General features: G+C 62.7%; 104 protein-coding genes, 1 tRNA gene, 1 other RNA gene and 2 pseudogenes (2 of these 108 running past the window's edge). 66 read left to right on the top strand and 42 right to left on the bottom strand.

Going from position 1 to position 113,785, the window contains the following annotated elements:
* On the bottom strand, positions 1-1,334 hold the 5' portion of the coding sequence (locus KCX59_RS03975; protein ID WP_256871555.1) for a sigma-70 family RNA polymerase sigma factor. It extends 277 nt beyond the left edge of the window; only the first 1,334 of its 1,611 coding nucleotides appear in the window; it begins with the start codon at positions 1,332-1,334; its stop codon lies beyond the left edge, outside the window.
* A gap of 266 nt (positions 1,335-1,600) precedes the next feature.
* Here KCX59_RS03975 and KCX59_RS03970 point away from each other — a divergent pair, with 266 nt between their 5' ends.
* From KCX59_RS03970 to KCX59_RS03960, 3 genes are all read left to right on the top strand, one after another.
* A complete protein-coding gene (locus tag KCX59_RS03970) occupies positions 1,601-2,266 on the top strand; it encodes a hypothetical protein (protein WP_178993338.1) in 666 nt (221 codons plus the stop codon).
* Positions 2,263-3,561, top strand: a complete 1,299-nt coding sequence (locus KCX59_RS03965; RefSeq protein ID WP_179018767.1) for an Ig-like domain-containing protein — start codon at positions 2,263-2,265, stop codon at positions 3,559-3,561. The genes KCX59_RS03970 and KCX59_RS03965 overlap by 4 nt, the downstream gene beginning before the upstream one ends.
* A gap of 232 nt (positions 3,562-3,793) precedes the next feature.
* Positions 3,794-4,621: a DUF1684 domain-containing protein gene (locus KCX59_RS03960; RefSeq protein ID WP_179018769.1), complete on the top strand. Its 828-nt coding sequence runs from the start codon at positions 3,794-3,796 to the stop codon at positions 4,619-4,621.
* 15 nt (positions 4,622-4,636) lie between these two features.
* On the opposite strand, the gene KCX59_RS03955 is transcribed toward KCX59_RS03960, so the two are convergent.
* A complete protein-coding gene (locus tag KCX59_RS03955) occupies positions 4,637-5,935 on the bottom strand; it encodes an acyl-CoA dehydrogenase family protein (RefSeq protein WP_256871557.1) in 1,299 nt (432 codons plus the stop codon).
* Complete coding sequence (locus KCX59_RS03950; protein ID WP_179018770.1) at positions 5,935-6,741, bottom strand: SDR family NAD(P)-dependent oxidoreductase; 807 nt, start codon at positions 6,739-6,741, stop codon at positions 5,935-5,937. Before KCX59_RS03950 ends, KCX59_RS03955 begins: the two co-directional genes overlap by 1 nt.
* Positions 6,742-6,854: 113 nt before the next feature.
* Here KCX59_RS03950 and KCX59_RS03945 point away from each other — a divergent pair, with 113 nt between their 5' ends.
* Positions 6,855-8,018, top strand: a complete 1,164-nt coding sequence (locus KCX59_RS03945) for a glycoside hydrolase family 76 protein (protein WP_179018772.1) — start codon at positions 6,855-6,857, stop codon at positions 8,016-8,018.
* On the opposite strand, the gene KCX59_RS03940 is transcribed toward KCX59_RS03945, so the two are convergent.
* Complete coding sequence (locus KCX59_RS03940) at positions 8,015-8,620, bottom strand: YdeI/OmpD-associated family protein (protein WP_178993332.1); 606 nt, start codon at positions 8,618-8,620, stop codon at positions 8,015-8,017. The genes KCX59_RS03945 and KCX59_RS03940 overlap by 4 nt on opposite strands.
* A gap of 98 nt (positions 8,621-8,718) precedes the next feature.
* Here KCX59_RS03940 and KCX59_RS03935 point away from each other — a divergent pair, with 98 nt between their 5' ends.
* From KCX59_RS03935 to tgt, 6 genes and pseudogenes are all read left to right on the top strand, one after another.
* A complete protein-coding gene (locus tag KCX59_RS03935) occupies positions 8,719-9,432 on the top strand; it encodes a hypothetical protein (RefSeq protein ID WP_179018774.1) in 714 nt (237 codons plus the stop codon).
* A gap of 77 nt (positions 9,433-9,509) precedes the next feature.
* On the top strand, positions 9,510-10,049 hold the full coding sequence (locus KCX59_RS03930; RefSeq protein ID WP_091465301.1) for an NUDIX hydrolase family protein: 540 nt from the start codon (positions 9,510-9,512) through the stop codon (positions 10,047-10,049).
* 290 nt (positions 10,050-10,339) lie between these two features.
* Complete coding sequence (locus KCX59_RS03925) at positions 10,340-11,446, top strand: IS110 family transposase (protein ID WP_179018776.1); 1,107 nt, start codon at positions 10,340-10,342, stop codon at positions 11,444-11,446.
* 371 nt (positions 11,447-11,817) lie between these two features.
* Positions 11,818-12,831: pseudogene (locus KCX59_RS03920) on the top strand (DUF6707 family protein).
* Between the two features lie 72 nt (positions 12,832-12,903).
* The gene (locus KCX59_RS03915) at positions 12,904-13,614 is read left to right on the top strand and encodes an SRPBCC family protein (protein ID WP_091467504.1); all 711 of its coding nucleotides are present in this window, start codon (positions 12,904-12,906) and stop codon (positions 13,612-13,614) included.
* A gap of 128 nt (positions 13,615-13,742) precedes the next feature.
* On the top strand, positions 13,743-15,014 hold the full coding sequence (gene tgt, locus KCX59_RS03910) for a tRNA guanosine(34) transglycosylase Tgt (protein WP_179018908.1): 1,272 nt from the start codon (positions 13,743-13,745) through the stop codon (positions 15,012-15,014).
* Between the two features lie 81 nt (positions 15,015-15,095).
* Here the strand turns inward: tgt and KCX59_RS03905 are convergent, their stop codons facing one another.
* Positions 15,096-15,806: a queuosine precursor transporter gene (locus KCX59_RS03905; RefSeq protein WP_091465298.1), complete on the bottom strand. Its 711-nt coding sequence runs from the start codon at positions 15,804-15,806 to the stop codon at positions 15,096-15,098.
* 345 nt (positions 15,807-16,151) lie between these two features.
* Here KCX59_RS03905 and KCX59_RS03900 point away from each other — a divergent pair, with 345 nt between their 5' ends.
* The 3 genes from KCX59_RS03900 to KCX59_RS03890 are packed head-to-tail and all read left to right on the top strand — an operon-like array spanning position 16,152 to position 18,223.
* Positions 16,152-16,814: a TetR/AcrR family transcriptional regulator gene (locus tag KCX59_RS03900; RefSeq protein WP_178993329.1), complete on the top strand. Its 663-nt coding sequence runs from the start codon at positions 16,152-16,154 to the stop codon at positions 16,812-16,814.
* Positions 16,814-17,725 (top strand): TIGR01777 family oxidoreductase, encoded by a 912-nt coding sequence (locus KCX59_RS03895; RefSeq protein WP_179018910.1) that lies wholly within the window; start codon positions 16,814-16,816, stop codon positions 17,723-17,725. Before KCX59_RS03900 ends, KCX59_RS03895 begins: the two co-directional genes overlap by 1 nt.
* A gap of 45 nt (positions 17,726-17,770) precedes the next feature.
* Positions 17,771-18,223 (top strand): hypothetical protein, encoded by a 453-nt coding sequence (locus tag KCX59_RS03890; RefSeq protein WP_256871575.1) that lies wholly within the window; start codon positions 17,771-17,773, stop codon positions 18,221-18,223.
* A gap of 92 nt (positions 18,224-18,315) precedes the next feature.
* Here KCX59_RS03890 and KCX59_RS03885 read toward each other — a convergent pair.
* Positions 18,316-18,699 (bottom strand): annotated as a pseudogene (locus KCX59_RS03885) (methyltransferase family protein); the annotation flags it as partial.
* A gap of 311 nt (positions 18,700-19,010) precedes the next feature.
* Here KCX59_RS03885 and KCX59_RS03880 point away from each other — a divergent pair.
* The 5 genes from KCX59_RS03880 (at position 19,011) to KCX59_RS03860 (ending at position 24,551) form a co-directional block, all read left to right on the top strand.
* On the top strand, positions 19,011-20,408 hold the full coding sequence (locus KCX59_RS03880; RefSeq protein ID WP_179018778.1) for an MFS transporter: 1,398 nt from the start codon (positions 19,011-19,013) through the stop codon (positions 20,406-20,408).
* 186 nt (positions 20,409-20,594) lie between these two features.
* A complete protein-coding gene (locus KCX59_RS03875) occupies positions 20,595-21,257 on the top strand; it encodes a response regulator transcription factor (RefSeq protein ID WP_178993326.1) in 663 nt (220 codons plus the stop codon).
* Entirely contained in the window at positions 21,254-22,669 is a 1,416-nt protein-coding gene (locus tag KCX59_RS03870; RefSeq protein WP_179018780.1) for a sensor histidine kinase, read from the top strand. Before KCX59_RS03875 ends, KCX59_RS03870 begins: the two co-directional genes overlap by 4 nt.
* The gene (locus KCX59_RS03865; protein WP_179018782.1) at positions 22,662-23,651 is read left to right on the top strand and encodes a TAXI family TRAP transporter solute-binding subunit; all 990 of its coding nucleotides are present in this window, start codon (positions 22,662-22,664) and stop codon (positions 23,649-23,651) included. The genes KCX59_RS03870 and KCX59_RS03865 overlap by 8 nt, the downstream gene beginning before the upstream one ends.
* Before the next feature lie 66 nt (positions 23,652-23,717).
* A complete protein-coding gene (locus tag KCX59_RS03860; protein ID WP_370629225.1) occupies positions 23,718-24,551 on the top strand; it encodes a hydroxymethylpyrimidine/phosphomethylpyrimidine kinase in 834 nt (277 codons plus the stop codon).
* Here KCX59_RS03860 and KCX59_RS03855 read toward each other — a convergent pair.
* Complete coding sequence (locus KCX59_RS03855) at positions 24,548-25,480, bottom strand: cytochrome b/b6 domain-containing protein (protein ID WP_091465285.1); 933 nt, start codon at positions 25,478-25,480, stop codon at positions 24,548-24,550. The genes KCX59_RS03860 and KCX59_RS03855 overlap by 4 nt on opposite strands.
* A 301-nt stretch (positions 25,481-25,781) precedes the next feature.
* Here KCX59_RS03855 and KCX59_RS03850 point away from each other — a divergent pair, with 301 nt between their 5' ends.
* Positions 25,782-26,396: a TetR/AcrR family transcriptional regulator gene (locus KCX59_RS03850; protein WP_179018786.1), complete on the top strand. Its 615-nt coding sequence runs from the start codon at positions 25,782-25,784 to the stop codon at positions 26,394-26,396.
* On the opposite strand, the gene KCX59_RS03845 is transcribed toward KCX59_RS03850, so the two are convergent.
* Both KCX59_RS03845 and KCX59_RS03840 read right to left on the bottom strand, forming a co-directional pair.
* Positions 26,393-27,715, bottom strand: coding sequence for a serpin family protein (locus tag KCX59_RS03845; protein ID WP_179018788.1), 1,323 nt, complete (start codon positions 27,713-27,715; stop codon positions 26,393-26,395). The genes KCX59_RS03850 and KCX59_RS03845 overlap by 4 nt on opposite strands.
* A gap of 172 nt (positions 27,716-27,887) precedes the next feature.
* Positions 27,888-29,402 carry an XRE family transcriptional regulator gene (locus tag KCX59_RS03840; RefSeq protein ID WP_091465280.1) on the bottom strand — a complete coding sequence of 505 codons (1,515 nt, stop codon included), beginning with the start codon at positions 29,400-29,402 and terminating at the stop codon, positions 27,888-27,890.
* Positions 29,403-29,547: 145 nt separating this feature from the next.
* Here KCX59_RS03840 and aceA point away from each other — a divergent pair, with 145 nt between their 5' ends.
* Together aceA and aceB are read left to right on the top strand one after the other, a co-directional pair.
* Positions 29,548-30,864, top strand: coding sequence for an isocitrate lyase (aceA, locus tag KCX59_RS03835; protein WP_178993320.1), 1,317 nt, complete (start codon positions 29,548-29,550; stop codon positions 30,862-30,864).
* 91 nt (positions 30,865-30,955) lie between these two features.
* Positions 30,956-32,608: a malate synthase A gene (gene aceB, locus KCX59_RS03830; protein ID WP_179018790.1), complete on the top strand. Its 1,653-nt coding sequence runs from the start codon at positions 30,956-30,958 to the stop codon at positions 32,606-32,608.
* A 262-nt stretch (positions 32,609-32,870) separates the two neighbouring features.
* Here the strand turns inward: aceB and KCX59_RS03825 are convergent, their stop codons facing one another.
* Together KCX59_RS03825 and KCX59_RS03820 are read right to left on the bottom strand one after the other, a co-directional pair.
* On the bottom strand, positions 32,871-34,064 hold the full coding sequence (locus tag KCX59_RS03825; RefSeq protein WP_179018792.1) for an MFS transporter: 1,194 nt from the start codon (positions 34,062-34,064) through the stop codon (positions 32,871-32,873).
* 82 nt (positions 34,065-34,146) lie between these two features.
* The gene (locus KCX59_RS03820; protein ID WP_179018794.1) at positions 34,147-35,364 is read right to left on the bottom strand and encodes an ROK family transcriptional regulator; all 1,218 of its coding nucleotides are present in this window, start codon (positions 35,362-35,364) and stop codon (positions 34,147-34,149) included.
* 139 nt (positions 35,365-35,503) lie between these two features.
* On the opposite strand from KCX59_RS03820, the gene KCX59_RS03815 reads away from it, so the two are divergent.
* The 7 genes from KCX59_RS03815 (at position 35,504) to KCX59_RS03785 (ending at position 42,555) form a co-directional block, all read left to right on the top strand.
* A complete protein-coding gene (locus KCX59_RS03815) occupies positions 35,504-36,271 on the top strand; it encodes a sugar phosphate isomerase/epimerase family protein (protein ID WP_179018796.1) in 768 nt (255 codons plus the stop codon).
* The gene (locus tag KCX59_RS03810) at positions 36,268-37,389 is read left to right on the top strand and encodes a Gfo/Idh/MocA family protein (protein ID WP_179018798.1); all 1,122 of its coding nucleotides are present in this window, start codon (positions 36,268-36,270) and stop codon (positions 37,387-37,389) included. The genes KCX59_RS03815 and KCX59_RS03810 overlap by 4 nt, the downstream gene beginning before the upstream one ends.
* 18 nt (positions 37,390-37,407) lie before the next feature.
* A complete protein-coding gene (locus KCX59_RS03805; protein WP_179018800.1) occupies positions 37,408-38,571 on the top strand; it encodes a Gfo/Idh/MocA family protein in 1,164 nt (387 codons plus the stop codon).
* Position 38,572: 1 nt separating this feature from the next.
* On the top strand, positions 38,573-39,574 hold the full coding sequence (locus KCX59_RS03800) for a sugar phosphate isomerase/epimerase family protein (RefSeq protein ID WP_179018802.1): 1,002 nt from the start codon (positions 38,573-38,575) through the stop codon (positions 39,572-39,574).
* Positions 39,575-39,805: 231 nt separating this feature from the next.
* Complete coding sequence (locus KCX59_RS03795; protein WP_179018804.1) at positions 39,806-40,834, top strand: Gfo/Idh/MocA family protein; 1,029 nt, start codon at positions 39,806-39,808, stop codon at positions 40,832-40,834.
* Complete coding sequence (locus KCX59_RS03790; RefSeq protein ID WP_179018806.1) at positions 40,831-41,301, top strand: heme-degrading domain-containing protein; 471 nt, start codon at positions 40,831-40,833, stop codon at positions 41,299-41,301. The genes KCX59_RS03795 and KCX59_RS03790 overlap by 4 nt, the downstream gene beginning before the upstream one ends.
* 222 nt (positions 41,302-41,523) lie before the next feature.
* The gene (locus KCX59_RS03785; protein WP_179018808.1) at positions 41,524-42,555 is read left to right on the top strand and encodes an LLM class flavin-dependent oxidoreductase; all 1,032 of its coding nucleotides are present in this window, start codon (positions 41,524-41,526) and stop codon (positions 42,553-42,555) included.
* Between the two features lie 212 nt (positions 42,556-42,767).
* Here KCX59_RS03785 and KCX59_RS03780 read toward each other — a convergent pair whose 3' ends face one another.
* The 4 genes from KCX59_RS03780 to KCX59_RS03765 form a co-directional block, all read right to left on the bottom strand.
* Positions 42,768-43,298 carry a HipA N-terminal domain-containing protein gene (locus tag KCX59_RS03780; protein ID WP_179018810.1) on the bottom strand — a complete coding sequence of 177 codons (531 nt, stop codon included), beginning with the start codon at positions 43,296-43,298 and terminating at the stop codon, positions 42,768-42,770.
* On the bottom strand, positions 43,298-43,582 hold the full coding sequence (locus KCX59_RS03775; RefSeq protein WP_178993308.1) for a helix-turn-helix transcriptional regulator: 285 nt from the start codon (positions 43,580-43,582) through the stop codon (positions 43,298-43,300). Before KCX59_RS03775 ends, KCX59_RS03780 begins: the two co-directional genes overlap by 1 nt.
* A 104-nt stretch (positions 43,583-43,686) precedes the next feature.
* A complete protein-coding gene (locus tag KCX59_RS03770) occupies positions 43,687-44,355 on the bottom strand; it encodes a response regulator (protein ID WP_091465257.1) in 669 nt (222 codons plus the stop codon).
* Positions 44,352-45,986 (bottom strand): sensor histidine kinase, encoded by a 1,635-nt coding sequence (locus KCX59_RS03765; protein WP_179018812.1) that lies wholly within the window; start codon positions 45,984-45,986, stop codon positions 44,352-44,354. The genes KCX59_RS03770 and KCX59_RS03765 overlap by 4 nt, the downstream gene beginning before the upstream one ends.
* A gap of 301 nt (positions 45,987-46,287) precedes the next feature.
* Between KCX59_RS03765 and KCX59_RS03760 the strand changes: the two genes are divergently transcribed.
* The 12 genes from KCX59_RS03760 (at position 46,288) to KCX59_RS03705 (ending at position 59,126) form a co-directional block, all read left to right on the top strand.
* Positions 46,288-47,292, top strand: coding sequence for a Bug family tripartite tricarboxylate transporter substrate binding protein (locus KCX59_RS03760; protein ID WP_178993305.1), 1,005 nt, complete (start codon positions 46,288-46,290; stop codon positions 47,290-47,292).
* Positions 47,289-47,792 (top strand): tripartite tricarboxylate transporter TctB family protein, encoded by a 504-nt coding sequence (locus KCX59_RS03755; protein WP_178993304.1) that lies wholly within the window; start codon positions 47,289-47,291, stop codon positions 47,790-47,792. Before KCX59_RS03760 ends, KCX59_RS03755 begins: the two co-directional genes overlap by 4 nt.
* Positions 47,792-49,399 (top strand): tripartite tricarboxylate transporter permease, encoded by a 1,608-nt coding sequence (locus KCX59_RS03750; protein WP_179018814.1) that lies wholly within the window; start codon positions 47,792-47,794, stop codon positions 49,397-49,399. The genes KCX59_RS03755 and KCX59_RS03750 overlap by 1 nt, the downstream gene beginning before the upstream one ends.
* A 57-nt stretch (positions 49,400-49,456) precedes the next feature.
* Positions 49,457-49,849 (top strand): universal stress protein, encoded by a 393-nt coding sequence (locus tag KCX59_RS03745; protein ID WP_091465250.1) that lies wholly within the window; start codon positions 49,457-49,459, stop codon positions 49,847-49,849.
* A 423-nt stretch (positions 49,850-50,272) separates the two neighbouring features.
* Positions 50,273-51,550: an ABC transporter substrate-binding protein gene (locus KCX59_RS03740; protein ID WP_179018816.1), complete on the top strand. Its 1,278-nt coding sequence runs from the start codon at positions 50,273-50,275 to the stop codon at positions 51,548-51,550.
* Between the two features lie 72 nt (positions 51,551-51,622).
* On the top strand, positions 51,623-52,510 hold the full coding sequence (locus KCX59_RS03735; RefSeq protein WP_091465247.1) for a carbohydrate ABC transporter permease: 888 nt from the start codon (positions 51,623-51,625) through the stop codon (positions 52,508-52,510).
* Positions 52,510-53,475: a carbohydrate ABC transporter permease gene (locus KCX59_RS03730; RefSeq protein ID WP_179018818.1), complete on the top strand. Its 966-nt coding sequence runs from the start codon at positions 52,510-52,512 to the stop codon at positions 53,473-53,475. The genes KCX59_RS03735 and KCX59_RS03730 overlap by 1 nt, the downstream gene beginning before the upstream one ends.
* A gap of 28 nt (positions 53,476-53,503) precedes the next feature.
* Complete coding sequence (locus KCX59_RS03725; protein ID WP_179018820.1) at positions 53,504-54,898, top strand: NosD domain-containing protein; 1,395 nt, start codon at positions 53,504-53,506, stop codon at positions 54,896-54,898.
* 70 nt (positions 54,899-54,968) lie between these two features.
* Positions 54,969-56,036 (top strand): LacI family DNA-binding transcriptional regulator, encoded by a 1,068-nt coding sequence (locus tag KCX59_RS03720; RefSeq protein ID WP_178993298.1) that lies wholly within the window; start codon positions 54,969-54,971, stop codon positions 56,034-56,036.
* Positions 56,037-56,105: 69 nt separating this feature from the next.
* On the top strand, positions 56,106-57,053 hold the full coding sequence (locus KCX59_RS03715) for a carbohydrate kinase family protein (protein WP_179018822.1): 948 nt from the start codon (positions 56,106-56,108) through the stop codon (positions 57,051-57,053).
* Positions 57,046-58,590 (top strand): glycoside hydrolase family 32 protein, encoded by a 1,545-nt coding sequence (locus KCX59_RS03710; RefSeq protein ID WP_179018824.1) that lies wholly within the window; start codon positions 57,046-57,048, stop codon positions 58,588-58,590. Before KCX59_RS03715 ends, KCX59_RS03710 begins: the two co-directional genes overlap by 8 nt.
* Before the next feature lie 5 nt (positions 58,591-58,595).
* Entirely contained in the window at positions 58,596-59,126 is a 531-nt protein-coding gene (locus KCX59_RS03705; protein ID WP_179018826.1) for a GNAT family N-acetyltransferase, read from the top strand.
* A 5-nt stretch (positions 59,127-59,131) separates the two neighbouring features.
* Here KCX59_RS03705 and KCX59_RS03700 read toward each other — a convergent pair whose 3' ends face one another.
* Together KCX59_RS03700 and KCX59_RS03695 are read right to left on the bottom strand one after the other, a co-directional pair.
* Positions 59,132-61,267 carry an amylo-alpha-1,6-glucosidase gene (locus KCX59_RS03700; RefSeq protein WP_179018828.1) on the bottom strand — a complete coding sequence of 712 codons (2,136 nt, stop codon included), beginning with the start codon at positions 61,265-61,267 and terminating at the stop codon, positions 59,132-59,134.
* Positions 61,268-61,320: 53 nt separating this feature from the next.
* A complete protein-coding gene (locus tag KCX59_RS03695; RefSeq protein ID WP_179018830.1) occupies positions 61,321-62,394 on the bottom strand; it encodes a glycosyltransferase family 4 protein in 1,074 nt (357 codons plus the stop codon).
* 158 nt (positions 62,395-62,552) lie between these two features.
* Between KCX59_RS03695 and KCX59_RS03690 the strand changes: the two genes are divergently transcribed.
* Positions 62,553-63,251 (top strand): DsbA family oxidoreductase, encoded by a 699-nt coding sequence (locus tag KCX59_RS03690; RefSeq protein ID WP_179018832.1) that lies wholly within the window; start codon positions 62,553-62,555, stop codon positions 63,249-63,251.
* A 97-nt stretch (positions 63,252-63,348) separates the two neighbouring features.
* On the opposite strand, the gene KCX59_RS03685 is transcribed toward KCX59_RS03690, so the two are convergent.
* The 7 genes from KCX59_RS03685 to KCX59_RS03655 form a co-directional block, all read right to left on the bottom strand.
* Entirely contained in the window at positions 63,349-64,887 is a 1,539-nt protein-coding gene (locus KCX59_RS03685; protein WP_179018834.1) for an alpha-N-arabinofuranosidase, read from the bottom strand.
* Positions 64,888-64,937: 50 nt separating this feature from the next.
* Positions 64,938-65,840, bottom strand: a complete 903-nt coding sequence (locus tag KCX59_RS03680; protein WP_179018836.1) for a carbohydrate ABC transporter permease — start codon at positions 65,838-65,840, stop codon at positions 64,938-64,940.
* A 2-nt stretch (positions 65,841-65,842) separates the two neighbouring features.
* On the bottom strand, positions 65,843-66,763 hold the full coding sequence (locus KCX59_RS03675) for a carbohydrate ABC transporter permease (RefSeq protein ID WP_091465228.1): 921 nt from the start codon (positions 66,761-66,763) through the stop codon (positions 65,843-65,845).
* Between the two features lie 35 nt (positions 66,764-66,798).
* On the bottom strand, positions 66,799-68,133 hold the full coding sequence (locus KCX59_RS03670) for an extracellular solute-binding protein (protein ID WP_179018838.1): 1,335 nt from the start codon (positions 68,131-68,133) through the stop codon (positions 66,799-66,801).
* A gap of 196 nt (positions 68,134-68,329) precedes the next feature.
* Positions 68,330-69,331: a LacI family DNA-binding transcriptional regulator gene (locus tag KCX59_RS03665; RefSeq protein ID WP_179018840.1), complete on the bottom strand. Its 1,002-nt coding sequence runs from the start codon at positions 69,329-69,331 to the stop codon at positions 68,330-68,332.
* Positions 69,332-69,452: 121 nt separating this feature from the next.
* A complete protein-coding gene (locus KCX59_RS03660) occupies positions 69,453-70,244 on the bottom strand; it encodes a TIM barrel protein (RefSeq protein WP_179018842.1) in 792 nt (263 codons plus the stop codon).
* On the bottom strand, positions 70,241-71,362 hold the full coding sequence (locus KCX59_RS03655) for a Gfo/Idh/MocA family oxidoreductase (protein WP_179018843.1): 1,122 nt from the start codon (positions 71,360-71,362) through the stop codon (positions 70,241-70,243). The genes KCX59_RS03660 and KCX59_RS03655 overlap by 4 nt, the downstream gene beginning before the upstream one ends.
* 107 nt (positions 71,363-71,469) lie before the next feature.
* On the opposite strand from KCX59_RS03655, the gene KCX59_RS03650 reads away from it, so the two are divergent.
* Together KCX59_RS03650 and KCX59_RS03645 are read left to right on the top strand one after the other, a co-directional pair.
* Positions 71,470-72,468 (top strand): LacI family DNA-binding transcriptional regulator, encoded by a 999-nt coding sequence (locus KCX59_RS03650; protein ID WP_179018845.1) that lies wholly within the window; start codon positions 71,470-71,472, stop codon positions 72,466-72,468.
* Between the two features lie 48 nt (positions 72,469-72,516).
* Positions 72,517-73,239 (top strand): TetR/AcrR family transcriptional regulator, encoded by a 723-nt coding sequence (locus KCX59_RS03645; protein WP_178993285.1) that lies wholly within the window; start codon positions 72,517-72,519, stop codon positions 73,237-73,239.
* Positions 73,240-73,290: 51 nt separating this feature from the next.
* Here KCX59_RS03645 and KCX59_RS03640 read toward each other — a convergent pair whose 3' ends face one another.
* Both KCX59_RS03640 and KCX59_RS03635 read right to left on the bottom strand, forming a co-directional pair.
* The gene (locus KCX59_RS03640; RefSeq protein ID WP_091465216.1) at positions 73,291-73,938 is read right to left on the bottom strand and encodes a LytR C-terminal domain-containing protein; all 648 of its coding nucleotides are present in this window, start codon (positions 73,936-73,938) and stop codon (positions 73,291-73,293) included.
* Between the two features lie 22 nt (positions 73,939-73,960).
* Complete coding sequence (locus KCX59_RS03635; protein ID WP_011773432.1) at positions 73,961-74,260, bottom strand: type II toxin-antitoxin system VapB family antitoxin; 300 nt, start codon at positions 74,258-74,260, stop codon at positions 73,961-73,963.
* 136 nt (positions 74,261-74,396) lie between these two features.
* On the opposite strand from KCX59_RS03635, the gene KCX59_RS03630 reads away from it, so the two are divergent.
* Together KCX59_RS03630 and KCX59_RS03625 are read left to right on the top strand one after the other, a co-directional pair.
* Positions 74,397-75,317 (top strand): hypothetical protein, encoded by a 921-nt coding sequence (locus KCX59_RS03630; RefSeq protein ID WP_178993283.1) that lies wholly within the window; start codon positions 74,397-74,399, stop codon positions 75,315-75,317.
* A 67-nt stretch (positions 75,318-75,384) separates the two neighbouring features.
* Positions 75,385-76,974 (top strand): stealth family protein, encoded by a 1,590-nt coding sequence (locus KCX59_RS03625; protein WP_370628859.1) that lies wholly within the window; start codon positions 75,385-75,387, stop codon positions 76,972-76,974.
* Here KCX59_RS03625 and KCX59_RS03620 read toward each other — a convergent pair.
* From KCX59_RS03620 to KCX59_RS03605, 4 genes are all read right to left on the bottom strand, one after another.
* Positions 76,952-77,935, bottom strand: coding sequence for a phosphodiesterase (locus KCX59_RS03620; RefSeq protein ID WP_179018847.1), 984 nt, complete (start codon positions 77,933-77,935; stop codon positions 76,952-76,954). The two genes, KCX59_RS03625 and KCX59_RS03620, sit on opposite strands and share 23 nt — an antisense overlap.
* 142 nt (positions 77,936-78,077) lie before the next feature.
* Positions 78,078-78,560: a glutathione peroxidase gene (locus tag KCX59_RS03615; RefSeq protein WP_179018849.1), complete on the bottom strand. Its 483-nt coding sequence runs from the start codon at positions 78,558-78,560 to the stop codon at positions 78,078-78,080.
* Positions 78,561-78,682: 122 nt separating this feature from the next.
* Positions 78,683-80,323, bottom strand: coding sequence for a M23 family metallopeptidase (locus tag KCX59_RS03610; RefSeq protein ID WP_179018851.1), 1,641 nt, complete (start codon positions 80,321-80,323; stop codon positions 78,683-78,685).
* 154 nt (positions 80,324-80,477) lie between these two features.
* Positions 80,478-80,858 carry a MarR family winged helix-turn-helix transcriptional regulator gene (locus tag KCX59_RS03605; RefSeq protein WP_091465207.1) on the bottom strand — a complete coding sequence of 127 codons (381 nt, stop codon included), beginning with the start codon at positions 80,856-80,858 and terminating at the stop codon, positions 80,478-80,480.
* Between the two features lie 97 nt (positions 80,859-80,955).
* Here KCX59_RS03605 and KCX59_RS03600 point away from each other — a divergent pair, with 97 nt between their 5' ends.
* Positions 80,956-82,398, top strand: coding sequence for an MFS transporter (locus KCX59_RS03600; protein WP_179018853.1), 1,443 nt, complete (start codon positions 80,956-80,958; stop codon positions 82,396-82,398).
* 44 nt (positions 82,399-82,442) lie between these two features.
* Complete coding sequence (locus tag KCX59_RS03595) at positions 82,443-83,363, top strand: oxygenase MpaB family protein (protein WP_179018855.1); 921 nt, start codon at positions 82,443-82,445, stop codon at positions 83,361-83,363.
* Positions 83,364-83,442: 79 nt separating this feature from the next.
* Here KCX59_RS03595 and KCX59_RS03590 read toward each other — a convergent pair whose 3' ends face one another.
* Positions 83,443-86,904 (bottom strand): bifunctional proline dehydrogenase/L-glutamate gamma-semialdehyde dehydrogenase, encoded by a 3,462-nt coding sequence (locus tag KCX59_RS03590; protein WP_179018857.1) that lies wholly within the window; start codon positions 86,902-86,904, stop codon positions 83,443-83,445.
* 123 nt (positions 86,905-87,027) lie between these two features.
* On the opposite strand from KCX59_RS03590, the gene KCX59_RS03585 reads away from it, so the two are divergent.
* Positions 87,028-87,957 carry a LysR family transcriptional regulator gene (locus KCX59_RS03585; protein ID WP_091467496.1) on the top strand — a complete coding sequence of 310 codons (930 nt, stop codon included), beginning with the start codon at positions 87,028-87,030 and terminating at the stop codon, positions 87,955-87,957.
* 46 nt (positions 87,958-88,003) lie between these two features.
* Here the strand turns inward: KCX59_RS03585 and KCX59_RS03580 are convergent.
* Positions 88,004-88,088: transfer RNA gene (locus KCX59_RS03580), tRNA-Ser, on the bottom strand.
* Positions 88,089-88,393: 305 nt separating this feature from the next.
* Here KCX59_RS03580 and KCX59_RS03575 point away from each other — a divergent pair.
* The 5 genes from KCX59_RS03575 (at position 88,394) to KCX59_RS03555 (ending at position 93,297) form a co-directional block, all read left to right on the top strand.
* A complete protein-coding gene (locus tag KCX59_RS03575) occupies positions 88,394-88,717 on the top strand; it encodes a hypothetical protein (protein ID WP_179018859.1) in 324 nt (107 codons plus the stop codon).
* An 87-nt stretch (positions 88,718-88,804) separates the two neighbouring features.
* Positions 88,805-88,901, top strand: an RNA gene (gene ffs / locus KCX59_RS03570) — signal recognition particle sRNA small type.
* Between the two features lie 34 nt (positions 88,902-88,935).
* Positions 88,936-92,022: a DNA polymerase III subunit gamma and tau gene (locus KCX59_RS03565; protein ID WP_179018861.1), complete on the top strand. Its 3,087-nt coding sequence runs from the start codon at positions 88,936-88,938 to the stop codon at positions 92,020-92,022.
* A 33-nt stretch (positions 92,023-92,055) separates the two neighbouring features.
* Positions 92,056-92,655, top strand: a complete 600-nt coding sequence (recR, locus tag KCX59_RS03560; protein ID WP_017198356.1) for a recombination mediator RecR — start codon at positions 92,056-92,058, stop codon at positions 92,653-92,655.
* 36 nt (positions 92,656-92,691) lie between these two features.
* Positions 92,692-93,297, top strand: a complete 606-nt coding sequence (locus KCX59_RS03555) for a dihydrofolate reductase family protein (RefSeq protein ID WP_178993272.1) — start codon at positions 92,692-92,694, stop codon at positions 93,295-93,297.
* Here KCX59_RS03555 and KCX59_RS03550 read toward each other — a convergent pair.
* Positions 93,278-94,363: a hypothetical protein gene (locus KCX59_RS03550; RefSeq protein ID WP_179018863.1), complete on the bottom strand. Its 1,086-nt coding sequence runs from the start codon at positions 94,361-94,363 to the stop codon at positions 93,278-93,280. The genes KCX59_RS03555 and KCX59_RS03550 overlap by 20 nt on opposite strands.
* A gap of 67 nt (positions 94,364-94,430) precedes the next feature.
* Entirely contained in the window at positions 94,431-94,937 is a 507-nt protein-coding gene (locus KCX59_RS03545) for a hypothetical protein (RefSeq protein ID WP_179018865.1), read from the bottom strand.
* An 82-nt stretch (positions 94,938-95,019) separates the two neighbouring features.
* On the opposite strand from KCX59_RS03545, the gene KCX59_RS03540 reads away from it, so the two are divergent.
* Positions 95,020-95,538, top strand: a complete 519-nt coding sequence (locus KCX59_RS03540; protein WP_178993426.1) for a DUF427 domain-containing protein — start codon at positions 95,020-95,022, stop codon at positions 95,536-95,538.
* A 145-nt stretch (positions 95,539-95,683) separates the two neighbouring features.
* On the top strand, positions 95,684-97,030 hold the full coding sequence (locus KCX59_RS03535; RefSeq protein WP_091465188.1) for an aspartate kinase: 1,347 nt from the start codon (positions 95,684-95,686) through the stop codon (positions 97,028-97,030).
* Between the two features lie 72 nt (positions 97,031-97,102).
* Here KCX59_RS03535 and KCX59_RS03530 read toward each other — a convergent pair whose 3' ends face one another.
* Positions 97,103-97,699 (bottom strand): TetR/AcrR family transcriptional regulator, encoded by a 597-nt coding sequence (locus tag KCX59_RS03530; protein WP_179018867.1) that lies wholly within the window; start codon positions 97,697-97,699, stop codon positions 97,103-97,105.
* A 136-nt stretch (positions 97,700-97,835) separates the two neighbouring features.
* Here KCX59_RS03530 and KCX59_RS03525 point away from each other — a divergent pair, with 136 nt between their 5' ends.
* The 3 genes from KCX59_RS03525 (at position 97,836) to KCX59_RS03515 (ending at position 102,085) form a co-directional block, all read left to right on the top strand.
* Positions 97,836-99,116, top strand: a complete 1,281-nt coding sequence (locus tag KCX59_RS03525) for an MFS transporter (protein WP_370629226.1) — start codon at positions 97,836-97,838, stop codon at positions 99,114-99,116.
* On the top strand, positions 99,116-101,611 hold the full coding sequence (locus KCX59_RS03520) for a beta-glucosidase family protein (protein ID WP_179018871.1): 2,496 nt from the start codon (positions 99,116-99,118) through the stop codon (positions 101,609-101,611). Before KCX59_RS03525 ends, KCX59_RS03520 begins: the two co-directional genes overlap by 1 nt.
* A 174-nt stretch (positions 101,612-101,785) precedes the next feature.
* A complete protein-coding gene (locus KCX59_RS03515; protein WP_011773410.1) occupies positions 101,786-102,085 on the top strand; it encodes a DUF4193 domain-containing protein in 300 nt (99 codons plus the stop codon).
* 109 nt (positions 102,086-102,194) lie between these two features.
* On the opposite strand, the gene KCX59_RS03510 is transcribed toward KCX59_RS03515, so the two are convergent.
* The 3 genes from KCX59_RS03510 to KCX59_RS03500 form a co-directional block, all read right to left on the bottom strand.
* A complete protein-coding gene (locus KCX59_RS03510; protein ID WP_179018873.1) occupies positions 102,195-102,590 on the bottom strand; it encodes a LapA family protein in 396 nt (131 codons plus the stop codon).
* A 187-nt stretch (positions 102,591-102,777) separates the two neighbouring features.
* Positions 102,778-103,008 (bottom strand): hypothetical protein, encoded by a 231-nt coding sequence (locus tag KCX59_RS03505; protein WP_044568518.1) that lies wholly within the window; start codon positions 103,006-103,008, stop codon positions 102,778-102,780.
* Positions 103,009-103,174: 166 nt separating this feature from the next.
* Entirely contained in the window at positions 103,175-103,399 is a 225-nt protein-coding gene (locus tag KCX59_RS03500; RefSeq protein ID WP_054808891.1) for a hypothetical protein, read from the bottom strand.
* A 116-nt stretch (positions 103,400-103,515) separates the two neighbouring features.
* On the opposite strand from KCX59_RS03500, the gene KCX59_RS03495 reads away from it, so the two are divergent.
* The 4 genes from KCX59_RS03495 (at position 103,516) to KCX59_RS03480 (ending at position 105,988) form a co-directional block, all read left to right on the top strand.
* Entirely contained in the window at positions 103,516-103,992 is a 477-nt protein-coding gene (locus KCX59_RS03495) for a MarR family winged helix-turn-helix transcriptional regulator (RefSeq protein WP_179018875.1), read from the top strand.
* 79 nt (positions 103,993-104,071) lie between these two features.
* Positions 104,072-104,599: an SSI family serine proteinase inhibitor gene (locus tag KCX59_RS03490; RefSeq protein WP_179018877.1), complete on the top strand. Its 528-nt coding sequence runs from the start codon at positions 104,072-104,074 to the stop codon at positions 104,597-104,599.
* Positions 104,586-105,524 (top strand): 3-methyladenine DNA glycosylase, encoded by a 939-nt coding sequence (locus tag KCX59_RS03485; protein ID WP_179018879.1) that lies wholly within the window; start codon positions 104,586-104,588, stop codon positions 105,522-105,524. Before KCX59_RS03490 ends, KCX59_RS03485 begins: the two co-directional genes overlap by 14 nt.
* A gap of 29 nt (positions 105,525-105,553) precedes the next feature.
* Positions 105,554-105,988, top strand: coding sequence for a serine protease inhibitor (locus tag KCX59_RS03480; protein WP_256871559.1), 435 nt, complete (start codon positions 105,554-105,556; stop codon positions 105,986-105,988).
* A gap of 14 nt (positions 105,989-106,002) precedes the next feature.
* On the opposite strand, the gene KCX59_RS03475 is transcribed toward KCX59_RS03480, so the two are convergent.
* Positions 106,003-106,440, bottom strand: a complete 438-nt coding sequence (locus KCX59_RS03475) for a hypothetical protein (RefSeq protein WP_218649586.1) — start codon at positions 106,438-106,440, stop codon at positions 106,003-106,005.
* A gap of 128 nt (positions 106,441-106,568) precedes the next feature.
* Positions 106,569-109,745: a S8 family serine peptidase gene (locus tag KCX59_RS03470; protein WP_434122628.1), complete on the bottom strand. Its 3,177-nt coding sequence runs from the start codon at positions 109,743-109,745 to the stop codon at positions 106,569-106,571.
* Positions 109,746-110,006: 261 nt separating this feature from the next.
* Between KCX59_RS03470 and KCX59_RS03465 the strand changes: the two genes are divergently transcribed.
* Positions 110,007-110,945 carry a phosphoglycerate dehydrogenase gene (locus tag KCX59_RS03465; RefSeq protein WP_179018880.1) on the top strand — a complete coding sequence of 313 codons (939 nt, stop codon included), beginning with the start codon at positions 110,007-110,009 and terminating at the stop codon, positions 110,943-110,945.
* A gap of 128 nt (positions 110,946-111,073) precedes the next feature.
* A complete protein-coding gene (locus KCX59_RS03460; RefSeq protein WP_091465173.1) occupies positions 111,074-112,045 on the top strand; it encodes a manganese catalase family protein in 972 nt (323 codons plus the stop codon).
* Between the two features lie 60 nt (positions 112,046-112,105).
* On the opposite strand, the gene KCX59_RS03455 is transcribed toward KCX59_RS03460, so the two are convergent.
* Complete coding sequence (locus tag KCX59_RS03455) at positions 112,106-112,396, bottom strand: DUF1540 domain-containing protein (protein WP_054808888.1); 291 nt, start codon at positions 112,394-112,396, stop codon at positions 112,106-112,108.
* Between the two features lie 177 nt (positions 112,397-112,573).
* Complete coding sequence (locus KCX59_RS03450; protein WP_017198376.1) at positions 112,574-112,759, bottom strand: hypothetical protein; 186 nt, start codon at positions 112,757-112,759, stop codon at positions 112,574-112,576.
* Between the two features lie 278 nt (positions 112,760-113,037).
* On the opposite strand from KCX59_RS03450, the gene purS reads away from it, so the two are divergent.
* Complete coding sequence (gene purS, locus KCX59_RS03445; RefSeq protein WP_011773385.1) at positions 113,038-113,289, top strand: phosphoribosylformylglycinamidine synthase subunit PurS; 252 nt, start codon at positions 113,038-113,040, stop codon at positions 113,287-113,289.
* 1 nt (position 113,290) lies between these two features.
* Positions 113,291-113,785: the 5' portion of a phosphoribosylformylglycinamidine synthase subunit PurQ gene (gene purQ, locus KCX59_RS03440; RefSeq protein WP_178993260.1), read on the top strand. Its footprint extends 276 nt past the window's final position; only the first 495 of its 771 coding nucleotides appear in the window; it begins with the start codon at positions 113,291-113,293; the stop codon falls past the right edge of the window.

Raw genomic sequence — 113,785 nt, 5'->3', positions numbered from 1 at the left:
AAGTCGATTTCCATGGTGATGTTCACGGCATCCCGGCCTGAGTATTGCCGCACAGAACCCTGCACATCCGCCGGAACGGCGGTCCTCGGGCCTGCAGCGAGTGCGGGAGCCGGTGTGGGGGCTGGTGGTGCAACCAGGGAAGGTGTGGCGGAGGGCTCTGCGGTTTGATTCTGCGCGGGCATCACCTGGGGCAGCGTGGGTACTTGCGTCCCTGAAGGTACCTCCACCGGGGTTGGTAGCAATTCCTCCGGGGCAGGAGGCAACTCTGTCGGAGAGGAAGATGCAGGGAATGGTGTGCTGCTTGTCGTAGGTGTAGCGGTGGGCGTCGCCGGTTCACTTTCCCAGGGTGGACTGCCAGTCTGCAGGGCACGCTGCTGCGAATAAGTCTCCGGAGTCAGGTGATCAACGATTCCTATGGACCCCAACACAAGCCCCACCCCGGCGGCCGCGACGACGGCCAGGACTATCGGTTGAGCGAGCGCTGGTGCGATCAGTGCAGCCTTTGCGGGAAAAACCGCGCCTAAAACGCCCAGCCCCGCGCCTTTTCCCGCCCAGATCGTGATGGGAACACCCGTAACCATGGGAAGGAGCACTGCTCGCATGCTCCCTTGAACGTCCTTCAGCTCCGCGAGGGCGGCCGTACATGTAGAACAGCCGTTCAGGTGATCCCGAACCTTGCGCTCAGTGGCGGCTGACAGTCCACCTCGGATGAAGTTGCCGAGTTTCGAAGCGAACTCGGAACACCTGCCATCGGGCTGCTCTGCGATATGGCACTGCAGGTATTGCCTCCTGAGGCCTTCGCGCGCACGAAGGGCGAGCGCTGAAACAGCATTGGGAGAAAGCCCCAGAATGGGTGCAACGGCTGCAGGTTTCATGCGTTCCACGTCCAAGTACCACAGCACCGCCTGCCACCGTTCCGGCAAGGTGCGGAAGGCTTTGGCCACCGTGCGCGACTCGAAAGCATTGATGGCGGCATCTGAATCGGCCAAGGCGTGATCCAGAACAGAATCATCACTGCTGGGCAGGACCTTGCCGGCTTTGCGGTTCCGTTGATGGGACAACCTGGTAACTGTCGATAACAGGTAGGCCCGAAAGAATGTATCTGGTCCTCTCCCAGCCACGAGACCTTGCAGCACAGCTTGAAAAGCCTCTGCCACTACATCCTCGGCATCGCTTGGATTGTCCACGTTGCGTCGGGCAACGGTGGATGCAATGGACACGTGGCGCTCATAGAGACCATCGAATGCGGACATATCTCCGCCCCGGACCAACTCAATAAGACGCCCATCGTCGTCGATTTTTGATTTGCTGCCTGCATGTGAACTCTGTGCCATCTATGGCATCCCCAAACCGTAAAGAACCCTGCCCATACATATGGAGTGGGGAGTAGAGGCAAGTCGTGACGCGTTTTTCTACATGGTCTTTATCAAAGCTTGGGGAAAGCACTTCGTCACGAACCGTCTGTTCAGCGCACTATTCGGATATGACCTTGTTCCGGACCAAATCATTCGCCGAATGTGCGTTTACACGGTATTTATTGCAGCGAAGATGGCAAACGGCCAGTTACAAAATGGGGTGGCGCTTTGGGGCGGATTGGTTCGTGCCTGAGGTCCGGACAATCGTAACGTCGCTCGCCACCGGCACAGCGATTCCGGCCGGCAGGGCCAAATTACTCGGAGCGGCCCGCGCCACGAATGGCGTGGGCATCAATGAGACCATGAGCGATTTCCGTGCGTTGTTTGTGGCTGCGGAACAGCCCGTCGACATCGACGCCCTTCAATCACTGGCGGAAGGCTGGGCGGAGGTCGCAGAAACAGCCGCCCCGCTCTCATGCACCGATGTCTACACAGGCTTGGTCACTTACGCGCACTTTCAGCGACGGGTCCACGAGGTATCCACGTTAGGGCCGGAGTCCACGGGTTCGCATGCCCTGGCGATCATCCGGCTGCCCGGCCTCCGCCATAACCGCGGACACTGCTGGACACTCCTTGCCCGGCTCGGGGAAGCCGTCAAAGGGCAGTTGCACGGAACCGGATCCATGGCCATGTACCAAAATTCTGCTGTCCATATCCTTTTCCCCCTTGGAGAACGCAGCCTGTCCCGGCTACTGGGATGCAAGGCCGTGCTGGAGGCTTTGGGGGAAGGGACGCTGAGCCCTGCGCGCATGGTGCTTTACCCGCTGCAACGTCACGAACCCTCCGCTGCCAACACTCACCCTGTGACGGAACACAACACCCAAGGATTCGAAGGACCATCCAGAAAATGAACAATCAGATCCATCTAAAAACCGTGTCGCTGGTGACTGCGTTGTTGGCCGCTGTCATGGCTGTCTTGGGCTTGGGGCTGACCGCCCTTCCGGCCACTGCGGCAAATATTCCGGAAGCGGAGATCACCATCAGCACGGAATCAGTAGTTACCAAGCAATGGGACCAAGTGGATGTGAAATGTGAATGGTCTGTCCCCGACAAATCGCAACCCGGGGACACCTTCAGTCTTCGACTCCCCGCTGAACTGCGCTGGTTTGGCGACACTACGTTTGACCTTAAGAACCCGGCTGGCCGCATAGTCGCCACCGCAGCCGCGAATGGCGCCGGCTTGGTGGTCTTCACCCTGACCGATTTCGTGGCTTCGCATCCCCTGAATGTTGGCGGAAAGTGTTCCTTCACTACTCAGTACGCGCGTGAGCTCACCGGCGGAGGAACGGAGGAGCTGAACTTCGTTGTTGGTGACAGCGTGGTTCGGGTACCCGTGACCACTGAACCCTGCACAGAGGATTGCACCCCGGGCGTGCCAACGTCAGCCGGAAAATCGATGTGGTGGGCAGACCCCGCCCAGACGAAACTGGAGTCGATCTTCTACATGCCGCCCATGGCCTTCGGAACCAACGATGTTGTGGTGACGGACATCCCTGCGGCCGGCATGGAAATCGATTGCAGCCAAGTTACACCCCGCGTGGGAAAGGTAGTGAGCGCCGCCGGCAACATTGTTGAGCCATTCGATGACGAGCAATATCCGGCAACCATCGAGTGCACCCCGCAGTCGCTGACAGTAAGTTGGCAAGAGCTTCCTGAAGGCGAACACGTGGAGCTCTTCGTGGTCACAACAGTGACCGACTCTTCCTTGGATGTCTACGAGAACAACGGAACAGTCAACATCTCGGGCGAACAGCACCCCGTTGGTGCCGAGACGCGTCGAAGCGTCGCGAGCGGAACGGGCGACGGAGCGGTCGATACGGCCCCAAGCCCGAGCCCGAGCACCAGCACACCTTCGGCAACTCCGGAACCGAGCGCGAGCACAGCACCCGCGACGCCGAGCCCGAGCACAACTCCAAGCATCAGCACACCCCCCGCAACTCCGGAACCGAGCCCAAGTATCACCCATCCCATTGTCGTAGTGATTCCCGAGGAACCTGCGGACCCCACCGAGGCGAACAGCCCTGAGCAGCTGGCCAATACCGGCGCCCAGGGGCAGGGGTTCATCTTCATTGCTGCGGCGCTTCTGGCCGCGGGATCCCTGTTTGCCTTTGCAGGTGCCCGGAAGTACGGGCAGCGGTCGCACTGAGAATCCGACTGCAATAGCCAAGACGGCAAGGATGGGTTGGGCACGTCGTGAGCGACCCATCGTTGCCGTCCATCAATCCCGGCTCGCGCTGGCATGAATCAGGGCCAGCGCGAGCCGATCCAAGGTAATAGGTTCGGTTCAGGTCTTATGGATTCGGGGAATGCCCAAGCCCGGCGCATAGTTGAGGCAAGTGCAACCGCCACGAACTGACGCAAACCCGCCGAGGAGAACCATGAGCACGCCCACCACCGCAACCGACGCCCAACTCGCCCGTTGGGAGCGGTTCCGTGCAGGTCGAAATACAGCTCTTGCCACCGAACACGGCTGGCTGACGCTCACATCTTTCCAATGGCTTGAGGCCGAACCTTCCGAGGTCGAACTCGTCCCTGGCCTGTGGTCTACCGACGGCACCACAGCTTTCCTGACGGCGAGCGCTGCGGATGGGCTCACGCTCGTGGAGACGGGACAGGGCGTCGACGGGACCATCTCGGCCACACTTCAGGACGAAGAGTCGCTCATGTGGGTGCAGTTTGGAGGCAAGGACGGCAAGCAAGTTGTGGTGGAACTGGCCATGCGCGCCGACAAGTACGCTGTTCGCACCCGCGACAACAACTCCCCCGTATTGACTGGGTTCAAAGGTGTCCCCACCTACGAATACAACCCCGCCTGGGTTATCGAGGGCCGGTTTGAATCTTACGATGAGCCGAAGGACGTGCCCATCGGCACGGCGAACCCCTTGGTGGACGGTGTCCACAGGTCAGTGGGCGAAGTGGCGTTCCGGGTACCGGGTGTTCCCCACGAAATCCGGCTGCACGCTGAGGAGGAGAAGCTGGGCGCGCTCAACGTAACCTTCCACGATGAAACCAACGGAGAGACCACGGACGAATGGCGCAAGGTGTTCATCCCCCGGCCCCGGCCAGACGGGTCCGTGGTGATCGACTTCAACCGCGCCATCAACTACCCGAGTGCATTCACTCCGTACGGCACATGCCCAATGCCTGTCCGGGGCAATTCAATCGATGTTCGGGTGGAAGCCGGAGAGAAGCTTCCGCAGGACTAGCGGACAGCCGGCGGTCTAGGCGATGGCGGAAACCCCTGTAACTGCACGGCCAACGATCAGCGAGTTGATTTCGTAGGAGCCTTCGTACGTGTAAATGGCTTCGGCGTCGGCGAAGATCTTCGCGATGCGGTAATCGGTAACGATTCCGTTCCCGCCCAGGATTGACCTGCCCAACGCCACGGTTTCCCGCATCCTTGCGCTGCAGTAGGCCTTGGCGAGCGCCACCTGCGCCATCTCTGCGCCTCCGTGCCGCACTCCTTGCGCATCTGTGAAAATGTCCTCCTGCAGTTGCGCTATTCGGACCATCATCCCCATACTGGCCACCGCGTTTCCCAGCATGTCCACAAGGTGTTGCTGAATGAGCTGGAATTTGGCCAGCGGCTTACCGAACTGCATGCGCTCGACGGCGTACTGCCGGGCGACGTCGAAGGCTGCCAGTTGTTGGCCAACGGCCTGCCAGGCCACCATGATGCGGGAGCCACGGAGCAGGTGGTTGGTGTCCGCGAAGCTGCTGATGCCGGCGAAGCGATCTGCCTCAGTTACCTCCACGTCCACAAACACAATGTCGGCGTTCTGCACGGTCCGCAAGGCAATCTTGTTCTCAATGCGGCTCCGCGTGATGCCCGGCAAGGATGCGTCAACGATGAAGGCACGCACGGCGCCGTCTGTTTCGTCCTTGGCCCACACCAACATGTAGTCGCAGAACGTCCCGTTCCCAATCCAGCGTTTGGCGCCGTTAATCACCCAGTAATCGCCGCCGTCGGAATCTGCCCGCTCAACACGGCGGGCAGTGGTCTCCATGCCGCCGGCGACGTCGGAGCCGTGATCCGGTTCCGTAAGCGCGAAGGCGCCGGTAGTGCGGAGGTTGGAGGCGTCGTCGAGGTAGCGGTCCTGCTGGGCGTCGCTGCCAAAGTCGTACAGCGACTCCACGAAGAGGTCGTGGTGAACCATGAAGAACGTCGCGATCGAGGTGTCGACGCGTGTCATCTCGGCTATGACCAGGCCGGCGAAAAGGTGGGTATATCCGCGCTGGGCGGGCGCGCTGAGCCGGAGGGCCGCGAGCTTAGGGAGGATGTGTTCGGGGAACTCTGCTTTCTCCCACCACTGCCCGGCGTATGGTGCGATCTCGGAGGCAAGGAAAGCCCGGAGTTCGTTGAGTTTCCGTTGCTCCTGGACGCTGAGCAGGGATTCGAAGTCGAAGAAGTCAGCCGTGGGAAGGTCCGCTCCGGACGACGGGCCTGGCCCGCCCGAACCGGAACTACCGGGCACAACCGTTCCAGGTAAGGACCCCGGAATGCCGTTGTAATCGCCCATTATTTGAGTCCCATACGGATGGCGCCATCGAGTCGGATGGTCTCCCCGTTGAGCATGGCGTTTTCCACGATGTGGGCCGCCAGGTTTGCGTACTCCGAGGCACGGCCCAGGCGTGCGGGATGCGGGACCTGCTGTCCAAGTGAGTCCTGGGCCGCTTGGGGAAGTCCGGCCATCATGGGCGTTTCAAAGATGCCAGGGGCGATGGTGGCTACGCGAATCAGTGAACGCGCGAACTCCCGCGCCAAGGGGAGCGTCATGGCTGCGACAGCACCTTTCGATGCGGCGTAGGCTGGCTGGCCGATCTGGCCTTCAAAGGCGGCCACGGAGGCAGTGTTGATGATGACGCCGCGTTCGGGCCCACCCAGTTCCGTGGAGACGGGTTCGGTTTCCACCATGGCAGCAGCGGCCAAGCGGGTCACGTTGAAGGTGCCCACAAGGTTGATCTGAATGACCTTGTTGAAGTTCTCCAAGGGCAGTACGCCTTCGCGGCCAAGGACTTTCCCCGGCGTTGCGATGCCTGCGCAATTGACGACGATCCGTAGCGGTCCCAAAGCTACGGCGGCATCGACGGCGGCCTGGACTTGGGATTCGTTGGTGACGTCTGCGGGAGCAAAGACAGCACGTGGACCCGGCTCCCCCTCACCCGAACGTTTCGCATTCAGATCGGCCGCATATGCGTCACCAGCCGATTGCGGCAGATCCACCAGGACCACCGAGGCTCCGGCGTCGAACAAGCGCTTCGCGGTAGCGGCCCCCAGCCCTGATGCCCCGCCGGTTACCAGCGCGACCGTGCCCTTGATGTCCATTCATCCTCCTTGATGCAGACCCAAATCCGTTAATGCATGTTAACTGGAATTGTGGGGAAGCGCACACTGCCCGCCCTGAAAGGCGAACTCCCCGGCCCGGCTAGGCTAATTGCATGTCCAGTCAGATCGATCCAGCCGGGAAGCCTGCCCCCTCCACAGACGCCACCGAGTGGGCGGCGCGTGCCAACCAGGCTGCCCGATCAGTGACCCGAAGCTTCGGCAGGCGTCTGCTGTTCCTGCCAGGTACACACCTGGGTGCAGTGAGCCTTCCCAGCCGCACCATCAAGAGTCTCTCCGGCCCCTGGCACTACTGGTGGCAGGCGCATTACGTCGACTGCCTGGTGGACGCCGGCCGCCGTGAACTCGCGAGTAAAACAAAGTTCGACGGCGACTCCCGCCCGAGCGCGGGTCGGCTCGCTTCGCGGCTGGTCACCACAATCCGGTTGCGGAATCTGCTGCGCTTCGTCAACGACTACTACGACGACATGGCGTGGCTGGCACTCGCCACGCTGCGTCTGGAGAAGCTGGCGGAGGAGACCAGGAATTCTGGCCGGCGGCGCAACGCGTATGTCCGCAAGAGCCTGACGTTGCAGTTCGATTCGGCGTCAACAGACGATTTTGGTGGCGGCACCTTCTGGAGTACCAAACGGGACTTCAAGAACACGCCTGCCACCGCCCCGGTGGCCCTGTACTACGCCCGGACCGACCATGCAGAGCGCGCACAGAAGTTGGTGGACTGGCTCAACAGCAAGCTCCTCCACCCGGACCGTGGCGTGTATCGGGACGGGCTTCGGATGAGTCAGGGCAGGGTGGTGGTGGATGAGGCCATTTACACCTACAACCAAGGCCCGGTCCTCGGTGCCTTGCTGGAATTGGGCGGTGATGACAACCTGCGCAGGGCCGCCCTGCTTGTGGACGCCGTGAAACGCGAGCTGACGCTGCCCGGCACGCAGGTAATCCGCGGCGACGGGACGGGCGATGGTGGCCTTTTCACCGGCATCCTGCTCCGCTATCTCGCTCTGGCGGCCCGTGACGCCCGGCTTCCAACCACAACCCGGGATGCGGCCAGGTCCTTGGTTCGCAGCACAGCCGAAGCGTTCTGGGCCGGGCGCCGCGAGGACCCGAACCAGGCCAAGGGCCGCAGGGGAACTCCAGCCATCGTGTTCTCTTTCGACCCCCAGCGACCGGCGAGCGAAACATATCCGGTGGGGGCCGCCGTCGAGCTTTCAACTCAGCTTCAAGCTTGGATGGCGCTGGAAGCTGCCGCCACTCTCTAGCTGTCGCTGGAAAGGGGACGCTTCCTTTGCGGGTACGGGGCCTCATGGCGGGCAAGCATCTCCACGAAACCGGCGATCTTGCGAGCGCGGGTGTCTGCCCGTTTGACCCCGTTGGTGCGGTGAATGAGCGCGAAGCGGTTCTGGGAGGTCAGGCAATCGAACATCGCCTGGGCCTCGGGGACTGCGGCGATGGCTGCCGCGAGGTCATCCGGAACCACGGAATCGGCTGGCCCGGCGTAGGCGGCTTCCCAGCGTCCATCCGCTTTTGCGGCCTCGACGGCAGCTCGTCCGGCATCGGTCATTTTGCCCTCGGATTCCAGTCGCGCAATGTGCCCCACATTCCGTGCTGACCAGATGCTCCTGCGGCCGCGGGGCGTCATTCGCTGGAAGTAACTTTCGGCGTCGCGGCTCTTCGCTTGGCCGTCAATCCAGCCGAAGCACAGGGCCTCGTCCAGGGCGGCGTCGTAGTCCAACTCAGTGATGCTGCCGCCCTTCTTGTGCAGGATCAGCCACACGCCGGGACTCTCAGCGGCATGCTCCGAAAGCCAAGCGCGCCAGGCGGCGCCGTCTGCGACAAGAAGTTCCTCAAGTTCAATGGGCATGGGTTCATTCTCCTGTGAAACGCACGCGCCCGGCAGGGCCACGCGGCATAGGCTGGGAGCGGACACCCGAACCGCGAGGACCCAGCCCAGGAGGACCAATGTTGCGAGCCCGCCCCATCCATTACACATCGCACTTTGAGCAGTGGGCCACGCTGCTGCAGGCGCTGGGTTTGGTGAAGACGGTGGACGACGGCGACTGGCAGGAGTTCGACGCCGGTTCGGGTCGCGTCGCATTGGGTCGCCTGGAGCACGGCCACCCCCTTGATGGCTACACCATCTTCAGCGTGGAGGTGGGAAACCTGGAGGAATTCGCACGCCGCACCGAGGAAGACGGCACCCAGGCAGAACTTCACGAAGCGTCCTACGGGCCCACGGCGCGTATCTCGGCCGACGACGGTTTCGAGTTTTTTGCTTTCCCCGCGTCACGGGCAGCGGATGGCAGCTGGGCCACGTCAAGCGATGCAGACCCAGCACTCACGGTGGTAGCAACGTGGGTCAGCCCCTTGGTGGCATTCTCCGCAAATGTTCTCCGCAACATCGGCGCCCGGCAGCGCACAGAAGACGACGAATCGGCCACGTTCACCACCAAGAACGGGGGAATCCTCCAGATTATTCACGGCGCGGACGCCACCAACGGGGACCTCGCGTTTGAGTACGACGACGAGTTGGAACCACTGCTTGAGCGCCTCAAGGCTGCGGACATCGAGGCCAGGATCACCGAAGACGTCCTGTACGTCGCCAACCCGGATGCTGTGAGCGGCGCGGCACCGGCGTCGATTGTGGTGGAGAAGTCACCAGTCACGGCCGCGTAATACAGCCGAGAGCGTAACGCCGCAGCCACGGCGCTGCTGCCAAGGAAGTTCGGCTGGGGATGCGGTAGAACTTAACCATGAGCGTACGTACACCCGACCCGTATCCAGGCTGGCTTTCAGATGAAGACCTCTTCGAAGCCCGCGGCCGCCTCCCCATGGTCTACGTGGAGGCCGTTCCGGTCAGGTTGGATCCGCTCGGTTATGTGAACGAAGTGGGCACCCTCCTTCAGGGCGACGCCGACGGAAACATGGTCCGCTACCTTGTCTCCGGCCGTGTTCTCTACCGGGAAACCATTCGTGCAGCGCTCTTGCGGCACATGGAAAAGGACCTCGGCCCCCTGGCTTTCCCGCAGTTGCCCATCAGCCCTGTTCCCTTCACGGTGGCCGAATATTTCCCGGCTCCGTCTCAGACAGGCTTCACTGATGACCGCCAGCACGCCGTTTCGCTGGCCTACATCATTCCCGTGACCGGCGAATGCGAACCCCGCCAGGACGCTTTGGAACTCACGTGGATGACGCCGCAAGAGGTGCTGAGCGAGAACGTCCAGCAGGAATTCGACGGCGGCCGCGGGAACCTCGTCCGGCAGGCCCTGGCTTTCTCGGGCATCGTTCTCTAGACGATATGAGGTGAGGGGGCAGGTTCCGCCCGTCCGGACCGGTCATTATCGCCGGGCGGGTCCCGCAGCGCCGGCTTGGCTGATCGGGTCCTGGTGCGGGGAAGCGGCGCTGCGGGCCCTGGAACCCCGGCGGTGATGTCCTTTATCCCGGACGGACAGGGAACGGCCGGGAGGGGCCGGGGCCTTCTGTTTCACAAGGCCGTGGGTTGCCATTGGCGGCTCCCTTGGCCCGCCCGGCTCATCGGGAGTGAAATGGTAGTGCCACATGTGAGGTTTGGGAGGTCCCGGCTATGTTTGAGCATACTTTCATTGGTCTGGATGTTCACGCGGTCAACGTGGTGGGCCATGCGCTGAACCCGGGCACCGGTGAGGTCAGCAACCACACGATGGCCGCTGACCCGGCCATGGTGCTGGAGTGGGTCCGCCGCTTCGAGCCACCCGTCAAGGCCGTCTACGAGTCCGGCCCTACCGGGTTCGTCCTAGCCCGGTACCTGCAGGCCGCGGGTATCAACTGCGTGGTAGCGGCGTCCTCGAAACTGCTGCGAGCTCCCGGGGACCGCATTAAAACCGACCGGCGCGATGCCCGGGTTTTGGCCGAGACGCTCGCGGTGGGCTCGGTCACCGAGGTGCGGATCCCGGACCTGGACGAAGAGGCTCTGCGGGATTTGTCCCGGCTGCGCTCCGGCATGGCCAAGGACCTCGCACACGCCCGCCAGCACGTGAACGCCATCCTGCTGCGCCACGGCATCCGCTACCCCAAGGACACCCGGTGGACGAAGGAACATCGCGAGTGGCTGCACCGCCAGCGGTTTGAGGAACCGGCACTGCAGTTCACCTACGAGGCCGACGTAGAACAGGCCGAACTGCTCGCTGCGCATCTGGCACGAATCGACAAACACGTCGCGGCCACGGCCGCGGCATGCCGCTACTCCCCGGTGATCGAGGCGCTGATGTGCCTGCGGGGCATCCAGATGACCACGGCGTTCGGGCTGGCCGTGGAGATCGGGGACTGGACCCGATTCAGCGGTTCGTCCATCGGTTCCTACCTCGGGCTGGTACCCAGCGAGGAGTCCTCCGGTCAATCCCGGCACCAGGGCCCGATCACCAAGGCCGGGAACACCTATGCCCGCAAACTCCTCATCGAAGCGGCCTGGCAACACCGGCGCCCCTACGCCCGGCCCGGGCAACGGCTGATGCGCCAGCTCGATCTCGTCCCCCCGGCCACCCGTATCCGCGCTCTGGAAGGAAACCACAGACTCCATCGCAAGTGGGAACACTTCGATGAACGGCACAAAATGTCAGTCAAGGCCAACACTGCGATCGCCCGCGAGCTCGCCGGGTGGTGCTGGTCGTTGGCCGCCCCGCTCCAGCAAGGAGAACACATGAACGCGGCCTGACCCCGAACGTGCCCCCGGGACGTGGTGGAAGTGCGATGGCAGCACGCGGAGCTAACTCGAGAACCCGCTATGAGCAGACGGGCCTTAACCGTCGACGCTCGATTCTAGACGCCGATACTGCTCCAGCCGAAAAATCGTCATGCCGTAACCAACCCGCGAATGTCAGCCTGACACTGCCGGTCGAAAAGACTCGCCACCACCCCCGTCACGACCGGGCCGGCACATAGATGAGCGGCCCCGGAACCACAAGCCAGGAGCCGTTCATCTATGCCTCTTGACAACCGGACCTACATATCAGCGGGTCCCGACCCCTGCGCCAGCTGGTCTTTGTAGACTGGACGGCGGACCCCACGAGAACCAAAGGACTTCCGATGACTCACAGCCCAGCCACACAGCAATACATGGAAAAGCAGGCTGGGGACCTGCGGCCCGGGGATTTTGTGTTCCCGCCCGGTGACGGGCCGGCCGAGGAAATTGCCGCCGTTGAGGTGGAAAACGACGATTACGGCGTGGCCGCGTTGCTGCTGGTGACAATGGTCGACGGCGGCACGTTACGGATCGCTGTAGGGTCCAGTGTTCCTGTGGGTGGCGGAGTTCCGGTTGACTCCGACGGCTCCGTCTCCAGCGCCGCGGACGAAAGCACCCCTGATTCCAGCACCTCGGACTCAAGCACCCCGGCAGGAGGCGACGCCGACGCTCCCGCGGGTCCCGCCGTCGTCGTTCCTCCGCGCCCGGAAACGCCGCCGACGCACACCGGTCCCAGCGCTGAGGAGCTGGCCCTCATCCCTGAGCCTGACGGCACACCGGAAGCCGTGGTTCGTGCTGCGGCAGCCAACCACAAGGGTAAGAACGGTGTGCAGGTCCTGGCGGATCGCCTCGCGAAAGGCATCAATACCAAGTAGGGAAGCTGCCTACGGGACCTCAGCGACCTCGCCTTCGATCTCTGCATTGTGCTGCGCGATCCGGACCACGCTTTGGCAGTCGCCGATTTGCTGAATGTGCTGCCCTTTGACGGCAACCTGGACCGCTGGGCATCGATCGAACGTGCCTTGGCGCTATCCAGTTTCATTTGCCGCGAAGCCGGACAAGCCGAGCGCGCCGCTGTTTACGAAAAATTGTTGCGCGCCCCCGAGTCCCAGGAAGAAGACCCCTTCAAGGCCCGGATCAATGCCCGGGTCAGGCAGCGTTCGCTGAACGAACCCAACCTGTACGACAAGGAAATCTTCCGTGCAATCGACAACGGGAACCACGAAGCTGAGCGCGAATGGCGGTTCCTCCGGCTCGAGGCGCTGATGTTCCTGCGTGCCCACGGTGGATCGAAGACCATCGACGAGGACGAGCTGGCCCGGCGGATCGGCAACGAACTTGAGTCGGTACGCGCCTAGCTTCCCCTGTACCGATTTTTAGGGAATATCAAGACCTGTTATGTGGGCGCCAACGGCGGTAGATTCGGGGCCATGACGAACAATCTGAGCGTTGTGGTTAATGCCGACGCGCAGCAGGTTTGGACAATGCTGCGTGAACCGTCGTTGGTGGCTCAATGGCACGGCTGGGAAGCCGACGACCTCGCCGACGAAATCAAACAGATCTACTTCAACACCGATGTTGTGGAGGGGCCCGATCATACGAGCCTGACCGTCAACGGCGGTGACGTCTTTGAGCTCCATCCGGTGTCCGGTGGCACGGAAGTGCGGGTCACCAGGGCCGCCCTCGATCACAACTCTGAATGGGCCGAGTGGGATGAGGACATCACTCAGGGTTGGCTCACGTTCCTGCATCAGCTGCGGTTCGCGCTGGAACGGCACCCCCACGGGCACCGGCGGACCCATTTCATCTCCCTGCCGGGTAAAGGCGGGCCGGCGATTGAGAAGCTGGGGCTTGGGGATTTACCGCCTGTTGGAGAGGAATACTCGCTCACGCTTGCCACGGGTGAGAAGATCTCCGGCAAGGTCTGGTTCAAGAGCCGGCACCAGGTGGGCCTCACCGTCCACAGCTACGCCGAGCACGGGGACGGGCTGCTGATCGTCGCTGAGCAACTGCCGATTCCGGAGAAAAGGCCCGACGGCGGTTCCATGGTGATTGCCTCCACCTACGATTTGGGGGCCCACACCTTGGCGGACATCCGGTCCTCGTGGGACAAGTGGAAGGCTGAGAGCTACGGTTCGTAGGGGTTTTTCGGCAGGTTACCCGCGGTAAAGCTGGCACACTTGGTAGCGTGCCAGCTTCCCTTCCTGCTTCTGCGTCTTTGTCCGATCCTTCTGCTGTTCCGGCTTCCACTCCGCCTGCGCTCCCCGGGTTGCCAGGGCTGACTGCCCGGCAATCCGAGTTCTCCTTCTCGGTGGGTAAGCGCCTCACGGAAACGTGCCCGCCGTCGGACGCTCAGGTAGACGCCAACGGCGGCCCTTTCCTAGGCCGAACCGGAACCATCACCACACCGCACGGGACCATCCAGACGCCCGCGTTCATCGCCGTCGGCACCAAGGCAACCGTGAAGGCGGTGCTGCCGGAGTCCATCGCCGAGCTCGGTGCGCAGGCTGTGCTTGCCAACGCCTACCATCTGTACCTACAGCCGGGGCCGGAGATTCTCGACGCCGCTGGCGGGCTTGGCGCGTTCATGAACTGGGCGGGGCCGACGTTCACCGACTCCGGCGGATTCCAGGTGATGAGCCTGGGCTCGGGGTTCAAGAAGGTCATCGATATGAAGAATGTGGACAGCTCCGGTCCGGATGACGCAGTAGCGCCCGGCAAGGAGCGGCTGGCGCACATTGACGACGACGGTGTCTGGTTCAAATCGCACCTGAACGGAGACCGGCACCGGTTCTCCCCCGAGATCTCCATGCAGGTCCAGCACCAGATCGGCGCGGACATCATGTTCGCCTTCGACGAGCTCACAACGCTGCAGAACTCGCGTGCGTACCAGGAGGAATCGCTGGAACGGACGCGGCTCTGGGCTTTGCGCTGCCTGGAGGAGCATGCGTCGTTGACTTCATCCCGCGTGGACAAGCCGTATCAGGCATTGTTCGGCGTCATCCAGGGCGCCCAATACGAGGACCTCCGACGCAAGGCATGCCAGGATTTGGGTGCCATGCCCTTTGACGGGTACGGGATCGGCGGTGCTCTGGAGAAGGAAAACCTGGGCACGATTGTGCGCTGGTGCAACGAGGAACTGCCCGAAAACAAGCCGCGGCACCTGCTGGGCATCTCCGAACCGGACGACATCTTCACGGCCATCGAGAACGGCGCCGACACCTTCGACTGCGTCTCCCCCACACGTGTTGCCCGAAACTCGGCGTTCTACACCCCGTACGGCCGGTTCAACCTGTCCGGGGCTAAGTACAAAACCGATTTCGGGCCACTGCAGGACGGCTGCGACTGCTACACCTGCGTGAACTATTCACGGGCCTACATCCACCATCTGTTCAAGGCCAAGGAAATGCTCTCGGCAACCCTGATCTCCATCCATAACGAGCGCTTCGTGGTGAAAATGGTGGACGACGCGCGCCTGGCCATCGAATCCGGGGACTTCTTCGAGTTCAAGGCGGAGACCCTGGGTCGGTACTACTCGTAGGCGTCGAGATCGCCGGAAGCGTGCGTGAGCGTGCGGAAACTTCCGGCGAACTCACACGTTTCCGGCGATCTCGGCCCGAGACTAGGCTGCGGCCACCCCGTAGCTGGGCTCGCGCTTCTTGATCCAACCAACCACCAGCACGGTGACCGGGACGAACAGGAATTCCACGGCGGTCTTGTACACAAAGCCAACCAGGACGTAGTTCAGGAACGAGCCGAAGTCCGTGATGCCGATGACCGACGCCGCGATGGTGCAGAAGATCAGGGTGTCCACGAATTCGCCCACCACGGACGAGCCCATCAGGCGCGCCCACAGGGACTTCTCGCCCGTGCGCGCCTTCATCTTCACCAGGATCCACGAGTTGATGGTCTGCCCGGCCAGGAAAGCCAGCAGTGAACCGAGGACGATCAGCGGAACCGGGCCCAGAGCACCTTCGATGGCTGCTTGCTTTGCGGTGCCGTACTCGTCGCTGAAGCCGGGAAGCACGATGATGATCCAGTAGCAGAGCGATGCGAACACCGAGAGCGCGAACGAAGTGATGATGGCTTTGCGCGCCACCTTGAAACCGTAGACCTCGCTCATCACGTCACCCAGGATGTAGGCGATCGGGAAGAGGAAGAACCCGCCGTCAGTGATAATCGGCCCGATCACCACGCCCTTGGAAGCGCCGATGTTGGACAGGATCAGCACCACGGCCATGATGGCCAGCATGATGCCGAAATACGGGGAACCGATGGAAGCGAAGCGCGGAGCGGGCTTGCTCAAAGTACTGGAGCCTGAGGGCGAGGGCATGGGTCATCCATTTCGTAGTGGTTCGCGCAGGCTCCCTGGTGGGGGAACCCCGCTGTATTAGCACTGTGGGTTGGTGGGGCATCCGGCCCGGCACCGGTTCCATTCTCCCACTCCTTCATCCCCAACGCTCGCTCACCTCCCACGGGCTTGACCCCAACGCTCGCTCACCTCCCACGTGCTTGAACCAAACGCTCGCTCACCTCCCACGTGCTTGAACCAAACGCTCGCTCACCTCCCACGTGCTTGAACCAAACGCTCGCTCACAGACCCACTTTTGAACACGTTCAGAAACCATGGCATACTCATTCTTGAACACGTTCAAAAATGAGTATGAGGAGCGGCACCATGGCAGCAAAGAGTGAGCAGACGCGCCAGCTGGTGGCCGACGTCGCGCTAAAGATGTTCCGTGAAATCGGCTTCGAAAAGACCACCATGCGCGCCATCGCCCAGGAGGCCGGAGTCTCGGTCGGCAACGCCTACTACTACTTCGCCTCAAAGGACGAACTCGTCCAGGAGCTCTACATCCAAGTGCAGGACGAACACGCCGTGGTGGCAGCGCAGGCACTCGAAGGCATCCAGGATCTCGCCGGGCGCCTCAAAGCAGTTCTGCACACAGGAGTGGACGTCATGTCTCCGTACCACCAGTTCGGTTCCGACTTCATTGCGACCGCGATCCGGCCGTCGTCGCCCGTCAACCCGTTCGGCGAGGCGTCCACCGCCGCCCGCGAGGCTTCCCTCGCGATCTTCCGGTCCGCCGTCGAAGGCTCGTCCCCCGCCGTCGCGAAAAAATTGCGCGGCGATCTGCCCGAACTGCTGTGGCTGGCGTACATGGGCGTCGCGCTGTTCTGGGTTTACGACCGGTCCGAGGGCCAGCGCCGCACACGGAAATTAATCGACGGCGCAGCCCCGCTGGTGGCCCGAGGCTTGTCACTCGCGAAAATTCCCGGAGTCAGCAAGGTCTTCGACGACGTCCTGGGGCTCGTGCGAAGCGTCAAGGAAGACTCGTGATGCGGAGGACGGTGGCGATTGCCGGCGCCAGCGGCTTCATTGGAAGCTACTTCCGGCGTCGGTTTGTTGCTGAAGGATGGGTGGTGCGGACGGTCGGGCGGGACACTTCGGCTGACGCTCAATGGCACGACGACGGCGCCATCACCAAAGCGCTTGACGGCACCGAACTGCTGGTGAACCTCGCCGGACGCTCCGTGAATTGCCGTTACAACGAGCGGCACCGGCGGGAAATTCTGGACTCCCGGGTGTTGACGACACGGGCGTTGGGCCGTGCGGTTGCCGCTTGCGCCGAACCTCCACGGACCTGGATCAACTCGAGCACCGGCACCATTTACCGACACGCGGATGACGAACCCCAGTCTGAGGCGTCTGGCGAGCTGGGCAGCGGATTCTCCGTGGACGTTGCCCGCGCTTGGGAGGACGAGTTGGCGGCAGCTTCAGTTCCGGACACACGAAAGGTGCCGCTGCGGATTGCAATTGCCTTGGGTGCGGGTGGCGTCATGAGCCCCCTCCGGAATCTTGCTCGGCTGGGCCTGGGCGGGTACATGGGTCCGGGGACGCAGAAGTTCAGCTGGATCCATGTGGAGGACTTGTTTAGGACGGTGTTGTTCGTGCACGAGCACACTGAGCTGACCGGACCGGTGAACGCGGCAACACCCTATCCTGTGGACAACCGCGAGCTGATGTCACACGTCCGGCAAAGCGCGGGTAGTCCGTTCGGCATCCCAACACCCGCGTGGCTCCTCGAAGCCGGCGCCATCCTGATCCGTACTCAAACAGAGCTTGTGCTGAAGAGCCGATGGGTGGAGCCCCGGAAACTGCTCGACGCCGGGTTCGCGTTTGAGCACCCAACCCTGGCCGGTGCCCTCAACCAGATCGCCGAGGGCAGAGCCGAACGCTCGCTCACATAATCACCCCTTCAGCCGAACGCTCGCTCACATAACCCGGAGGTAGTCATGAGCCAGAACCCTTGGTCAATCGATGAAGAGTACGCGCCGGCAACAAGGAGCCCATCCACCGGATGGCGCTACGGACCGAAGGATCGGGTGGTGCTGGGAGGCAAAGGACTGACTCTGGGCATCGCCGTGGCGCACCTGACGTTCTGTGTGTTGCTGTCCAGTCAGAGTCCCGAGTGGGCCGTTGTCTTTTTCATCTACAGCCTGCTCCCCGTCTGGGCAGTTGGTGCCGCGGTAGGTTCCATCCTCGGACTCGCCCTGCGACGCGTTCGGAATCAGTGGCTTCACGTGGCCGCATTCTTCGCTGCGGGATTGCTCATGTGTGTGCCTTTCGGCGCATTTTCGTCCACGGGTTCACTTCTGTTTTCGTCGTCGATTGCCGTCGCAGCGGGAGTTGGCCGCCTTGCCATCTGGAAACTGGTGCGCATCAACCGTGCCGGTGAACCTATATAGCGCGGAACATCCCGCTCATAGTCGGCGTATGCCTCCCCAAATCGCTGTCGGAGCATGGATTCTTCCCACAACGCGCCCAGATGTTCCACCAGCATTCCAGCAGGCATAGTCACCACGGGCCAGGCAGAACCCCTGGACACCGCCACCCCTGCGTGAATCATCCACCACCCGAGATACATCGGATGGCGGCTCGCAGCATAGGGGCCGGTGGTCACTAAGCCCTCGGGATGGCCCAGCTGAAAGATTCCCGCCGTTTCACGCCGGCGCTCCCAAACCGCCCAACCGGTGATTCCTGCGCCGGCCAGCACCAACACAGCGCCGGCCGCTTTATGTCTGCCGCTGCGCTCAGGGACGGAAACGGGATGCAAGCGGTTGAGGACTGCATCCAGCACCAGACCGGCAACTTGTCCCGGCGGCAGCGGAACATTGGCTGCCTCCTGTTCCACTGCGCGCGCCACACGCAGAAATGCGCCCATGCCAAGAAGATAACCCCGGCGGTTCAGGAAAGCCACAGCGGAAGCTGCAGCCGGGAATCCAAGGCAAGCGACCGCCGTCGGACCTCAACACGGGCCACCCGAAACCTAAGGAAGTGTTAGGAAATCCCCCTCGAGCTAGGGCTGTGCCGTGCATCACCCATAGTTTGGAACATGTCCTCTTCACCTTGGAGGGCCTTTCTTAGTCGACGAAGAGCCATGCGCAAGGACGCCATGAGCACCAGCTTCATGGACAGAACGAACTCATGCAAGACACGGCTGCCATATCAGGCGCCGTCCAGGAAGGTTCATTGATGAGCACCCAACAAGCTGAAACTCTGAGCGAAGCCGCCCAGACACGCAAGGCCGTGAGCAACATCCTCAAGGGCTCCGCGGGCAACCTCGTGGAGTGGTTCGACCTCTACGTCTACACGGTTTTCGCGGCGTATTTCCAGTCGCACTTTTTCAACTCCTCGGACGACCTGCAGGCAGGGCTTGAGGCGATGGCCGTCTTCTCGACGTCGTTCCTCATGCGCCCGATCGGCAGCTGGTTCTTCGGCCGCTACGCCGACCGCAAGGGCCGCAAGGCTGCGCTGACACTCAGCGTGACCATGATGTCTGCCGGGTCCTTCGCCATCGCCATTTTGCCGACGCAGGATGTCATCGGCCTCTGGGCCCTGATTCTGCTGGTGTTCATCCGCATGGTCCAGGGTTTCTCAGTGGGCGGCGAGTACGGTACCAGCGCCACCTACATGTCCGAAGCTGCAACGGCCAAGCGCCGCGGCTTCTTCTCCAGTTTCCAGTACGTCACACTGATCGGCGGCCAGATGCTGGCCCTCCTGGTGCTGGTGATCCTGCAGAACACCATGAGCAAGGAGGACCTGACGGAGTGGGGCTGGCGCATTCCGTTCGCCATCGGAGGCGTGGCTGCGCTGGTCGTTCTCTGGCTCCGCCGTTCCATGGAAGAAACCCTCTCTTCCGATCAGCTCCGCGCCGCGCACGTCAAGGTTGCGGGCGAAGCACAGCCCGGCACCATGAAGCTGCTGTTCACCAAACACTGGAAGCCACTGCTCATCTGCATCGGCATCACCCTCGGCGGCACCGTGGCGTTCTACACGTACACCAACTTCATCCTGAAGTTCATGAACGATACGTCCGGCATCGCCAAGACCGATACCTCCGTGATCAACTTCTGGGCGCTGTTCATCTTCATGTTGCTGCAGCCCGTGTACGGCATGCTCTCGGACAAGATCGGCCGCAAGCCGTTGCTGATCTGGTTCGGCGTCACAGGCGTACTGTTCACGTGGCCGCTGCTCTCCACATTGGCTGGAACCAAGGATCCGTTCGTGGCGTTCCTCCTGATGTTCGGTGGCCTGCTGATGGTGGGCGGCTACACATCCATCAACGCGCTGGTGAAGGCTGAACTGTTCCCGGCATCCATCCGCGCGCTCGGCGTTGGACTAGGGTATGCGATTGCCAACTCGCTGTTCGGCGGGACGGTTCCGCTGATCGGTGCGGCCCTGCAGAAGTCGGGCCAGGTGGACATGTTCTTCACCTATGTCACGGCTGCGATCTTCATCTCCCTGCTGGTGTACATCTTCGCGCTAAAGAACAAGAAGCCGACGCACTTGGACGCGGAGCAGGGCAACGCCTTCGCGGCAAAGGGCACTGCGAAGGACGACGACGACAAGAAGGACCTCGTCAACGCCTGACCTGGCTGCCTTGTGAGGCCCGCTTTGCGCCCTTTGGATACTCCGAAGAGCGCAGAGCGGGCCTCACAACGTTAAGCTCTAGTAGCGAAGCAAACCTGCGAAGCAAACCTGCGAACCAAAGCCCGCGAACCAAAGCCCGCGAACCAAAACCCGCGAACCAGCCCAGCAAGCCAAAGGACCCTGACCGTGCACGTGCTCATCGTCGAGGATGACGACGCCATGGCGTCGGCCTTGAGTGCAGCCGTCGCCTCCGCCGGCCACAAGCACACCCGGGTATCCCGCGGCGAGGACGCACTCCTGGCCCACCGGCAACACGAAGTGATCCTGCTGGACCTCGGCCTTCCGGACCTGGATGGCTTGGACGTCCTGCGCAAACTGCGCCAGGTCACACAGATCCCCATCTTGATCCTGACCGCGCGCGACGACGAACGGAGTGTGGTGCTGGGTCTCCGGTCCGGAGCCGATGACTACCTGGTCAAGCCCGTGAAGCTCGTGGAATTGCTCGCCAGAATCGAAGCTGTCACCCGGCGCACCAGCCGTTCCGGCCAGGAAGCTCCGCATGCCATTGTCCTCGGAGGTTTGGAAGTAGACCTCGATCGCCGGGTGGCCTCGGTGGGCACAAGACAACTCGCCCTAACCGCAACCGAATTCGACCTCCTCAGCCTGCTGGTCAGGAACGCAGGGTCGGTGGTGACCCGGGAGCAGATCCTGGACGCACTCTGGGGCGATGCATTCCTGGCGCACTCCCGGTCCTTGGATGTGCACCTGACAGGCCTCAGGTCCAAGCTCCAACTTCCCGGGTTCATCATCAACGTCCGAGGCGTCGGCTACCGCGTAGAGCAACCGTGAAAGTCCGCGTCCTCGGCATCCTCAGCCTGCTGGTTGTTGTCATTGTGGTGACGGTATCCAGCGTGATCCTGACATCGGCCAGCAGGGAGCTCACCCAGGAGCTGCAGATCAACCGCGTCGCAGCCCTCAACCGCTTTGCGCAACTGGCCAGCGACGCCGCTGAGGACAACAACACAACCCAACTGCAGCGCGAGATGGACCGCTATTCGGAGCTTTATGGTGAAGGAATCCTGATCCGGCTTCAGCAGCAAACGGTAAGCTCCGGCAACCTCAGCGACGACCAACCGGAGGTCAGCGACGCACTGAACCGGGCGAGCCTCAATCTCAGCGACACTACACTGAACCCCATCCGGGCGTTCGGCACCGGCAACGACTTCATCTCCCGGTCCTTCGGCACGGCCAGCCAGGTCCTCGGCGAAGTGGTTGTTGAAGTCAACCTCGACGCAGCCCGGCAGAAGCTACGGGAGCGGTGGCTCGTCGTCGGACTTGCCGCGGTGGCGCTGGGCATGCTGCTGCTCATTGCGGCGTCGCGGATCACAGCTTGGGTTTTGCGCCCGGTCTACCGGCTGAGTAAGGCAGTCCACGAGCTCGCGGCCACGGGCAAAACCAGCCAGCTTCCCGAAGCCGGTCCGCCTGAATTGCGTGAGTTGAGCCGCTCCTTCACGGCCATGGCCGACACCGTGACCCGGAGCATGGAGTCGCAGCGCCGGCTCATCGCCGATACTTCACATCAACTCCGGAACCCTGTTGGGGCGCTGCGGCTTCGGATCGATCTGCTGCAGCTCGCCTTGAACTCGGAGCCTGAGAAGGACGCGGCCGCCGGCGTCGTGGCCGAACTTGAGCGGGTGGAAGAAATGCTCGACGGCGTGCTGAAGCTGGCAACCGCTGAACACCGCGCCTCTGAAGGCTCTGCCCGTGTGGAGCCGGCATCAGATCACAAACGCCTAGCCGTCATCGACCCCTTCCCTGTCCTGCAAGGTGAAGTCGAGAGGGCGACGCCGGCCGCTCGCCTTGCCGGGTCGGAGCTGACGTTGGCGGGCCCAGCGTCGGAAAACCAGATCGTTTGTGACCCGGATGAACTCGCGCACATGGTGGGGGAACTCCTCGCCAATGCCCTCAAATACGCTCCGGGGGCACGCATCACGGTGGCGAGCCGGCAGGCGCAGGGAGGCACCGCCGTCGAGGTTTCCGACGACGGTCCCGGCCTCCCGGCCGATCAACTCGCCGCGTCCACCACCAGATTCTGGCGGGCACCACAGCACAGCAGGATCCCCGGCAATGGGCTGGGTATGACCATTGTGGAACGGCTCGCTGAAGCGAACGGCGCGAAGCTGGTCCTGGAAGCGAATGAGCCACACGGGCTGACTGCCCGGCTGGAATTTGCGCGGCCGAGGTACGGTTCGCATGCCTGAGTTACCTGCGATCTCCCGGCGAAGCGCCCTATTAGCAGTTGCCGTGCTCAGCTTGGGCGGCGGCCTGCTCGCATCAACTGCGGCCTGCACACCGGAGGAACGGCCACCGGAACTGACCGTTGCCGGCGGCGAGTCCGGCGGCTTCTACTTAGAGTTTGCCGCCCTCCTCGCGGACCTGCTGCAGCGGGAAGGGGTGACTGAAAAGGCAATCGCACTGACCACCGGCGGAAGTCTGGAGAACATCCAGCGGGTCTTATCCGGCGAGGCCACGCTCGCCGTCGCACTGGCCGACGCCGCCGCGCAGGCCACAGCCCTTGGCAAGGACGACGGGCAGTTGGTGGCGCTGGGAAAGGTGTACCAAAACTACGTCCACTGCATTGTGCGCGAGGACAGCGGCATCCGAACCTTCGCCGACCTCGCCGGGAAGACCGCGGGCGTGGGCGAAGTGGGCTCAGGCACTACCCTGACGGCCGGCCGAATCATTGCTGCCGCAGGACTCTCGGGTGCGACGGCAGGGCCGGGCAGGGCCGTGAGGCAGGTCAACCTTGGGTTGAACCAAGCGCTGGCGTCACTGCGAGACGGTTCGATTGACGTGATGATTCAGTCCGGAGGTGTCCCTACTGCACCCATCGCTGCCGCGGCACAGTCCCTTGGCGTGCGGCTCCTCGACCTCTCCGAGCTCGTTCCGGCAACACGGGCTCAGTCGGAATTCTTCTACGACCGCGTCCTCATTCCCGCAAACAGCTACGGAGACGCGCCTGCCGTGTGGACCGTGGGAGTGGCCAACCTGCTTCTGTGCCGCAGGGATCTGGCGGATCATGTTGTTCGGCAGATCGTGGATTTGCTGGTGGGGCAGGCTCAGGATCTGGTGCCGAAGTCCAGCACTGGCGTTCAATTCCTCAGCCCGGAAACTCTGATCAACACAGCTGGCCTGCCCCTGCATCCGGCTGCAGAGGCGACTTACCGGGCGCTGCACGGTTAAGCCTGCACGGTATGCCGGGCGGCGCGAAAATCGGTGTGTGACGGAGCGAATGGCAAAATGGAACACATGACTTCAGCCGTTGCCCCTGCCATTGCCCTGACCATCGCCGGCTCCGAAGCGACCGGTGGCGCCGGCGCGCAGGCCGACCTCAAGACCTTCCAGGAACTCGGAGTGTTCGGCATCGCGAACCTCACGTGCATCGTTTCCTTCAACCCGCTGGACAACTGGAACCACCGCTTTGTGCCCGTGGACCAGCAAGTCATTGCAGACCAGTTGGAAGCCACGACGGCGGCATATGGTGCCGCTTCCGGCGCACCTTCCGTGCTGGATACCGTGAAGATCGGCATGCTCGGAAGCCCGGCGACCATCAGCACCGTGGAAAACGCACTGACCGACGGCTCCTTCAGGCACGTAGTGCTGGACCCGGTGCTGATCTGCAAGGGACAGGAACCGGGCCACGCCCTGGACACCGACCAAGCCTTGAAGGCGCAGATCCTGCCGTTGGCTACGTTCGTCACTCCCAACCACTTCGAGGCCGAGTCGTTGTCCGGACTCACCATCACCGATGAAGAGTCGCTCAAGGCCGCCGCCATTCGCATCCATGAGATCAGCGGCGCAGCAGTCCTTGCCAAGGGTGGGGTTCGGCTGGAAGGCCCGGACGCCGTCGACGTTTACTACGACGGCGAGACGCTGGAGGTCCTGCGCGCGCCCAAGGTTGGCGAGGTAGCTGTATCCGGTGCCGGCTGCTCGCTTGCTGCCGCAGTGACTGCCGAGCTGGCCAAGGGTGCGGCGCCGCTGGAAGCTGCCCGAACGGCGAAGGCTTTCGTGACCGCCGGCATCACGAACCGAGTGTCCTCGGGTGCTCCGTTCGATGCCCTGTGGCAGGGCGGGGCCAGCTAGCGCGAGACCTTGCCCATGAGCGAGGCGATCGGGCGCAGGAACAGGGGCCGGGCCAGGAACCAAGCGGCCGCCGTGAAGACAATGGATGCTGCGAAGATCCCGAAGCCCCACCAGCTGCTGTTGTCGTCGTTGGAGGCGTACATGTGGTTGAGGTTCCGCAGGGCACCGGTTGCCAACACCAGTGTCACGTGGACGATCACGAATGCCACGAAGTAGATCATCACCGGGAAGTGGATCTTTCGGGCCAGCTCGATCGGGTAGAACTTGTTGATCGCAGCCTTCTTGGGCCACGCACCGGACATCCGGATGCCCGTGATGATGGCCAGCGGCGCGGCAATGAAGACCGTGATGAAGTAGGTGAGGAGCTGGAGGCTGTTGTAGTTGTTCCAGCCGTTTTCAACGGGCCAGTTCAGTGATGCGTACTGCAGCCCGGCCGAGATGGCATTCGGGAAGACGTCCCAGCTGGTGGGAACGATCCTCAGCCACTGACCGGTAGCGAAAAGCAGCACGATGAAAATGATGCCGTTCAGGACCCAGAGCGCATCCAGAGTCAGGTGGAACCATAGGTCCAGGCTGATCTTGGTGGGGGGATTCTTGGTCTTGATGAAACCCTTGTTGTTCCGGGTCCAGTTGGCAGCCGGGCGGGTGGTGGTGCGCACCTGCCAGCCCGACCGGATGATCAGGACAATAAAGAACATATTGAGGAAGTGCTGCCAGCCAAGCCAGGCCGGGAACCCTGTGGGGGCGCCTTCAGGAATGGCCGAGTGCCCCGGGTAGTCGGTGAGGAACTGTTGCACGGGCTGGAGGGTCCGGAGCCATTGCGCAACGAGCACCAGGATCAGTGCCACCACCAAAGCTCCTGCGGTGACGACGACGGGTTTGAACCACCTGTTCGACGTGATCCCGGACGACTTGCTTGAAACGGACATCAGGCCGCGTTCCTCTCTGGCTTGTTTGGCTGCGACCAGTTGGCGCTATATAGCGATTCAACCAGTTGCAGCCCGACGGTGAAAACGGCACCCGGGTTTCGGGGCGTTCGACGTCAAAAATCGCAGCATTCGGATACACGCCGCAACATGCATTTCTAGAACAGACTTCCAGAATTATTTCCTGTTCCCTGTGGGCCAGTCAAGGCTTGGTGTTGGCTATGTGGATTCTCTCCAGAGTAAGATTCCAAAAAATGGCCGGGCAACACTCCGGTCTTCTTCTGCCTGCGAGAGGACCGAGAGCGTGGTTCGCAAAACATCCGATGCAGCCACCACTGCCGGCTCCTGGCAGTGGACCCGCACTGCGGCAACACAGCGCAATCTCCTGGACGCGGCTGCCAGCGTTTTCGTGGAGCACGGCTTTACCGACGCGAGCATCTCGGACATCGTGGCGCGGGCAGGATCCAGCGTGGGCAGCCTCTATCACCACTTTGGCGGGAAGACTGAGCTCTTCCTCGCCCTGTGGGACGACTACCAAAACGAACACGAGCGCTTGGTCGCCGCGTCCGTGGCGAAGGCGCGCAAGGCCGGTGAGAACGACCCCCTTGCGCTGTTCAACGTGGGCAGCCGCAGCTACTTCGACTACACCTGGAAGCACCGGCACTTGGAGCGGGTGTTCATTGAGGGCGACACTCCCCCGGGTTTCGAGGTACTCCGGCGGGAACGTGGGCGCGAGTGGGTGCGGCAAAATTCCGTGCTCCTGGGCGCCAGCGACGACACCCTTGGCAGGCTCACCGTTGCCGTGATCACGGACATCATCACCGTCGCCGGGCAGGAAGTGGCCTTCAGTCACACAAAGCGCGAGGCCGACGAGGTTGTCGAAGCCGCTGCAGTGCTGGTGGGCCGCTTGATCCGCTAGCTTCGCGGGTCCGCCACCCATCCCATGAACAGGGGCATTCCGGTCCCGACGTGAACGATCTGGTAGTGGAAGGGGTGGTCGAGGACGATCTCCCGCTCCGGAACCACGGCACTGGAGGCCTCCGCATTCATCTGGGTCACCGCGGAGGCAATGGTCCCCTTTTCGGCAACGGTGATGTTGGCTGCCTGAGCCGCCTGCGTCAGTTTCATGCCCTGCTGGATCGCGTCGAAATCTTTGTCCGTGGCCAGCATCTGGTTGAGTCCGAGCGTTTTGAAGACTTTCCGCAGCTCAAACGTGGTCTTGTGGTCCCACTTGGGGAGGCTGATCTGGACCATGCCCTGTTTGGCTGCACCCAATCCTTTAGCCACGTCCGCCAGCACTGCCGCAGAAGCGGCGGCCTGTCCCGCCGCACCTGACGAACCACCCGAACCCGGCGCATCGCCGTCGGGCAGTACCAGCCGCATGACAAAACCCTCGGCGTAAGGCAGATCCGCGGCCTGCCATCCGGGCCCTTCGGCGTATGCCATGGTGAGCGAAGAGTGCATCATTGGCACGTTGATTACTTCCCCGTTGCCCTTGGTGAAGGGGCCGTCCGACGTGTCGTCCGCATCGAAGGGCGTTTGCCAGGCGGCGGCGAAGTAAAGGGCATTGAGCAGGCTGAAGGTGTTGTCAGGATCGTATTGTGCAGGTGCTTCCTTGATCCGGCCGCCGGTGTTCCTGCTGACCCACTGGTCGATTGCTGGTTTGGTAACGGCCTCGTCCCGAAAGTTCACCGGGTAGACGCCTGTGCCGAAATGTTTGGCGAGGGTGGCGAGAAAGGCCTCGCCGGTGGGCACGCCTTTGTCAGTGAACAGCCCGTTGGCGGCGTGCATGACCGGCTTACGCGGCGGGTTCTCTTCGTCGACTGAGCCGGGGTCGCCGTCGAACTTTTCGAGGGAGGCGAGCAGTGCGTTCATCGTTTCGTCGCGCCCCTCTCCGGGAAAACCCAGGGCTGAGTCCATCTCCGCAGCAGTGGCCCCGGATGCCCCGGCCCGAAGCATGCTCAACGCAATCAGCAGGCTGGCGGGCGACGACACTACGTTGCCGTTATCCGAGTCGCCGCCATCGGCGAGTAGCGTGGCGCCGAGCTTGCGCGCCGACGCATTGAACGCGGCAAGCTGCGCCGAGTAGTCCGTCGTCTGGACTGAAACTCGAGTCACGCCGTCGGCGGTTTGGAGCCCGACGTCGGTTGGTTGCGGCGCGCAGGCAGTGATAGTGGCGGAACCGCTCACCAGCGCTGCTGCCGCGAGCAGCGCTGTGACTCTGCCGGTTCGCTTCATGGCGCATCCCCCTGTTTGGCGTTGTTCTCACATGGTGCTCCGTTTGAGGATGGAATTCACCCGAAGTGAGAGAGGGATCGCCAAATGTTGCCAGAACGTGAGCGAGCGTCACGCTCAAGCCCGAGGGATGTGAGCGAGCGTCACGCTCAAGCCCGAGGAACGTGAGCGAGCGTCACCGTTCGGAGTGCGCCGCCAGGAACGAGTACACCTCGGTCTCGTCCACGCCGGGGAATGCGCCGGGAGGCATGGCGGCGAGCAGGTGCGAATGCGCCCGGGCGGACGGCCAGGCGTTGCCGGCCCACTCGTTCGCCAATGACGCCGGCGGACGCTTGCAGCAGTTCGGGTCCGGGCAGTTGGACGTTGCACGGGCGGTGGTCTCCCGGCCTCGGAACCACTTCACGTGCTGGTACGGGACACCGATACTCAAAGAGAACTCACCGGCAGCTGACCGTTCAGTGCGGGCCGTGCACCAGTAAGTGCCCGAGGGCGTGTCCGTGTATTGGCTGTAAGCGCTGAACTTGTCCGGCACGTCAAACACCGCACGCGACGTCCACGCTTTGCACGACGGCTGCCCTTCAATCGCTCCGGTGTGATCTTGCGGGAAGGTCACGCCGTCGTTCTCGTATGCCTTGTAGATGATGCCGGACTGATGTGTTTTCTGGAAGTGCGTGGTGATACCCAGGTGCTTGGTGGCCAGGTTGGTGAAGCGGTGTGCGGCAGTTTCGTAGGACACCGCGAAGGCATCCCGGATGTCTTCCACGGCGATTTCCTTGGCGGCCTTGGCCTTTTGCAGGAACTCCACCGTAGCCTGCTCCGGAAGCAGCAAAGCGGCCGCGAAGTAGTTGGTGGCCACTCGCTGCGCCAGGAAATCCCCATAGTTCCGCGGAGTTTCATGCCCAAGGACATAGTGTCCAAGCGCCTGCAGGAGCACTGAACGGGGGTCGTGATCCTGGCGTTGGTTCTGCGTCAGATAAATTCTGCGGTTCTTCAAATCGGTCACGGACCTCGTGGAATGGGGAAGATCACCCACATGGTGCAGGGTGAAACCGAGGTTCTCTGCGATGTCCGCGATGACGTGCTGACTCAGCGGACCGGTGGTGTAACCCACCCCCTTGAGGACCTTCTGCGCCTCGGCCTCGTACTCGGGGAAATAGTTGCCGCGCTCGCGCATCATGGCACGCAACTCGCCGTTCGCGCGGCGGGCTTCTTCCGGCGTCGCCACTTGCTCGTTAAGTTTGCGTTCGAGCTCCTGAAGCAGCCCCACCTGCGACTCCAGCACATCCAGCGGAAGCCGCGAGCTGATGCGGATTTTGGGCAGGTTGAGGGATTCATACAGGGGTCCCCGCTGGTACCGTTCCAGCTCAATTTCCAAGGCCGCCCGGCGGCTCGGCGGCTCGGCTCCGAGCAGCTGATCGATGGTCACGTTCAGTGAGGCAGCGAGCTGCTGAAGGAGCCCCAACTTGGGTTCGCGTTTGCCGTTTTCTATAAGGCTCAGCTGGCTCGGTGCGGTCCCGACGGCGGCACTCAAGTCGTCAAGGGTCAGCCCGGCCTGCTTGCGCAGATGGCGCACGCGGCGGCCAAGGCTGATGACGTCCAGTTCAGGGGACGCAGCGGACAACGACGGCGACGCGACTTCGCGATTCCAGCTCACAGGCGACATTTCTTGAGAATACGCGAAGAAGTGCATTTCTTTCCATAGTTTTCCTCTAGTAACCCTCTTGGAAGTGCAGAAAAGTAGGTCTTACGAAAAAGAAATACAGACCCCGGGCAAGCCGGCCGATGCAGCAAAGGCGCAGCGGAGGCCGGCCCGGGCACCACCTAGGAGATCAAAGATGACCGCTTCATTTGAACCAGCAGAGCAGACCGCAGAGCAGCAGGCCGCAGCGCTGGAACTTGAATGGTCCGCCAACCCGCGTTGGGAAGGCGTCACCCGCGATTACTCGGCTACTGATGTCGTCCGCCTCCGCGGTCGCGTCTCCGAAGAGCACACCCTGGCCCGCCGCGGCTCGGAGAAGCTGTGGAAGCAGCTCACCGAGGAAGCACCCACCGGCGGCTACACCAACGCTTTGGGCGCCCTGACCGGCAACCAGGCCGTGCAGCAGGTCAAGGCAGGCCTCCGCGCAATCTACCTCTCCGGCTGGCAGGTAGCCGCAGACGCCAACCTTTCCGGCCAGACCTACCCGGACCAGTCCTTGTACCCGGCAAACTCGGTACCCCAGGTTGTCCGTCGCATCAACAACGCCCTGCTCCGCGCTGACCAGATCGAATATGCTGAGGGCGTCAAGACTGTTGAGGACTGGCTGGTCCCGATCGTCGCCGACGCCGAAGCCGGCTTCGGTGGCCCGCTCAACGCCTACGAACTCATGAAGTCCATGATCACCGCCGGCGCGTCGGGCGTTCACTGGGAAGACCAGCTCGCTTCCGAAAAGAAGTGCGGACACCTCGGCGGCAAGGTCCTGATTCCCACCCAGCAGCACATCCGGACCCTGAACGCAGCCCGCCTGGCAGCCGACGTCGCCGGCACCCCCACCGTGGTCATCGCCCGCACCGACGCTGAAGCCGCAACGCTGATCACCTCCGACGTTGACGAGCGCGACCAGGAATTCATCACCGGCGAGCGCACTGCGGAGGGCTTCTACAAGGTCCGCAACGGGATCGAACCCTGCATCGCCCGCGCCAAGGCCTACGCGCCGTACTCCGATCTCATCTGGATGGAGACCGGCACCCCGGACCTGGAACTGGCCCGCAAGTTCGCCGAATCGGTCAAGGCAGAGTTCCCGGACCAGATGCTCTCCTACAACTGCTCCCCGTCCTTCAACTGGCGCAAGCACCTGGACGACACCACCATCGCCAAGTTCCAGCGCGAACTCGGTGCCATGGGCTTCACGTTCCAGTTCATCACCCTGGCCGGCTTCCACGCCCTGAACTACTCGATGTTCGACCTCGCCCACGGCTACGCCCGTGAAGGCATGAGCGCGTACGTCGAGCTTCAGGAAAAGGAATTCGCCTCCGAGTCCCGCGGCTACACCGCCACCAAGCACCAGCGCGAAGTCGGCACCGGCTACTTCGACGACATCGCCACAGCGCTCAACCCGAACGCATCCACCCTCGCACTGGTCGGATCGACCGAAGAGGGCCAGTTCCACTAAATTTCTCCCAACTAGATAGCAGTAGATGCCGTTATGGACGTCCAAAACGGCATCTACTGCGACTCAGTTGGGTCCCTGAAAGGACACTCCCATGAACAGCTTCACTGACAACTTCACTATTAATGGCATCACCATCACTGCACAGCCCATCTGCCGGCAGAACGAGGTTTTGACTCCGGACGCCTTGGAGTTCATCGGCAAGTTGCACAAGGCTACTGCTGATCGTCGTCAGGAGCTGATGCAGGCACGGCATGCACGCCGTGGGCAGATCGCCGCCGGCCAGGACCCGCGGTTCCGCCCGGAAACTGAGGGCATCCGGAACGACCCGTCGTGGCGAGTGGCTCCCCCGGCACCTGGTTTGGAGGATCGCCGTGTGGAGATCACGGGCCCGGTGGATAAGAAGATGACCATCAACGCCCTGAACTCGGGTGCGAAGGTCTGGCTCGCTGATATGGAAGACTCCTCCACACCGACGTGGCGCAACGTCATCCAAGGCCAGCTGAACCTGACCGATGCTTTGGAGCGGCGCATCGATTTCACCTCCCCCGAGGGCAAGGAATACAAGCTCAAAGCTGCCGAGGACCTGCCCACCATCGTGGTTCGTCCCCGTGGCTGGCACCTGCCGGAGAAGCACATGCTGATCGACGGCAAGCCGATCGCCGGCGGCATCGTGGACTTTGGTTTGTTCTTCTTCCACAACGCGCGCCGCCTGCTCGCCCAGGGCAAGGGACCATACTTCTACCTGCCGAAGATCGAGAACCACCTCGAAGCCCGCCTGTGGAACGACATCTTCGTCCTGGCCCAGGATCTGCTCGGCATCCCGCAGGGCACCATCCGCGCCACGGTGCTGATTGAAACCATCACGGCCGCGTTCGAGATGGAGGAGATCCTGTACGAACTGCGCGACCACGCCTCGGGTTTGAACGCCGGGCGTTGGGACTACATCTTCTCGCTGATCAAGAACTTCCGTACCCGTGGACCGCGTTTCGTGCTCCCTGACCGTGGCCAGGTGACCATGACCCAGCCGTTCATGCGTGCTTACACGGAGCAGTTGGTCCGGGCTTGCCACCGTCGCGGTGCCATGGCGATCGGTGGCATGGCTGCCGCTGTTCCCAACCGCAAGGACGAAGCAGCAAACCAGGCCTCGTTCGAGAAGGTCCGGGCGGACAAGACCCGCGAAGCCAACGATGGTTTCGACGGCTCCTGGGTGGCCCACCCGGACCTGGTGCCTGTTTGCCGGGAAGTCTTTGACTCAGTTCTCGGAGACCGCCCCAACCAGTTGGACCGCTCCCGCGAGGACGTAACCCCCGATGACCGGGCACTGATCGATATTGCCAGCACCGAGGGCACCATCACCGAGGGCGGCGTTCGCCTGAACATCGAGGTGGGCATCCGCTACATCGAGTCCTGGCTGCGCGGCAACGGAGCTGTGGCCATTCACAACCTCATGGAAGACGCCGCCACAGCCGAGATCTCCCGGTCCCAGCTCTGGCAGTGGATCCACTCCCACGCCATCACCGACCACGGCGACATCATCACCCGCGAATGGGTGGAAGACATGCTGGACGAGGAATACGCCCGACTGGAACGCTTCGATGGAGACCGCTTCGCTGACGCCCGCGCCATCTTCGAAGAAGTCACCCTGGCCGAGGAATTCCCCACCTTCCTGACCATCCCTGCGTACGCCCGTTTCCTCACCGAGGCCCGTGAAGAGGCCACGGAAGAGGAACTCGTCGCGGCCTAGATCTACTGGGTAGCGACACAATCAAGCCCCGACGCTGGGCTGCCTGCACTCTTCGCAACAAGTGACCCCGACCGTCGGGGAGGCAGCCCAGCAACGGGGCTTACCTGTGCGCGTCACTCCGCTTCGCTGCGTAGCTGCGCAGCATGCCGTGCGCACGGCACGTTCAGCACGGAACCCCCGAATCGGGCAGGGTTGGATCGGGGGCAGGGTTGGATCGGGGGCAGGGTTGACCACGCTCAGGGTTGGGCCGGCTCAAGCCCAGCTAGCGCTGCCGGGCCACCCAGCGCACCGACAACGTGGTGCACACGCAGAACGTGAGCACCGAGCCGAGGATCACAAACAAAGGCGCCGTCCAGCCGTCGGTCACACTGTGGACGTAGCCAACGATGGTGGGAGCCAACGCAGCGAAGCAGTAGCCAACGCCTTGCACCACGGCGGACATCTTTCCGGCAGCTGCCTGCGATTGTGCGAACTTGATGATGGCAATGAAGATCACCGTGATGCCTCCACCCTGTGCAACACCTCCCAGCGAGGACCACATCCACCACCACGAAGGCGCCAGCAACAGACCCACGGGAACGGTAAGCCACAGCGCGCTCAAGGTGACCGCTACCGCCGTCGTACTGGCGAAACGGGCCAGAAGCGGTACGCCCAGGCCGCCCACAATGGCGAAGATCTGGAAGAGCGACGAGCCTGCACCGGCGTCGGCGGTGCCCATGGCGAGTTCGTCGGACAGGAAGCTCGGCAGCCAGGCGGTAACTCCGTAGTAGGAGAACGCCTGGCCCGCGAAGCCAAGTGTGAGGCCGACCGTCAGCCACCGAACACCCGCAACACGACCGGACAAGGAAGCAGGAGGAGCAGGAACCGCCAACGGAACAAAAGCCTTCCGAGCACCAACAGTGGGCACCCAGAACACGATGGCCGCCAAGGCCAACAACGCACTCGCAGCCAAGGCAAGCCTCCACCCCACCAGCTCTGCAAGGGGCGCCGTAGCCACGGAAGTGAGGAAGGAGCCGACGTTCAGCGCAGCCGTGTAGACGCCCATGGCCGTTGCCTGGCGCCGGGGCGCGAAGTCGCGCCGGATGATGAGCGGCACTGCGATGTTGCCGATAGTGATGGCCACACCAATGATGACGGTGCCCGCCATCACCGAAACGCCACCGCCGCTGGAACGGACCACTACGCCGGCCAGCACACCAAGAAGCGTGAGCATCACGGCGACTTCTGCCCCAAGACGGCGGCCCGCCAATGAGGCCAAGGGCGAAGCGAGGGAGAAACAGAGCACGGGGATGCCGGTCAGCAGTCCAAGCTCAACCGGTGAAAAACCGAGGTCCTGCTGAAGGGAATCCACCACGGGCGCCACGGCCACGAAAGGGCCCCGCATGTTGAGGGCGATCAGCCCGATGCACGCGAGGATCAGCCAGCCACGGGGAACTTTGGCGAGGAATTGGCTCATTGGACGCACGAAGAAGCAAGGAAATTAGACATCACTTTCATTGCTATCACGGCGCTACCCGGCAACGGGCATCCGGAAACGCTCATCCCGCAGCTTGGAGGGTGGCCTCAATCACTGATGGAGACAGGACGTGCTGGGTGACCATGTGGCTGGCGCCCAGTATCGCGGCGCGCTGCCCGGCCATGGAAATGCCGATGCGCAGGTGCGTGGTGGCCAGGGGCAGGGAGCGCCGGTAGACCACTTCGCGGATTCCGGCCACCAGATGCTCGCCGGCCTCCCCCACGCTGCCGCCGATGATAATTATGGACGGGTTGAGCAGGTTGACCACGGTGGCCAGCACATCGCCGACGTCACGCCCGGCCTGCCGAAGTGCCTGAATTGCCTGCAGGTTGCCTTCACCAACAAGCCGCAGGACGTCCGCGCCATTGGTAGCTTCCAGCCCCTGTGACTGTAGCTGGCGCGCGACGGCGGGACCTGAAGCAAGCGCCTCGAGGCACCCGTGATTGCCGCAACGGCAGAGGACGTCGTCGCCGCGCGGTACACGGACGTGGCCGAGATCGCCGGCGGTGCCATTGGCGCCGCGCTGCAATTGGCCGCTGCTGATGATGCCGGCGCCGATGCCCGTGGCTACTTTGACGAACAGGAAGTTCTCGTGGTCCGGCCAATACGCCGTGCGTTCGCCGAGGGCCATGATGTTGACGTCGTTATCAACCAGAACGGGAACCGGCAGGTAGCGCTGAACGTACGTGACGACGTCGAATCCGTCCCAGCCAGGCATAATGGGCGGCTTCACCGGGCGACCCGAATCGTGTTCAACGGGGCCGGGTAGCCCGATACCCATGCCGGCCAGGTCGCCCGGCTCCCGTCCGGATTCGGCCAAAAGCTCCCTGCCTGCAGTCACTACGCGGCCCAGGACGACGTCCGGGCCATCGGCGACTTCCTGCCCCAATCGTCGCTCCGCCAAGACGTTGCCGCCGAGGTCGGTGACGGCAACAATCACGTGGGTAGCTCCGACGTCGACGGCAAGGACCACCCGCGCTGCCGGATTGAAAGCAAAACGCGACGGCGGCCTGCCGCCGGTGGAGGTCGCTTCACCGGCGGGCCCGACGAGGCCCGAGTTGATGAGCGCGTCAATGCGTGAGGCCACCGTTGACCGGGCCAACCCGGTGGTTTCGGCGAGCTCAGCACGAGTGCGGGCTTTGCCGTCGCGGAGGAGTTGGAAGAGGTTCCCGGCGCGTGAAAGATTGCCGACCTCTGGCGCGGAGGTGTATCCGGCGTCAGTTCCGGCAGCTGTTGTCATCCATTTAGTGAAGCATGATTGCTTATGCATGTCATCCAGCGAAAGTTAATCTGAAAAACCATGACTTTTGCTAGACGCTCGGCAAAAGTCCCTCTAGGCTGAAAAGAGTCCAGAACGCCCCTCCCGGAAAAGGAATCCAATGTCTTATTCGATCCAGCTGTATACCTTGCGGGACGCTCTCCAGGAGGACCTGCCGGGCACCATAAGGAAGGTCGCCGAGATCGGCTTTACGCAGGTGGAGCCGTACAACTTCGTGGCCACGGCCAAGGAACTGGGTGCGGCGTTGAAGGAGAACGGCCTGACCGCTCCGTCCGGGCATGCCCCGTTGTTGTCCCAGGACCAGGATGAGATCTTCGCCGCAGCCAAGGAATTGGGCATCACCACGGTGATCGACCCCTTCCTTCCCACGGAGCACTGGCAGACCGCCGAGGACATCCAGGCCACGGCCGCCGAGCTCAACGCAGCCGCTAAGAAGGGCGCCGAATACGGCATCCGTGTGGGGTACCACAACCATGCCTGGGAGCTGGAGTCCACCATCGAAGGCAAGACCGCCCTGGAATACCTCGAGGGTTTGCTGGACCCGGAACTGGTCCTGGAAGTCGACACGTACTGGGTTGCCGTCGGCGGCCAGGACCCCGTGGAACTTCTGGCCCGCCTCGGTGACCGTGTGAAACTCATCCACATCAAGGACGGACCAGGCAACACTGACACCAAGGCCCAGCAGCCCGCCGGCCAAGGCACCATCCCGGTCCTGGAAGTCATCGCCGCAGCCAAGTCCCTGGAAGTTGGCGTGGTTGAATTCGACGACTACTCCGGTGACATCTTCGAAGGCATCACCCAGAGCCTGGCCTACCTGACCGCCGCAGCCAGCGCCAACGCAGCAAGCGCAGAAGGAGTGCAGGCATGAGCTTCACCCCTTCCACCCGCAAAGGCCCCGTGGGCGTCGCCGTCATCGGTGCCGGCAATATCAGCAAGCAATACCTGGACAACCTCACGGTCTTTCCCGACCTGAAAGTCCTGGTCATCGCGGACCTCTTCGTCGAAACCGCGGAAGCACGGGCCAAGGAATACGGGATCGCCGAATTCGGCACGCCCGAGCTGGCACTGAACCATCCCGACGTCGAACTCATCATCAACCTCACCATCCCGGCAGCGCACGTCGAAGTCGCCACCGCGGCAGTCAACGCCGGGAAGCATGTCTGGACCGAGAAGCCTTTCTCCCTGGACCGCGAATCCGGGCTCGGCCTGCTCAAGGCAGCCGATGCCGCCGGTATCCGCCTTGGCACGGCCCCGGACACTTTCCTCGGAGCGGGCCTGCAGACCGCCCGCCGGATCATCGAACGGGGCGACATCGGCACCCCGCTGACCGGAATGACCACCTTCCAAACCCCCGGCCCCGAATCCTGGCACCCGAACCCCGCCTTCCTGTTCCAGCACGGAGCCGGTCCGCTGTTCGACATGGGCCCTTACTACCTCACCGCCCTGATCCAAACATTCGGCTCGGTCCGCAAGGTGGCCGCCGTCGGCTCCTCCGCCAAAGCCACCCGCATCATCGGCTCCGGACCCAAAGCGGGCGAGGAATTCGCCGTCGAGGTTCCCACCCACGTCTCCGCGATGGCACAGTTCGAAGGCGGCCAGTCCTCCCACAGCGTCTTCTCCTTCGAATCCCCCCGCCAACGCATGGGATTCGTGGAAATCACCGGCTCCGAAGCCACCCTGTCCCTCCCGGACCCGAACTACTTCGACGGCGATCTGAAGCTTTGGCGGCCCGGTGCCGACGAACCCGAAATCATCTCCGCCACGGGTCCGGCGAACGGCCGTGGTATGGGAGCCTTGGACATGGCCCGCGCCATCCGAACCGGCGCCCCGCACCGGGCCACCGGTGAACTCGCCTACCACGTCCTGGACACCATGGTCTCCATCACCGAATCCGTCGAGTCCGGCACCTTCGTGGACGTCACCAGCAACGCCCCCGTCTCCGCTGCCCTCCCCGAAGACTGGGCACCCGAAACAGCAACCCTTTAAGAACGGGCGACGAATATCATGACTATCCCTACCCCCTCCCCGCTGGGCGTTGCGGTCATCGGCTACGCCTTCATGGGCAAGGCACACTCAAACGCGTGGCGGAACGTAGCCAGCTTTTTCGACGTTCCGGCCTTCGAGCAGAAAGTGCTCGTGGGCCGGGACGCCACCCAGGTGGCCGAAGCTGCTGCCAAGTACGGCTGGGCCGAGTCCGCCACTGACTGGCGTTCCGTCATTGAACGGGACGACATTCACATCGTGGACATCTGCGCACCGGGCTGGATGCACGCCGAAATCGCGACTGCCGCCCTGGAAGCGGGCAAGCACGTCCTGGTGGAGAAGCCGCTCGCCAACACTCTCGGCGAGGCTGAGTCCATGGTCGCCGCTGCCGCTTCAGCCCGGACCCGTGGCGTGCAGTCGATGATCGGCTTCAACTACCGCAGGGTCCCCGCATTGGCACTGGCACGCGAACTCATCGCTGAAGGCCGCCTCGGCACCGTCCGGCACATCCGCGCCGCGTACTTGCAGGACTGGTTGACCGACGCCGAGTCCCCCATGACCTGGCGCCTCCGCAAGGAGACGGCCGGCTCGGGCGCACTGGGCGACATCGCCTCGCACGCCATCGACCAGATCCTGTACCTCCTGGACGATGCCGTCACCGAGGTCTCCGGCCGACTTCAGACCTTCGTCGATCAGCGCCCCGGCGCAGAAGGACTGGAGGATGTCACGGTCGACGACGCCGCCTGGGTTAACCTGTCGCTCGTATCCGGAGCAATCGCCTCGGTGGAAGCCTCCCGCGTGGCTACGGGCCAGAAGAATTCCCTCAGGCTCGAGATCTACGGTTCGCTCGGTTCGCTGACGTTCGACCTGGAGAACCTCAACGAACTCAAATTCATGGACACCACAGTGCCAGTTCGTGAACAGGGATTCCGGAGGATCCTGGTCAACGAACCCGAGCACCCGTACCTCGGAGCGTGGTGGCCGCAGGGTCACATCATTGGCTGGGAGCACACTTTCACCCACCAGATCCGGGACTTCCTGACCGCAATCGCGGCCGGTGAGGCACCGTCGCCGTCGTTCGAAGAGGGCCTGAACGTCCAGCACATCCTGGCGGCCGTGGAAGAATCCGCGGCAGCCAAGGGTTCACTCATCCAGCTCAACGCATCCGTTACTGAAGGAGCCTGACATGCCCCGCCCGTACACTTTGTTCACCGGCCAATGGGCCGACCTCCCCTTCGAGGAAGTCGCCAAGCTCGCCTCGGGCTGGGGCTATGACGGCCTGGAAATCGCCGTCTCCGGAGACCACCTGGACGCCTGGCGCTGGGACGAACCCGGCTACGTCGACTCCAAACTCGCCGTGCTGGAGAAGTACAACCTGAAGGTCTGGGCCATCTCCAACCACCTCAAAGGCCAGGCCGTCTGTGATGACCCCATCGACTTCCGCCATGAGGCGATCGTTGGGTCCAGAGTCTGGGGCGACGGCGACCCCGAAGGCGTCCGCCAACGCGCCGCCGAGGAAATGAAGCACACCGCCAGGCTGGCCAAGGCGTTGGGTGTGGACACCGTGGTGGGGTTCACCGGCTCCTCCATCTGGCAGTACGTCGCGATGTTCCCGCCCGTCCCGGAGAAGGTCATCGAGGCCGGCTACCAGGACTTCGCCGACCGCTGGAACCCCATCCTGGACGTCTTCGACGAAAACGGTGTCCGCTTCGCCCACGAAGTCCACCCCTCCGAGATCGCCTACGACTACTGGACCACCGTCCGGACCCTCGAAGCGATCGGCCACCGGCCAGCGTTCGGCCTGAACTGGGACCCGTCGCACTTCATGTGGCAGGGCATCGACCCCGTGTCCTTCATCTGGGACTTCAAAGACCGGATCTACCACGTGGACTGCAAGGACACCAAGCTCCGCCCCACCGGCCGGAACACCGTCATGGGCTCCCACCTGCCCTGGGGCGACCCGCGCCGCGGCTGGGATTTCGTCTCCGCCGGACGCGGCGACGTGCCCTGGGAATCTTCCTTCCGAGCCCTCACCGCCATCGGCTACAACGGACCCATCTCCGTGGAATGGGAAGACGCCGGCATGGACCGCCTCCACGGCGCCCCCGAAGCCCTCGCCGCCTTGAAGAAATTCGACTTCCCGGCGTCGCAAACCTCCTTCGACGCCGCGTTCAGCAGCAAGGACTAGGAAAGGACCGGCGTGATCCGCCCGACCTGAACAATGACCATAGCGTCCGACGGCGGCGCTACCGCACGCGTGTTTCGACCGAGGACTGGACCACTTCCCTGCATGCATGGCCACTTTTCGGCGGCCAAGGTACCCTCAACGTCAACAACTGGTCGCCGGACTCCGGGCTCTTGGCGTTTGTGGCGTACCCGCGCGGTGACTGGTTTCAAGATCCAACAAAGGACTAAGCACGTGACGCTAAGCAATGGCACCTCCGACGGAACGATCCGCTGGGGAATCCTCGGCACAGGATTTATCGCCGGGCTCCAAACGCAGGACCTAAAGGAGAACGGCTTCGCAGTGCAGGCCGTCGGCTCGCGCTCCTTGGAATCGAGCAAGGCGTTCGCAGAACAGTACGGCGTTGCCACGGCGCATGGCAGCTATGAGGATTTGGTGGCCGACCCTTTGGTTGATGTGGTCTACATCGCCACGCCCCACCCCTTCCATCACGCCAACGCGCTGCTGGCGTTGAACGCGGGCAAGCACGTGCTGGTGGAGAAAGCGTTCACCATGAACGCCCGCGAGGCACAGGACATCGTTGACCTGGCAGAGTCCAAGGGGCTTGTGGCCTTGGAGGCCATGTGGACGCGGTTCCTGCCGCACATGATCCGTCTCCGGGACGTTATTGCCGCCGGCGCTATTGGCGATGTCCGGAAGGTGGTGGCCACACATAACCAGAGCCTTCCCAAGGATCCTGCCCACCGGCTCAACGATCCCGCACTCGGTGGCGGAGCGCTGCTGGACTTGGGCATTTACCCGATCTCCTTTGCTTTCGACATCCTGGGTACGCCTGCGTCGATCAAGGCCAGTGCCTCCATGTCGGCTACCGGGGTAGACCGCCAAACGGCGGCTATCTTCGAATACGCCCACGGTGCCCAGGCGATTGTGGATTGCGAACTCGACGCCGCCAGCGCCAACCGTGCCATGGTCATCGGGACCGAAGGGTGGATCGACATCGAACACACCTGGTACAACCCGGTTCCGTTCACGGTTCATGCCGTGGATGGCACTGTTGTGGAGCGCTACGACCAGCCCGTGAACAGCCGGGGCATGCAGTACCAGGCCGCTGAACTCGAACGCCTGATCCGCGCCGGCGAAACTGCGGGGATCATCCTGCCGCCGGCCGAGACGGTGGCCATCATGGCGGCTATGGATGAGATTCGGAAGCAAATCGGCCTTCGCTACGAATCTGACGCTGTCCTGGAAGGAACCCAAGAATGAGTGATTCACCGCGCCTTGCCGAACTCCGTCAGCAGGAAGAAGAACTGGTCTTTTCAAGTTTCGACAACCACGATGCCTGGCGGCTCGGCTCGCTGATCGCCAACCACGCCATTGCATCGGAGTTCGGCGTGGCGATAGATATCCGGCGGCACAACATTGTCCTCTTCCGCTGCGTCCTCCCCGGTTCCACCGCCGACCAGGAAGAGTGGATCCGCCGCAAGTCGGCAGCCGTGCTGCGGTTCGAGCACAGCACGGCGTTGTTGGGCGAAAAGTTTGCCGAACGCAACCCCCTTGGCGGCGGGTGGCTGGCTCCGGAGGACTACACGCTCGACGGCGGTTCGTTCCCCATCCGGGTCCGCGGCGCCGGCGTGATCGGCGCGATCACGGTGTCCGGCTTGTCGTCTGACGAGGACCACCAGATGGTGGTGGACGGAATCCGCAACTATCTGAAACCGGTGGGGGTTTAGGGACTGGACAGGGGGAGGGTCTCAGGTGGTAGGCCTACGTCAGTTTCACCTCTTTTACCAGTTTCACCTACTTTCACCCGCAGGTTCCAAGCAGTGGCCAAGGCATTAATTCCCAGCTCCCAGCTACCTCGCGCCCATCACAAAAGGTAACCTCCCGCCGTCGTCGTCCGTACCGGCACTTAGTCTGGGCAGTAGCCGCCCCGCCAAACGCGAAGGAATGCCATGCCCAGCCCTGAAAGTCCCCTCCGCAAGCTCGGATTCCTGACCATCGGGCTGTTCGACCCCGCTGATCCAGCTGCCGGCCACCGGTCGACGTTGGAGATCATCGAGCTCGGCGAGCAGTTGGGATTCGACAGCGCCTGGTTGCGCCACCGTCACCTGCAGTTCGGCATCTCCTCCCCTGTCGCGGTGATGGCCGCCGCCAGCCAGCGAACGTCCAGGATTGAGCTCGGCACCGCAGTGACCCCACTGGGTTGGGAGAATCCTCTGCGACTGGCGGAGGACCTGGCCACGGTGGATCTGCTTGCTGGGGGACGGATCAATCCGGGCCTGAGCGTGGGCGAACCGATGCACTACGACACCGTGAAACATGAGCTCTATCCGGAATCTTCAGACACAGAGGACTTCTCATACGCCCGCGTAGATCGGCTTGCCCGCCTGGTCGCAGGCGAAAAAGTGAGGGACTTCTCCGGCAAGCAGGGCGTTGTGGAGGAATTCTCCAACCGGGTGGAGCCGCACTCCCCCGGACTGCGCAGCCGTCTTTGGTACGGGGCGGGAAGCATGAAGTCGGCCGTTTGGGCAGGGACAAACGGCTTCAACCTACTGTCCAGCAGTGTTATTTTTCCCGACAAGGATCAGGAACCGGACTTCGCCAAGGTACAGCAAGCGCAGATTCGGGCCTACCGCGACGCCGCCCACGCGTCCGGAAATACCGCCAGGGCGTCGCAGGGCTTAGTGGTGATCCCCACTGACTCCGCTTCCAGCGCCCAGAAGGAGAAGTACCAGCGGTACGTCGATGAACGGTTTCCCCGCACAGAGGCTCCGCAGGGGCCCAAGGGCATGATGTTCGCGAAGGATCTGATCGGCACCAGCGACGAAATCGCCGAGCAACTTTACGCCCATGCGGGCTTCCAGGAAGTGGACGAGGTGGCGTTCGCATTGCCCTTCAGCTTCGACCACGATGACTACGTGCAGCTCCTCACCGACATCGCGGCAAAACTGGGCCCGGCTTTGGGGTGGAAACCGACTGCATGAGATGAGTCGCTCAGTTCCTTCGGCGAAAGTGCCCCCGAACAAGTTTCCCTGCACGCATATGCTCGGGCACCCATACATCACCGTGCGATTTCGGGGGTACCGGCGTAGACGGTCGGCCCATGTCTATCACGGCAGGGGCGGGAGCCAGGGATGCCATTCGCTTGGCATTCTCACCTTCGAAAGCCTTGATCATGTAGTCAAGAGAGTCAGGTTCAGCTCCGAGGTTGAGGGCCTCCTCCCGCCAGTGGGATACCGCGTTGGCGACCTGCTGCAGCCGTCCAATGGCTGCGTTCCTTGTCAGTCGAAAAGCATCTGCGTACTCCAGCAGGTCCCGAACGTCCCTGTCGAAGAGTCCGCCGTTTGGGGTGAGCGGCGTTTCTGATGTACCTGTCGGCACCGGGTTCACGTCGAACGACGGTGACAGGCGCCAGCGGAATGCGGCCGGTCCCCTTGGCGATAGCCTGTTGGCGCAGTTCCTCGAACAAAAGCTTCTTGCCCCAGTCATCCGGGGAGGCATCCTGGAACGCCCCGAACAGGTCGCGGCCCTGTGTTGGGCTCTGGGGGCCGCGTCGCAAGGGTAGCTCCGGGGAGACTTCGAATGTTTCTGCAGAGGACATCCAGCTGTCAGCGTAGGTGAAGGAGAGGTGCTCCCGAGAGGAAAGCCCATCCGTTTCAATGTCCATCACGCCGGCCAGGGTCTCGTTAACGAGCACCTCCACGCGCCTGATCGTTCGGGCGGCCACTATTTCCTCCTAGGGGCGCGCTGCCTGCCGAGCAGGTGTGCCCGCGCCCTGCCAAGATCAGTATTCAGGGGATCGACAGCACTAATGAGGTCTTCAGCAATGCCCAACACTGAGGCAATCTTCATCAGGTGCTCGATCTTTCCCCCCTCACCTGTTTCCAGGCGCATGAGCGTAGGACGCGATACATCAGCACGTTCAGCGACAAGCTCCTGAGACAAGCCCAGAATGATGCGCCGACTCCGCAGGTTCTCACCCAGACGGCGCATTCCATCACTACTGTTCATGTAGCTATCTTGTGACATTATTTGAGCTAATGCAACAAAATAGCTACCTTAGGAAGTCCCGCTGGACGGCCGCGAGGCAGCGCCCGCATGAGGCGCCCAGCGAATCACCGCCCCTTCAGCACGTATCGCCGTTCAGGGCGTCCGACGCCGTACTTGAGTCTGACCTCCAGCGCCCCCTCGTCGTGGAGGTACTCAAGGTAACGCCTGGCGCTCACGCGGGAGGTACCCAACTGCTCGGCGAGCTCGGCGGCAGAGAGGTCACCCGGCGCTGTTTTCAGTGCTGATTCAACAAGTTCGAGCGTCTCCACGCTGCAGCCTTTAGGCAGGGTCCGCTCGGAAACGCCCAAGCCGAAGACGCGGTTCACGTCGGACTGCTCGGCCTCCACCTTGGAGGCGTCCAAGCCTTGGTAAGCACTGAGGTAATGCTCCAGCCTCTCCTGCAGATCGGCTTGGGAGAAGGGTTTGATGAGGTAGTGGACGATCCCGCCGCGCAAGGCCTTTCGGACGGTTTCCACCTCGCGGGCAGCGCTGATGACCAGTACATCAAGGTCCGGTGCAACATCGCGCAGCTGATGCATGAGTTCCAGCCCGTTGATGTCCGGGAGATGGATGTCCAGCAACACGAGGTCGGGCTGGAGCCTTTGCGTTTCCACCAACGCCTGAGCACCCGTATGCGCCACGCCCACCACCCCGAAGCCCGGCGTCCGTTGGATGAAACCGGCGTGGACCTTGGCCACCATGAAGTCGTCGTCGACGATCAGTACCTTGATCACTGCTGCGTTGTCCCCTTCGTGGAGTCGAGCTTGCTGGAGTCGGAGTCGGGTTTGTCCGAGGTGGAGGTTTTTTTGTTGAAGCGTGCAGTGAACACTGCCCCGTCATCATTGGACACCGTCAGGTCACCTCCGGAGCGCCGGCAGATCACCCGTGACAACGCCAATCCAAAGCCCCGCGCATCGCCCGGTCCAGGCTCTTTCGTGGAGAAGCCTTGGCGGAAAATGTCCTCCGCGGAGCCGGTAGGAACGCCGGGACCATTGTCCCGGACGGTGACTGTGACGTGGTCACCCGAGTTAACCACCAACACGTGGACCGAGGCCCCGGGAAGTCCGGTGACGGCGTCGAACGCGTTATCCACCAGGTTTCCCACCACGGTGGTGAGGTCGCGCGACAGTTCCTCATTGACGCGCGGCAGGGCGGACTTCGGATCCAGCTTCAGCTCCACGCCGCGCTCCGTTGCCAGGCTGGCCTTGGCGATCAGCAGGGCTGCGAGCGCAGGGTCCTCGATGCGGCTGGTGACGTCGTCGTTGAGCCGCGTCCGGTCCACGGTGGCTCCATTGACGAACTGCACCACGGAATCGTATTCGCCTATCTGGATCAGGCCGGAGATGACGTGGAGTTGATTGGCGAACTCGTGGGCTTGGGCCCGCAAAGTGTCGGTCACGGTCTTGGTGGCGCCGAGTTCACTCTCCAGGGAGGACAGCTCCGTCCGGTCCCTCAACGTGGTGACGGAACCGATGTCGCGTCCGTGGGAACGCAGGGCAACGCGGTTCATGACCACCAGCCTCTCCCCCACGAGGACCAATTGATCCGCGTCTGACTGTTCGCGGGTGAGGACTATTTTCAGCGCAGGGTCTACGTGGAGGGATCGCAACTTCTTACCCACACAGTCCGGCGGCAGGCCAAGCAGCTGCCTGGCGCTTTCATTGGCCACCGTGATCCGCTCGTGGGGATCCAGAGCGACCACGCCTTCCTTCAGGCCCTGCAGCATCGCTTCACGGTTCTCCACGAGACCGGTGATTTCCCGAGGTTCCATACCGAGGGTTTGCCGTTTGACGCGGCGGGACAACAGGAGGGATCCGGCGACGCCCAGGACGCTGGCGACACCGAGATAGGTGAGCAGGTTGGGAACGGCGTCGCCTAGTCGCTCAATGGTGGATGGATAGTTCCTGCTGATGGACGCAACGCCTATGACGTTTCCGGAATCGTCCAGGACGGGGACGTGGGCGGACAGCACTGCTCCGCTGCTGCCTGGCAGGACACCTGTCCAGGCGCGCCCCTCCATCACCTGGCTCTCACCCAGCGGCAGGGGTTGCCCCAACAGGCTGGGATCCGATGATGCCACTACGGTGCCGTCAAGTTTGGCGAGTGCCACATGTGATGATCCCGAAACGGTTCGCACGGATTCGGCCACGGCCGGGAGGGCTGAACCCACGCGCGGTTCGGCCTCCGGCAGCAGCGCACGGACAGTGGGGTTGCTGCCCAAGGCTTCAGCAGCCAGCAGTGCACGGCGCCCTTCATTCCGCTCGAAGGTGGCGGCGGATTGGGCCAGTGAAATGGCAACAACGGCAACAAGAACTGCCAGGACGATCAGCAACTGCAGCACAAGGTACTGCCCTGCCAGGGACATGCCTCTTCTTCGAGACAGTCGAGTGAGTCGAGTCACTGCCGGGTTCCTTTGATGGTGCCTGGGAGGGGAGGGGCTGACTACAGCTTCCCCCGTGGCGTATCGGAACTATACCCCAGTGGCACAGAAGACCCCAGCGGCACGAAAGACCAGTTCAGACCGCAGAAACCCGTGAACGCAATGAACTTAAAGATCACTGCGAACACAAGAGTGATCCCTGTCACTTACGCGCCTAGCATCAAATCAACGGGGCACAACGCTGTTCGCCCTACACCGAGTTTTCGATGATGAGAAGAGGAACACCATGCGCCAGATCCGCGCATTGCGAGTCGCCGCCGTCGCCGCCGGCATCGCCCTGATGGCCACCGGCTGCGGTGCCACAGGTAAGTCCACCGGTTCTGACAGCACCGGCGCAGCAGGACCCATCACCGGACTCCAGATCATGGTTCCAAACACTCCCGGAGGTGGCTATGACACCACCGCACGGGCAGCAGCCAAGGTACTGGACGACGAGAAGATCTCCACCAACACCGAGGTGTTCAACCTTGCCGGTGCCGGCGGAACGGTTGGCCTTGCCCGCATCGTCAATGAAAAGGGCAACGGCGACCTCACCATGCTCATGGGCCTGGGCGTTGTTGGAGCCAGCTACACCAACAAGTCCGAGTCGAAGCTGACGGAGACCACCCCGCTGGCAAAACTCATCGAGGAACCCGGCGCCATCATGGTCAGCAAGGACTCCCCGTACAAGACCATCGATGACCTGGTGACGGCGTGGAAGGCCAACCCCGGTTCCATAGCAGTTGGTGGCGGTTCTTCGCCCGGCGGCCCGGACCACCTCCTGCCCATGCAGCTGGCCGGCGCGGTGGGCATCGATGCCACCAAGGTCAACTTCGTCTCTTACGACGGCGGTGGCGACCTCCTCCCCGCCATCCTTGGCAACAAGCTGGGTTTCGCCGCTTCCGGCGCCGGCGAGTACCTGCAGCAGATCAAGTCCGGTGAGATCCGGGTCCTGGCCACCAGTGGCGAGAACCGCCTTGAAGGTGTGGACGCTCCCACGCTGAAGGAATCCAACATTGACCTCGTCTTCACCAACTGGCGCGGCATTGTTGCCCCTCCGGGCATCAGCGAGGACGACAAGAAGTCCCTGATTGGCGCCCTTGAGAAGATGCACGCCTCCACGGCCTGGAAGGAAACGCTCAAGACCCACAGCTGGACCGACGCTTTCGTTACCGGCGACGAATTCCAGACGTTCCTGACAGACCAGGACAAGCGGGTGGCGGACGTCCTGACCAAGCTCGGGTTGGCGTGAGCTCCTTAGCCACAGGCTTGAAAGGCCGCGCCGAGCTGGGGGTAGCCCTCCTGCTCGGCGTGGTCGGCGTCCTGGTCTTCCTGGACGCGAACGGCCTGGTCACCCCGTACTCGCAGTCGGACCCGGTAGGTCCCAAGACCGTCCCGTTCATTGTGTCCGGTTTGCTCATCGTCTGCGCTGTGTTGCTCGCCATCAACGTCCTCCGCGGCGGCAAAGGCGAGGCCGAGGGCGGCGAAGACGTTGACCTGGCACATCCCGCCGATTGGAAGACCGTCCTTCCGCTGGCCGGAGCGTTCATCCTGAACATCCTGCTCATCGACTGGGCCGGCTGGGTCATTTCCGGAACGGTCCTCTTCTGGGGCAGCGTGCTGGCACTCGGCAGTCGTCGCTACATTCGTGACGGGCTTATTTCCGTCGCACTGTCCTTGCTGACCTTCTACGGCTTCTACCTCGGCTTGGGCATCGCATTGCCGGCCGGGCTCCTGGAAGGAATCCTCTAATGGACGTCTGGTCCTCCCTGATGGACGGTTTTGCGACCGCCCTAACCCCCATGAACCTCTTGTTCGCCGTGATCGGCGTACTCCTGGGCACCGCCGTCGGTGTCCTTCCCGGGCTGGGCCCGGCCATGACTGTGGCGTTGCTGCTTCCGGTCACCGCCGCCCTGGAGCCCACCAGCGCCTTCATCATGTTCGCCGGCATCTACTACGGCGGCATGTTCGGCGGCTCCACCACTTCCATCCTCCTCAACACACCCGGTGAATCGTCGTCGGTGGTGACTGCCATCGAAGGCAACAAGATGGCCAAAGCCGGCAGGGCCGCACAGGCGCTTGCCACCGCGGCCATCGGCTCGTTCATCGCCGGAACCATTGGCACCGCGCTACTGGCGGTCTTCGCACCCATCGTGGTGCAGTTCGCCGTCAGCCTGGGTGCTCCCAGCTACTTTGCCATCATGGTCCTCGCACTGCTGGCGGTGACCGCCGTCCTTGGCTCGTCCAGGCTCCGCGGTTTTGCGTCACTGGCCCTTGGTTTGGCCATCGGGCTGGTAGGCATCGACTCCGTGACTGGCCAACGCCGCCTGACCTTTGGTCAGCCGTTGCTGGTGGACGGTTTGGACATCGTGGTGGTCGCCGTCGCGATCTTCGCCGTGGGTGAAGCCCTCTGGGTTGCGGCACACCTGCGTCGCACGCCGCTTCACGTCATCCCCGTGGGTCGGCCCTGGATGGGCAAGAAGGACTGGGGACGTTCCTGGAAGCCATGGCTTCGGGGCACCGCCTTTGGCTTCCCGTTCGGTGCCCTGCCCGCCGGTGGTGCCGAGATCCCCACGTTCCTCTCCTACGTCACTGAGAAACGGCTCACCAAGCACCCGGAAGAGTTCGGCAAGGGCGCTATTGAAGGCGTCGCCGGACCAGAGGCGGCCAACAATGCCGCCGCCGCCGGAACCATGACGCCACTGCTCGCACTCGGCCTCCCCACCAACGCAACAGCCGCCGTCATGCTTGCAGCCTTTACGTCCTACGGCATTCAGCCAGGCCCGCAGCTGTTCTCCAGCGAAGGACCGCTGGTGTGGGCACTCATTGCGAGCCTCTTCATCGGCAACTTCCTGCTCCTGCTCATCAACCTGCCCTTGGCACCGGTCTGGGCAAAGTTGCTGCAACTCCCCCGCCCCTACCTCTACGCGGGCATCCTGTTCTTCGCTACCTTGGGCGCCTACTCGGTCAACCTGCAGGCTTTCGATCTTGTGATCCTGTTGGTGCTCGGCGCCCTCGGATTCATGATGCGACGCTTTGGACTTCCGGTCCTGCCGCTGATCCTCGGCGTCATCCTGGGCCCGCGCATTGAGGGCCAGCTCCGCAAGACTCTGCAGCTGAGCGCGGGCGATCCCGCCGGCCTGTTCAGCGAGCCCATCGCGATTGTGGTTTACATCATCGTGGCGCTCATCCTGGCCTGGCCGCTGATCTTCAAGCTCGTCCGCCGCAACCGTCCCGTTGCAGCCACAGTGGTCCCGGGTAACTCCGGCGCCACAGTCCCGAGGGAAGCCGGCGGCGTCAGCCACGGCAGCCACCGCGCCGACGGAACGGCAGACGGCGACGGCGGAAGTGACGGATAGCCTGGCGCCTGGCACTGCCAGCCCCTTCCCCAACAACCAAGCCAACAAGGAGAAACCATGACCATCGTGGTGGGATACGTCCCCACACCAGAAGGCGAAGCGGCGTTGACGCAGGCCATCGCCGAGGCCAAGAAGAGCAATGCCACCCTGCTGGTCATCAACTCCTCCAAGGGCGACGCCCTGGTGGACAACCGGTACGCCCAGGAGCCGGACATCCAGAGCATCGAGGACCGGCTCGCTGATCAGGGCATCCAGCACATCATCAAGCAACCGGTCCGCGGCCATGACGCGGCTGCCGAAGTCCTGGACGCAGCCGACGAGAACGATGCCGATCTGATTGTCATCGGCCTTCGCCGCCGCAGCCCGGTAGGCAAGCTCATCATGGGCAGCGTCTCCCAGCGGATCCTGCTGGAGGCAGACTGCCCGGTCCTGGCGGTCAAAGCGGACTAACTTCAGAAATCACGACGGCGGCTGGTCACCTAGGTGACCGGCCGCCGTCGTGCGTTGAGCCTCCCTCGGAAAGAGCCAAGATGGCGTTGGCACCCGGATGCAGTGCTCGAAAAACCGCACCCTTTGCCGCCAAATGCACCCACGAGGACTGGAGCGTGTGGCGGGAAAGGGCGCGATACGAAGCCGAACACTGCCAAAGTTGCCAAACCGGTTTATCGCGGGCTGGAAGAAAGACTAAGCGGTGTTGAAGAAGGGTGTCAACGACAAAATCCTGGCGGGTTTTTTGGCAACGCCGGCCGGGCAAAGTGACTCTTGACACCCCTAAAGAGACAGCTCTACAGTGTTGCCAAGTCGTTTTGGCAAAACGATTCTTCACCCCAAACAGTCTTGCCATCCCGTTCGAGAGAAAGTGAGTCGACAGCGATGTCCACTCGAAACACCATCTCCAGGCTCGTCACCCTTGGCGGCATCTGCACCGCCGTCGCACTCGCGGCTACCGGATGCGGCGCAGGGGGCCCGGCACCAACGTCGGGTAGCGCCGCAGGCACCATCAACGTCCTTGTGGAAGCCGGCGGTCACGCCGAACTCACCGGCGTTGCCGAACAGTGCAAGAAGGACACCGGAATCGACGTCAACTTTGTGGAACTGCCTTACGACGGCATGTTCAACCGGCTCTCCAGTGAATTTTCTTCCGGCAACGTTTCCTTCGACGTCGCCGCCCTCGACTCCGTGTGGCTCCCGAGCTTCAAGGACGCGGTTCAGCCCATCGACGAAATCTTCACCGATGAGGCCAAGAAGGACATTTTCCCCGCACTGGTCAAGGAAGCAAACGTGGACGGCCACTTCATCGGCCTGCCGGCATGGACCAATGCCGAGATCATCCTCTACCGCAAAGACCTCTTTGAAGACGCCAAAAACAAGGCCGATTTCCAGGCAAAGTACGGCTACGAACTCGCCGCACCCACAACGTGGAAGCAGTACCAGGACATCTCGGAATTCTTCACCAAGGACGGAATGTACGGCACGGATGTGAAGGGCGCCGTGGAAACTGAATGGCTTGCCCACGTCCTGCAGGCCGGCTCCCCCATGGTCCTCGACGGCGACAACGTAGTAATCGATAACGCAGCCCATGAAGAAGCACTCGACTTCTACGTAAGCCTGACAAAGTCGGCGCCTCCGGGCGCTGCACAGGTTGACTGGGCCGCAGCGCAGAACTTGTTCAACCAGGGCAAGACCGCCATGACCCGCTTCTGGGCGCACGCTTACCGTCAGATCCCCAAGGATTCACCGGTGGCAGGCAAAGTGGGAGCCGCAGCAATGATTGGCGGCAGCGCCGGCGTCGCAGGTGTTCCGGGACCTTGGTACCTGTCTGTCCCGAAGGCCACCAAGAACGCAGACTCCGCAAAAAAGTTCATCAAGTGCGCCTACGACCATAACGGCCTGGGCATTGAATCCAGCCTTGGCCTGGCCTCCCGCATCTCCGCGTTCGAGAAGTACCAGGACCAGCCCGGATACGAGAGCTTCCAACCACTGATCGAAACCCTCAACGGCAAAGCTACAGCTACCCGCCCGGCAACGGCCAAGTGGCAGCAGATCGTTGACACCGTGCTGGTCCCGCTCCTGCAGAAGGCAGTGGCCGGCGGCGACTCCGCAACCCTCCTGGCCGAAGCCAAGAAGCAGATCCAGGACCTCCTCAAGTAAAGACTCCGCGGCCGGCACCCGGAACCATAAACCCCGTGTCGGCCGCGGCCCCAACCAGCAGAAGAGAAAATCGTGCGCATCTCCGATCGCCGCTTCGCCCTATACCTGATGACCCCGGCGGCGTTGTTCCTGGCCGTCTTCGTGGCCTACCCCCTGTTCCGCCTCATCGCTGACAGCTTCTTCAAGATCTCGCCCATCGCCGGTGGCCCGCGTGACTTCGTGGGGTTCCAGAACTACGTCACCGCATTCGCCTCCGAAGCCTTCATGGGGGCAGGGTGGCGAACCCTCGCCTACACCTTGGTGGTAGTCACCCTTGAGTTCGCCCTCGGCCTGGGAATGGCGCTCCTGTTCACCACGCTCGGGCGCAGCTCGCAGGTTTGGCGGACCGTCTTCCTGTATCCGCTGATGATCGCCCCGATTGTTGCCGGCCTGCTGTGGAAGTTCCTGATGATCGACAACTTCGGCCTCATCGGAACCCTCTTGCACCAGGCGGGTATCCTCTCCAACCCGAACCAGATCGGGTGGTTGTCAGATCCGAACATTGTGCTGTTCTCGGTGGCTATCCCGGACATCTGGCTCACCACCTCCTTCATGTGCCTCGTTCTGTTCGCCGGCCTCCAGAACATCCCCGGTGACTTGATTGAAGCTGCGCGTTTGGATGGCGCCAGGGCACCTGCCCTCCTGTTCCAGATCATCCTCCCGCTCCTCCGCCCGGTGATCGCAGTGGCGTTGGTAGTCCGCGGGATCGATGCCGCACGCGCCTTCGACACCATCCTGATCCAAACCAACGGCGGCCCACAGTCCGCATCCGAAACCATGAGCCTGCTGATCTACCGCACCATGATCCGCTTCGGCGATCCCGGCCTGGCCAGCGCCATGGGCACTATCTACCTGCTGGCGATGCTCGCCGTCGCATTCTTCGCGGTGGCCACCATCTGGCGGCCAGGAAAGGACAACTGATGAGCTCCCGGACCGCGATTTCACGGAACCGAGCCGCAACTGAGGGCGACGTGACCAGCCAAGCCGCACAGCCGACGTCGAAAGTCACCGCATCCCAGAGCCCGCGCAAGCGTCGCGGCGTCAACCGCGAAGGGCTGGAAGCCGGACGCCGAAGCACCCGGTTTATCCTGTGGATCCTGTTGGCAGTGGCCATGGTGCTGTACGGCTTCCCGTTCCTGTACCTGCTGTTTACCTCGTTCAAGACGCCGATCGACACCATCGCCGTTCCGCCCACCATTCTTCCCAGGGAATGGACGTTGGAGAACTACGCCAACGCGCTGGGCCGGAGCGGAGTGCTGGCTTCGTTCATCAACAGCGTGCAGACAGCAATTATCAGCACGCTGCTGTCACTGGTCCTGGCTATCCCGGCTGCCTACGGCATCACGCGCTACAAGACTCCCAGCGGCCGCGTGTTCATCATGGCTGCACTGGTGACGCGCATGGTCCCTCCGGTGGCCATCGGCATCCCGCTGGCCTCAATGATGTCGTCCGTAGGGCTCGCGGACACGCCCATCGCTTTGTCCATCGCCCACACCACCATCTCGTTGCCACTGTCCATTTGGCTCATGTCCAGCTTCTTCGAGGCCGTGCCCCGGGACTTGGAGGAAGCGGCAACGGTTGATGGCTGCAGCAGGCTCGGAGCGCTCTGGCGGGTTGTCATCCCTGTGGTCTCCGGAGGCATCGCAGTCACCGCGATATTCGCCTTCCTGGCCTCTTGGAACGAATTCCTGTTCGCTCTCCTCATGACCGCCATCCGCTCACAAACAACCCCTGTGGTTATCGCGAACTTCCAGACCCAGTTCGGACTGGACTGGGGATCCATGACCGCACTCGCAGCGGTCTACTCGATTCCCGTCATCCTCCTGACCCTCCTCCTGCAGCGCAAAATCGTTGCAGGCATGACGCTCGGCGCTGTTAAGGGCTAAGGAAATCTTCAATCAGAGAGAGGACCCCATGTCCAACAGCAACCACTACGATGTCACCACGTGGCCAATCGGTAACGCGTCCGAGGACGTTGGTGAAGTCATCAACAGCATCATCGCGGACATCAAGGCCCGCCAGACGGTCACGGATGAGAACGACGGCGGCAAGCCGGGAGCGGTGATTTACCTTCCGCCCGGGGACTATCACCTCCGCACGCAGGTGGTCATCGATGTCAGCTTCCTCAAGATCCAGGGCTCGGGGCACGGCTTTACGTCCTCGAGCATCCGGTTCAACGTTCCCGAGGAAGAATGGCCGGACCTCCATGAGTTGTGGCCAGGCGGAAGCCGCGTCATCGTCGACATTCCGCTCAGTGACGACTCGCCCGGCAAGGACGAGTCCAAGGGCGCCGCCTTCTACATTGAGCGGAGCGGGAGCCCCCGAATCAGCTCAGTGGAATTCTCCAACTTCTGCATCGATGGGTTGCACTTCACCCCTGATGGTTCAGGGCTGCCTGCAGAGAACAGCTACGTGAACGGCAAGACCGGCATCTATGTGGCAAGTGCCAATGACTCCTTCCGGGTAAACGCGATGGGATTCGTCTACCTCGAGAATGCGCTCACCATCTATAAGGCGGACGCCCTTTCCCTTCACGACAACTTCATTGCCGAATGCGGAAGCTGCATCGAACTCCGTGGCTGGGGCCAGGCGTCCAAGATCACCGATAATCTGATGGGGGCCGGATTCAAGGGTCGCTCGATCTACGCCCAGAACCATGGCGGGCTCCTGATCACTGCGAACAACATCTTCCCCCGCGGTGCCAGCTGCATCCATTTCGACGGTGTCACCCGTTCAAGTGTGTCCAACAACCGCCTGCACTCGTTCTATCCGGGGATGGTGGTTCTCGCAGAGAACAGCTCCGAGAACCTCGTGGCCACCAACCACTTCCTTAGGGACCACGAACCCTGGACTCCCTTCCTGGGCGTCGATAATGGGCGAGATGACCTCTACGGGTTGCTGAGCATCAGTGGCAACAACAACTCGGTGATCGGCAACCACTTCTCCGAAATAGTGGACGCAGAGAGCATTCGACCATCGGGGGCCACACCGGTGATCATCCATCTGGCAGAGGGCGCAGGCAACTTCGTCTCCAACAATCACGTGGTGGCCATGGACGTTCGCGCCGCGTCCAGTGACTCTTGCTTCTCGGCCCAAGTGGATGCGCTGTTGACCACCGGGGCTTCGGAGGGCCTTGCCGTGACGGCGGTCCTGGTTGATGCAGCCTCGGCTCGGAATACCATCCTTGATTCCGGAAATGACGCCCAGGTGATCGCAGACAGGAGCGTCAACGCTGTGAGGGCCACGCCGACCATTGGTTTCGCGGCAGAGACCGCCCAAACGAGCCAGGCAGCGGGTATTCATCGATAGCCTACTGGGACGAGTAAGCCGAACGTAGGATCAGCAACAAGCATCAACACCATGAGGACGTGGGAAAGCAATGACCAAAAGATCTGTAGGTATCAAGGACGTGGCCGCCGCGGCCGGTGTCTCTGTCACCACCGTCTCCCATGTCCTCAACGACGTTGCTTACGCCCGCGTAGGTACCGAAACCAGGGAACGCGTCCATGAAGCTGCCCAGCGTCTGGGTTACGGACCCAATCGCCTGGCCCAGGCCCTGCGCACCCAACGTTCGGGCATGATCGGTTTCATCAGCGAAGAGATTGCCACCACTCCGCACGCAGGCAGGATCATCCTCGGGGCCGAGGAAACGGCACGGGCCCGTGGGTACAACATCATGATCATCAACTCCACCAGCACCGGCTCCCAGGATTCACGCGAAAGCGACGTCGCTGACCTGCTGGATCGGCAGGTGGATGGCATCCTGTACGCCACCATGTATCACCGGAAACTGTCCGTTCCCAAGAATCTGGCCGGAGTTCCGGCGGTCCTGGTGGACTCCCAGGACATCAACCACTCCGTCTCCTCAGTCATCCCCGATGAGGCCGGCGGCGCACGGCTCGCGGTGCAAACCTTGATCGACGCCGGTCACACGCGGATCGGCATGATCAACAACACCGACGACGTCCCGGCAACCCATTCCCGGCTGAAGGCGTTCAAGGACACGCTGGCCGATGCCGGGCTGGCGTTTCATGAAGAGCTGGTCCACTCGGAACTATCCGAGGTGCCGGGCGGCTATCAAGCGGCAATGCGGGTCCTGGAGTCCCCCAACCGGCCCACGGCCATCTTCTGCTACAACGACCGCATGGCCATGGGCGCCTACAGGGCGGCCGGCGAACTTGGGCTGCGAATACCCGGGGACCTCTCACTCGTGGGGTTCGATAACCAGCAGCTCATTGCCGAAAACCTCTACCCATCGCTGACCACTGTCGCCCTTCCGCACTATGAAATGGGGGCGTGGGCTACAAAGAACCTAATCGACGCCATTGAGGGAAAAACGGACCTGCAACTGTTCACTGCCCACCCCACCGTTCTTCCCTGCCCTTTGGTCCTGCGTCATTCCGTGGCCTCCCCCAGTCCGGGACAGGCGACAGTAGCGCAGAACTGACCGCAGGCACCAACATCTGACTTCATCTGCGTCCAGACTCGGACGCCCCAAACCCACAAAGGACCATCAATGCACAGCCGCCCTGACCCCTCCTGCTCTGAAACGGATGTCTTGGTAGTCGGTGAGGCCCTCATCGACATTATTGACACCGCAGCGGGAGCCGTCGAGTTCCCCGGTGGTTCAGGTCTCAACGTTGCGTTCGGACTCGGCAGGTTGGGTGTCAGCACCTCATTTCTTACCGCACTGGGCAAGGACGAGCGTGGCACGCGAATCCAAGAGCATCTGGCGAGCGCCGGAGCTTCCATGCTGCCGGGAGCCGGGCATCTCCCCAGGACTTCCACGGCCACGGCCCTCCTGGATAGCAGCGGCTCGGCGGAATATGACTTCGACATCCGTTGGGAACTCCCGCAGCTGAGTCTCCCAATCCGCCAGAAGGTGCTGCACACGGGTTCGCTGGCTACCTTTTTGGAGCCAGGAGCAAAGCAGGTCCGCGCGTTGCTGGAGTCGTTTTCCGGCTTGATAACCTACGACCCCAACATTCGCCCGACGCTTCTGCCGGACCATGCTGCGACTCTCCGGACCTTCGAAGAATCAGCAGCCTTGTCCACCGTAGTGAAACTCAGTTCAGAAGACGCGCAGTGGCTTTACCCCCAGTGGTCCCCCACCGCCGTCGGCCACCACCTTCTTGGCCTTGGGCCGGAAGCGGCGATCATCACTGATGGCGGTTCCGGGTCCTACTTGTGGTCCAAGACCGCCCACGTCCACGTGCCGGCGCGCTCCGTGACGGTCAAAGATACCGTCGGGGCCGGCGATTCCTACATGTCCGCCTTGATTGCAGGACTGATGGAGGACCCCCAGGGCGAATTCGACGCCGCCAAGCTCACCCGCTTGGGCACGGCTGCCTCCCTCGCTGCGGCCATCACCGTGGGACGGCACGGAGCCAACCCGCCCACACGAGCCGAACTGACCGAATCCCTGGAACTGGCGCACGCTTCCCGAAAGAACCCCAATGACTGATACAACGACTCATGCTGCCGGTCCCGCCGAACACACGGTCTTCATGAGCCGGCCCGTACTTCACTACACGGCCAACAGCACATGGCTGAACGATCCCAACGGACTCGTGTTTTACCAAGGCGTTTACCACCTCTTCTACCAGAACAACCCCTTCGACAACGTCTGGGGCAACATGTCCTGGGGCCATGCAACCTCGGAGGACCTGCTTCACTGGAACGAGCATCCCGTAGCCATCGCCTGTGATGATCGGGAGGACGTGTTTTCCGGAAGCATCGTGGTGGATGAGGGCAATACGACCGGCTTTGGCACCCCGGAAAACCCGGCCCTTGTGGCCATCTACACCAGCGCTTTCAAGGAAGGTTCGGGACTCGAAGGGACTCAGGCGCAGTCTCTTGCCTTCTCAACGGACGCTGGCATGACGTGGCAGAAGTACGCCGGCAACCCGGTCCTCAACAGAGGCTCGGCGCATTTCCGCGACCCCAAGGTGTTCCGGTACGAGGATGCGTCGGCTTCATTCTGGGTGATGGTGGCGGTGGAGGCACAGCACCAGCAAGTTGTCCTGTACCGCTCGTCCGACCTCAAGGAATGGGAGTACCTGAGCACGTTCGGGCCTGCCAATGCCACGGACGGCGAGTGGGAATGTCCTGATCTCTTCCCCCTTCCCGTCGACGGAAGCCCGGACCACGTCAAGTGGGTCCTGGTAGTCAACATCAACCCCGGTGCCGTGGCGGGGGGATCGGGAGGACAGTACTTCGTGGGCCACTTCGACGGGGTTCAGTTCATCGCAGACAGCGATTCATTGGTTGAGGACGGAAATACCAACCTGAGGCAGTGCCTATGGCTCGATTGGGGGCGCGACTACTACGCAGCAGTCTCCTTCAGCAATGTTCCGGGCAACCGCCGCATCATGATTGGCTGGATGAATAACTGGGACTACGCCAATTCCCTGCCCACGTCCCCTTGGCGATCCAGCATGTCGCTGGCCCGCGAGGTTGAGCTGTCCACCATCGGCGGCCTGCCCCGCCTGGTCCAGCGCCCCGTGCTGCCGGCCGAGCTCGGGCCAAGCATCTACACCATGGAGGACCAGGAGATTCACGATTCCACGGTGGCATTGCCGCACGCAGATCCTGCTTCAGTCCTGCGGGTCGATTCTGTGCACGTGATTGATGCCGAGATCCTGCCCGGAAGTGCCGGAACAACCACGCTGAGCCTTCTCGGCGCACCGGGCGGGGACGCCGCAACGCTTCTCAGCTTCGAGGCTGCCACGAGCCAACTCACCCTGGACCGCCGCAACTCCGGCAACACCGCCTTCCACGAAAAGTTCGCATCGGCAGAGTCTGCCCCCGTGACCCTTGAGGATGGCGTGCTCAAGCTCCGTGTGATCGTCGACCACGGCTCCGTGGAGGTCTTCGCACAAGGTGGCAAGGTTGTCTTGACCGATCTGGTGTTCCCCGCATCCGGGAATGTGCGCACCCAACTCAGCGTGGAGGGTGGCATGGCCACAGTACGTAAACTCACGGTCTCGGCCGTATCCTGACTCACGTGACTGAAACCATCCGCACCGCAACAACGCACGACGCCGGGAAGCTGGCTGAGCTTGCCGCCGTCACCTTCCCGCTGGCATGCCCGCCCGGCTCCTCGCCCGCGGACATCCAGGCACACCTTGAGAAAACGTTGAGTGAGGCCAACTTCGAGGATTACCTCGCCGACGCCAACATCACAGTTCTGGCGCTCGACGACGACGGACAGCTCAACGGGTACACGATGCTGATTGCCAAGCCGGCCAGCGACCCTGACGTCGCCTCGGTGCTCTCAGCGCTCCCGTCCACGGAACTGAGCAAGTGCTACGTCCACCCCGACCACCACGGCAAGGGCGCCGCATCCCGGCTCATCCAGGCATCGTTGGCCGATGCAGCGGACAAGGGCGCAGCGGGGGTGTGGCTCGGCGTCAACAGCGAAAACGCGAAGGCCATCCGCTTCTACGAGAAGAGCGGTTTTCAGCGGGTGGGCACCAAGTCATTCAAGCTCGGGGACACCGTGGAGCACGACTTCGTCATGGAACACGAGCTCTAAGAGAGCTAGCCGAATAAATCCCCCGTCAGCGGCGGTCGAGGATCACTCCGCAGTTCCAACCCAGCCGGCAGCCCGGTCACTGTGCCGGACGAACCAGAGGCTTGGATGGTGATCCGCGAGCGCCCCAGCAACACGTTGTCTGCCCTGAACTCCCCCAGGGAGTCGGGGAGGATCGGCGCCAGGTGCAGCACGTTCCGGGTGAAGTCCGGATCGAACCTGAGCAGGATGCGAGCCAGCTGAATCGGTGCCGCAGCCGCCCATGCTTGGGGGGAACACGCCGTCGGATACGGGACCGGCTGGGAAAAGTCCGCACGATCAAAGCCGCAGAACAGCTCCGGAAGCTGACCGCCGAAGTGCTCGGCGGCGTCGAACAGTCCGCTCGCAATTCGGCTGGCCTCCTTGACGAAGCCGTACCGCATGAGTCCCGTGGCGGCGAGCGCGGTATCGTGCGGCCAGACCGAACCGTTGTGGTAGCTGACGGGGTTGTACGCCCCCATGTCCGAGGCCAGCGTACGGATGCCCCAGCCGGTGAACATCTCCGGCGACATCAGCCGCTCAGCCACCATCGGGGCCTTGTCTTCATCCACAATGCCCACCCAGAGGCAGTGCCCCATGTTCGACGCACACGAGTCCACAGCTTTCTTGTCTTTGTCCAATGCGAGCGCAAAATAGCCTTTGTCCGGGAGCCAGAACTTATCGTTGAAAGCCTCCTTCAGCGCAGCTGCCCGATCCGCGCAACGGCGTTCGACGGCGGTATCGCCCGCCGATCGCGCCAGCAGCGCGCGCCCCACGTAGGCCGCGTAGGCGTAAGCCTGGACCTCTGCCAAGGCGATGGGGGTTTCTGCCATGGTGCCGTCAGCGAAGTTGATGCCGTCCCAGGAGTCCTTCCAGCCTTGGTTCACCAGTCCATGCTCGTTGGGCCTCTGGTATTCGATGAAGCCGTCACCGTCGCGGTCTCCGTAGTCCTCCATCCACGTGATGGCGCGATCGGCGTTGGGCAGGAGGGATTCGATGATGTCCGCACTCAAACCCCATCTGCTCAGCTCGCTGAGCGTAGAGACGAACAGGGGTGTCGCGTCTGCGGTTCCGTAGTAGGCGGTCCCGCCCAGGGCGAGTCCAGCCGTGACCCCGAGCCGTACCTCGTGGGGCATGCGTCCAGGTTCTTCCTCGGAGTCGACGTCCACTTTGCTGCCTTGAAGTTCAGCGAGCGTCTGCAGCGTCCCTGCGGCCAGTCCCGGATCCACCATGAGCGACATGTAGGAGGCCAGTAGCGAGTCGCGGCCGAACAGTGCCATGAACCAGGGCGCGCCTGCGGCCACCGCTGTACGGCCGGGGTGTTGGGGGTCGAAGATGCGCAACGAGCCGAGATCGCGTTGGCTCCGTTCCAGGACTTCCTCCACATTCGCGTCTGCGACGGATATCCGCGATACGTGCTCTTCCCAGGCCGCGTGGCGCCGGACGCTGGGGGTGTGGTGCAAGGGTGTGGTCTCGGTAAAGGGATCGTGGGGCCCCTCCCCGTTGACCAGGGGGAGCGCGATGATGCTGGTGGACCATTGGCTTCGCGCCGGGATTTTGACGTGGAATCTCAGCCCCTCATCGGAGACCTTGGCGCCGGAGGCCCGGAAAGCCACTCCCCTGCGTTGGCCGCTGGAATGGAGGGAATCGATGTGCAGCTCTTTCTTGTGTACGGTCTTCACCGCGGTTCCGGCCTTGCCTGTCCGGCCACCTTTGACGTCGAAAAGGTCGGCCAGGTCTGCGTCGATCTGCAGGTCAATCCCGCACGTGGCAGTCTGTCCGGAATAGTTCCGGATGGTGATGTCATCCCTGAGCCCGGATCCCACATGCCGTTGATGCTGAACCACCAAAGGACTGTCGAACCTGCCGTCCGCAGACAACGCCCGGCCCACGAATTCCGCTTGGAAGGCCGTAGGATTGCGTGCCACCAAGGGCTCCCTGAAAGCCCCGTTGATCCGGAGTATCCAGCGCGACACGATGCGCGTGTCCTGGTAGTAGGCGCCTTGGGCCCCACCGCCGTGGATGTCACCGGTGTGACCGGAGATGCAGAAAGAGGAACCTTCGACGACGGTCACCGCGCCGAATTCCGAGGTTCCGGCTTCCGGGTCGGCGTTCCAAGCGGTCATGGCCAGCCGGCCTCCTCCACTAAGGGTTTGGTATTCCACAGCGCCGCAGAGGGCTACAGGGCCTGACTCTGATTCTCTTGCAACAAGCCATCGGCGGGAAGGCCTTTTGCCTTGAATTGTTCGATCACACGGCCATACAGTTCCAGATGGTCCGCAGCCATGCGGGCGGCTGTGAAGTTGTCCTCTACCGAGCGGCGGCACACGTCCCGGCTGATCCCCGCTACCGCGTCCATGTACCCGGCCAGGTCTTGAGTGGGGGCAAGGAACCCGTTGACTCCATGGGACAGGATTTCCGGCGCGGCCCCCATGGGCGTTGCCAGGACAGGGGTTCCTGTGGCAAGTGCTTCGATCATCACCAGTCCGAAGGGCTCGGGCCATTGGATGGGGTTGAGCAAGACGAAGGCATCACCCATCAACTCGTACTTCTCGGGGTCGGACAGCTCGCCCAGGAAGTCTTCGTTGGGACCCAGCATGGGCTCCACAATGTGGTCGAAGAATTGCACCTCATCCCGAGAGTGCATCTTAGCGGCGATGCGAAGGGGCATCCCTGCCTGCCGAGCCACCGCTATCGCTTCCAGAAGCCCCTTGTCCGGGCACATACGGCCCACAAAACAGGCGTATCCCCCGGCACCGCGGCCGACGCTCACTGCCGAGAGGTCGATCCCGTGATGGATGACTGCGGAGATCTCAAGGTCCTCCACCCGGCTGCATTGATCATGGGAGATGGCGATGATGGCGGTGTCCTGTGCCATGTCCCGGTACAGCGGCGCGTAGCTGGGCGACAAAGGTCCGTGAATGGTGGTGACTACAGGGATGCCCGGTGGTCTGTGCGCATAGAGCGGGCCGGCCAGGGTGTGGTCATGGATGATGTCCACGTCCCGCAACTCCGCGTAGGCCTTGATGACGTGCCCCAACTCGCTGAAACTCAGGCCCAGGTCCTCCGGAACGGCTGGACCAAAGCCCGGGATTTGGGGCACAGGGCAAGTACTGTCCGCTGCCGTTGCCAGCAGGACTTCGTGGCCGGCATCGGACAAGGCCCGCGCCAACGCATCCACCACACGCTCTGTTCCGCCGTATTTTTCGGGCGGTACGGTAAACCAAGGTCCAACTATGAGTCCGATGCGCACGAGATCTTCTCTGTGTAGACCCCCAACCCATAGGCTGTCTGCATAACCTGCTTCCAACATATTCTTGAGCGGCCGCCCCGGCAACACCCTTTGGGCAGGTGAGGAAACTAACAGCAGGCTCCCGGAATGTCGGGCCATGTCAGGGCGTTGCAGCCAACATGAAGATTGAGATCTGGTCAGACGTCGCGTGTCCGTGGTGCTACATCGGCAAGCGCCGTTTTGAGAGCGCCCTGGCACAGTTCCCGCACCGCGATTCGGTGGACATCGAGTGGAAGAGCTACCAGCTTGACCCCTCCATCCCGGAACACTACGACGGCACCGAGTTGGACTACCTGAGCAAGCGCAAAGGCATGGCTCCGGAGCAGGTCAAGCAAATGTTCGCGCACGTCACCGAGACCGCCAAGGGCGAAGGACTGGATTACCACTTCGACAAAGTTGTTGTGGCCAACAGCTTCACCGCCCACCGCCTCATCCACCTTGCCGCCGCCCACGGACGCCAGGACACCGCCAAGGAACGCCTGCTCAGCGATCACTTCGAGCACGGCAAGGACATCGGCAACCACGACTACCTCACGGAACTCGGCGCAGCACTTGAGTTGCCCACCGACGAGGTTGCCGAGCTCTTCACCTCCGACAAGTACGCGGACGAGGTCACGCAGGACATCAACGAGGCCCGCGCCATTGGCGTCACCGGTGTCCCGTTCTTCGCCATCGACCGCAAGTACGGCATCTCCGGTGCCCAGCCGGTTGATCTTTTCAGCGAAGCGCTGAACCAGGCATGGCAGGAAGCCAACCCGCTGATCCCCGTGGGCGCCTCCGACGCCGAGGCCTGCGGCCCGGACGGCTGCGCAGTCTAAGTAGCCCGCGCCGTCGTGCGTTTGCCCATGTAGGTAACAGTAAACGTCGCAATGAGCGCTCATTGCGACGTTTACTGTTGCCCAGTTGGGTGCGTATCTAGGCTTTCACCACATCAAGCTCGACGACGGCCCAGGACAGGGCGGGCAGCGTCAGGCGGAGTTCGGAACCGGTCGCCTTCACACCTTCCAGCGCCGTCAGGCCAACACGTCCCGGCTGGTCCTGGGAATTGATGGTGAAGCGGTCGCCGTCCTCGGGGATTTCGAGGACTTCGGCGCGGAGCACCTGGCGGGCGTCGAAACCGCGCAGGGCAACCTCGACGTCGGCAGCTTCTTCCAGTCCGCGGTTCGCGAAGAAGAGTGCGACCCGTCCCGCTTCCTCGTTCCACGTAGCGCTGACGTCCACCAGGTCCGTGTCCCCGAAGCGGTTGTTCGAGTACTTGTCCGAATCCACCGATAGCCGCAGGATCTGGCCCTTGGCGAGCTCGGCCATCCGCGCGAACGGGTGGAAGATGGTCTGCTTCCAGGCCGGTCCGTTCTCTTCCGAGAGAATCGGCGCAATCACGTTGACCAACTGGGCCTGGTTGGCGATCTTCACGCGGTCACCGTGGCGGAGCAGGGAGTTGAGCAGCGTCCCCACCACCACGGCATCGGTGACGTTGTACTTGTCTTCAATGACGCGCGGGTGCTCGCGCCATCCGGCCTTAATCACGTTGTGTGGCTGGTCCTCGGTGTCCAGGCCGCGCTGGTACCAGACGTTCCACTCATCGAAGGACAGATTGATGTGCTTCTTGTGCTTGCCCTTGGCACGAACGGCGTCCGCCGTGGCGATCACTGATTCGATGAAATAGTCGGTATCGACGGCGGAGGCCAGGAAGCTGCCCACGTCGCCTTCGTGCTCGTAGTAGTAGGCGTGGAGCGACACGTAGTCCACTTCGTCGTAAGTGTGCGTGAGGACTGTCTGCTCCCAAGCACCGAACGTCGGCATTCCGGAGTTGGAGCTGCCGCAAGCCACCAATTCGAGCGAGGGGTCCACGAATCGCATGGCCTTGGCTGCCTCCTGCGCCAGGCGTCCGTACTCGTCGGCGGTCTTGTGGCCGATCTGCCAGGGCCCGTCCATCTCGTTGCCCAAGCACCAGAGCTTGATGTTGAACGGGTCCTTGTGGCCGTTCTTGGCGCGGAGATCGGAAAGGTAGGTTCCTCCGGGGTGATTGGCGTACTCCACGATCTCGCGTGCAGCGTCCACTCCCCTGGTGCCCAGGTTGATGGCTTCCATGATTTCCGTACCGGCCTGCTTGGACCAGTCCACAAACTCGTGCAGGCCAAAGGCGTTGGTCTCCACGGTGTGCCAGGCTCCGTCCAGCCGACGTGGCCTGTTTTCGCGCGGGCCGATTCCGTCTTCCCAGTTGTATCCGGAAACGAAGTTGCCGCCGGGGTAACGGATGACGGTGGCGCCGAGTTCTTTGACGAGCTTGAGGACATCCTGGCGGAAGCCGTTCTCGTCAGCCTCGGGGTGCCCGGGCTCATAGATGCCGGTGTAGACACAACGGCCCATGTGCTCCACGAAGGAGCCGAAGAGTCGTCGGGGTACCTCGCCAATGGTGAAGTCGCGGTCGAGGGTGATGCGTGCGCGGGACATGTATCTCCTTGGTTGTGTTCTAAATCCGGTGGTTAGCGAGAGGCTGCCGGTCAGGTTCCGGCGAGTCCCGTCGTCGCAACGCCCTTGATAATTTGGCGCTGGAAGAAGAGGAAAACGACAATCAGCGGCAGCGCGGCGAGCAATGCGGACGCCATGTTCTGCGCGTATTGAATGCCGTAGGCGCTCTTGATGGTCTGCAGGCCGACCGGGAGGGTGAGCAGGTTGCCGTCATTGGTGGCGATGAACGGCCACAGGAAGTTGTTCCACGCGCCGATGAACACGAAGATCGCGACGGCGGCCAGGATGGGTCGGGACAACGGCAGGATGATTTGGGTGAAGATCCGCAAGCGGCTGGCTCCGTCCATCACGGCCGCTTCCTCGAGTTCACGCGGGATTTGGTCAAAAAACTTCTTCAGCACGAACACCATGGCGGGGTGGATGACCTGCGGCAGGATGATGGCCCACGAGGTATCGATGAGGTTCAGCGCCAGCATTTGGTAGAAGAGCGGGATGATCAGCACCGGCGGCGGGATGATGATGGAGGCGATGATCACCGTCATCAGCACCTTCTTGCCCTTGAAATCGATCCTCGAAAGCGCATAGGCGACCAACGCCGAGATCACCAGGGTGATGGCCGTGATGGCCGCCGAGGTGTAGAGCGAGTTCCAGGTCCACAGCGGGATGTTGCCGTCCTGGAACACCTTGACGAACGCTTCGGGCGTGAAGCCCGACGGCGGCAGCCATGTCACGTCCGGAGCTGCGGCATCCGTCTCGGTCTTGAAAGCGGTGGCCGTGGCCCACGCGAACGGGATCAGCCACAGCACCGCGATGAAGGCAGCGACGACGATGGCCGCGATCCTGCCAACGGTCAGCTTCTTGCGGGGCTGGCGAAGTTTGAGGCTATTGCCGGTGGTGGTACTGGGTGCGGGACGGGTCAGGGTAGGGGTTGCCATGGTTATGCACTCCTGCGGCGGGTGATGACGAACTGCATGATCGAGATGACCACGATCAGTCCGAAGAAGATGTAGGAGATGGCTGCCGAGTAACCCAGCCGGTATCCGGTGAAGCCGGTTTCGAAGATGTACTGCACCACGGGCCGGGTGGATCCTCCGGGTCCGCCGGCGGTCATCTGGTACACCTGATCGAAGATCTTCAGCGATGCCAGGATCTGGAGCAGCACGATCATCACAGTGGTGGGTGTCAGCTGCGGAAGCGTGATGGAGAAGAACTGGCGCCACGCCCCCGCACCGTCCAGCGAAGCTGCCTCATAATGCTGCGCGGGGATGTTCTGCATCGCGGCCAGATAGAGCAGGAAGTTGAAGCCCACGGTCCACCAGAGAGTGGCGATGACAATGGCCCACATGGCCACGTTGGGGTCATTAAGCCAGGCAACGCGTGGGAGGCCGATGCCTGTCAGGAACTCGTTGATTAGGCCAAGCTGCGGGTTGTACATCCAGGTGAAGAACAGCGAAACCACTGTGGAGGCCAGCAGGTAGGGCGCAAAGTAGGAGAGCCGCCACAGCCACTGGGCTGGAAGTCCGATGTTGAGCAGGGCGGCCATGACCAAGGCAACGAGGACCAACGGGACGGTGCTGATCACCGTGAAGTAGAGGGTGTTGCCCAAGGATCGCCACATATCGGCGTCGGCCAAGGCTTCGGCATAGTTCGCGAAGCCAATCAGATCGTCATTGGCACCGGTGAGGGACTTGCCCGTAAGGCTCATGTAGAAGCCGTAGAGAATGGGCCAGACGAGGAAAACGAGGAAGAAGACAAGGAACGGGGTGGCAAATCCCCAGCCGCTCAGGTTGCTTCGGGTGCGGCTCCCGGGTTTGCGCAGACTCTCCGGCCTCGGCCGGGACAGCGTAGAGGTACTCATTCAAGAACTCCTTTGGTCGCTCGGTGGGGGCCGGTTTAGACGGGGTTGGGGCGGGAGAGGAGGGTGTTGGTGCGTTGCTCGAAGGCAGCCCATCCCGCGGATGCCTTGTCCCTTCCCAAAAGGACGTTCTGCACGGTCTCCGCGAAGTAGGTCTGCCAGTCCGAGCCGGAACCGCTGAACCAGGACTCGGGATCGTAGGCAATGATGTCCGCCGCGTTGGCGTAGTGAATCTGGGGCGTGAGTTCGCGGTAGGCCTGTGATTGGACCACGGGCTGGAAGCCAGGAATGTGTCCGGCTTCTGCCCAGGACAGGGATCCCTTGAGGACATCGGTGACGAACTTGTAGACGTCCCGGCGCTTGTCCTCATTCAACTTCAGTTGCCGTGGGAGGACGAACGAGTGCGAGTCTGCGTAAGAGGCCGGTGTTCCGTACAGCGTAGGAATGGTGGCCGCATCTACGGGTATTCCGGCCTTCTTCATGGTGGGCAGTTCCCACACGCCGCTGAACAGCATCCCTGAGCCCCCGCGGGCAAACTCCGCGATGCCCGTGCTGATGTCTCCGGCTTGGGCTGCAATGGTGTCGTCAAAGAGGGATGCCATGAACTCCAGCGATTCGATGGCCGCGTCCCGGTCGACCTTCATGGGTTGCCCTGGTGTCAGTTCCATGTCCGCGCCGTGTTGCTTGTAGAGGGTGTAGAACAGGCGCCACATTTGCGAACCACTGCCGAGATAGCCGAAGGACAGGCCGTGGGCTTTGGTGACCTTCTGCATTTCCAGGGCCATCGCCTTGAATTCCTGGGGCGAGGTCACTTCCTGTAGCTGGCCGTTGCTGCCCAGCACTCCGGCCTTGCCTGCGATATCCGTGTTGTAAAACATGACGAACGGGTGCGAATCCAGGGCGATGGAGAAAACCTTGCCGTTGTGTTGGCTTTTCTCCCAGATCCTGGGGGCGAAATCGGAGGCGCTGACACCGTTCTCCGCAAGCAGGTCCAGGTCCCACGGCTCAATGAGTCCGCCCGGTGCATATCCGGGAACCCGGCTGGCATGCATGATGGCCACCTCGGGAGGGCGGCCTCCGGCCGAGGCCATGGCCAGTTTGGTGTAATACGGCGGACCCCAGGCAAGCACTGTGGGGTGCACCTTGAAACCGGGATTGGCTTGGTTGGCGCTGTTGATCATGGCCTGCATCTTGATGCCATCACCGCCGGAAAGCAGGTGCCAGAACCCGATGTCCTGGACTGCAGCGGCTTGGGCCGAACCTCCGCAGCCCGTGAGGCCGGTGGCCAGCAGGCCTCCGCCAAGAAGGGCCGATCCTGTCAATAACTGTCTCCGGGACAACTGTTTCCCGGTCAAAGATTCAAACTGCTTCACCCGTCACTCCTTTGGATGGGTCCGCTGAAAGGTCATTGCTTCACTGCGTTGCTGCTGCGCAAAATCCGGCTCCGGCGCGTCCCCACACTCGGGTAAAGGTTGGCCCGGGGGTGACGCAGATCTCACATTACATCGATGTAAAGTGTAGGGCAAGAGAAAATTGTTAGCGCGCACAATTTAGTGGCAGGCTCTCGTTTCAGCCTCTGCTGCTGTCCCGCTCCACGATGGCGTAATCGATTTCAACCAAGCGTTGCCCGTGGGACCTGTCGGACATACGTTCGGTCAACAGGCGCAAGGCCTCCGTGGCAATTGCCCGTTTGTCGAAGGACACGGTAGTCAGGGAAGGTACCGCAAATCGTCCGTCGATCACGTCGTCGAAACCGGCTACCGCGATGTCATCCGGAACGTGTACCCCCCTCTTCCACAAGGTATTCAGGGCACCGATTGCCATGGAGTCCGTAAAACAGAACAGCGCCTCGGGCAAGGGATTTGTGTCCAGATACTCAGCCAGCGATTCAGCCGCTGAAGCAGGCGTCCAGCTGTCGCAGGAAATCAGCAACGACTCATCCTTGGCAATTCCCAGCATCTGCAGTGCAGCCTCATAGCCGCCCGCCCGCTGGATCGCCGTAGCGGATTGCCTTCCGCGATTCACACCCAGAACTGCGATACGCCGGCGTCCGGGCCTGGCCAAAGCGAGGGTCATGTCCCGCGCCGCAGCGAAGCTGTCCACAAAGACGCGGTCGGCCAGCTGCTGTGTGACTTCGCCCAGGAGAACAACCGGTGGCAGTGCGACGCCTACCTGCACGGCACTCTCCTTGAGCACCACGGGGTTGAGAATCAGTCCGTCGATGAGGTTGGCTCGCGCCCGCGTCATCAACTCATGCTCACGGTGCGGGTCGGAGCCGGTTTCCTCGATCTGCACGCTGAAGCCTTGCTCGTGGGCAACTTCCACAATGCTTTGGGCAATCTCCGCAGAAAAGGGAGTCGCCAGATCCGGCAGCGCCAGTCCAATAACACCCGAACGGCCATTGCGCAGTCCGCGCGCCGAGAGATTGGGGACATAATCCAGTTCCGCCATTGCCTGCTCAACCCTGAGCCGCGTGGGGCCGCTCACGGGCACGATCCCGTTCATCACGTTCGAGACCGTTTTGGGCGAAACCCCTGCACGGCGCGCTACGTCCTTGACCGTTGCGCGCAAGACGCCCCCTAGCTGCTGTTGGCCGGCGCTGCTGTTGACCGGTTTTCCTTGATGCTACGCGAGATTTTGCACTTGGACGCAGTGCACTGTCGCCCATGGCAAGCGCGCCGACCGCTCTTGGCTAGCTTTCAAAGGCCGCACGGAAAGCCGCCAGTGCGGTGTCTCCTGCTTCCAGGCCGGCTCCTCCGGCGGCCTGCGCTTCGAGACCGACAACCCCGTCGTATCCTGCCTTTCCAAGAGCACTGGCGATGACGTGATAGTTGATTTCCCCGGTGCCGGGTTCGCACCGGCCGGGGACGTCGGCCACTTGTATTTCTCCTATCCAGGGCAACGCGGCACGGATGAGTTCGATCAGGTTGCCCTCACCAATTTGGGCGTGATAAAGGTCCAGCATCATCCTGACGTTGGGGTGGTTAACCGCCGAGACCAGCGCCAAGGTGTCCTTTGCGCGTGCCAAGGGGATGCCGGGGTGGTCCAGCACAGTGTTCAAGTTCTCCAACGCGAAGACCACTCCGTGCTTCTCGCCCAATGCCGCCAGGCGTTCGAGCGAGCGCGCACCGGTCAGCCACATCTCGCCGGTAGATCGGTGAACGGGGCGGACGGCCCGGCCGCCTTCCCCGAGCTCTGCAGGGTGGACCACCATACGCTCGATGCCAAGTTCAAGCGCGACAGGAATCAGTTTCTCCGCCGATGCCAGCACCTCGTTGGCGCTGTCGGGATCAGTGAGGCTACCGCCAAAATAACCGCTCATGGACGAGAACCGGGCACCAGTTGCTATCAGGGCCGCGATGTCCCGGCCCCGGGTGTCCCACAACTCCACCTCAAAGCCTTGCTCATGAATCCTCTTCACGCGCTCCGTCAAAGGAAATTCGCCGTAGAGCATCTCAGCGCAGGCAGCCAAGCGGAAGCTCATGCTTCATCACCTACGGTGTGCAGTGCGGGTTCCGCTGGACGCAATTCGGCAATTGTTGCCACGTCAACCGGCAGCCCGGTTTGGGCTGAACGGGAGGCGGCTAAGGCCACGGCCAAGGCGTTCCGTGCGTCGGTTCCACCGGCAGCTTGGGCGGCGGGAGCTTGGACACCGTCACGGTCAGCTTTCACGGAGTCCACGAAGTGGACGAGTTCAGCCGTATACGCATCGTGAAAGAGGTCCACGTTCAGGCGGACGGTGGACGCATTGATGCCGGCAGCGGTGTAACTCATGGCCGTGCTGGCCTGCGGGCCTCCCGCTGTCACCATCCCGGCAGAGCCAAAAACTTCTCCCCGCACGTCATAGCCGTAGAGTGCATTGAAGTTGGCCTCAGCTACAGCAATGGCTCCGTTGCTGTAGGTCACAGTGACTACAGCGGTATCCAACAGGCCACCCTCTTTTGCTTCAGGCGCTACCAGCGCGTCAGCTACAGCATGAACGCGAACAGGGACAGCCCCCGGGTTCAGCCAGTTCAAGGTGTCGAAGTCGTGAATGAGAGTCTCCAGGAAGATGGTGCCCGGCGGAATCCGCTCCGGGTTGGCAATCCCGTCCGGGTTGCCGGGATCGCGGGTCAAGGACCGCAGCAACTGCGGGGTTCCTATGGCACCGTCATCAATGAGCCTGCGGGCGGCGGCGAAGTCGCTTGAGTAGCGGCGGTTGAAACCGAACTGGACAATCACACCCGCAGCCCCTGCTGCGTCCAGTGCGTCATCAAGTTCTTCCACAGTACGGCCGCCCGGCTTTTCGCAGAAAGCGTGCTTACCCGCCCGCGCAGCCGCGGCGATCAGCCCCGCATGAAAGCGCGCCGGCGCAGCGATAAGAACAGCGTCCACATCAGGATCGTCCAGCACATCTGCCGGGTCACTACTGATCTTGGCAACGCCCAAGCGGCCGGCGAGTTCCTCGACGGCCGGAAGGGCAGGATCCGCGATTGCTTCAAGCCGGGCATTGGGGATGCGGTGCGCAACGGACTCAGCGTGGAAGCTTCCGATCCATCCCGCTCCGATCAGTCCGATACGAACGGGCCGGTCTTCGGTGACCGGATGCTGAAGGTAACCCATGGTAGCTCCTGAAATAGTCTTCTAGATCGTTCTAGTTGCACCATCCTGACATGTCATTCGCGCTACGTCTAGATCGTTCTATAGACTGTTCGCACCCAGGAGGAAATATGTCGGAATTGCAGCGCCGCCCTACTTTGATGGACGTAGCCGAGGCTGCCGGCGTCTCCCGTGCCTTGGTTTCCATCGTGATGCGGGGTGCACCCGGCGCGGCGGAATCGACGCGGCAAAGAGTATTGGACGCGGCCCGCCAACTCGGATATCGGGCAGACTCCCGGGCGAGGCTGCTGCGGAGCAGCAGGACCAAGCTCCTGGGCCTCATCTTTTCCAGCTCACAGCCCTTTCACGCGGAAATTGTGGATGCCGCATACGCTGAAGCCTCCGCCAGGGGCTATGAAATAGCCCTGAGCGCGGTGGCCAGCGGTCGGCCCGAGGCCCGCGCCATTGAAACCTTGCTGGATGTCGGCGCGGAGGCATTGATCATCATCGCGCCCACCCTCAACGTGGAGGACCTCGCACTACATGCCCGCCAAGTGCCGGTGGTGAGCCTCCTTCGCGACAACGTGGGCGACCTCGTGGATTCGGTCAGCAGTGACGATTACGCAGGCATCGCGATAGCCGTTGACCACCTGGTTGGTCTCGGCCATAGCCGGATCGTCCACGTCGACGGCGGCGCTGCCGTCTCTTCGGACAGACGCCGGGAGACATACCGCACGGAAATGATCCGACGCGGGCTCCAACCCGTGGTTGTCCCTGGTGGTCCTGGAGAAGAGGATGGCATGGGAGCCGGGCAAATCCTTCAGGCTGATCTGCCCACGGCTGTCATCGCCTTCAACGACAGGTCGGCCCTCGGCATCATGGAAAGCTTCAGGGCCGCGGGGATCCGGATTCCCGAGGATGTATCGGTACTCGGCTATGACGACAGCCATTTCGCCAAGCTCAGTTACGTCCAGTTATCTTCCATCAGCCAGGACGCCCCGCTCCTTGCCGCCGCCGCTGTTGGCCGCGCCGTGGACCGGATCGAAGGGGCAAAGTCACCGGGCAGCGTGGTCCGAACGCCGCACCTGGTCCTCCGCAAAACCACCGCCCGGGCACCAGCAGCAACCTGATGCTGAGGCCTCACGGCTCTTAGTGACAGATCGCTGTAAAGTGTCTATATGCCAAGGATCACGGCCGCCACGAATGCTGCCCAACGCGCCGAGACCCAACGTCGGATTCTGACCGCTTTTGGAGAGCTCCTCTTCACCCACGGCCTCCCGGGACTGACCATGACGGATGTCGCCCGGCACGCCGGCGTGGGACGCACCGCGGTCTACAACTATTACGCGGATATGGAGCAACTGCTCATCGCGTACGCCTTGGACGAGACCGAGCGTTTCATCGTGGACCTCCGCGATTCACTGGCTGCGCTGGAGAACCCCGTTGACAGGCTCGCCCTCTATGTCCGGGCCCAGGTGGAGGATCTCAGCCGCCGCCACTTGCCGCCGGGACCGGCCATGGCCGCCGTCCTCTCCCCCGGTTCCTTCGCGAAGCTCGCAGACCATGTGGGCGACCTGAACGTCCTGCTTCAGGACATCCTCCAGGACGGCGTGGAGCAGGGCTACCTTCCGGACACCGACGTCGCCCAGTTGGCGCGGCTCATTCATGGAACGCTTTCTGCCAGCGCCGCACGACGCAACCGAACGCCCGACGGCGGGACTCCCCCGCCGCCGCCAGCCTCCGACGTCGAGCTTCACACAGCCGCCGAAGTGCACACGGCCATCGAACTCCACACGACACAAACAGTGCGGTTCATCCAATTGGGCGCGGGAGCCCGCTTCGACGAAGCCGGCAAGCCAGTGCGCTTGGATTCGCCGGCCCACGACGCCCTCGCCAGTTAGCTACTAAGCCCGGCTGGCTACTGAGCCCGGCTGGCTACTGAGCCCAGCTGGCTACTGATCCGCGGGGAGCGTGGGAATGATGGGCCACTTGGAGTTGTCCGCAATGCGCAGGTCCTCACGCGGGCACTGCAGCGTTCCCGGGGTCTGGTCCACCAATTGGGGCTCCACCAAGCCTTCGAAACCAGGCGTCAGGATGACATCCACGGACTCGTCCTCACGGTTGTCTTCGAAGTAGTCCGTTCCGGCAAGATTCCGCTGGACGTTGAACGCCGCTGCCTGGCCCTTGACCCCGGAGACCACCACGCCAACGCCTGAGTAAGCGGTATCGCTGTTGTCGACGGAGGCCACCTTGTAGCCACGCGCCGTGAACTGGTCAGCAACTGTGCTGGCCAGCCCGGCGCGGGACGTGGCATTGAAAACGTTGAGGGCCACGGTCTCGTTGGGAACGTAGTCAAACGTGGTGGTCGGACAGAGGCTGGTGGGTGCTTTGCTGGCGATTGAGCTGGGAACCTTGACCACGCCGTTCATGATCGCCCACGCACCAACGGCTCCAGCCGCTATGACGCCAACCAGCAGCACCAGGACGATTCCATGGAACAGCCGCCGCCGGAAGCGGCCTTTGTGCGCCTGGGCGTCCTCGGCAAAGGTTGCCCGAAGCTCCGGGCCCGTCACTACATGGTGGCCGTGGAGCTGCGTCACATCTTTGGGACGCCTGCGCTTGCTAGCCATCGATCACCAATACGCGTGCGTGAATGGCCGTCCGCTGATGGAGTGCCGTGCGAACCGCCCTGTGAAGCCCGTCCTCGAGGTACATAACGCCTTGATACTGGACGACGTGCGGGAACAAATCACCGAAGAAGGTTGAGTCCTCAGCCAACAGTGCCTCCAAGTCCAGGGTCCGTTTGGTAGTAACGAGTTCATCGAGGCGGATAGGACGCGGGGGCAGGGCAGCCCAGTCCCGCGGCGCAGAGTATCCATGGTCAGGGTACGGGCGTCCCTCGCCCACAGCTTTGAAGATCACTCTGCAAGCCTATGGAAGAAGCCGCGCTAACGGAACTTGTGACCCGCAGCACAGGCACCTTGTGGCCAAAAGGTGACTATCCGACGTCGCGCGTCATAGCTGTGATGGGAACCGCCGGGACTGACAGAATGGGATCATGACTCAACCGCTGCAAGGTACTGACCGGACCGCTGCCCGCGCCACGCCCGCTTTGGCGCTGCTGCTGGATGTCGACGGCCCTATCGCCAGTCCTGTAACGCGGGACGTCAAGCCTGACATCATCGCGGACATGGTGGCCCTGGCTTCGGCCGGGATCCCCGTCATCTTCAACACGGGCCGCTCTGACGCGTTCATCAGCGAGCAAGTCATGGAACCAATGATTGCCGCGGGCATGCCGGCGGACACTGTCATTCACGCTATTTGCGAGAAGGGCGCCGTGTGGTTCAGCTACACAGCCGAAGGCCCCGGCCCCATCCACGTGGACCACGAACTCGCCGTTCCCAAGGCCTACGGCGACGATATCCGCAGGCTCGTTGCTGAAGACTATTCAGCACACATGTTCTTCGACGAGACCAAGCGCGCCATGGTTTCCGTGGAGCAGCACCTGGACGTGTCCAGCGCGGACTACCTGGCCGAGCAGAAACTCTTCGACGCCGATGCCCTGGACATCATGGGACGCCACGGCCTCAACGCGGCCATCCTGGACCACCACGCACCTGAGTCCGATGACGCCGCGGACTACCGCCTGGACCCCACCATCATCTCCACGGACATCGAATCGGTCCGACTGGGCAAGGACCTCGGAGCCAGCCGCGCGGTTGAACTCCTGGCAGCCCAGGGCATTACTCCGCTCTCCTGGCGGACGGTAGGTGATTCCCGCACGGACTACGCCATGGCAGACTGGCTTTACCACAACGATCACGATGTGAAGCACGTGGACGTCCGGCCCGCAGACGGCGTACCGGTGAAGCCCTACACCATTTTGACGGCAGCCGACCTTGAACTGGCGGATGACGTGATCCACGACGACGCCGGCGGCGCATTCCTCCGCAGCTGGCGTGAAGCCCTTTCGATCTAAGTTCCAGCGCATCATAGTTTTAACGTCTTAGAGCAACCTGCACCGCAACGATCCCGGAGATACAGCCATCACACAAGCACAGGTCGATCCGATTTACCACGGCAGCCCGTCCATCGAAGAGGACACGATTGCTGAGGCGATCTCGCCTGCCGTCGTCGCGCATCTTAGGCACAGGTCCGACGTCGTCCGTCACCGCGGGCGGTACGCCCTGGTCAACGGCGACCTGACTCCGCAACAGGCCATGGTGTCCGACCTTCTGGCGGTCAGGGCCGCCTTGGACGCTGCTGGTATCGATTTCATCCTGGTGCGCGGTAATGATGAGCGGCCCGTTATCGCCGTTGACTGGGAGTCACGCAAGGACGTTCGGGAGGCGCTGGTCACTGCGTTCCGGAATGAGCCTTTCTATTCCATGACCGTGGACGCCAAGAAGAAGACCTCCATGTTGGTGGCGGACGGCGATCTCTCGGCTAACCGAAAAGCCCGCATCTTCCGCTTGTACCGGCCGCGCGTCGAGATCGGCGGCGGGCTCTGGTACGGCCCGGCTTTGGGCGTGCAGCTTGAGCTGTGGCGGTTTGAGGGCGATCACTTGGAACTCCCCGTGGAGAATTCCCTCACCCGCCGCACCATGCTTCGCCAGGACGCGGTGCGCGGCACAGTACAACGGCACGGCCTGTCCTGGCCCACCATCGAGAACATGTTCGCTGACCACGCCAGCGACATCGACTTCGATATCGACATCGTCTTCTCGTGGGTGGATGGCAGCGACCCCGAATACATCGCCAGGAGGCGTGCCCAGCAGTCCGAGGCTGTCCTCGGCGAGGGCGACGACCATGAGGCACGCTTCCGGCAGATCAACGAGCTGAAGTACGCACTGCGCTCCGTGCACATGTTCGCGCCCTGGATCCGGCGGATCTTCATCGCCACCGACTCCCCCGCACCGGAATGGCTGGCCGACCACCCGTCAGTGACCATTGTGCGCAGCGAGGAGTTCTTCGCAGACCCCTCTGTGCTGCCCACCCACAACTCGCAGGCCGTGGAGTGCCAGCTGCACCACATCAAGGGCCTCTCAGAGCACTTCCTGTACTCCAATGACGACATGTTCTTTGGCCGCCCCGTGGGCCCTGACATGTTCTTCACGCCCGGTGGCATCACCAAGTTCATCGAAGCTGACACCCGCATTGGGCTGGGCGAGAATGACGCCGAACGCAGCGGTTTTGAGAACGCAGCCCGTGTGAACCGCAAGCTGCTGTGGGAGCGCTTCGGCCGGATCACCACCCGGCACCTTGAGCACACGGCCGCGCCGCTACGCCGTAGCGTGGTGGCCAAAATGGAGAAGGAATTCCCGGCCGAGTTCGCAAAGACCGCCGGAAGTCGGTTCCGTGCCGCGGACAACATCTCGGTGACCAACTCGTTCTACCACTACTACGCCCTGCTTACCGGTCGCGCGGTCACGCAAACCAGTGCCAAAGTCAGGTATGTGGACTCCACCATGTGGGCCGGACTGCACTACCTGCCAAAGCTCCTGGCCAAGCGCCACATGGACTTCTTCTGCCTGAACGACGGCAGCTTCCCCGAAGTCGAGGCAAATGAACGAGCCGACCTGGTGACCGACTTCCTGGAGAAGTACTTCCCCGTCAAGGCGCCTTGGGAGAAGTAAAGCCACCGGGAGAAACAAGCGGGAGCGACGAGGTGTGCGTGCCCGGCGAAGTGTGGGCTCCCACCCGGGACTCGTGCGGAATGCGAATGCCGGCCGCCGCCAGGCGCCGCTGAACCTCGGCTGCATCCAAGGGCTCGCCAACGGTGACGCCACCGGACATCGGAACCACGGAGTGCACGATCGTGTGCTCGTAGACGTGGATCATGTTGTAGGACTGCGCCCCGTCACGTCCGCGCTGTCCGCCGGCGCGAACCGCCAGGTCCTGCGTGTAACAGGTAGCTGAGGCGACCGATACCGGGATGCCTGCGAAGCTCGCCGTCGTGGAGTAGTGCAGGTGGCCGCCCAGGATGGTGCGGACGTCCGTATTACGGACGACGGCGGCCAGTGCGGCTTGGCCGCGCAGCTCCACCATCACGGCGAGGTCCTGCACGCATGGGACGGGCGGGTGATGCAGGGCAAGGATGGTGCCGTCCGGGGCTGGCGTGGCCAGCTCAGAGGCCAGCCACTCCAGCTGGGATTCTGACAGTTCGCCGTAGTGGTGGCCGGGAACCGTGGTGTCCAGGGTGATGATGCGGAGTCCGTTGACAAAGTAGCTGCGGTCCACGGGATCCTGTGGCTTGCTGGCCGCAGAGGCATCGGCGAACGCGGAACGGAAGTTTGCCCGGTTGTCATGGTTGCCCATGGCCCAGATGGCTTTGGCTCCCAGTGACGCGCACAGAGGTTCAATCATCTCGCGGAGTTGCCTGTAGGCTTCCAGCTCACCTTTGTCGGCGAGGTCTCCGGTGAAAATGATGGCCTCGGGCCTGATCCTGGAGGCGATGATTTGCTCGCAGATCTCCTGGAGCCTGGCTGCGCTGTCCACCGAGCCGTGGAGCGTGCCCGGACCCCCCACCAGGTGAAGATCGCTCAGGTGCAAAAGCACATGACCTGGTTTGGGGTATTCGGCCTCGATGAGCTCCATAGCTTCGCCTTAGCGTTTGGTGGGAGACGGCTTCTCCCGTATCAATCCAGTAGGGCCAATCCAACCAGACAACAAGCCAACAACTGGCTAATTTCCGGCGGAATGTTGGAAAATTACTTTCCTCCTTTCAGGACTGGTGGCTCTATGCCAGCGCTTCTTCCACTGCTTTCACAAGGTCTTCGGAGTCAGGCTCCACTGCGGATGGGAACCTTGCCACGAGTTCGCCACCGCGGTTTATGACGAACTTCTCGAAGTTCCATTTCACCTTGGCCGGCTGCCCGTCCTCGTCCCGGGCCAGCTCCGCGAACAGGGGATGCTGCTGCTTGCCAAGGACGTTGGCTTTGCTGGTCAGGGGGAAGGACACTCCGAAGTTGCGCTCGCAGAATTCTGCGATGTCGTGGTCTGCGCCAGGCTCCTGCCCGCCGAACTGGTTGCAGGGCACTCCGAGGATCTCCAGCCCCTGGCTCCGGTACTTGCCGTACAGCTCTTCCAGGCCCGCGTACTGGCGTGTGTAGCCACACTCAGAAGCGACGTTCACCACCACCACCGCTTTGCCCTCGAACCGGCCGAAGTCTGCTTCGGTGCCATCGTTGAAGGTGAGGGGAATGCTGTAAAGGCTGGACATGGGATTCGCTTCCTGACGACGTCGTCTGGCGGGTTTGCCGCCATCGAGCTTACGGGAGCTGGCTTGGGGCCGCGAAATGCAGGGTTATCCGGCGTTTCACGTGCCGTCAGCGTGTGTCCGGCTTAGGGTGCCGGGAGGATCAGCGTGGACAACGGCACGATCACACCATCCGGGCGCTGGACCAGGTCCGGTGCTATCAGGATGTATCCGGGCGGAAGCACCACCACCGGGAGCGCAGTTGGAAGGACAGCCACGGGCGCAGGTGCGGGCGCCACCGGAGGTGCAGGAGCCGACGGAACGGCCTGGGTCACTACCGGCGCTGGTTCCACAATGACCGGTGCTGGCGCCACGACAACGGGCGCTGGTTCCACCATCACGGGCGCTGGAGCCTGCACAACCGGCGCCGGTTCAAGCACTGCCGGCGCCGGAGCGGGAGCTACCGGAGCTGGCTCCACAACCGCGGGCGCGAGCGGAGCCGGTTCAACAACCACCGGCGGCGGGGCGATGGCCGATTGAAGAGTTGGTGCCACCGGGGCCGTCGTCAGCGTCGGCGGGACGGTACTGGTTTCCGGGGCACTGGTCGACGGCGGTGGCGTGGAGGTGCCAGTCGGAGTCGGCGTTGCAGTGGTCGTCGGAGTCGGCGTCGGCGTTGGCGTAGCAGTGGTTGTCGGGGTTGGCGTCGGTGTGGCCGTCACGGAAGGTGAGGGTGTCGGCGTCGTGGTTTGAGTTCCGCCGGGGGTGCCCGGCGTCGAGGTGGCCGGCGGAGTGGTTTGAGTTCCGCCGGGGGTGCCCGGCGTCGAGGTGGCCGGCGGAGTGGTGCCGGACGGGGCCGGCGGTGGCACAGGAAGCGGTTCGTCATGCTCGTGCTCTCCACCGATGACGGCCCGGTTGGTTCCATCCGATACAGGAACGGCCCATTGCGGGGTTCCGGAGGCGCCATTTCCGACACCGGGCTGGTAGTTCACCATGGCGATGGTCTGCAGCGGATCAGTCTGCCGGATGGACAGCAGTGTCCAGTTCGCGGGGTCAGTATGGAGACCGTTGACGATCGTCTCGAAGTGAAGGTGGCATCCTGTGGACCAGCCCGTGGTCCCAACCTCTGCGATAACCTCGCCCACCCGCACCGATTGGCCTTGCGTGACGCCGATTGCCTGAAGGTGGTTGTACGTGGTGACCAAGCCGTTGCCATGCTCGATTTCAACCCGGTTGCCACCGCCCCACACATGCCATCCGACAGCCCGCACTACGCCGGCGTCTGCGGCGTAGACCCGCGTACCGCAGGCGGCTGCGTAGTCCTGACCCCAGTGGAATTCTCCGGCCAGGCCAGTCAAGGGACTGTAGCGGTAGCCGTAAGACGAGCTCTTGTTGAGGACCTCAAGCGGTGAGTAGAGGCTCCCTGCAGGTGGTCGCGAAAGGCCTGCGGAGGCAACGGTCAGTCCTGTGGAACCGTCCTTGCTGACGGTTCTTACCAGAGCGCGTTCGAAGTAGACCATGGGCGTGGCAGGTATTTGCTCGGGCGGCTCCGGCATGGAGTCGATCACCAAGGTCTCGGCTTCCGGCGGCACCAGGGTGCCTAGAGCCGTTGGTTCCACCACCCCCTGCGCCAGTGCCCCGCCAACAGAGCTGCTGGAGACGGAATTCAAGGGTTGGAAGCCAAACGCAAAGAAAGCCAGGACGGCGAGGCATCCCGCGATGAGAACGCGATGGAAGCCTACGGCGCGGATCAAATCCACTGCCCGGTCTGATTCATGATGGTTGCCCACAATACACTCCCCAAAGCCAGCGGCACCAAACCCCAGCCTGGCGTGCAAGCACCATTGTTGCGGGAATCAGGGGAGAAAGAAAGGCTTCCAGGGTGCCGCCTACCGAAAGGTTGGCTCAGTTTTGGCTCAAGAATCTTGAGCTTTGTTTTCGGGGCTAAGAGCCCAGGTTTTCCTTCAGCAGGGCACGGTGTTCGACGGCGGCATTGGCATGTAGCGCACGGCCCGCCTCAGTTAGTTCCAGGAAGAGGGAACGGCGATCATCTGCGCAGGTTTCGCGGGACACCAGGCCGGCTTTTTCCAGTCGGTCCACCACCTTTGAGACAGCACTCTGGGTCATGGGGGTTCGCTCCCCCAAGGCCTTCATCCGGCACGCAGACTCTTCGCTTTCGGCAACGAGGTCCAGGATTTCAAACTCGTTGAGGCCAATGTCGAACTTCGCTTCGAGGGCGCGGTCAATCGCTCCTGCGGTGCGGAAGTAGGAGTTTTGGATGCTGCGCCACTGCTCAACCAGTTGACGGTCACGCGTCGTTGCCATGCCCTGATTCTAGTTCATTTCGAGGTTAGAATCCACGTCATAATATTCCACATCATATTCCTTGTCATTGAATGACGCGTCATGTAGATTCAAATCCATGACATCACCCACCAACCTCAAAACCTCAACTGAGCCGCCTTTGGTTTCAGCCGTTCACTGGACGCGTGCCCAGTGGCTGCTGCTCATGGTTGTGTGCACCGTCCTGGCTTTGGACGGGCTGGACGTCTCCATGGTCGGCGTTGCCTTGCCCTCCATCGGACAGGAACTCAACCTGGGTACCGACTCCCTCCAGTGGATTGTTTCCGCCTACGTCCTGGGCTACGGAAGCCTCCTGCTCCTCGGTGGCCGTCTCGCCGATCTGTTGGGCCGGCGTCGAATCTTCCTCATTGCGCTGACCGTATTCGCCGCGGCGTCGCTCCTTGGCGGGCTGGTGGACGATCCCGCCATCCTGATCGCCACCCGGTTCATCAAGGGACTTGCCGCTGCCTTCACCGCACCCACCGGGTTCTCCATCATCACCACCAACTTCGCCGAAGGCCGCGAGCGCAACAAGGCACTGTCCATCTTCACCACGTTCGGCGCCAGCGGCTTCTCGCTCGGCCTGGTGGTGGGCGGCCTGATGACCAGCCTCAGCTGGCGTTGGACGTTCCTGGTCTCGGTGCCCATCGCCGTCGTCGTGGTCTTCCTGGGCATGAAGTTCATCCCGAAGGACAAGCCATCGGCGGAGAACAGCGGGCACGATATTTGGGGCGCCGTCACTCTCGCGCTGGGGATGCTCGGCCTCGTGTACACCTTGGTTTCAGCACCTGAGCAGGGCTGGGGATCTGTGGCAACAATCGCCGGATTCGCAGTGTCCATCGCCGTGCTGGCGGCTTTCGCGGTGATAGAGAACAGGGTCAAGCATCCGCTGATCCGCTTCAGCATCCTCAAGGAGGGCTGGGTAGCCCGAGCCAATCTCAGCGCCGTGGGACTGTTCGGCTCCTACCTCAGCTTCCAGTTCATCGTCACCATGTACCTGCAGTCCGTGCTGGGCTGGACGCCGCTGGGAATGGCCCTGGCCCTGCTGCCGGCAGGTCTGTTGGTGGCTACGAACGCGCCGTTCGCGGACCGTCTCATTGAGAAGTTCGGGGCCACACAACTGATTCTGACCGGGCTCACGGCCCTCGGCCTGGGCTATGTCCTGTTCCTCCGGGTGGGCACCACACCAAACTACGTGCTGGATATCCTGCCGTCCGTGGTCCTGCTGGGCATCGGCTTCGCGCTGGCTTTCCCGTCCATCAACGTCCAAGCGACGGCCGGGATCAAGGATTCAGAGCAGGGGCTGGCTGCGGGTTTGATCCAGACCAGCACCCAGGTTGGGGCGGCCCTGGTTTTGGCGGTCACCACGGCATTGGTCAGCGGTCACGGCCAGGCCGCCGGAACTGTCAGCGCCCAAGCCATGCTGGAACAGTACCGTCCGGGCCTCATCCTGAGTGCCGCCGTCGCCATCGCCGCCCTGTTGGTTGCGGCAGCACCGTCGCGGCGCCGCGTCCGCTCCTAAGCTCCGCGTTTCTCCCCTGTACATGGGCGCAATTGCGAGGTCTCATGGGACCTATGAGGAACTACCTCACGGAGTACAGGCACGAACTGCAGCGCACCTTCACAGGAACGTCGGGCACGCCTCCAGAGTGGGTGCCGCGCCTCGCGGAAGGGAACGACGCCGGATATCACCTGCCGGGTTCGGCCGTCTGGGCCGTGCACGGCCATGTTGCCACCATCGTGGCCGGGATCAGGGTACTGCTGATGCAGGCCCTGCATCCCGGCGCGCTGGCCGGAGTTTACGAGCACTCAGGCTTCCAAAAAGACCCTCTCGGACGGTTGGCTAACACGGTCCGATGGATTTTCACGGTGACCTACGGTTCCACGGAGGCCGCCGAAGCAGCGACAGCACGCGTGCGCAAGATCCACGAGCGCGTCCGGGGAACGTATGTGGACGGCAACGGAGTCTTACGTGAGTACGCCGCCAACGACCCCGAACTCCTCCGCTGGGTACACGTCACCTACGCTGACTCCTTCATCACCGCCAACCGCATCTGGGGCCGGCCCATCCCAGGCGGGCCCGACGCCTACGTTCGCGAATGGGCAGCTGCCGGGCGGCTTATGGGAGTGGAGGACCCTCCTCTGACCGAGGCCCAGGTCCGTGACGAGCTTGAGCAGTGGTGCGCCTCCGGGATACTCCGGGCTGATGAGCGTTTGGCCGAGACGGTGTCGTTCATCCGCTACCCGCCCCTGAGCCCGCTTCTCAAGCCCGGCTACACCATCCTGTTTTCCGCCGCGGTGGCAAGTCTTGAGCCCAAGTACCGGGAGATGCTCGGTATTCGCCGTGCCGGGATTGGTCCGGTTCCCTTGCCTGTCATCACCGCTGCCCGGGCCGTGCTGGGCATGGTCCGGTTTGCCTTGGGCTCCCATGGACCCAGCGAGCAGGCTGCCCGGCGAAGGTTGCAGAGGCTGGGGTACGCCGCCTGATGGGCTTGGTGGACCGATAACAACGAAGGCCGGGCAGGTCGGAGCGAATCCGTCCTGCCCGGCCTTCCGTAGCCAACGGCTAGATCAGGTGGTCCGAAAGGTGGTTCGGAGTGCCGAAGCGGTGCGCCGTGATTGACACAGCCTGCTCGCGGAGGAACGGCAGCATCTCGATCCGGCCAGCCTGGGTCACAGCACCGTGGTAGACCGCGACGTCCGGGCGACCACCCATGGCTGCGCTCAGCGCGGCGAAGTCGCCACCGATCAGGCGGATCCGGCCGGCGTCGAACTTTGCTGCACGGGCCAGCCACGCGGCGTCGTCCTCGATCCGGACGCTGACGCCCAGATTCGCAAACACCGTCACCACGGCGTCGGGAAGCACGACGGCGGAGCTCACCTTGAGCGCCGAACCAGCCACTGCGCCGGCTGCCACCACGCGGAGCAGCTCAGCGAGCCGCTCGCCTTCGGAGAGGCGGATGGTGACAGGGAGGGAGCGGTAGCGGAAGACGTTGCGCTCTGCGGACAGGGCTGAGACGTCCTTGCGAGTGCCGAACTCGGCTTCCCAGGCCGCTGCGTCGCTGAAGAGTGACTGCTGCAGGGTTTGGAGTTCCTCAGCGGACACGTCCACCGACCTTGCTGCAGCGAGAATCTGCGCGGCAGCACCCTGAAGCATCGTGCCGCGCTTGGCCTTGGCCTCGGCGGGGAGCCAGCTGCCTAGACCGATCAGGTAGTTCGGTCCACCGGCCTTGGTTCCGGCGCCGACTGCGGACTTCTTCCAGCCACCGAAGGGCTGGCGCTGGACGATTGCACCGGTGATGCCACGGTTGACGTACAGGTTTCCGGCCTGGATGGTGTCCAACCAGACGCCCATTTCAGCGGAGTCCAGTGAGTGGAGGCCGGCGGTGAGGCCGTACTCGATCTCGTTCTGGATGGCGATGGCTTCCTCGAGGGTCTCCGCGGTCATAACACCCAGGACCGGGCCGAAGAACTCGGTGAGGTGGAAGTAGGAGCCACGCTTGACGCCCGAACGGATGCCCGGGGACCACAAACGTCCTGTTTCGTCGAGGCGCTCGGGCTTGATGGCCCACGTCTCGCCGTCTCCCAAGGTGGTGAGGGCGTTCAGGAGCTTGCCGTTGGCCGGCTCGATGATCGGCCCCATCTGGGTGGTGGCATTCTCCGGGTAACCGACGGTCAACGAGCGGGCGGCGTCGATCAGCTGGTTGTGGAAGCGGGCGCTCTTGGCCACCGAGCCCACCAGGATCACCAGCGAGGCAGCCGAGCACTTCTGGCCTGCGTGGCCGAATGCCGAGTACACAACGTCCTTGGCAGCCAGGTCCAGGTCAGCGCTCGGGGTGACGATGATGGCGTTCTTTCCGGACGTCTCCGCGAGCAGCGGCAGGTCCTGGCGGAAGGAGCGGAAGAGTTCAGCGGTTTCGTAGCCACCGGTGAGGATGACCCGGTCAACGCTCGGGTGCGAGACCAGCTGGGTGCCGAGTTCGCGCTCTTCGAGCTGCACGAGGGCCAGGACTTCACGGGGCACGCCGGCTTCCCAGAGGGCATCCACCATGACGGAACCGGAGCGGCGTGCCTGCTTTGCAGGCTTGATCACGACGGCGGAACCTGAGGCAAGCGCTGCGAGCGTCGAGCCTGCGGGGATCGCCACCGGGAAGTTCCACGGCGGTGTCACCACGGTGAGGTTGGCTGGGACGAACGTGGCGCCGTCGACCGTTTCCAAGTCCTTGGCGCGCTCGGCGTAGTAGTGCGCGAAGTCGATTGCTTCGCTGACCTCGGGGTCGCCTTGGTCGATGGTCTTGCCGGTTTCGGAAGCCATCACCTCAAGAAGCTCCGCACGGCGCGCCTCAAGGATGTCGCCGGCGCGGTGCAGGATCGCTGCGCGTTCGGCGGCCGGAAGGGCACCCCAGGCCTTGCCGTGGTCCACGGCGGTGGCGATGATGCGGTCCAGTTCGGCGGCGTCGGAGACCTTGGTGGACTCTACGATCTTGTTGCCCGCGGTGGAGCCGGAGATGCGCTTGAGGATGTCGCGGCCCCAGGCGCGGTTGGCCGGGAGCGCCGGGTCGGTGTCCGGGGTGTTGCTGAAGCCCTCAAGCGGTGCCGGATCCGCGGGGAGGCGACGGTCCTGCTGCCGGTTGGGCCCAGGAACCTCGTCCGTCATTCCGGCCAAGGAGTCCAGGAAGCGCTGCTGTTCGCGCTTGAACAACGCTTCGTTCTCGCTCAGTTCGAAGACCGCCGACATGAAGTTTTCCTGGCTGGCACCCTCTTCGAGGCGGCGGATCAGGTAGGCGATTGCGACGTCGAACTCGCCCGGGTGGACTACCGGTGTGTAGAGCAGGAGGCTGCCGACATCCTTGCGGACTGCCGTGGCCTGGCCGGTTGCCATGCCCAGGAGCATCTCGAATTCAATGCCCTTCGTGACGCCACGCTGCTTGGCGAGCAACCACGCAAAGGCGACGTCGAACAGGTTGTGGCCAGCGACGCCGATGCGGACGGCGTCAATGTGCTCCGGAGTCAGGGCGTAGTTGATGACGTTCTTGTAGCTGGTGTCGGAGTCCTGCTTGGTGCCCCAGGTCGCCAGCGGCCAGTCGTGCAGGGAAGCTTCAACCTGCTCCATGGGGAGGTTGGCTCCCTTGACCACGCGGACCTTGATGGGAGCGCCACCCTGGGCGCGGCGGGCCGCAGCCCACTCCTGGAGTTCCTGCATGGCACCAAGGGCGTCCGGGAGGTAGGCCTGGAGGACGATGCCGGCCTCGAGGTTCTTGAACTCGGGCATGTCCAGGATGCGCTTGAATACCGCGATGGTCATGCTGAGGTCCTTGTATTCCTCCATGTCCAGGTTGATGAACTTGGGCTTGGGGAAGGATGCAGCCAGGCGATACAGCGGGGTGAGCTTCTCCACCACGTGGTCGACGGCTTCGTCGAAGGCCCACGGGGAGTGCGGTGCCACGGTGGAGGATTCCTTGATGGAAACGTAGTCCACGTCATCGCGGGCAAGGAGCTTGAGCGTTCCATCCAGGCGGCGCTGGGCTTCGTGTTCGCCCAGGACTGCTTCGCCGAGGAGGTTGACGTTCAGGTGAACGCCGTCCTGGCGGATCTTGGCGATGGCCGGGCCGAGCTTGGCGTCGGTGGCGTCCACGATCAGGTGGCCCACCATTTCGCGGAGCACGCGGCGGGCGATCGGGATGACTACCTGCGGGACGATCGGAGCCATGACGCCACCTACGCGTACAGCGCTGCGCATGTACCACGGGAGGAACTTGGGCACCTTGGGAGCGAGCTCTGCGAGCTTGCGGCCGGCGACCGACAGGTCCTCGGGGCGGATGACGCCGTCGACGAATCCGACAGTGAAGTCAAGTCCGTTCGGGTCCTTCAGGACACCGGCGAGACGCTGCGCGGACACATCCACGGGGATCTTGCTGGCTTCGGTAAGCCAGTGGCGGACCAAGGCGATGGCTTCCTGAGCCAAAGCATCGAACTGCCCGGAATCCTGGGTGCGCGGGGCGGTGGCATCCGGGAGGGTGCTGGTCATGGGGGCTCCTTCTGAGGCGGAGAAGTTTGTTTGTTTCCATCAGTATGGATCTACAATCACGTTAGGAAAAGCGATCTTTTCTGACGAATATTGATTACCCATCCCGAACCTTTGGAGGCCGCCTTGCTGGACGTCCGCAGGCTGCGTTTGCTGCACGAATTGAAGATCCGCGGAACCTTGGCCGAAGTCGCCGACGCGATGCAGTACAGCCCTTCATCGGTTTCGCAGCAGCTGACGTTGCTGGAGAAGGAAGCGGGTGTGGAGCTGCTGCGCAAAGCCGGGCGGCGAGTGCAGCTGACTCCGCAAGCGGAGATCCTCGTAGCCCACACGGCCGCTCTGTTGGAGACCTTGGAGCGCGCGGAGACCGAGCTCGCGGCCTCGCTATCCATGGTCACGGGCACTGTCCGGCTCGCCGTCTTCCAGTCGGCCGCGTTGGCTTTGCTGCCCGATTTCCTCAGCATCATGCGCCAGGAGTATCCAGAGGTCCGCGTGGAGATGACGCAGCGCGAGCCCGAGACTGCACTCTACGAAACCTGGGCGCGCGACTTCGATCTCGTGGTGGCAGAGCAATACCCAGGCCACGCCGCCCCGCATCACAGCGGCCTGGACCGTGTGATCCTCACCAGCGACGCCATCCGCCTGGCCACTCCCCCGGTGGGATTGGGCGGCGAAACTGTTTCGTCGCTTGCGGACACCGCCTCAATGCCGTGGGTCATGGAACCCCGGGGGGCCGCTTCCAGGCACTGGGCTGAGCAGGCGTGCCGTTCAGCGGGGTTCGAGCCCGACGTACGTTACGAAACGGCCGACCTCCAAGCACAGATCCGGCTCATTGAATCCGGAAACGCCGTGGCGCTCATGCCGGACCTGGTGTGGACGGGGAGAACCCGCACCGTCCAACTCCTGGACCTCCCGGGCCTTCCGAAGCGAACCGTTTTCACGTCCACCAGGACCGCCGGCCGCATCCACCCTGCAACCGCAGCCTGCCGCGAAGTGCTGGAGAGGGTCGCGGCAACACAGCAGCAGGATGCCGAGCAGCAGGCTGACGCCGACTAGCTTCCGGGAACGCAAAAGGCCCCAGTCCGAGGACTGGGGCCAAACGCGGAGAATGGGGGATTTGAACCCCCGAGGGCGTTAACCCAACACGCGTTCCAGGCGTGCGCCATAGGCCGCTAGGCGAATTCTCCTTGCTTCCGATTCGAAAGCAGATACTACTGTACCTGAGAATTTCGGCATCGTGTAATCGGGCCGAATCACCGCCTGTAGAAGGGTTCGAAGATAAGCCCGTTAACGGAAAAATGGACGCCCCCAACGCGCCCATTCTTGCGGTATCACCGTTGAGCTGCCGGGTCCGGCCCCTCGCTCCCAGGCCCCGCAGCTCACAACCTTGAGATTGCCCCAATCGGTGTACATACCCATGGTCCGCTGCGGTCCCCCGTTTTGCAATGGTTGAGACCTGTTTGTAGCCGAAGTTCATTGACAGGATGTCCTTATGGCTCAGCTGCATGCCCTGGTTGTCTACGTTCCTGAGACGCACATCGAGGAAGTCCTCCTGGCCATTGGCGACGCAGGCGCCGGGCGAATCGGCGACTACTCCCACTGCGCCTTTACTTCACCAGGGACCGGCCGCTTCACGCCGCTGCCTGGAGCGCGCCCCTTTGTTGGTGAGGTGGGGATCGAGGAGCAGGTGCCCGAAACCCGGGTTGAGTGCGTTGTTCAGGAGGACATGCTCGACGGCGTCGTGCGGGCTTTGCGGGCCGCGCACCCTTATGAGGAGCCGGCTTTCATAACGTGGCCGGTGAATGGATGGCGGTGAGTCGTGCACCCAGCCAACCGCCGTCGAGCCTTATCCACAGCCCTTCCAGCCGATTCGAACCGCAACCCAAGTTCGGGTAAGCTTGTCGACGGCCCCTCATGTGGCGTCATCCTGTTGAACTCCCCCAGGACCGGAAGGTAGCAAGGGTAGATGGGCTCTGGCGGGTGCATGAGGGGTCACTTACTTTAACTGTCAGTCCCTATAGGTAGGTTTCACTTGTGACTGTTACAACTGCCCTGTATCGAAGGTATCGCCCGGACTCTTTCGCGGACGTTATCGGGCAGGAACACGTCACGGAGCCGCTGATGACGGCGCTCCGCAAGAACCGCGTGAACCACGCCTACCTCTTCTCCGGCCCCCGCGGTTGCGGCAAGACCACGTCCGCGCGCATCCTTGCACGCTGCCTCAATTGCGCCGAAGGCCCCACTGATACTCCCTGCGGCAAATGCCCCAGCTGCGTCGAACTCGCACGCGGCGGCTCCGGCTCACTGGATGTCATCGAGATCGACGCCGCCAGCCACGGTGGCGTGGACGACGCCCGCGATCTCCGCGAGCGCGCAACCTTCGCCCCGGTCCGCGACCGCTACAAGATCTTCATCATTGACGAGGCCCACATGGTCACGTCCGCCGGCTTCAACGCGCTCCTCAAGATCGTTGAAGAGCCGCCGGAACACATCAAGTTCATCTTCGCTACAACCGAGCCGGACAAGGTCATCGGAACCATCCGGTCCCGTACTCACCACTACCCCTTCAGGCTGGTGCCGCCCGAGCCGCTGATGCAGTATCTCGAGCTCCTTTGCCAGCAGGAGAACGTTCCCGTGGCTCCCGGCGTGCTCTCGCTCGTCATCCGCGCGGGTGGCGGTTCCGTTCGCGACACCTTGTCCGTCCTGGACCAGCTCATGGCCGGCGCCGGTCCCAATGGCCTGGATTATGAGCTCGCTGTTGCGCTGCTCGGCTACACGCATGCTTCGTTGCTGGACGACATCGTGGATGCCGTTGCTGCGGCAGATGCTGCCACTGTCTTCCGTGCCGTGGACCGCGTCATCCAGACCGGCCACGACCCCCGTCGTTTCGTCGAGGACCTCTTGGAACGATTCCGCGACCTCATCATCGTCCAGGCGATGCCCGAGAGCGCGCAGGCCATTCTTCGTGGCATGCCAGCCGACCAGATCGCCCGGATGCGCAATCAGGCAACCAACTTGGGCGCGGCGGAGCTGTCCCGGGCCGCAGATGTCACCAACACGGCGCTCACGGAGATGACCGGTGCTACGTCGCCGCGCCTTCACCTTGAACTGCTGTGCGCACGCATCCTCCTGCCCAGCGCCGAGCAGACCGAACGTGGCATCGCTGCCCGCATCGACCGCGTGGAACGTCGCTTGAATTACACAGGCGACGACGGCGCCCCGGCTGTGGCTGCTGCCCCACCGGTTCCTACGGCTACTACGCCGATCGCACCTACAGTGCCGGCACAGGCGGAAACTCCGGCTGTCCCGGCGACACCCGCCGTTTCCCGGCAAGCCCCTGCTGCAGCATCTGCCGCGCCCGAGCAGTCCGCGTCCGCTCCGGAGCTGTCCCCTGCACATCCGTCCACAGAGGCTGGTTCGCGGGATGCCATCACAGCACCTCGGGTGTCCACTAACGATTGGCCCGTCGAAGACCGTCCGGCTGCCGTCCGCTCGCAGCAAGCTGCCCCATCCCAAGCAGCCCAGTCTCAGCCACAGCCAACGCCCGCACCGCAACAGGCACCTGCCGCAGCGCCGCAGCCGGCCGCTGCTCCGGTTCCCGCTACCGGAGGCAGCGGCGATGTGGAAGCATTGCGCCGCGCCTGGCCGGACGTCCTGCAGACGCTGACCAAGATCAAGCGCAGCACCTGGGCACTGGTTGAACCGAATGCCCAAGTGGCACAGTTTGATGGCCAGGTATTGACGCTCGCCTTCACAACCGGTGGCCTCGCAGGTGCGTTCGGACGTGCCGATCACTCCGAGAACCTTCGGCAGGCGATCCACAAGACCATCGGCATCGACTGCCAGATCGTCGCAGTGGCTGGCGGCAACAGCTCAGCGAGCTCTGAGCCAAACCCAAAAGCACCTACTAGCCGGGAAACTCCGGCTGCCGCATCATCCGTGGGCGCCCCGGCGTCGTCTGGCAGTGGATCCCCCAAGGGCACAGCCACAGGTGTCACGTCGGCGCCTGCGGAAACAGCTTCGGCGCCGGCACCAGTGTCAGCTGTCGACTCCGCTTGGGGTCTTGCGCCCGCTTCCGCACCAGTAGCTTCCCCCGCTCCTGCACCGGCCGCATCCGCGCCAGCAGAAGCACCCGAGCCATCGGTGTCCACACCCGCCCGAGCAGAGCCCACCGCGACCGCAGCTGCCCCCGCCCCAGTTGCGCCGGTACCAGCACCAGCCGCCTCAACTCCCGCCGCTCCCCCCGCAGCCGAGCCTTCCGGCGACTACTCGTACCCCGACGATGATTGGGGTCCGCCGCTCGACGAGGACGCCCCGCCGCTGGACGAAGAGCCTCCGGCGGACTGGGAACCACCCGCGGGCTACGGCCGCACAAACTCCCGACCGGCGGCCTCAGCGCCGGCAAGCCCAATGACGCCGGCACCAGCGACACCGGCCCAGACCTCCACAACCGCACCCCCGGCCGCAGCCACAACGTCACCCGCTTCGAGCACCACTGCGTCCGACGATCCGTGGTCGCGAGCAGTCGAGCAGGCGCCGGGAACCTGGGTTGTAGGCACGGAGTCCAACGTGGGCAAGCAACCCGCGCAGGACGTCGAAGAAAGCGCGCCCGCGACTAACACCCCGGACTATGAACCGGCCGCGGCGCAAGCACCGGCTCCGGCAACGGCGTCCGGAACCTATGGTCACCCCACCAACGCCGAGGAGAACCCGAGCTCCAGCTGGGACGTCGCACCGGCGTCGAGCTGGCCCGCAGCGCAATCCATGCCCGCCCCGACAAACAGCAACGCCCCGGCGGCCTGGCCGTCGTTGGCGACTCAACCCGAGGAAGCGCACGGCTCCGTTGCGACGCTCGAGGAGGCTGCGCCGTCGGGCAGTCCAACTGGACGTCAGAGCCTGTATCAGCGTTTGACGAACAGCCCCGAAGCCCAAGCGGGCCGTGTCCAGGCGCCGGTGAGGACCCAGGCGAAGCCGGAGTCAGTGGCGGAGGACATTCCCAGCCCGGAAGACGAAACCATCGAGGAGTCCCGGGTATTTGGGCGCGCCGCGGTGGAGCGTATTCTGGGCGGGAAGCTGATTGAAGAGCGCGCCTTGGACGGTTCTCCCCTACAACCCCGCTGACTCCAGCATTGATTTCAACCGAACGAGGACATTGTGTACGAAGGTGCAGTTCAAGAGCTGATTGATGAGCTCGGCCGGCTTCCCGGTGTGGGCCCCAAATCAGCGCAGCGCCTGGCGTTCCACATCCTTGAGGCGGATCCCGAGGACATGAAGCGCCTGGTCACGGCCATCACCACGGTGAAGGAACGCGTGAAGTTCTGCAGTGTGTGCTTCAACGTGACCGAGCAGGAAACGTGCAATATTTGCCGCGACCAGCGCCGTGACCCGTCGGTCATTTGTGTCGTTGAGGAGTCCAAGGATGTCCTGGCCGTTGAGCGCACACGGTCCTTCCGCGGCCGTTATCACGTGCTTGGCGGTGCCATCAATCCGATCGCGGGTATCGGTCCGGAGCAGTTGCGCATCCGTGAGCTCCTCACACGCCTCAACGACGGCGCCATCCAGGAAATCATCATCGCCACGGACCCCAACCTCGAGGGTGAGGCTACGGCTACTTACCTTGCCCGCATGCTTAAGTCGATCGGAATCACTGTAACGCGACTGGCTTCGGGCCTGCCCGTGGGTGGAGACCTTGAATACGCTGATGAGGTCACTTTGGGCCGTGCGTTCGAGGGCAGGCGCAACGCCTTGCTGTAATCTCGCAATCACAACATCAGCCGCGATGGGGGCCCCGTGCGAGAACTTGTCTACTACGTTGCCGTAAGCCTGGATGGTTACATTGCGGGCCCCGGAGGCGAGTTCGATGCCTTCCCAGTGGAGGGCGACCACATGGCCGCACAGAATCAACGCTTCCCTGACGCCATTCCTACCGTGATCGCGGACGCCATGGGCATCCAACGGAACGGGACGATGTTCGACACGGTGGTGATGGGTTGGAATACCTACGCCGTGGGCCTCCCGGCGGGCATGACCAGCCCGTATCAGCACCTCGAACAAATAGTGTTTAGCCGGACGCGCACCGAGGCGGACATTCCGGGCGGGCACCCGAATTTGACGCTTACCGACGAAGGGCCCGTAGACGTTGTGCGCCGGTTGAAGTCACAGCCCGGGAAGGCGATTTGGCTTTGTGGCGGCGGGCAACTCGCAACGCAGCTCGCCGGTGAAATCGACCGGCTTGTGCTTAAACGCAGCCCGCTGCTCTTTGGTGACGGGATCCCGCTCTTCGCGCCCGGGGCCTACCAGCCCAGCGCCTTCAGGGAGTTGTCGACGACGGCCTTCGGCTCAGGCGTCGTAATTTCCGAGTATGTGCGCCAGCCGGTTACCCGGGCCCCGAACTAGCCTCCGCCCGCCGGGCGGCCTGCCAGCGTCCTGCAACAAGCACCAGCGCAGCCAGCAGCCCCTGCAGTGCCAAGCCGGTCAGAGCGACGGGGATCGAAGGCGCAAGGCCAGCACTTGATTCCCCGCCGAGGCACTGGACTTCGCGTGCGGGACCGTCGGCAGCCCATTGCAGTCCGGATAACATCCATCCAACCGGGTTGTCCGTAGCTGCCAGTTCACCGCCCACGCTTCCCAGGAGCAGGACAGGGTTGGACGTGGCCAGCCAGGCAATCCGATCCGTGTGCGCCACCTCAACTGGACGAAGACTGCCTACGCATTCGTACGCGATGACTCTTCCGGAGTCGTCCCGTTCGACGTTGACGGGCACCGAAACCTGGACTGTTCCCGCGGTCGCGGGAATCAGCAGGAGCGTGACCACCACATTGCCAATGCACAAGAAAGCCACCAGCACCGCAGCCAAAGCCGCACCGGGAGCTGCCTTGGCGAAGCATCTCCGCGAACCGGCACCGATCAGCCCGAACAGCGCTACTTCAAGAACTATGACGACGACGGCGGCACCGGCGAGCGCCATTGGTCCGCCGAAGCTGAGGCCCACCAGGAGCAACGCACCGCATCCCGTCGCAGCCAACGCCACACCCCTCATGGCTCCTGACAGCAGCAGAACAGGGATGCTTCCCTTCGTATGCCGGAAGCCCCAAGCAGCACCCAGCATGGCAGCCGCCAGTGCCAGGAATGCCGCCATCAGCAAATACACGGCGCCAGCAACCTCGGTCTCGAACCAGCCGTTGGCCTCTCCCCAAACAATGAGTGCCGCGGCCATCCCCCACGCGAGCGCAATCCCCAGTGCGCAAGCCAACCAGAACCACCACGATGTGAAGGATTTCCGGGTGTTCCTCCATGCCTCGCCCGCAGTCATCTTAATGGTTCCGGCTGCGCGCGGCCGCCCCGAATCCGCCTTCCGGGCAGTGCTGGAAGGATGATCGTCGATGACGCCGCCGATCACTTCGTATTCGGGTTCAACCCGGCCCGGATCCGAGCCGCCCTCTTGGTCACGAACGCCGGACATCGCCGCTCACAAACCTCATGAATTGGATGGTACGCCGGGCGAACGTGCGGCCTCTAGATCGATTGGGCTAGTTCCCTGCGGTATTGTCCGCTATTTGCCGGAGTTTCACGGAATCCGGGAAGTACTCCAGGGTCATGTGGATGTGAGGCGATGGGTGGGTCAAGAACCATTCGTAGGCCTGGTCATCGGACGCTTTCCACCAAGGCTTCGGAAGGCCGTTGAGTTTTCGCGCCTTCCTCCCCAGCCATTCTTCCTTGACATTGAAATAGCACTGGAGGAGGGCGAAGACAAAGATGAGCCCGAAAAATGCCATGATCAGCGCCGTGATCTGCAGGTTGATCAAGAGGACAAATGCAAGAATCAGGCAGCCCAGCGCAACTGGCGCCATCAGAATCGTTAGTGCCAGACTGAAATAGAAGGAGCGGATCAGGTTGTAGTCGCCGCCGCCGGAACTCGCACCGATGCCCCATTCTTCCTTCGTGTACGCAAAGATGGTTTTACCTCTCATGGTGTACCCGTAGTAGTACGGACGGTTCAGCAACCGGTTGAGGTGTTCCTTCTCCTTCGCATCCATGGGCAATAATCCTAGCGTCCGGAGTATGCCCCGATTTCACGAATTCAAGGCGAGATCCCAGCCGAGCGTGCCACCATGGCTCATGGTCTCCAGCAACGGCGCCTTTCGGCGCCCCCGTCCCATCAAACCGGGCCCCGGTCAGGAATCGGTGTGGGACTACCCGCGTCCGCCGAGGATCGAAGCACGTTCGGAACGGATTGTGGTGCGGCTTGGCGGTCAGGTGATCGTTGACACCGCCAACGCTGTGCGGGTCCTGGAGACCAGCCATCCGCCTGTCTACTACGTGCCGTTGGATGCCTTCCGGAGCGGTGTGCTCGTCCCTGTTGGGGGCACCACTTTCTGCGAGTTCAAGGGCGAAGCGAGCTATTTCGACGTCGTTGCCGGCGGTGTAGCCGTATCCCGTGGCGGGTGGACCTACACCAAACCGGCCCGCGGTTTCGAGGCGCTCAGCAGCCGGGTGGCCCTCTACCCGGACCATATGGATTCCTGCGAGATCAACGGCGAACAGGTGACATTCCAGCAAGGCGACTTCTACGGCGGCTGGATCACACGGCAGATCGTCGGCCCGTTCAAGGGCGGCCCGGGCACTGCCGGGTGGTAGGGAGAGCACATGGCCGCTATGTGGTCACAATTCCTACCAGCCCTGCACGCGGCGATAAACTGGGCAAATAAGCTACGCAGGCGTGCTCCAATTTGGAATTCAGCATGCCGCGTTCGAACCCTATTGATGCAGTGAGGGTGCGCGCATGACTATGCCCACTACCGAAGTGAAGATCGAAGAGCTCTCCAACGAGGCTGCCATTACCAAGCAGCTGATCGTTCAAAAGTTCGGCGGTTCCTCGGTTGCCGATGCTGATGGCATCAAGCGGGTCGCACAGCGCGTCGTGGATGCGCAGAAGGCCGGCAACGAGGTTGTGGTTGTTGTCTCCGCAATGGGTGACACCACAGACGAACTCCTGGATCTCGCAAGCCAGGTCACGGACTCGGCTCCCGCCCGCGAAATGGACATGTTGTTGTCCGCAGGCGAGCGAATTTCCATGGCCCTGCTCGCCATGGCCATCAACAAATTCGGCGCTTCCGCACAGTCCTTCACTGGATCCCAAGCCGGCATGATTACCGACGGCATCCACGGCAAGGCCCGGATTATCGACGTCGACCCCCACCGGATCCGCACCGCGCTGGACAAGGGACACATCGCAATCGTGGCCGGTTTCCAGGGCATGAGCCGCAGCACCAACGAGATCACCACACTTGGTCGCGGCGGCTCGGACACTACCGCTGTTGCTTTGGCCGCAGCACTTGAGGCTGATGTCTGCGAAATTTACACAGATGTGGACGGCATCTACACGGCCGATCCCCGAGTTGTGAGCTCCGCCCAGAAGATAGACCGTATCTCCAGCGAAGAAATGCTGGAATTGGCCGCTTCCGGTGCCAAGATCCTGCACCTGCGGTGCGTGGAGTACGCCCGCCGTTTCGGTGTGCCCCTGCACGTCCGTTCCTCATTCAGCCAGCACGAAGGCACGTGGGTCATCCCGGGCGCCGACGAAAAGTTCAACATTCAAGAGGGAGTTGCCTTGGAGCAGCCAATCATCTCCGGCGTTGCACACGACCGGTCCGAAGCCAAGGTCACTGTAGTAGGCGTCCCGGATATCCCCGGCAAGGCTGCTGCGATTTTCCAGGTGATCGCTGATGCGCACTCGAACATCGACATGATTGTCCAGAACGTCTCTACCCACGGCACCGGCCGCACGGACATCTCGTTCACGCTGCCCATCGTTGAAGGCGCCGACGCCCTGGCCGCCCTGCGTGCAGCTGAAGGCCAGATCGGCTTCGAGAGCATTGAATACAACGAGCACGTCGGCAAGCTCTCCCTGATCGGCGCTGGCATGCGTTCGCACCCCGGCGTTTCGGCCACGTTCTTCAAGGCCCTCTCCGACGCCGGCATCAACATCGACATGATCTCCACCTCGGAAATCCGCATCTCCGTAGTCACCAGCGCCGATGCCCTGGACGACGCCGTGCGCGCCATCCACAATGCGTTCGAGCTCGACGGCGACGCTGAGGCCACCGTCTATGGCGGCACCGGCCGCTAGGGTCACCCCGGGCAACGCCCCCAACTAAGTAGCACTTAAGGCCGTTCTGAGCTCTCAGAACGGCCTTAACTGTTACTCAGTTGGGTGAGTCGGCGCCAGGAGGACTTCCATCAGTTGAGTCAGTCCCTCTGCCATATCCACGGATTTGTCGTAGAGCCACTGCAACTGCAAACCATCGAAAGCGGCCACCACCAGCCTCGCGAGCGCTTCAGCCCCGACGTCGGTCCGTACCTCGCCTGCCTTCTGTCGCCGCTCGATGTCCACCGCTACGTCCCGCACTACTGTTTCGTAGCGCTCTTTGAAGTACGTGTGGGAGGCATGCCCGGGATCGTTGGCCGTGGCGGAGGCCACCGCGTAAAGCGTGGTCAGGCCGGGCTCGTTGCGGTTCCGCTCGGCGATGCTGGGCATGAGGCTCAAACCCACCTCGGATTTGCCACCAACTGCGAGTGACCGTCGATCCCGTTCGGCCAGGACGGCCGTCAGTAGTTCCTGCTTGCCCTTGAAATAGTGGAACAGAGTGGCTTCCTTGACCCCCACCAGTTCCGCGACGCGCTTGAGCGCAGTGCCTTCGAAGCCCTCCGTGGCAAAGACATCTGTAGCTGTCTGGATGATCTGTTCGCGGCGTTCGGCGCCCTTGGCGTACTGGCCCCGAGCCTTGGGTGTTGACATCCGTTCAGTCTATTTGAAGGTTTAAAAATCGAGTATCACTCGACTTTTTTCCTTAAAACCTAGTCACACTAGATTTTTGTGGCTAGAGTCTTTCTTCAAGACCCAACGGTGGGTCACCCGTTCATCAGGAGGCAATGTGGCCCTCAATCTCAATCAGCAGGTAGCAAGCACGGAAACCGTCAGCCCGGGGCTTGGAAATACCCCGCCTAAAGCCGCTTCCCGCGCCTACGTCATCGGCATGCCCATCGCGAGCGCCGGCCTCTGGATGGCCGTCCTCGCCCCCGCGCTGGTAGTCCTTGCCATCAAGGTTTCGGAGATCACCACCCCGGATACACGCGCCGGAGCCCTCAGCCTTGTGGCAGGCGTCGGAGCAGCCGTCGCTTTGCTCGCCAATCCGTTCTTTGGCCGACTCAGCGACCGCACCACTTCCCGTTTCGGCATGCGCAAACCGTGGATCGTCGGCGGATCACTCCTCGGGCTTGCAGCGCTCTTCCTACTGGGGTCGGCCACGGAAGTCGGAGTGGTTCTGATGGCTTGGGTTGTAGCACAGCTGGGCTTCAACGCCGCCCTGGCCGCTCTGGTTGCAACCCTTCCCGACCAAGCCGGCCCAAGGGAGCGCGGACGCCTATCCGGCCTTATTGGCATGACGTTGCCCATTGGCCTTGTGGCCGCGGCCTTCTTCGCGCAGATGTTCGAGACCGCCATGCAGATGGCCGTAGTCCCGGGGATCGTAGGCACTGCAATTGCCATCGCCTTCGCCTTTACCTTCAAGGACCGCGTCCTCGCCGAGAAACCGGCACCGCTGAACATCAAGGAAATCCTCGGTTCCTTCTACTTCAACCCCAAGGATCACCCCGGCCTGGGGTGGGCCTGGGTCACCAAGTTCTTGGTCTATGTGGGCTACTGTGCCGGTCTGCTCTACCTGCCGTACTTCTTCACGGACCACCTCCACGTAGCCGAAACCCACGTCACCAGCCTGGTGTTTCAAGCAACCCTGGTGAGCTCTGCCGGAACCGTCATCACCAGCCTCGCCGGTGGCTGGATCAGCGATCGCCTTGGCAAACGCAAAAGCATGGTCATCATCTCTGCCCTCATCATGATGGGCGGCTTGGTGGTTATCGCCACCAGCACCAATACCGGCCAGGTCTTGGTGGGCCAAGGAATCCTGGGATTGGGCCTCGGCGTCTTCAGCGCCGTGGACGTCGCGCTCATCACAGACCTGTTGCCCGGCGACCAGTCGGAGAATGCCAAGACCTTCGGCGTTTTCAACATCGCCCAGGCCCTCCCCCAATCCCTGGTGCCTGCCATCGCCTTCCCTGTCATCGCACTGGGCGGCTACCCCGCATTGTTCTTCGGAGGTGCGGTCGTCGGCATCATCGGCGCCCTCCTCGTCACACGTATCAAAGGAGTCAAGTAATGAATCCCTCACTCTCCCCGGCCGTCACGACGCCACCAGCAGGAGCTAACGATGCGGAAGCCAGGATCCGCGAACTGGCCCGGAGCCTAACGCTTGAGCAGCAGGTCCAACTGTTGACAGGTGCGGACGTTTGGTCCACGCACGCCATCCCGGAGATCGGCCTGTCCCGCGTGGTCATGTCCGACGGTCCGGCCGGGGTCCGTGGCGAAGACTTCGATGAGCGCCACGACTCGGTCTCCTTGCCGTCGTCGTCCGCTTTGTCCGCGACGTGGAGCGTCGAGACGGCACACCGGTACGGGCAGGTCCTGGGCCAGGAGGCCCGCCGTAAAGGCGTCCACGCCGTCCTGGGCCCCACCATCAACCTGCACCGCTCCCCGCTGGGCGGCCGCCACTTCGAGTGCATGAGCGAAGATCCGCGACTCACGGCAACCGTGGCCGCCGGGTACGTTGCCGGCGTGCAGTCCATGGGTGTTGGCGCCACGCCAAAGCACTACCTGGCCAACGAAGCCGAAACCGAGCGTTTCACCGCGGACTCCGTAGTGGACGAACGCCCCCTGCGTGAGCTCTACCTGGCAGCCTTCGAGGACGCCATCACGGAGGCCCGAGCATGGCTGGTGATGAGCTCGTACAACTCCATCAACGGCACCACCGCCAGCGAGAACAAGCTCCTGGAGACTCCGCTGTCCACCGAATGGGGCTTCGACGGCGTCGTAGTTTCCGATTGGACGGGTGTCCGCTCAGTAGAGGCTGCCAACGCCCGCCAGGACCTGGAAATGCCCGGCCCGGTAGGCCACTGGGGACCCAAGCTCCTTGCCGCCGTCAACGATGGCCGGGTCAGCCGCGAGGCGATCTTGGAGAAGGTGACCCGCATCCTCCGCCTCGCGGCCCGTGTCGGCTCCCTCGAAGGCTTCCAGCCCGCAGTGACCGAGCTCCCGACGCAACTGGACGGGGCCGCCGTCGCGCGTGAAGTCGCCGTCCGCGGCGCTGTGCTGGTCCGCAACAACGGCATCCTGCCGCTGGACGCCAAGGCGCTCAGCCGCGTGGCGGTCATCGGCCACAATGCCGACGAAGCCCGCACCCAGGGCGGCGGCAGCGCCACCGTGATGCCCAAGTACACCGTCTCGCCGCTGGAAGGCCTGCGGAAGGCACTGCCCGACGACGTCATCGTCACCTACGCGCGTGGCGCCAAGGTAGCCGAGGGCATCCAGCCGTTCCCCCGCGCATCGCTCCACAACCCGGTCTCCGACGTCCCCGGAATCCGCGTGACCTTCCTCGCCGAAGACGGTACAGAGATCTCCGGCGAAGATCGCCTGGCCTCTCACCTGATCTGGTTCGGTATTGGAATTCCCGACGGCGCCGCCTCCATCCGCATGGAAACAGTCTGGACAGCCGAGACAGCAGGCATCCATCACCTCGGAGTCGGCACCGTAGGCCGCATCCGCTTTGTCCTGGACGGCGTGGAAGTCTTCAACCGCGAACTCGAGGACGACACCGAAGTCTTGGGCGCCGCCCTGTTCGATCCGCCCAAGACCGTCCACGCCGTGGAAACCACCGCGGACCAGACCGTCCGGGTCGAGGCCGAGTACCAACTTCCCAGGGAACAGGTCATCCCGTTCACGGCCATCCTTCTGGGCGAGGAGACAGTGGTTGCCGACCCGCAAGCCGAGATTGAGGCGGCCGTGGACGCTGCCCGGAACTCCGACGTTGCAGTGGTGGTTGTGGGGACCAACGCCGCCATCGAATCCGAGGGCTTCGACCGCAAGGACCTGGACCTGCCCGGCTACCAAAACCAGCTCGTGGAAGCAGTAGCCGGGGCCAACCCGCGCACAGTGGTTGTGGTGAACTCCGGCTCGCCTGTCCTCATGCCATGGCTCGACAAGGTGGACGCGGTCCTGCTGGGCTGGTTTGGCGGCCAGGAGTTCGGCAGCGCCATCGCCGACATCCTGCTGGGTGCCGAGGAACCCGGCGGACGCCTCCCCACCACGTGGCCCGCCGCCCTGGAAGACGTCCCCGTCCTGAACACCACCCCCGTGGACGGCAAGGTGATCTACTCCGAGGGAATCCACATCGGCTACCGCGCGTGGCTCAAGCAGCAAGCCGATGGCGGCGCAGCTCCCGCCCTCCCCTTCGGTTATGGCCTTGGGTACACAACCTTTGAACTGGGCAAGGCCCACGCGCCGCAGGTAGTCACCGCCGGAAATGATGTTGTGGTGCACGTACCTGTCCGGAACACGGGCACACGCACCGGGCGGGAGGTCGTCCAGGTTTACTTGGACCGCGCCGATTCCGCCGTGGAGCGGCCCGTTCGCTGGCTCGCTGGCTACGCCGGGACACACCTCGCTCCAGCCGGCACGGAAAGCGTGGAAATACGCATCCCTGCCAAGGCGTTTGCATATTACGACGGCGGCTGGCAGTTTGAGCAGGGCACGTTCCGCCTGCTGGTTGGTCGCCACGCGTCCGACGACTTCCAAGCCCTCGACATCGAACTTCGGTAATTACATGGAACTTCGGTAATACAGAGGCGAAAGTACGCTGGGTGGCGGGTTTTTTTGCCCGTCACCCACGTGGTTTTCGCCACAAGCTGCAGAACTGGGGTATGGTATGGAATTTTCGTGGCATGCTGTACGTTGCATACCCGGTAACCCCCTAACACGAAGAGGCATTAAAAAGTGGCAGCCGATTACGACGAACTCCGTACCGATGTAAAAGAGAACCAGGAGCAGTCCCTCCAGGCTCTCCAGTCCGCCAGCGCTCCCACGGCCAAGAGTGTCGTGCTTGAACTGGACGAAACCGATGGCCTCGATGCCAACGGCCCCGGCGGCGAAATCGTCGCTGAAGAACTGGTCATCCAGGTCATTCCGCAGGCAAACGACGAGTTCACTTGTCACTCCTGCTTCCTGGTTCGCCACCGCTCGCAGATCGCACGCGAAAAAGATGGCGTCGCCTACTGCACTGACTGCGAAGGCTAAAACCGCCCACCACCCCGGCGGACTTAACATCGTCAGGGAGTGCCGCCGTCGGGATTAAATTGCGGAAGGACCGGAGCAAGCGCTCCGGTCCTTCCGCAGTTAACTCCGTTTAGGGTGCCACTCCCGGGCCACCTGCTGCCTTCTTCCGGCGGTGGTTGTTCATCCTGAGCTGAAGGATGCGCGCCCCGCCCGCAAGGGCCACCAGGACCCCGCCGCCCACAGCCGCTATGAACAGTGTGGTGCCGAGGGCGAGTGTCCCCTCCAGCCCGAAGAACCGGACGGTGATCATGTCCTGGTTCTGGACGAAGAAGACGATCAGCATCACCAGAACCGCCAAGCCCACGGCCACCGCCACCCATAAAGCGGCCGTGCGGGTTGGCCTGTCGTGCCCCGAAGCGGGCGGGACCGCTCGATCCCGCTGCTCCGAATTACCTCGATCCGGGCTACCCCGGTCCGGGCGCGCGGAACCACCCGGAATCCTTGCTGCATCGTCTTGGAAACTCATTGACGGCCCCCTCTGTAGACCAGCATTTACCGTACTACTCACATAATAAGCATGCTGATTAGTTGCTCAACAGTGGCACGGAAAAGGAATTAGGGTCAAGGTGGCTGGCCAGTCAGCGCGTTAGGCCGGTCAGCGCATAAGGAAGGGCCGGAGTTCGCGGTCCGGCCCTTCGGCATCTCACGCCTCATTAGAGGCTGTAGTCGGTGCTGGTTGGGCCCGGATCATTGTTCCGGACTGCGTAGTGATGGCCCTCAGAGTCGGTTTCGACGTCGAAGTTCTTCAGATCCGCTTCGGAAGCGGTCTCGAAATCATCGTGCTTGTGCACCACGGGGCTGTCCGTGTCGCCGTGGGTTGCGGGTCCAAAAACGGACTGCAGCCGCTCGGTCACATGGACGAAGCCTTCCATTCTGCGTCCCATGTTTTCCACCTCCTTCCTTACCGGAGAGAGAAAAGCGGCAGGGCTGGTGCGTGCCGTTCAGTGAGGCCAATTTTACGCCCGAAATCCCCCGCCGAGATGGCATTTAACACCAATGTTTCCCAAAAACATGGGCATTAACTGCCACCTCGGCGGGAGGTAGGGATCGCTACCGCAGCGATTTGTCCTCCGGGTTGCGGGGCACTACGTAGGTGCTGCCGTCGGGCCGGCGGAGCGTTTCCCACTGCTGGGTCTCAGCCTGGCGTTGCGCGAGCAACTTCCGGTTGGCCTCGGTCATCTCATGGTCGAGGGAGCTGCTGTGAGCGGGCCCGAAAATCACACGGAACTTCCCTGTCGCGCGCATGAATTTCCGTGTGTAGGATTCCTTGGCCACGCGGATCGACTCCTCTTTTAGGCGGTTCAGTAAGTCCATAGTACGCTAATCATTAGTGCACTAACTAATCGCCAAGTGTGCGCTAATAGATCAGGCAGCAAGCACAGGAGGCAGCCATGACAGCCCTTGATGAGTCCACCCGGGAGACCGACGACCTCCTTCTGGAGCGCCAGCTGTGCTTCGCCCTGACAGTGGCATCGCGCAGTGTTGTGGGCGTCTACAAGCCAGTGCTGGAGCGGCTCGGGCTCACCCATCCCCAGTACCTGGTGATGCTTGCCCTCTGGGAACGAAGCCCCCGGACGCTGAAGGACATCAGCGGCAGCCTCCTCCATGAACCCGCCACCCTCTCCCCGCTACTCAGGCGCCTGGAGGAAGCCGAGTTGATTACCCGCGAGCGCGTGCCCGGCAATGAACGGGCACTGGCGGTCAAGCTGACAGACAAAGGTGCCGCCCTTCGCGAGCAGGCCACCGCCGTTCCGGGCCAGATCCGCGAGCGCCTGCAACTCACCCGCGAAGAAGTAGCTGAACTCCACCAGGCCATGACCGGACTGATCGCCGCCACCCAGCAGAAACCCGTCAGCGCAACTCCCTAGCCAAGCCCACAGCCTCGGTGGTGTCCTTGAAGCGAGCACCAAAAGTGCCACGTAAAATGGATGCAACCTAGGAGACTCCATGCGCATGCGATTTGTTCGGCCCTTACTGGCAGTATTGGCCGTCGCCGGCCTCGCCGCGTGCTCAGGCAACCCCACCCCGGGTTCAACCATCAGCCCAACTGAAGCGCCGTCGTCGTCGGCCACTTCAAGCAGCAGCCCAAACAGCACCCCAAGCGGGAAACCCAGCGTGTCAGCAGCCACCGGCGCGGGCAATGCCGAACTCTCCATCACGCTCGTTGAAACTCCCGAGTCCGCCCCTCAGTCGTTCACGCTCGTCTGCACAAATGGCGTGCCCGCCGCCGAAAGCAGCCACCCGTCGGCAGCCGAGGCCTGCACGTCACTCAAGAACGGCCCCTCCCTCCTGAGCCCCGCCCCGATGCGAACGGACCAAGCCTGCACCATGCAGTACGGCGGCCCGGCAACGGCCAAGGTGACCGGTTCAGTGGACGGCAAAGAAGTCAGCGCTTCCTTCAACAGGACGGATGGCTGCCAGATCGCCCTATGGGACGCCGCGAAGAGCGTCCTCGGATCAGATGGCGGCCCCTAGGCTTCGGCACCTCCCCCAAGAGCAATGGCTCGGGCTGGAGGCAGCCCACCATGCACGCGTCGCGCGTTACGCCGATCCCTATCTGGCGCGTCGTTCAGCGGGTAGGAAACACCCCGTGGAGGACTTCCTCTTCACCTACTACACGCAGAAGCCGGGCCAGTTGCAACGTTGGCATCCCGGCGACGGCGTGGTCCTCAGCGGCCAGCGCGCCTTGGAGCGCGTCACCTGGAAGTTCTACAGAGCGCTCGACGACGCCGAACTCGCCTCTGTGGGGCTGGCTCCAGGCACGCCTGCGATCACCTTTGAGCGGGCCGGCTTCCTTGCCGACCGCGCCGAGGCTGTCCGCTTCGCGGGAATCATCCTCGCGGGCACGGCCAAGCGACCGGCACAGTTTGGATGCTTTGGCCTGCACGAATGGGCCATGGTGTACCGGCAGGAAAAGTTTGAGCTGCGGCATGAGTACCTGAAGCTGAGGCTTGGCGGCGACGGCACGGATGCTGTTGTTGAAGAGAACCGCATCCGCTGCTCACACTTTGACGCCTTCCGCTTCTACACACCTGATGCCATTCCCTTGAACGAGCTCGAACCCACCCGTGAGAACCAGCGCACCATGGAGCAACCGGGTTGCCTGCACGCCAACATGGACCTCTACAAGTGGGCTTACAAGCTAACGCCTGCCCTGCCGAGCGAGCTGGTGATGGACTGCTTCGAGTTGTCATGGCGGATCCGCGCGATGGACATGCAAGCGTCCCCCTACGATCTTCAAGAATGGGGCTACCCGCCCATCAGGATTGAGACACCGCAGGGCAAGGCCGAGTACGTTGAATACCAGCGGGCTTTCGCGGCCGAATCCCAGGAGTTGCGGGCCCGCGTGCTCCAGGCAGTAGGACCGCTCTTGGATGAGCTGAGCGGTTTGGCTGCCTAAGCACCCGCCGCCACCAGCGAAAGGTAACCATGGTTTCCGCAGATAACAGCCACGCAGACAAGCCAGGCACTAACAACAGCGGTGCAGATAAGCGCGACTACGACGTCGACCTGACGGTCACGCTGACGGAGGCGCCTGGCGCTGAAAGCCGGGTCTTCCACCTTCGGTCCGCGGCAGGCATCCTGTCGCCTGACCCTGACTCGCTGGACTCGAACTTGCCTGATGCAACTGCGGCGCTGGCCGCCGTCGAGCAGTTCGGTGAGGAAGTCTTCTTTCCCGAGCCTCGGCCGGACCGGATCTGCACGCAGCAGTACGGCGGCCCACAGGTAGCCGTGGTCAAGGGGTGGTTCCGGGGACGCGAAGTCCATAGCCAGTTCAGTAGGACGGATGGCTGTGAGATCGCACGGTGGAAGGCGTTGGCTTCGCTGCTGGGCAACACCGGGGGCTCAACCGGCGCTGTGTAGGGACGGTTGCCCCCTCAGCGTCCGGAACCCCCGTAGATCAGGCCAAAGATCAGCACGGCGACCCAGAACAGGATGTTGACGCAGGACAACACCAAAACAATCCACCCGGCAACCTTCCCAAAGGTGGCCGGTACGCCGTTCGCTTCTGCACGGCCTGCATTGCGAATGGCCAGTGGCCCAAACACAATTCCAAGGAAAAAGATGCCGATGATGGCATAGGTGGTGGCCTTGGACTTGAAATTGGCGCCTTCGAGGTCCGGGAAATAGAAGGGTGGGCCATCCTGCTGGCCATACGGCTGAGGATAGGTCGCCTGAGGGTACGGCTGTTGACCGTACGGCTGTTGACCGTACGGCTGTTGCGGGTACGAAGGCTGAGGGTACGGCTGGCCGGCAAATGCGTGCTGCCCGTTCAACTGTTGTTCGGGTTGTGGTTCGGATCCTGGCTGTGACATGCCGGCCTTTCGTTGCGAATTGTCTGGTGCGAAATCACCGGGTGGGAACTGCATCGAACCTATCACCGGAAACAGCAGTGGCCGCTGGGAATCCCACCGGCCACTGCTGTTACTGAATTAAGAAATCCTTAGCCGGCGTTGTTGCCCTGTGTCGGCTCATCAGCGCGGATCTTGCCACCGTGCTTCTTGTCTTTCTTGTCCTTCTTCGGGTCTTCCTCGTCCGGAACCACGACGGTTCCGCCCGGGTTGACCAGGACGGTGACGAAGCTAGGCACACTGGTTCCTGCAAAGGTCAGGCGACCAATGTAGGAGCCAGGCTCCAGGTTCTTCCAGTTCAGCGAGATCTGACCGGTCTTGCCGTTGGCAAGGCGGATCGGGTTCGGCGTCACGGTGGCGTTACCTTGGTTGGCACCCAGCACGGCGGCGTCAACGGTGGCCTTGGTGGCCTGGTTGTTGGGGCTCGCGTACAGGTTGGCGTAGACGTAGTAGTCGCCGGGCGCCGGGTTGGGGACGGACAGGGTTTCGCTGGCCGACGCCGTTGCGGCAGGCAGCTGCTGCCCGGACGGGGTGACCACCAGCATGTCGAAGTCCGCGGCCTCGTTGGAAGAGATCACCGAGAACTTGGCGAGTGCACTGTTCTCGCCAACGGTCACCTTTTTCACGTAGTTGGACGCATTGGTTTCGCCCGCGAACGGGCCGGGGACCAGTTCGACTGCCGAGGAGTCTGCCTTGGAAAGGCCATCAACGGTGACGCCTACCGGCAGGTTGGTGCCCGAGGTGATGTTGATGGTTCCGGAGCCATTGGGGCCCGTTCCCGTGAATGTCAGGGCCTTGTCCGCGATGACGGACTGCGGCCGGACGGCGATCGGGGAGGTGACAGTCTTGTTGGCACCCTGCCAGTTCAGCGAACCCATGGCGAACTTGCCCAGTTCACCATTTTTGTTTTCGAACTGCACCTTGAACGTCTTCTTCTCACCGGGAGCGCCAAAGGTCAGCACGGACGGTGTGACCTTGACGTTGACACCCGGAACGTTGACCGATGCACGGTACGTTCCCGGAATCAGGGCAGTGAGGGTACGGGTGACCTCCACTTTGCCTGCGAGGTTGCCCAGCGCGAAGGAGGGAACGTTCATGTCCCGCGCCTGCGTGGTGCCCAGCCCTTCCATGCCCAGGTCCATGCCTGTGCCCTGGATGAACTTCAGGTAGTCCTCGGTGGTGGCGTCGTACACCAGGCCCGGCGAGAGGACCTTGGCCGGATCCACCTGTCCGGCGCCTGTGGCGAAGACATCCTTGTTGATGGCGCCGTTGGCCAGTTTGACCGGACCAGCAGTGGTCATCATGGCTGACTTCACGGTGGCCGGGGACCACTGCGGGTTCTTGGCGAGGATCAGGGCGCCGAAACCGGCAACGTGCGGGGAAGCCATGGACGTTCCCGAGAGGAAGCCGAAGTTATCTCCACCGGTTCCGATGGGCGAAACGCCAGCGAGGATAGCGACGCCGGGAGCGGACACGTCAGGCTTCAACAAGTCCGAGTCGGTAGCAAGCAGCGGACCACGCGAGGAGAATCCTGCGATCTGCGGCTGTGCCTCAGCGGGCAGGCCCGTGGTGTCGCGGTTCAGCAAGGAGACGGTGATGGCCGGGTTGGCTGTGACCTTGTCCTTGATGGTCTGAGTGGCGGGCGGGTTCACGTGAACGGTGGGAATGACGTGCTTGTCGGTGTCCAGGGAGGAATCGGTCAGGTTCACCAGGATCATGCCGACGCCACCACCGCGAAGGACCTCAGCGCTCTTGGCGGTACGGTCAACAACACCACGGTCACAAACAACAACCTTGCCGGCTACCTTGGCCGGGTCCAGCGAGCCCGGAGCACAGAGCGCCGCGTTGCCTTCACCGCTTGCAGCGTTGGTGGAAAGCACGACGCCGGCCCCGCTCACCTCGCGGTTCATGATGCTCGCTCCGCGGAACTTGCTGCCATCGGAGAACTCAACAGTGCCCTGGAGCTCCTGCGAGAAGGACGTCGCGGCTACCGTGGTCAGCCATGGTGCTCCGTGGTTTACGGTGCTGGCGGTCGGTCCGGAGTTGCCCGCCGAGGTTGCAACGAAAATGCCCGCGGAAGCTGCAGACAGGAAGGCCAGCGAGACGGGATCGGTGGTGGAGGTGGTTGAACCCGAGATGGAGTAGTTCAATACATCCACACCGTCCAGGATGGCCTGCTCGATCGCATCCACAGATGCGGAGCCGTAGCAGCCACCCGTGGCAGGATCCGTGTCCTCCCAGCAGACTTTGTAGACGGCGAGCTTGGCGGCGGGTGCGATGCCGCTGGTGGTTCCGAAGCTGCGGCCATCCACTACGGCGTCAACGTTGGCATTGCCCGCTGCCGTGCTGGCTGTATGGGTACCGTGGCTGTCCACGTCGACGGGAGAGATTACCTCTTCAGGGGCGCGGTTTTCCGGCGGAACGGTTTCCAGGAAGGCGTCAGCGAAATAGTGGGTGCTGAGAACCTTGGAGTTGCAGGCGCTGCCATCGTAGTCAGCACCCGTGTCGGTACCGGGCTGGCATTCACCGACGAAAGTGTCGCCGTCGGCCTTCAGCATGGCGATTTTGCCGTCAGCGGTGCGGTACGGAACGCCCACCTGGGCATTGCCCACCAGCGGGCCAACAGGCTCACCGGCGAAGAAGGGGTTGGACGGGGTGTAACCGGTGTCGATCACGCCAACAACGGTGCCCTTGCCGGCGTTGTCCTGTCCGCCATACTGGGTAGCCCAGGTTCCGTTGGGGCCGCTGAGCTTGAGGAAGTCGGTGGTGGAGTAGTCCGGAGCATACTGCGTGTCCGGTGCCACCATGAGGACCTTGGGGTCCTTGGCAAGGTTGATCGCCTGGTCTGCCGTCAGGTTGGCACTGAAGCCATTGACAGCGGTGGTGAAGTCGCGCTGGATTGTGACGTTTTCCTGCTGTGCAACTTCCTGTTGCTTCTGCTGCAGGTGCTGCTGATATTCCTTCACCTCAGCGCTGTCGGCGTCGAGTTTCTTGCCTTCTTCGGGCTTGGTGGGAGCAAGCCCGGCCGTGCCGCCGTCGTAGGTAGCTGCAGGCTTTTCGGCCAGGACCACCATGTATCGGCCGTCCTTGTAGGCGCTGGGGTCAAGGTTCTTCTTGGCCACGCCTGCAACATTCCCGGGCGTCTCCGGGGCGGGAGCGGCCTGGGCGGGCATCGCCATCGACGAGAGCAGCAACGGCAGGCCAAGGGCAAGCGCCGCAGCCTTTCGAAGTCCCCCGCTTCTGACGAAGCTCTTTCCTTGTGATTTCACGAGTGGTTGCACCTTTCACTGAGGGAGGACCGGGCTCCATCGCCCAGGCCTGTCAACTTTTAGTTGGTTGAACCTTTGACAGTTCCTGTCAAAGCCGCGCAACCAGCCGAGTCACAGAGTACCTAGTGAGAGCCAAATATGACATACAGCACATCTCAAGTTTTTTGTCTTGTCATAGGAGCGGTGATTTATTACAGAACCAAGGGTGCGGGCGGTAGCCTCAAGTGCGTACCGCCGAGCCACTTTAGCAACGGAGCCGCTGTGAAAATCCTTGTCCCCGACACCATCAACCTGGACCTTCCTACGCCGGGCGACGAGGTGGTTGTGTATGAGGTGGACAAGCCCATCCGCGGCGAGCACCGCGACGCGGAGGTGCTGGTGGTATGGCGGAACACCTCGGACAACCTGGCTGATGCAGCCAAGGAAATGCGCCAACTCAGGCTTGTCCAGACGCTCGCAGCAGGCCCGGATTCAGTGCTGGCAGCAGGCTTCGGGGACAACGTGGCCATCACGTCCGGCCGCTCCCTTCACGATGGCCCCGTGGCCGAACACGCCCTGACCCTGATTTTGGCGGCGGTACGCCGCATGGACCAGTTGATGGATTCCCAGAAGGGCTACACCTGGAACCAGCCGTACAACGCGGCCCAGTCCGCGCCTGACACGGAGCAGCTCTACACGCTCGACGGCGCCAACGTCACCATTTGGGGCTTCGGCTCCATCGCGGGACGACTGGCTCCCCTACTGGCCGCTTTGGGAGCGAACGTTACCGGCGTCGCCAGCTCCAAGGGTGAGCGTTACGGCTTCCCCGTAGTGGCTGACGACGACTTCCCCGACGTCCTGCGGACCACGGACGTCCTGGTCTCCATCCTGCCGGCCACTCAGGACACAGCGGATGCCCTGAACGAGGAAGTTCTCCGCAACCTCCCGGCCAGCGCAGTCTTCGTGAACGTTGGCCGTGGAGCCACGGTGGACGAAGACGCCCTGCTTGCAGCGTTGCACGAAGGCAGGCTGCGCGTAGCCGCCGTCGACGTCACCAAGGACGAACCGCTTCCCGCCGACTCAAAACTGTGGGCCGCCCCGAACCTGATCATCACGCCCCACGTGGCCGGCAACCGCCCCAAGGGCGCCGCCAAGCTCGTGCTGGCCAACATCGAGGCACTCAGGGAAGGCAACGCATTGACCAACCAAGTTGCCGGCTAACACCTGGGAATCTCATCGAGATTTTCATTGCCTCCAAATAGTAAGCATGCTTATGGTGGGTGCGTCCGGGGTGGCCAGCAGAGGGTTTCCATCCCAAACACGCAGCATGAACAACGTGAGGAATCGCAATGTACCTGCACACCCAACTTCTCATCAACGAAATCGCCGCAGACGAGCCCGACCCCGCCGCAGCAAACGCCCTCCAGGAAGGTCTCGGCGGACAATTCGGTGAGATGCGCACCATGATGCAGTACCTCTTCCAAAGCATGAACTTCCGGGGCGACGCGGCCTCGAAACCCTATAAAGATCTCCTTCAGGGCATCGGCACTGAAGAGATCAGCCACGTGGAACTCATCGGAACCACCATTTCCCAGCTCCTGGACGGCTCGCCGCGCTACCAGGGCAAGAAAACGGATCCTGTGGACCAACCGGGTGCCGGTGGAGCCACTCCCCTGAAGATCGCGCTGGACACCAGCAACATCCATCACTATCTGGTGGGGGCCCAGGGCGCCCTTCCGGTGGACGCTGCAGGCAACCCATGGAGCGGCTCCTATGTCTACAACAGTGGCAACCTGGTGCTGGACCTGCTCTACAACCTGATGCTTGAGTCAACGGGACGGCTCCAGAAGTGCCGTATCTACGAAATGACGGAAAACAAGACGGCACGCTCAACGATCGCGTACCTCATCGTTCGCGACCAAGCCCACGAGAACGCGTACGCCAAGGCCCTGGAAAGCCTGGGAGTGAACTGGGGCAAGGTCCTCCCCATTCCGAAGACCAACGCCGAGCAGTTCCCCGAGGTGAAGAAGCTGTTGGATAAGGGCTTGCAGAGCATCCAGTACACCTTCAGCGCCGACAACCTGAGCGAGGCCGGCAAGCTCTACCGCGGAGCCTCTCCCTCCAACGACGGCACCGAGCTGAGCACGGACGTCATGCCTGAAGGATTCCCCATCACCATCTCCCCGGAGCGCAAGGAAGAGTTCGCACCAGGACTGGATCCTGAACTGCTGGCTCTGATCCAAGCCACGGCGGAACAGGAAATGAAGGAGGCCGACAGCCCCAAGGAAGCAAAGCCCCAGGCGACCAAGAAGAAAAAGTAGCGCCAAAAAAAGGGTCCCCGCCTCAACCGAGACGGGGACCCTTTTGGTCGTCAGGAAATATCAGGAGTGCTCGTACGTCAGGCAGTCGGCGGCTTCGCGGCCGGGCCCGACCTTGACGTCGTGTGCCTCGCACATGAGGTTGTTGTTGTGGACGCACTCCGAGCGCTGGCAGGCACCTACGTGGGCGAGGACCTTGGGAAGGCCGCCCATGGCATTGGTGTCAATGAACGTTGCGCAGGAAGCGTGGTCCTGGCTGCCGCCGATGGTGATTCCGAATGCGGTGCAACCGTTGTGGTTGAATCCGCACGTGCCAACGCTACAGGCGGATACTTCGGCAATGTGTTCGGTCATTGTTCCTCCTGGTGTGGATCCTGAAAGGTACTGGCCCTTGAAAGGTACTGGGGCTGAACCCCTGGTGTCCTTCCAAACTACGCCGGAATCACACCATTTAACCGCTTTGAATAGCGCATTTGTATGTGCCCTAATCCGCGCCATTCCGCCGAAAATGGGACCTCCGGAGGTAAGGGCCTACTTACTTGGAGTGCGTAGGGCGTCGCTGATCCTGGCCCGCGTTTCCTTGTCCAAAGGCGCGGTAACGCGATGCTCCCGGGCGGCTCTGTCTGCCATGATTTTCTGGATGACCATTCGGCCCAGACCTGCAAAAACGGCTGCGGCCACTACGCCCAGCACCATCGATTTCGGTTTCTCAGCCATGTCGCAATCTTAGTGACGGCGGACTACGGCGGCCAGCGATTTCTGCCATTACGGCGGGGTGCCCTCGCGCAATCCGGCTGAATAGGGTATGTGCGTTGATCCCGGTAGAATAGGTGTGCAAGCTCGCGGAGCGCCCCCCATGCCGTTCAAACATTGCAGTTCACAACGTGTTTAGCCCTGTGCTAAAACGCTGTTTGGATGCGGCTGAACGGCGTGAGACGGCACCTCCGCGGCAGCCTTATTTAAGGTTCACCCAACTCACGCACAGGAGTTACCGGATGCCCCGGATCGTCGTTGACGTCATGCCCAAGCCCGAGATTCTGGACCCCCAGGGGAAGGCCATCGTGGGTGCTCTGCCCCGCCTCGGCTTCAACAGCTTCAGCGCAGTCCGCCAGGGCAAGCGCTTCGAACTGACCGTCGACGGCGAGGTGACCGACGCTATCCTGGCCCAGGCCCGCGAAGCTGCCGAGACTCTCCTTTCCAACCCGGTGATCGAGGATGTTGTCAACGTCGAGGTCGTCGAGGCCTGATATGACGTCGATTCCCCTGATTGGCGAGGCAGTGGCCGTCGCCGCAGAGCCCCGCTTGGCCGGCGCCAAGATCGGCGTTGTGACCTTCCCCGGCACCCTTGACGACCGCGATGCCGCCCGTGCGGTGCGGCTTGCAGGTGGCACCGCGGTTTCCTTGTGGCATGCAGATACCGAACTCGGCGACGTTGACGCTGTCATCATCCCCGGCGGTTTTTCCTACGGTGACTACCTCCGCGCCGGTGCCATTTCGCGTTTCGCGCCGCTGATGTCCAAGATCATCGACGCTGCCAACTCCGAGGCCAAGCTCCCGGTTCTGGGTATTTGCAACGGCTTCCAGATCCTGACCGAGTCGCACTTGCTGCCCGGTTCCATGATCAAGAACGACCACCTGAAGTTCATCTGCCGCGACCAGACACTTCGCGTGGAGAACGCCAACACTGCCTGGACCGTGGACTACGCGGACGGCCAGGAAATCATTGTGCCGTTGAAGAACCAG

This window comes from Paenarthrobacter nitroguajacolicus, assembly GCF_051027655.1.
Classification (GTDB): domain Bacteria; phylum Actinomycetota; class Actinomycetes; order Actinomycetales; family Micrococcaceae; genus Arthrobacter; species Arthrobacter nitroguajacolicus.
This window is presented reverse-complemented; position numbering and strand designations above follow the sequence as displayed.

What these genes read in the sequence shown, in the direction of transcription:
- KCX59_RS03960 (WP_179018769.1), top strand. Translation starts at nt 3,794, where the DNA reads ATGAGCACGCCCACCACCGCAACCGACGCCCAACTCGCCCGTTGGGAG.
- KCX59_RS03575 (WP_179018859.1), top strand. Translation starts at nt 88,394, where the DNA reads ATGGCTCAGCTGCATGCCCTGGTTGTCTACGTTCCTGAGACGCACATC.
- KCX59_RS03760 (WP_178993305.1), top strand. Translation starts at nt 46,288, where the DNA reads ATGCGCCAGATCCGCGCATTGCGAGTCGCCGCCGTCGCCGCCGGCATC.
- KCX59_RS03630 (WP_178993283.1), top strand. Translation starts at nt 74,397, where the DNA reads ATGACTCAACCGCTGCAAGGTACTGACCGGACCGCTGCCCGCGCCACG.
- KCX59_RS03745 (WP_091465250.1), top strand. Translation starts at nt 49,457, where the DNA reads ATGACCATCGTGGTGGGATACGTCCCCACACCAGAAGGCGAAGCGGCG.
- KCX59_RS03725 (WP_179018820.1), top strand. Translation starts at nt 53,504, where the DNA reads ATGTCCAACAGCAACCACTACGATGTCACCACGTGGCCAATCGGTAAC.
- KCX59_RS03715 (WP_179018822.1), top strand. Translation starts at nt 56,106, where the DNA reads ATGCACAGCCGCCCTGACCCCTCCTGCTCTGAAACGGATGTCTTGGTA.
- KCX59_RS03965 (WP_179018767.1), top strand. Translation starts at nt 2,263, where the DNA reads ATGAACAATCAGATCCATCTAAAAACCGTGTCGCTGGTGACTGCGTTG.
- KCX59_RS03490 (WP_179018877.1), top strand. Translation starts at nt 104,072, where the DNA reads ATGCGCATGCGATTTGTTCGGCCCTTACTGGCAGTATTGGCCGTCGCC.
- KCX59_RS03730 (WP_179018818.1), top strand. Translation starts at nt 52,510, where the DNA reads ATGAGCTCCCGGACCGCGATTTCACGGAACCGAGCCGCAACTGAGGGC.
- KCX59_RS03720 (WP_178993298.1), top strand. Translation starts at nt 54,969, where the DNA reads ATGACCAAAAGATCTGTAGGTATCAAGGACGTGGCCGCCGCGGCCGGT.
- KCX59_RS03645 (WP_178993285.1), top strand. Translation starts at nt 72,517, where the DNA reads ATGCCAAGGATCACGGCCGCCACGAATGCTGCCCAACGCGCCGAGACC.
- KCX59_RS03650 (WP_179018845.1), top strand. Translation starts at nt 71,470, where the DNA reads ATGTCGGAATTGCAGCGCCGCCCTACTTTGATGGACGTAGCCGAGGCT.
- KCX59_RS03805 (WP_179018800.1), top strand. Translation starts at nt 37,408, where the DNA reads ATGACTATCCCTACCCCCTCCCCGCTGGGCGTTGCGGTCATCGGCTAC.
- KCX59_RS03815 (WP_179018796.1), top strand. Translation starts at nt 35,504, where the DNA reads ATGTCTTATTCGATCCAGCTGTATACCTTGCGGGACGCTCTCCAGGAG.
- KCX59_RS03710 (WP_179018824.1), top strand. Translation starts at nt 57,046, where the DNA reads ATGACTGATACAACGACTCATGCTGCCGGTCCCGCCGAACACACGGTC.
- KCX59_RS03935 (WP_179018774.1), top strand. Translation starts at nt 8,719, where the DNA reads ATGTTGCGAGCCCGCCCCATCCATTACACATCGCACTTTGAGCAGTGG.
- KCX59_RS03655 (WP_179018843.1), bottom strand. Translation starts at nt 71,362, where the DNA reads ATGGGTTACCTTCAGCATCCGGTCACCGAAGACCGGCCCGTTCGTATC.
- KCX59_RS03505 (WP_044568518.1), bottom strand. Translation starts at nt 103,008, where the DNA reads ATGGGACGCAGAATGGAAGGCTTCGTCCATGTGACCGAGCGGCTGCAG.
- KCX59_RS03865 (WP_179018782.1), top strand. Translation starts at nt 22,662, where the DNA reads ATGCCTGAGTTACCTGCGATCTCCCGGCGAAGCGCCCTATTAGCAGTT.
- KCX59_RS03540 (WP_178993426.1), top strand. Translation starts at nt 95,020, where the DNA reads ATGGTCTCCAGCAACGGCGCCTTTCGGCGCCCCCGTCCCATCAAACCG.
- KCX59_RS03545 (WP_179018865.1), bottom strand. Translation starts at nt 94,937, where the DNA reads ATGGATGCGAAGGAGAAGGAACACCTCAACCGGTTGCTGAACCGTCCG.
- KCX59_RS03800 (WP_179018802.1), top strand. Translation starts at nt 38,573, where the DNA reads ATGCCCCGCCCGTACACTTTGTTCACCGGCCAATGGGCCGACCTCCCC.
- KCX59_RS03880 (WP_179018778.1), top strand. Translation starts at nt 19,011, where the DNA reads ATGAGCACCCAACAAGCTGAAACTCTGAGCGAAGCCGCCCAGACACGC.
- KCX59_RS03750 (WP_179018814.1), top strand. Translation starts at nt 47,792, where the DNA reads ATGGACGTCTGGTCCTCCCTGATGGACGGTTTTGCGACCGCCCTAACC.
- KCX59_RS03605 (WP_091465207.1), bottom strand. Translation starts at nt 80,858, where the DNA reads ATGGCAACGACGCGTGACCGTCAACTGGTTGAGCAGTGGCGCAGCATC.
- KCX59_RS03530 (WP_179018867.1), bottom strand. Translation starts at nt 97,699, where the DNA reads ATGTCAACACCCAAGGCTCGGGGCCAGTACGCCAAGGGCGCCGAACGC.
- KCX59_RS03685 (WP_179018834.1), bottom strand. Translation starts at nt 64,887, where the DNA reads ATGTCCCGCGCACGCATCACCCTCGACCGCGACTTCACCATTGGCGAG.
- KCX59_RS03550 (WP_179018863.1), bottom strand. Translation starts at nt 94,363, where the DNA reads ATGTCCGGCGTTCGTGACCAAGAGGGCGGCTCGGATCCGGGCCGGGTT.
- KCX59_RS03660 (WP_179018842.1), bottom strand. Translation starts at nt 70,244, where the DNA reads ATGAGCTTCCGCTTGGCTGCCTGCGCTGAGATGCTCTACGGCGAATTT.
- KCX59_RS03900 (WP_178993329.1), top strand. Translation starts at nt 16,152, where the DNA reads ATGGCAGCAAAGAGTGAGCAGACGCGCCAGCTGGTGGCCGACGTCGCG.
- KCX59_RS03680 (WP_179018836.1), bottom strand. Translation starts at nt 65,840, where the DNA reads ATGGCAACCCCTACCCTGACCCGTCCCGCACCCAGTACCACCACCGGC.
- aceA (WP_178993320.1), top strand. Translation starts at nt 29,548, where the DNA reads ATGACCGCTTCATTTGAACCAGCAGAGCAGACCGCAGAGCAGCAGGCC.
- KCX59_RS03840 (WP_091465280.1), bottom strand. Translation starts at nt 29,402, where the DNA reads ATGCACTTCTTCGCGTATTCTCAAGAAATGTCGCCTGTGAGCTGGAAT.
- KCX59_RS03915 (WP_091467504.1), top strand. Translation starts at nt 12,904, where the DNA reads ATGACGAACAATCTGAGCGTTGTGGTTAATGCCGACGCGCAGCAGGTT.
- KCX59_RS03825 (WP_179018792.1), bottom strand. Translation starts at nt 34,064, where the DNA reads ATGAGCCAATTCCTCGCCAAAGTTCCCCGTGGCTGGCTGATCCTCGCG.
- KCX59_RS03950 (WP_179018770.1), bottom strand. Translation starts at nt 6,741, where the DNA reads ATGGACATCAAGGGCACGGTCGCGCTGGTAACCGGCGGGGCATCAGGG.
- purS (WP_011773385.1), top strand. Translation starts at nt 113,038, where the DNA reads ATGCCCCGGATCGTCGTTGACGTCATGCCCAAGCCCGAGATTCTGGAC.
- KCX59_RS03895 (WP_179018910.1), top strand. Translation starts at nt 16,814, where the DNA reads ATGCGGAGGACGGTGGCGATTGCCGGCGCCAGCGGCTTCATTGGAAGC.
- KCX59_RS03455 (WP_054808888.1), bottom strand. Translation starts at nt 112,396, where the DNA reads ATGACCGAACACATTGCCGAAGTATCCGCCTGTAGCGTTGGCACGTGC.
- aceB (WP_179018790.1), top strand. Translation starts at nt 30,956, where the DNA reads ATGAACAGCTTCACTGACAACTTCACTATTAATGGCATCACCATCACT.
- KCX59_RS03595 (WP_179018855.1), top strand. Translation starts at nt 82,443, where the DNA reads ATGGGACCTATGAGGAACTACCTCACGGAGTACAGGCACGAACTGCAG.
- KCX59_RS03590 (WP_179018857.1), bottom strand. Translation starts at nt 86,904, where the DNA reads ATGACCAGCACCCTCCCGGATGCCACCGCCCCGCGCACCCAGGATTCC.
- KCX59_RS03450 (WP_017198376.1), bottom strand. Translation starts at nt 112,759, where the DNA reads ATGGCTGAGAAACCGAAATCGATGGTGCTGGGCGTAGTGGCCGCAGCC.
- KCX59_RS03945 (WP_179018772.1), top strand. Translation starts at nt 6,855, where the DNA reads ATGTCCAGTCAGATCGATCCAGCCGGGAAGCCTGCCCCCTCCACAGAC.
- KCX59_RS03955 (WP_256871557.1), bottom strand. Translation starts at nt 5,935, where the DNA reads ATGGGCGATTACAACGGCATTCCGGGGTCCTTACCTGGAACGGTTGTG.
- KCX59_RS03675 (WP_091465228.1), bottom strand. Translation starts at nt 66,763, where the DNA reads ATGAGTACCTCTACGCTGTCCCGGCCGAGGCCGGAGAGTCTGCGCAAA.
- KCX59_RS03495 (WP_179018875.1), top strand. Translation starts at nt 103,516, where the DNA reads ATGACAGCCCTTGATGAGTCCACCCGGGAGACCGACGACCTCCTTCTG.
- KCX59_RS03690 (WP_179018832.1), top strand. Translation starts at nt 62,553, where the DNA reads ATGAAGATTGAGATCTGGTCAGACGTCGCGTGTCCGTGGTGCTACATC.
- KCX59_RS03810 (WP_179018798.1), top strand. Translation starts at nt 36,268, where the DNA reads ATGAGCTTCACCCCTTCCACCCGCAAAGGCCCCGTGGGCGTCGCCGTC.
- KCX59_RS03890 (WP_256871575.1), top strand. Translation starts at nt 17,771, where the DNA reads ATGAGCCAGAACCCTTGGTCAATCGATGAAGAGTACGCGCCGGCAACA.
- KCX59_RS03785 (WP_179018808.1), top strand. Translation starts at nt 41,524, where the DNA reads ATGCCCAGCCCTGAAAGTCCCCTCCGCAAGCTCGGATTCCTGACCATC.
- KCX59_RS03765 (WP_179018812.1), bottom strand. Translation starts at nt 45,986, where the DNA reads ATGTCCCTGGCAGGGCAGTACCTTGTGCTGCAGTTGCTGATCGTCCTG.
- KCX59_RS03940 (WP_178993332.1), bottom strand. Translation starts at nt 8,620, where the DNA reads ATGCCCATTGAACTTGAGGAACTTCTTGTCGCAGACGGCGCCGCCTGG.
- KCX59_RS03485 (WP_179018879.1), top strand. Translation starts at nt 104,586, where the DNA reads ATGGCGGCCCCTAGGCTTCGGCACCTCCCCCAAGAGCAATGGCTCGGG.
- KCX59_RS03845 (WP_179018788.1), bottom strand. Translation starts at nt 27,715, where the DNA reads ATGAAGCGAACCGGCAGAGTCACAGCGCTGCTCGCGGCAGCAGCGCTG.
- KCX59_RS03700 (WP_179018828.1), bottom strand. Translation starts at nt 61,267, where the DNA reads ATGACCGCTTGGAACGCCGACCCGGAAGCCGGAACCTCGGAATTCGGC.
- KCX59_RS03460 (WP_091465173.1), top strand. Translation starts at nt 111,074, where the DNA reads ATGTACCTGCACACCCAACTTCTCATCAACGAAATCGCCGCAGACGAG.
- KCX59_RS03600 (WP_179018853.1), top strand. Translation starts at nt 80,956, where the DNA reads ATGACATCACCCACCAACCTCAAAACCTCAACTGAGCCGCCTTTGGTT.
- KCX59_RS03790 (WP_179018806.1), top strand. Translation starts at nt 40,831, where the DNA reads ATGAGTGATTCACCGCGCCTTGCCGAACTCCGTCAGCAGGAAGAAGAA.
- KCX59_RS03740 (WP_179018816.1), top strand. Translation starts at nt 50,273, where the DNA reads ATGTCCACTCGAAACACCATCTCCAGGCTCGTCACCCTTGGCGGCATC.
- KCX59_RS03925 (WP_179018776.1), top strand. Translation starts at nt 10,340, where the DNA reads ATGTTTGAGCATACTTTCATTGGTCTGGATGTTCACGCGGTCAACGTG.
- KCX59_RS03620 (WP_179018847.1), bottom strand. Translation starts at nt 77,935, where the DNA reads ATGGAGCTCATCGAGGCCGAATACCCCAAACCAGGTCATGTGCTTTTG.
- KCX59_RS03855 (WP_091465285.1), bottom strand. Translation starts at nt 25,480, where the DNA reads ATGTCCGTTTCAAGCAAGTCGTCCGGGATCACGTCGAACAGGTGGTTC.
- KCX59_RS03480 (WP_256871559.1), top strand. Translation starts at nt 105,554, where the DNA reads ATGGTTTCCGCAGATAACAGCCACGCAGACAAGCCAGGCACTAACAAC.
- KCX59_RS03510 (WP_179018873.1), bottom strand. Translation starts at nt 102,590, where the DNA reads ATGAGTTTCCAAGACGATGCAGCAAGGATTCCGGGTGGTTCCGCGCGC.
- KCX59_RS03860 (WP_370629225.1), top strand. Translation starts at nt 23,718, where the DNA reads ATGACTTCAGCCGTTGCCCCTGCCATTGCCCTGACCATCGCCGGCTCC.
- KCX59_RS03820 (WP_179018794.1), bottom strand. Translation starts at nt 35,364, where the DNA reads ATGACAACAGCTGCCGGAACTGACGCCGGATACACCTCCGCGCCAGAG.
- KCX59_RS03520 (WP_179018871.1), top strand. Translation starts at nt 99,116, where the DNA reads ATGAATCCCTCACTCTCCCCGGCCGTCACGACGCCACCAGCAGGAGCT.
- KCX59_RS03535 (WP_091465188.1), top strand. Translation starts at nt 95,684, where the DNA reads ATGACTATGCCCACTACCGAAGTGAAGATCGAAGAGCTCTCCAACGAG.
- KCX59_RS03475 (WP_218649586.1), bottom strand. Translation starts at nt 106,440, where the DNA reads ATGTCACAGCCAGGATCCGAACCACAACCCGAACAACAGTTGAACGGG.
- KCX59_RS03930 (WP_091465301.1), top strand. Translation starts at nt 9,510, where the DNA reads ATGAGCGTACGTACACCCGACCCGTATCCAGGCTGGCTTTCAGATGAA.
- KCX59_RS03775 (WP_178993308.1), bottom strand. Translation starts at nt 43,582, where the DNA reads ATGAACAGTAGTGATGGAATGCGCCGTCTGGGTGAGAACCTGCGGAGT.
- KCX59_RS03905 (WP_091465298.1), bottom strand. Translation starts at nt 15,806, where the DNA reads ATGCCCTCGCCCTCAGGCTCCAGTACTTTGAGCAAGCCCGCTCCGCGC.
- KCX59_RS03615 (WP_179018849.1), bottom strand. Translation starts at nt 78,560, where the DNA reads ATGTCCAGCCTTTACAGCATTCCCCTCACCTTCAACGATGGCACCGAA.